At 68.0% G+C, this 115343-nt stretch carries 107 protein-coding genes, 4 tRNA genes and 1 other RNA gene (1 of these 112 cut by a window edge); 39 read left to right on the top strand and 73 right to left on the bottom strand.

The features are described from left to right. Positions 1–192 precede the first annotated feature (192 nt). The 4 genes from ACSGC5_RS02475 to ACSGC5_RS02460 all read right to left on the bottom strand — a co-directional run bounded on the left by ACSGC5_RS02475 (position 193) and on the right by ACSGC5_RS02460 (position 2866). Positions 193–597, bottom strand: a complete 405-nt coding sequence (locus tag ACSGC5_RS02475) for a hypothetical protein (RefSeq protein ID WP_434969023.1) — start codon at positions 595–597, stop codon at positions 193–195. An 8-nt stretch (positions 598–605) separates the two neighbouring features. Then, complete coding sequence (locus ACSGC5_RS02470) at positions 606–980, bottom strand: PadR family transcriptional regulator (protein ID WP_434969022.1); 375 nt, start codon at positions 978–980, stop codon at positions 606–608. A gap of 121 nt (positions 981–1101) precedes the next feature. After that, positions 1102–1524, bottom strand: coding sequence for a hypothetical protein (locus tag ACSGC5_RS02465; protein WP_434969021.1), 423 nt, complete (start codon positions 1522–1524; stop codon positions 1102–1104). A 547-nt stretch (positions 1525–2071) separates the two neighbouring features. Next, positions 2072–2866 (bottom strand): MOSC domain-containing protein, encoded by a 795-nt coding sequence (locus ACSGC5_RS02460; RefSeq protein ID WP_434969020.1) that lies wholly within the window; start codon positions 2864–2866, stop codon positions 2072–2074. Between the two features lie 51 nt (positions 2867–2917). Here ACSGC5_RS02460 and ACSGC5_RS02455 point away from each other — a divergent pair, with 51 nt between their 5' ends. From ACSGC5_RS02455 to ACSGC5_RS02420, 8 genes are all read left to right on the top strand, one after another. Further along, entirely contained in the window at positions 2918–3817 is a 900-nt protein-coding gene (locus ACSGC5_RS02455; protein WP_434969019.1) for a metalloregulator ArsR/SmtB family transcription factor, read from the top strand. 70 nt (positions 3818–3887) lie between these two features. Further along, positions 3888–4304, top strand: coding sequence for an arsenate reductase ArsC (locus tag ACSGC5_RS02450; protein WP_434969018.1), 417 nt, complete (start codon positions 3888–3890; stop codon positions 4302–4304). Then, on the top strand, positions 4301–4942 hold the full coding sequence (locus tag ACSGC5_RS02445) for an arsenate reductase ArsC (RefSeq protein WP_434969017.1): 642 nt from the start codon (positions 4301–4303) through the stop codon (positions 4940–4942). The genes ACSGC5_RS02450 and ACSGC5_RS02445 overlap by 4 nt, the downstream gene beginning before the upstream one ends. A gap of 14 nt (positions 4943–4956) precedes the next feature. Beyond that, positions 4957–5685 carry an aquaporin gene (locus ACSGC5_RS02440; protein WP_434969016.1) on the top strand — a complete coding sequence of 243 codons (729 nt, stop codon included), beginning with the start codon at positions 4957–4959 and terminating at the stop codon, positions 5683–5685. A gap of 38 nt (positions 5686–5723) precedes the next feature. Further along, on the top strand, positions 5724–7115 hold the full coding sequence (locus tag ACSGC5_RS02435; RefSeq protein ID WP_434969015.1) for an FAD-dependent oxidoreductase: 1392 nt from the start codon (positions 5724–5726) through the stop codon (positions 7113–7115). Next, on the top strand, positions 7112–7498 hold the full coding sequence (locus ACSGC5_RS02430; protein WP_434969013.1) for a low molecular weight phosphatase family protein: 387 nt from the start codon (positions 7112–7114) through the stop codon (positions 7496–7498). Before ACSGC5_RS02435 ends, ACSGC5_RS02430 begins: the two co-directional genes overlap by 4 nt. Before the next feature lie 64 nt (positions 7499–7562). Then, positions 7563–8810, top strand: coding sequence for a chromate efflux transporter (chrA, locus tag ACSGC5_RS02425; RefSeq protein ID WP_434969012.1), 1248 nt, complete (start codon positions 7563–7565; stop codon positions 8808–8810). 72 nt (positions 8811–8882) lie between these two features. Then, positions 8883–9083, top strand: a complete 201-nt coding sequence (locus ACSGC5_RS02420; protein ID WP_434969010.1) for a hypothetical protein — start codon at positions 8883–8885, stop codon at positions 9081–9083. Here the strand turns inward: ACSGC5_RS02420 and ACSGC5_RS02415 are convergent, their stop codons facing one another. Both ACSGC5_RS02415 and ACSGC5_RS02410 read right to left on the bottom strand, forming a co-directional pair. Continuing rightward, positions 9084–9662 carry an isochorismatase family protein gene (locus ACSGC5_RS02415; RefSeq protein ID WP_434969009.1) on the bottom strand — a complete coding sequence of 193 codons (579 nt, stop codon included), beginning with the start codon at positions 9660–9662 and terminating at the stop codon, positions 9084–9086. It lies immediately after the preceding gene. Positions 9663–9681: 19 nt separating this feature from the next. Continuing rightward, the gene (locus ACSGC5_RS02410) at positions 9682–11997 is read right to left on the bottom strand and encodes an MMPL family transporter (RefSeq protein ID WP_434969008.1); all 2316 of its coding nucleotides are present in this window, start codon (positions 11995–11997) and stop codon (positions 9682–9684) included. Between the two features lie 53 nt (positions 11998–12050). On the opposite strand from ACSGC5_RS02410, the gene ACSGC5_RS02405 reads away from it, so the two are divergent. Next, complete coding sequence (locus tag ACSGC5_RS02405) at positions 12051–13007, top strand: EamA family transporter (RefSeq protein WP_434969007.1); 957 nt, start codon at positions 12051–12053, stop codon at positions 13005–13007. 11 nt (positions 13008–13018) lie between these two features. On the opposite strand, the gene ACSGC5_RS02400 is transcribed toward ACSGC5_RS02405, so the two are convergent. The 11 genes from ACSGC5_RS02400 to ACSGC5_RS02350 all read right to left on the bottom strand — a co-directional run bounded on the left by ACSGC5_RS02400 (position 13019) and on the right by ACSGC5_RS02350 (position 22767). After that, positions 13019–13405 carry a hypothetical protein gene (locus ACSGC5_RS02400; RefSeq protein ID WP_434969006.1) on the bottom strand — a complete coding sequence of 129 codons (387 nt, stop codon included), beginning with the start codon at positions 13403–13405 and terminating at the stop codon, positions 13019–13021. 100 nt (positions 13406–13505) lie between these two features. Beyond that, positions 13506–13578: transfer RNA gene (locus tag ACSGC5_RS02395), tRNA-Thr, on the bottom strand. A 70-nt stretch (positions 13579–13648) separates the two neighbouring features. Continuing rightward, a complete protein-coding gene (locus ACSGC5_RS02390; protein WP_434969005.1) occupies positions 13649–15196 on the bottom strand; it encodes an alpha/beta hydrolase in 1548 nt (515 codons plus the stop codon). Further along, a complete protein-coding gene (locus ACSGC5_RS02385) occupies positions 15193–16365 on the bottom strand; it encodes a DNA polymerase III subunit delta' (protein WP_434969004.1) in 1173 nt (390 codons plus the stop codon). The genes ACSGC5_RS02390 and ACSGC5_RS02385 overlap by 4 nt, the downstream gene beginning before the upstream one ends. A 62-nt stretch (positions 16366–16427) precedes the next feature. Beyond that, complete coding sequence (gene tmk / locus ACSGC5_RS02380) at positions 16428–17057, bottom strand: dTMP kinase (RefSeq protein WP_434969003.1); 630 nt, start codon at positions 17055–17057, stop codon at positions 16428–16430. After that, entirely contained in the window at positions 17054–19786 is a 2733-nt protein-coding gene (gene topA, locus ACSGC5_RS02375) for a type I DNA topoisomerase (protein WP_434969002.1), read from the bottom strand. The genes tmk and topA overlap by 4 nt, the downstream gene beginning before the upstream one ends. An 87-nt stretch (positions 19787–19873) precedes the next feature. Then, positions 19874–20191 (bottom strand): Rv3654c family TadE-like protein, encoded by a 318-nt coding sequence (locus ACSGC5_RS02370; protein ID WP_434969001.1) that lies wholly within the window; start codon positions 20189–20191, stop codon positions 19874–19876. Continuing rightward, the gene (locus ACSGC5_RS02365; protein WP_434969000.1) at positions 20191–20523 is read right to left on the bottom strand and encodes a TadE family type IV pilus minor pilin; all 333 of its coding nucleotides are present in this window, start codon (positions 20521–20523) and stop codon (positions 20191–20193) included. Before ACSGC5_RS02365 ends, ACSGC5_RS02370 begins: the two co-directional genes overlap by 1 nt. 13 nt (positions 20524–20536) lie before the next feature. Next, the gene (locus tag ACSGC5_RS02360; protein ID WP_434968999.1) at positions 20537–20740 is read right to left on the bottom strand and encodes a DUF4244 domain-containing protein; all 204 of its coding nucleotides are present in this window, start codon (positions 20738–20740) and stop codon (positions 20537–20539) included. A 39-nt stretch (positions 20741–20779) separates the two neighbouring features. Further along, a complete protein-coding gene (locus ACSGC5_RS02355) occupies positions 20780–21733 on the bottom strand; it encodes a type II secretion system F family protein (protein WP_434968998.1) in 954 nt (317 codons plus the stop codon). Beyond that, positions 21730–22767: a TadA family conjugal transfer-associated ATPase gene (locus ACSGC5_RS02350; protein WP_434968997.1), complete on the bottom strand. Its 1038-nt coding sequence runs from the start codon at positions 22765–22767 to the stop codon at positions 21730–21732. The genes ACSGC5_RS02355 and ACSGC5_RS02350 overlap by 4 nt, the downstream gene beginning before the upstream one ends. Before the next feature lie 404 nt (positions 22768–23171). On the opposite strand from ACSGC5_RS02350, the gene acs reads away from it, so the two are divergent. After that, a complete protein-coding gene (acs, locus tag ACSGC5_RS02345; RefSeq protein WP_434968996.1) occupies positions 23172–25136 on the top strand; it encodes an acetate--CoA ligase in 1965 nt (654 codons plus the stop codon). An 86-nt stretch (positions 25137–25222) separates the two neighbouring features. On the opposite strand, the gene ACSGC5_RS02340 is transcribed toward acs, so the two are convergent. Then, the gene (locus ACSGC5_RS02340; RefSeq protein ID WP_434968995.1) at positions 25223–25690 is read right to left on the bottom strand and encodes a RidA family protein; all 468 of its coding nucleotides are present in this window, start codon (positions 25688–25690) and stop codon (positions 25223–25225) included. Between the two features lie 4 nt (positions 25691–25694). Further along, entirely contained in the window at positions 25695–25907 is a 213-nt protein-coding gene (locus ACSGC5_RS02335; protein ID WP_434968994.1) for a DUF4177 domain-containing protein, read from the bottom strand. A gap of 118 nt (positions 25908–26025) precedes the next feature. On the opposite strand from ACSGC5_RS02335, the gene ACSGC5_RS02330 reads away from it, so the two are divergent. After that, positions 26026–28638, top strand: coding sequence for a transglycosylase domain-containing protein (locus tag ACSGC5_RS02330; protein WP_434968993.1), 2613 nt, complete (start codon positions 26026–26028; stop codon positions 28636–28638). Then, positions 28635–29570, top strand: a complete 936-nt coding sequence (locus tag ACSGC5_RS02325; RefSeq protein ID WP_434968992.1) for a metallophosphoesterase — start codon at positions 28635–28637, stop codon at positions 29568–29570. The genes ACSGC5_RS02330 and ACSGC5_RS02325 overlap by 4 nt, the downstream gene beginning before the upstream one ends. On the opposite strand, the gene ACSGC5_RS02320 is transcribed toward ACSGC5_RS02325, so the two are convergent. Beyond that, positions 29560–30168, bottom strand: a complete 609-nt coding sequence (locus ACSGC5_RS02320; RefSeq protein ID WP_434968991.1) for a disulfide bond formation protein B — start codon at positions 30166–30168, stop codon at positions 29560–29562. The two genes, ACSGC5_RS02325 and ACSGC5_RS02320, sit on opposite strands and share 11 nt — an antisense overlap. Positions 30169–30176: 8 nt before the next feature. Further along, entirely contained in the window at positions 30177–30335 is a 159-nt protein-coding gene (locus ACSGC5_RS02315) for a DUF5993 family protein (protein WP_434968990.1), read from the bottom strand. A 71-nt stretch (positions 30336–30406) separates the two neighbouring features. Here ACSGC5_RS02315 and ACSGC5_RS02310 point away from each other — a divergent pair. Then, positions 30407–30483 (top strand) — tRNA-Pro (locus ACSGC5_RS02310). A gap of 43 nt (positions 30484–30526) precedes the next feature. Continuing rightward, on the top strand, positions 30527–31294 hold the full coding sequence (locus ACSGC5_RS02305; RefSeq protein ID WP_434968989.1) for an HAD-IIB family hydrolase: 768 nt from the start codon (positions 30527–30529) through the stop codon (positions 31292–31294). Positions 31295–31312: 18 nt separating this feature from the next. Here the strand turns inward: ACSGC5_RS02305 and ACSGC5_RS02300 are convergent, their stop codons facing one another. After that, complete coding sequence (locus ACSGC5_RS02300) at positions 31313–32020, bottom strand: FadR/GntR family transcriptional regulator (RefSeq protein WP_434968988.1); 708 nt, start codon at positions 32018–32020, stop codon at positions 31313–31315. A 101-nt stretch (positions 32021–32121) separates the two neighbouring features. Here ACSGC5_RS02300 and ACSGC5_RS02295 point away from each other — a divergent pair, with 101 nt between their 5' ends. After that, complete coding sequence (locus ACSGC5_RS02295) at positions 32122–32964, top strand: DUF1295 domain-containing protein (protein WP_434968987.1); 843 nt, start codon at positions 32122–32124, stop codon at positions 32962–32964. Between the two features lie 9 nt (positions 32965–32973). Here ACSGC5_RS02295 and ACSGC5_RS02290 read toward each other — a convergent pair whose 3' ends face one another. The 4 genes from ACSGC5_RS02290 to ACSGC5_RS02275 are packed head-to-tail and all read right to left on the bottom strand — an operon-like array spanning position 32974 to position 37534. Beyond that, positions 32974–33627 (bottom strand): thymidine kinase, encoded by a 654-nt coding sequence (locus ACSGC5_RS02290; protein WP_434968986.1) that lies wholly within the window; start codon positions 33625–33627, stop codon positions 32974–32976. Positions 33628–33658: 31 nt separating this feature from the next. Further along, positions 33659–35134 (bottom strand): malate dehydrogenase (quinone), encoded by a 1476-nt coding sequence (mqo, locus tag ACSGC5_RS02285; RefSeq protein WP_434968984.1) that lies wholly within the window; start codon positions 35132–35134, stop codon positions 33659–33661. A 31-nt stretch (positions 35135–35165) separates the two neighbouring features. After that, positions 35166–36236: an aspartate-semialdehyde dehydrogenase gene (locus ACSGC5_RS02280; protein WP_434968983.1), complete on the bottom strand. Its 1071-nt coding sequence runs from the start codon at positions 36234–36236 to the stop codon at positions 35166–35168. Between the two features lie 11 nt (positions 36237–36247). After that, complete coding sequence (locus ACSGC5_RS02275) at positions 36248–37534, bottom strand: aspartate kinase (protein ID WP_434968982.1); 1287 nt, start codon at positions 37532–37534, stop codon at positions 36248–36250. Positions 37535–37658: 124 nt separating this feature from the next. On the opposite strand from ACSGC5_RS02275, the gene ACSGC5_RS02270 reads away from it, so the two are divergent. After that, on the top strand, positions 37659–38147 hold the full coding sequence (locus tag ACSGC5_RS02270; protein ID WP_434968981.1) for a hypothetical protein: 489 nt from the start codon (positions 37659–37661) through the stop codon (positions 38145–38147). Between the two features lie 99 nt (positions 38148–38246). Beyond that, positions 38247–39641 carry a threonine/serine ThrE exporter family protein gene (locus ACSGC5_RS02265; RefSeq protein WP_434968980.1) on the top strand — a complete coding sequence of 465 codons (1395 nt, stop codon included), beginning with the start codon at positions 38247–38249 and terminating at the stop codon, positions 39639–39641. Positions 39642–39685: 44 nt separating this feature from the next. On the opposite strand, the gene recR is transcribed toward ACSGC5_RS02265, so the two are convergent. The 7 genes from recR to ffs form a co-directional block, all read right to left on the bottom strand. Continuing rightward, on the bottom strand, positions 39686–40279 hold the full coding sequence (gene recR / locus ACSGC5_RS02260) for a recombination mediator RecR (protein ID WP_434968979.1): 594 nt from the start codon (positions 40277–40279) through the stop codon (positions 39686–39688). Positions 40280–40281: 2 nt separating this feature from the next. Next, on the bottom strand, positions 40282–42378 hold the full coding sequence (locus ACSGC5_RS02255; protein WP_434968978.1) for a DNA polymerase III subunit gamma and tau: 2097 nt from the start codon (positions 42376–42378) through the stop codon (positions 40282–40284). Between the two features lie 20 nt (positions 42379–42398). Beyond that, positions 42399–44942, bottom strand: coding sequence for a glycoside hydrolase family 65 protein (locus ACSGC5_RS02250; protein ID WP_434968977.1), 2544 nt, complete (start codon positions 44940–44942; stop codon positions 42399–42401). Next, the gene (locus ACSGC5_RS02245) at positions 44939–45766 is read right to left on the bottom strand and encodes an HAD family hydrolase (RefSeq protein WP_434968976.1); all 828 of its coding nucleotides are present in this window, start codon (positions 45764–45766) and stop codon (positions 44939–44941) included. Before ACSGC5_RS02245 ends, ACSGC5_RS02250 begins: the two co-directional genes overlap by 4 nt. A 73-nt stretch (positions 45767–45839) precedes the next feature. Then, the gene (locus tag ACSGC5_RS02240) at positions 45840–47072 is read right to left on the bottom strand and encodes an acetate/propionate family kinase (RefSeq protein ID WP_434968975.1); all 1233 of its coding nucleotides are present in this window, start codon (positions 47070–47072) and stop codon (positions 45840–45842) included. Further along, positions 47069–49258, bottom strand: coding sequence for a phosphate acetyltransferase (gene pta, locus ACSGC5_RS02235; protein ID WP_434968974.1), 2190 nt, complete (start codon positions 49256–49258; stop codon positions 47069–47071). Before pta ends, ACSGC5_RS02240 begins: the two co-directional genes overlap by 4 nt. A gap of 106 nt (positions 49259–49364) precedes the next feature. Continuing rightward, an RNA gene (ffs, locus tag ACSGC5_RS02230) (signal recognition particle sRNA small type) lies at positions 49365–49461 on the bottom strand. A gap of 142 nt (positions 49462–49603) precedes the next feature. Here ffs and ACSGC5_RS02225 point away from each other — a divergent pair. Genes ACSGC5_RS02225 through ACSGC5_RS02215 form a run of 3 tightly spaced genes read left to right on the top strand, consistent with a single transcriptional unit; the run spans position 49604 to position 54196 of the window. Beyond that, complete coding sequence (locus ACSGC5_RS02225; protein ID WP_434968973.1) at positions 49604–50626, top strand: AAA family ATPase; 1023 nt, start codon at positions 49604–49606, stop codon at positions 50624–50626. Position 50627: 1 nt separating this feature from the next. Next, positions 50628–51875 carry a DUF58 domain-containing protein gene (locus tag ACSGC5_RS02220; RefSeq protein ID WP_434968972.1) on the top strand — a complete coding sequence of 416 codons (1248 nt, stop codon included), beginning with the start codon at positions 50628–50630 and terminating at the stop codon, positions 51873–51875. Further along, the gene (locus ACSGC5_RS02215) at positions 51872–54196 is read left to right on the top strand and encodes a transglutaminaseTgpA domain-containing protein (protein WP_434968971.1); all 2325 of its coding nucleotides are present in this window, start codon (positions 51872–51874) and stop codon (positions 54194–54196) included. The genes ACSGC5_RS02220 and ACSGC5_RS02215 overlap by 4 nt, the downstream gene beginning before the upstream one ends. Before the next feature lie 97 nt (positions 54197–54293). Here ACSGC5_RS02215 and ACSGC5_RS02210 read toward each other — a convergent pair. The 7 genes from ACSGC5_RS02210 to ACSGC5_RS02180 form a co-directional block, all read right to left on the bottom strand. Then, positions 54294–54383: transfer RNA gene (locus tag ACSGC5_RS02210), tRNA-Ser, on the bottom strand. A gap of 59 nt (positions 54384–54442) precedes the next feature. Beyond that, positions 54443–55774, bottom strand: a complete 1332-nt coding sequence (locus ACSGC5_RS02205) for a DUF222 domain-containing protein (protein ID WP_434968970.1) — start codon at positions 55772–55774, stop codon at positions 54443–54445. Between the two features lie 150 nt (positions 55775–55924). Further along, a complete protein-coding gene (locus ACSGC5_RS02200) occupies positions 55925–56332 on the bottom strand; it encodes a VOC family protein (protein WP_434969148.1) in 408 nt (135 codons plus the stop codon). A gap of 2 nt (positions 56333–56334) precedes the next feature. Beyond that, positions 56335–56682: a DUF2200 domain-containing protein gene (locus tag ACSGC5_RS02195; protein WP_434968969.1), complete on the bottom strand. Its 348-nt coding sequence runs from the start codon at positions 56680–56682 to the stop codon at positions 56335–56337. A 22-nt stretch (positions 56683–56704) separates the two neighbouring features. Then, a complete protein-coding gene (locus tag ACSGC5_RS02190) occupies positions 56705–57793 on the bottom strand; it encodes a DNA glycosylase AlkZ-like family protein (RefSeq protein ID WP_434968968.1) in 1089 nt (362 codons plus the stop codon). A gap of 43 nt (positions 57794–57836) precedes the next feature. After that, positions 57837–58253 carry a GNAT family N-acetyltransferase gene (locus ACSGC5_RS02185; RefSeq protein ID WP_434968967.1) on the bottom strand — a complete coding sequence of 139 codons (417 nt, stop codon included), beginning with the start codon at positions 58251–58253 and terminating at the stop codon, positions 57837–57839. Positions 58254–58314: 61 nt separating this feature from the next. Continuing rightward, on the bottom strand, positions 58315–59214 hold the full coding sequence (locus ACSGC5_RS02180) for a multidrug DMT transporter permease (protein WP_434968966.1): 900 nt from the start codon (positions 59212–59214) through the stop codon (positions 58315–58317). A 78-nt stretch (positions 59215–59292) separates the two neighbouring features. Between ACSGC5_RS02180 and ACSGC5_RS02175 the strand changes: the two genes are divergently transcribed. The 6 genes from ACSGC5_RS02175 (at position 59293) to ACSGC5_RS02150 (ending at position 67877) form a co-directional block, all read left to right on the top strand. Then, a complete protein-coding gene (locus ACSGC5_RS02175) occupies positions 59293–60360 on the top strand; it encodes a hypothetical protein (RefSeq protein ID WP_434968965.1) in 1068 nt (355 codons plus the stop codon). Between the two features lie 63 nt (positions 60361–60423). Further along, on the top strand, positions 60424–61041 hold the full coding sequence (locus tag ACSGC5_RS02170) for a hypothetical protein (RefSeq protein WP_434968964.1): 618 nt from the start codon (positions 60424–60426) through the stop codon (positions 61039–61041). Between the two features lie 94 nt (positions 61042–61135). After that, complete coding sequence (locus tag ACSGC5_RS02165) at positions 61136–63895, top strand: MMPL family transporter (RefSeq protein WP_434968963.1); 2760 nt, start codon at positions 61136–61138, stop codon at positions 63893–63895. Next, positions 63892–65799, top strand: coding sequence for a YhgE/Pip domain-containing protein (locus ACSGC5_RS02160; protein ID WP_434968962.1), 1908 nt, complete (start codon positions 63892–63894; stop codon positions 65797–65799). The genes ACSGC5_RS02165 and ACSGC5_RS02160 overlap by 4 nt, the downstream gene beginning before the upstream one ends. Positions 65800–65803: 4 nt before the next feature. Continuing rightward, the gene (locus tag ACSGC5_RS02155) at positions 65804–66499 is read left to right on the top strand and encodes a response regulator transcription factor (RefSeq protein WP_434968961.1); all 696 of its coding nucleotides are present in this window, start codon (positions 65804–65806) and stop codon (positions 66497–66499) included. Further along, positions 66471–67877, top strand: coding sequence for an ATP-binding protein (locus tag ACSGC5_RS02150; protein WP_434968960.1), 1407 nt, complete (start codon positions 66471–66473; stop codon positions 67875–67877). The genes ACSGC5_RS02155 and ACSGC5_RS02150 overlap by 29 nt, the downstream gene beginning before the upstream one ends. Here the strand turns inward: ACSGC5_RS02150 and gnd are convergent. The 7 genes from gnd to ACSGC5_RS02115 form a co-directional block, all read right to left on the bottom strand. Continuing rightward, complete coding sequence (gene gnd / locus ACSGC5_RS02145; protein WP_434968959.1) at positions 67865–68923, bottom strand: phosphogluconate dehydrogenase (NAD(+)-dependent, decarboxylating); 1059 nt, start codon at positions 68921–68923, stop codon at positions 67865–67867. The genes ACSGC5_RS02150 and gnd overlap by 13 nt on opposite strands. Positions 68924–69093: 170 nt before the next feature. Continuing rightward, a complete protein-coding gene (locus ACSGC5_RS02140; protein WP_434968958.1) occupies positions 69094–70089 on the bottom strand; it encodes a TIGR00341 family protein in 996 nt (331 codons plus the stop codon). 6 nt (positions 70090–70095) lie between these two features. Beyond that, positions 70096–70446, bottom strand: a complete 351-nt coding sequence (locus tag ACSGC5_RS02135; RefSeq protein WP_434968957.1) for a hypothetical protein — start codon at positions 70444–70446, stop codon at positions 70096–70098. A 70-nt stretch (positions 70447–70516) separates the two neighbouring features. Next, positions 70517–71746, bottom strand: coding sequence for a Dyp-type peroxidase (locus ACSGC5_RS02130; protein WP_434968956.1), 1230 nt, complete (start codon positions 71744–71746; stop codon positions 70517–70519). Beyond that, positions 71746–72300, bottom strand: a complete 555-nt coding sequence (locus ACSGC5_RS02125) for a copper chaperone PCu(A)C (protein ID WP_434968955.1) — start codon at positions 72298–72300, stop codon at positions 71746–71748. The genes ACSGC5_RS02130 and ACSGC5_RS02125 overlap by 1 nt, the downstream gene beginning before the upstream one ends. Before the next feature lie 11 nt (positions 72301–72311). After that, entirely contained in the window at positions 72312–72986 is a 675-nt protein-coding gene (locus ACSGC5_RS02120) for a copper resistance CopC family protein (protein WP_434968954.1), read from the bottom strand. A gap of 78 nt (positions 72987–73064) precedes the next feature. Next, positions 73065–73673, bottom strand: coding sequence for a hypothetical protein (locus tag ACSGC5_RS02115; RefSeq protein WP_434968953.1), 609 nt, complete (start codon positions 73671–73673; stop codon positions 73065–73067). An 89-nt stretch (positions 73674–73762) separates the two neighbouring features. Between ACSGC5_RS02115 and ACSGC5_RS02110 the strand changes: the two genes are divergently transcribed. From ACSGC5_RS02110 to cydB, 3 genes are all read left to right on the top strand, one after another. Beyond that, positions 73763–74407, top strand: coding sequence for a helix-turn-helix transcriptional regulator (locus ACSGC5_RS02110; RefSeq protein ID WP_434968952.1), 645 nt, complete (start codon positions 73763–73765; stop codon positions 74405–74407). Between the two features lie 236 nt (positions 74408–74643). After that, entirely contained in the window at positions 74644–76086 is a 1443-nt protein-coding gene (locus ACSGC5_RS02105; protein ID WP_363495805.1) for a cytochrome ubiquinol oxidase subunit I, read from the top strand. A gap of 12 nt (positions 76087–76098) precedes the next feature. After that, complete coding sequence (gene cydB / locus ACSGC5_RS02100; RefSeq protein WP_363495584.1) at positions 76099–77130, top strand: cytochrome d ubiquinol oxidase subunit II; 1032 nt, start codon at positions 76099–76101, stop codon at positions 77128–77130. Positions 77131–77148: 18 nt separating this feature from the next. Here cydB and ACSGC5_RS02095 read toward each other — a convergent pair whose 3' ends face one another. From ACSGC5_RS02095 to ACSGC5_RS02080, 4 genes are read right to left on the bottom strand one after another with little or no spacing between them, the layout of a single operon-like run. Continuing rightward, a complete protein-coding gene (locus tag ACSGC5_RS02095; RefSeq protein ID WP_434968951.1) occupies positions 77149–78264 on the bottom strand; it encodes a sulfate/molybdate ABC transporter ATP-binding protein in 1116 nt (371 codons plus the stop codon). Next, entirely contained in the window at positions 78261–79079 is an 819-nt protein-coding gene (locus tag ACSGC5_RS02090; protein ID WP_434968950.1) for an ABC transporter permease, read from the bottom strand. Before ACSGC5_RS02090 ends, ACSGC5_RS02095 begins: the two co-directional genes overlap by 4 nt. 17 nt (positions 79080–79096) lie before the next feature. Beyond that, positions 79097–79888 carry a molybdate ABC transporter substrate-binding protein gene (gene modA, locus ACSGC5_RS02085; RefSeq protein WP_434968949.1) on the bottom strand — a complete coding sequence of 264 codons (792 nt, stop codon included), beginning with the start codon at positions 79886–79888 and terminating at the stop codon, positions 79097–79099. Next, positions 79888–80280 (bottom strand): TOBE domain-containing protein, encoded by a 393-nt coding sequence (locus ACSGC5_RS02080; protein WP_434968948.1) that lies wholly within the window; start codon positions 80278–80280, stop codon positions 79888–79890. Before ACSGC5_RS02080 ends, modA begins: the two co-directional genes overlap by 1 nt. Before the next feature lie 184 nt (positions 80281–80464). Between ACSGC5_RS02080 and cydD the strand changes: the two genes are divergently transcribed. Together cydD and cydC are read left to right on the top strand one after the other, a co-directional pair. Next, the gene (gene cydD / locus ACSGC5_RS02075; protein ID WP_434968946.1) at positions 80465–82165 is read left to right on the top strand and encodes a thiol reductant ABC exporter subunit CydD; all 1701 of its coding nucleotides are present in this window, start codon (positions 80465–80467) and stop codon (positions 82163–82165) included. After that, the gene (gene cydC, locus ACSGC5_RS02070; RefSeq protein ID WP_434968945.1) at positions 82162–83823 is read left to right on the top strand and encodes a thiol reductant ABC exporter subunit CydC; all 1662 of its coding nucleotides are present in this window, start codon (positions 82162–82164) and stop codon (positions 83821–83823) included. Before cydD ends, cydC begins: the two co-directional genes overlap by 4 nt. Positions 83824–83850: 27 nt before the next feature. Here the strand turns inward: cydC and ACSGC5_RS02065 are convergent, their stop codons facing one another. Next, entirely contained in the window at positions 83851–85401 is a 1551-nt protein-coding gene (locus tag ACSGC5_RS02065; RefSeq protein ID WP_434968944.1) for an SDR family oxidoreductase, read from the bottom strand. An 18-nt stretch (positions 85402–85419) separates the two neighbouring features. After that, entirely contained in the window at positions 85420–86049 is a 630-nt protein-coding gene (locus ACSGC5_RS02060) for a GNAT family N-acetyltransferase (RefSeq protein WP_434968943.1), read from the bottom strand. Between the two features lie 70 nt (positions 86050–86119). On the opposite strand from ACSGC5_RS02060, the gene ACSGC5_RS02055 reads away from it, so the two are divergent. After that, positions 86120–86677 (top strand): nitroreductase family deazaflavin-dependent oxidoreductase, encoded by a 558-nt coding sequence (locus ACSGC5_RS02055; protein ID WP_434968942.1) that lies wholly within the window; start codon positions 86120–86122, stop codon positions 86675–86677. Here the strand turns inward: ACSGC5_RS02055 and ACSGC5_RS02050 are convergent. The 4 genes from ACSGC5_RS02050 to ACSGC5_RS02035 form a co-directional block, all read right to left on the bottom strand. Continuing rightward, complete coding sequence (locus ACSGC5_RS02050) at positions 86667–87896, bottom strand: multidrug effflux MFS transporter (RefSeq protein WP_434969147.1); 1230 nt, start codon at positions 87894–87896, stop codon at positions 86667–86669. The two genes, ACSGC5_RS02055 and ACSGC5_RS02050, sit on opposite strands and share 11 nt — an antisense overlap. A 289-nt stretch (positions 87897–88185) precedes the next feature. Then, positions 88186–89172, bottom strand: coding sequence for a carbohydrate ABC transporter permease (locus ACSGC5_RS02045; RefSeq protein WP_434968941.1), 987 nt, complete (start codon positions 89170–89172; stop codon positions 88186–88188). Continuing rightward, positions 89169–90302, bottom strand: coding sequence for a carbohydrate ABC transporter permease (locus ACSGC5_RS02040; RefSeq protein ID WP_434968940.1), 1134 nt, complete (start codon positions 90300–90302; stop codon positions 89169–89171). Before ACSGC5_RS02040 ends, ACSGC5_RS02045 begins: the two co-directional genes overlap by 4 nt. A 102-nt stretch (positions 90303–90404) precedes the next feature. Continuing rightward, on the bottom strand, positions 90405–91715 hold the full coding sequence (locus tag ACSGC5_RS02035) for an ABC transporter substrate-binding protein (RefSeq protein ID WP_434968939.1): 1311 nt from the start codon (positions 91713–91715) through the stop codon (positions 90405–90407). A gap of 299 nt (positions 91716–92014) precedes the next feature. On the opposite strand from ACSGC5_RS02035, the gene ACSGC5_RS02030 reads away from it, so the two are divergent. Further along, positions 92015–93049, top strand: coding sequence for a LacI family DNA-binding transcriptional regulator (locus ACSGC5_RS02030; protein WP_434968938.1), 1035 nt, complete (start codon positions 92015–92017; stop codon positions 93047–93049). A 165-nt stretch (positions 93050–93214) separates the two neighbouring features. Here the strand turns inward: ACSGC5_RS02030 and ACSGC5_RS02025 are convergent, their stop codons facing one another. After that, a complete protein-coding gene (locus ACSGC5_RS02025) occupies positions 93215–96859 on the bottom strand; it encodes an ExeM/NucH family extracellular endonuclease (RefSeq protein ID WP_434968937.1) in 3645 nt (1214 codons plus the stop codon). Beyond that, positions 96792–98102: a lamin tail domain-containing protein gene (locus ACSGC5_RS02020; RefSeq protein ID WP_434968936.1), complete on the bottom strand. Its 1311-nt coding sequence runs from the start codon at positions 98100–98102 to the stop codon at positions 96792–96794. The genes ACSGC5_RS02025 and ACSGC5_RS02020 overlap by 68 nt, the downstream gene beginning before the upstream one ends. A 264-nt stretch (positions 98103–98366) precedes the next feature. On the opposite strand from ACSGC5_RS02020, the gene ACSGC5_RS02015 reads away from it, so the two are divergent. Beyond that, complete coding sequence (locus ACSGC5_RS02015; RefSeq protein ID WP_434968935.1) at positions 98367–98810, top strand: hypothetical protein; 444 nt, start codon at positions 98367–98369, stop codon at positions 98808–98810. Here the strand turns inward: ACSGC5_RS02015 and ACSGC5_RS02010 are convergent. From ACSGC5_RS02010 to rplJ, 3 genes are all read right to left on the bottom strand, one after another. After that, a complete protein-coding gene (locus tag ACSGC5_RS02010; RefSeq protein ID WP_434968934.1) occupies positions 98743–101277 on the bottom strand; it encodes an HAD-IC family P-type ATPase in 2535 nt (844 codons plus the stop codon). The two genes, ACSGC5_RS02015 and ACSGC5_RS02010, sit on opposite strands and share 68 nt — an antisense overlap. A gap of 102 nt (positions 101278–101379) precedes the next feature. Beyond that, positions 101380–101772, bottom strand: a complete 393-nt coding sequence (gene rplL / locus ACSGC5_RS02005; protein ID WP_434968933.1) for a 50S ribosomal protein L7/L12 — start codon at positions 101770–101772, stop codon at positions 101380–101382. Positions 101773–101813: 41 nt separating this feature from the next. After that, on the bottom strand, positions 101814–102329 hold the full coding sequence (gene rplJ, locus ACSGC5_RS02000; protein WP_434968932.1) for a 50S ribosomal protein L10: 516 nt from the start codon (positions 102327–102329) through the stop codon (positions 101814–101816). A gap of 340 nt (positions 102330–102669) precedes the next feature. On the opposite strand from rplJ, the gene ACSGC5_RS01995 reads away from it, so the two are divergent. The 4 genes from ACSGC5_RS01995 (at position 102670) to ACSGC5_RS01980 (ending at position 106894) form a co-directional block, all read left to right on the top strand. After that, positions 102670–103320: a YqaJ viral recombinase family protein gene (locus ACSGC5_RS01995; RefSeq protein ID WP_434968931.1), complete on the top strand. Its 651-nt coding sequence runs from the start codon at positions 102670–102672 to the stop codon at positions 103318–103320. A gap of 163 nt (positions 103321–103483) precedes the next feature. After that, positions 103484–105205, top strand: a complete 1722-nt coding sequence (locus ACSGC5_RS01990) for an MDR family MFS transporter (protein ID WP_434968930.1) — start codon at positions 103484–103486, stop codon at positions 105203–105205. Further along, positions 105202–105690, top strand: a complete 489-nt coding sequence (locus ACSGC5_RS01985; protein WP_434968929.1) for a MarR family winged helix-turn-helix transcriptional regulator — start codon at positions 105202–105204, stop codon at positions 105688–105690. The genes ACSGC5_RS01990 and ACSGC5_RS01985 overlap by 4 nt, the downstream gene beginning before the upstream one ends. Before the next feature lie 172 nt (positions 105691–105862). Next, positions 105863–106894, top strand: a complete 1032-nt coding sequence (locus ACSGC5_RS01980; RefSeq protein WP_434968928.1) for an NADP-dependent oxidoreductase — start codon at positions 105863–105865, stop codon at positions 106892–106894. Here ACSGC5_RS01980 and ACSGC5_RS01975 read toward each other — a convergent pair. Continuing rightward, entirely contained in the window at positions 106881–107792 is a 912-nt protein-coding gene (locus ACSGC5_RS01975; RefSeq protein WP_434968927.1) for a LysR family transcriptional regulator ArgP, read from the bottom strand. The genes ACSGC5_RS01980 and ACSGC5_RS01975 overlap by 14 nt on opposite strands. A gap of 69 nt (positions 107793–107861) precedes the next feature. Between ACSGC5_RS01975 and ACSGC5_RS01970 the strand changes: the two genes are divergently transcribed. Then, positions 107862–108557 (top strand): LysE/ArgO family amino acid transporter, encoded by a 696-nt coding sequence (locus ACSGC5_RS01970; RefSeq protein WP_434968926.1) that lies wholly within the window; start codon positions 107862–107864, stop codon positions 108555–108557. A gap of 51 nt (positions 108558–108608) precedes the next feature. Here the strand turns inward: ACSGC5_RS01970 and rplA are convergent, their stop codons facing one another. The 10 genes from rplA to gabT form a co-directional block, all read right to left on the bottom strand. Next, the gene (gene rplA, locus ACSGC5_RS01965) at positions 108609–109301 is read right to left on the bottom strand and encodes a 50S ribosomal protein L1 (RefSeq protein ID WP_434968925.1); all 693 of its coding nucleotides are present in this window, start codon (positions 109299–109301) and stop codon (positions 108609–108611) included. 14 nt (positions 109302–109315) lie between these two features. Further along, positions 109316–109747, bottom strand: a complete 432-nt coding sequence (gene rplK / locus ACSGC5_RS01960) for a 50S ribosomal protein L11 (protein ID WP_434968924.1) — start codon at positions 109745–109747, stop codon at positions 109316–109318. A gap of 89 nt (positions 109748–109836) precedes the next feature. Beyond that, positions 109837–110841, bottom strand: coding sequence for a transcription termination/antitermination protein NusG (gene nusG, locus ACSGC5_RS01955; RefSeq protein ID WP_434968923.1), 1005 nt, complete (start codon positions 110839–110841; stop codon positions 109837–109839). A 69-nt stretch (positions 110842–110910) separates the two neighbouring features. Further along, positions 110911–111174, bottom strand: coding sequence for a preprotein translocase subunit SecE (secE, locus tag ACSGC5_RS01950; protein ID WP_434968922.1), 264 nt, complete (start codon positions 111172–111174; stop codon positions 110911–110913). Between the two features lie 45 nt (positions 111175–111219). Then, positions 111220–111292 (bottom strand) — tRNA-Trp (locus tag ACSGC5_RS01945). Between the two features lie 150 nt (positions 111293–111442). Continuing rightward, entirely contained in the window at positions 111443–111916 is a 474-nt protein-coding gene (locus ACSGC5_RS01940) for a hypothetical protein (RefSeq protein ID WP_434968921.1), read from the bottom strand. Next, positions 111913–112734, bottom strand: coding sequence for a hypothetical protein (locus ACSGC5_RS01935; protein WP_434968920.1), 822 nt, complete (start codon positions 112732–112734; stop codon positions 111913–111915). Before ACSGC5_RS01935 ends, ACSGC5_RS01940 begins: the two co-directional genes overlap by 4 nt. 57 nt (positions 112735–112791) lie before the next feature. Then, entirely contained in the window at positions 112792–113232 is a 441-nt protein-coding gene (locus ACSGC5_RS01930; RefSeq protein ID WP_434968918.1) for a pyridoxamine 5'-phosphate oxidase family protein, read from the bottom strand. A 75-nt stretch (positions 113233–113307) separates the two neighbouring features. Then, positions 113308–114672 (bottom strand): NAD-dependent succinate-semialdehyde dehydrogenase, encoded by a 1365-nt coding sequence (locus ACSGC5_RS01925; protein ID WP_434968917.1) that lies wholly within the window; start codon positions 114670–114672, stop codon positions 113308–113310. Positions 114673–114714: 42 nt separating this feature from the next. Continuing rightward, positions 114715–115343 carry the 3' portion of a 4-aminobutyrate--2-oxoglutarate transaminase gene (gene gabT, locus ACSGC5_RS01920; protein ID WP_434968916.1) on the bottom strand. The gene runs 727 nt beyond the window's last position, so the window shows 629 of its 1356 coding nt (coding positions 728–1356); its start codon lies beyond the right edge, outside the window; its stop codon occupies positions 114715–114717.

Raw genomic sequence — 115343 nt, 5'->3', positions numbered from 1 at the left:
GGTCGGTACATCACGGTTCATCCCGCCTGTACGCCCGATTCGCGGCCTGACCTCTGTTCTCTTTTTTCGAACCCCATGAGGGGTCTTGGCATCGGTACACGTTTCGGACGTTTGAGTCACCCCTGTCGGATGTACCGATGGTGTTGTAGCGCGCACAACCAAGAGCGTCCCGTCGATGACTCGCCGGCCGGGCTATTTGAATAGTTCGTCGCGCGTGTATCCCGCGTGATTGCGGCGGCTGTAGATCTGTATCAGCGCGACCGCCAGGGCACACACTGCTGCGGCGAGAGTCGTCTCGATCCAACCGAGCGGGAGAATGCTCGACCAGAAGATGCGGCCCGCGAGGAGTATGTAGAAGGCGCACACGAACATGAATGAGGCGTAGGCAAGTTCTCGGTGCAGCCCACGTGAACTCGCCCCGTCCGCGATCCCGCAGATGAGGCCAGACAAGAACCAGACGCCCCCGTACACCGCGGCAGCCCAGATCGTCGCCACTTCGTTCTGCTGCGCGACCGCACATGCCATTGCCGGCAAGAAAGCGATCGTCGTCAGCGTGTTCACGAGCATGAACCACTTGAGATTTGTGTTTCGAATCACGGCGAGGTTCATTTGGCGCCTCTTTCGATGATCGCCTGCACTTCAGCTGCGGCGAACGGAAGAATGTTCCGAGCAGCGAACGACTCGAGAACGGTTACCCCTAGCTCAGACAAGGAGAACAGGTTTCTCGGGGGACCATGGCGGGTCGGTTCCTGACGGCGATCCACGAGCCCGACATCCGCATGCCGACGTAGCTGCCGGTAGAGCACCTGCTCCGACGGACGATAAGTCCCGCCGCTCATCCGTTCAACGCCGTGCCGGATCATGGTCACATCCGAGGCCTCACGATCGAGAACTACGAACGTCCAGAACGTGAGGAGACCCTGCCGAAAAACGCTCTCCCAGCTCTCAAGTAGACCGGTAACGGACGGACGGTTATGCATGCCTAGTATTATACTCCCGATATAATTCATGTCAATAAGCGCGTGCCACTCAGGCCCGTGGGCAAGTACACACTGCTTCACGATCAGTGACACCTATGCTCAACCTGCCGATCCCACCTGCCTAGGACGGGCGCCGACCACGCGGACGAAGCTCCACACCAGCCGCCCGCAACTGCCGGGCAACCCGGTTCGGTCCCATCTGGTGCTGAGCTGCGAGTTCGGCCAGCGTCGCCCCCTGGGCATAAGCGTCCGCCAAGACCTGCTGCTCAGGCGTCACGATTCCGGATAGACGCTCGAGACCTTGTCTTCGCACGATCTCGTGCAACGTCGAGCGGTGCACGTCGAGCTTCCGCGCCCACTCCCGAACGTTGCCACCACGGCGATACGCTTCACAGAACTCGGCAATCTCGGCAGACGTGAGCCGCTTGGCCTGGCGCGGAACCAGTCGCTCCGTGACGGCCCGCACCTCTGTTAGAACAGCCAATTTACGGAAGCGAGCCGCGTCCACCGATTTTCTCGAGTACGCGTTCACGAGCCCCACCATGTCAGCGTTACTCGAAAAATCGCCAGAAGGGCGTTTCCGGGGATCCCGGCGATGATCATCTCGGGGGCACAGCCGACACACGCAGGACGTACTGACTGACGTCTCGGTCCATCGGCAGTTCGAACGTTCGCGGCGCGGAGTCCGCGGTGCATTCGCCTGCGATACCCCATGCAGTCAGTTCGACGGAAATGACCATCTGCTCATCGTCTATCGAGTCGGCCGCCGGCACCCAGGGGCAGCTCCCCGACCCCACTGTGGTGATCACAAGCACAGGTCCGTGCGCTATCGCCGTCATGCCTTCAGGGGGTCGCCAATCAGGTCGAGAGGCGTTCCGGTCAGTGTCGGGTTGCCAAAATACCCAGGCGCCTCGGCCGGAGGAGCCGGTCGGTGATCGGCGGTCGAACACGCGCCCAGCAGGAGGGCAGCCATGAGGACACCGGATAGTCCGACGGTTCTGAACACGTACGCGACTTTACGGCTACCCCCGTTGCCGGAAACCCTCTCTCGCGCAGACTCAACCGGCGCGGGTGCCCTCTCAGCACCTCGGTCACTCGACCTCGACGTGATCTCCCACACGGATGACTCCGCCGCCTTCGACGGGAAGCAGCAGGACGCCGAGGGTAGGTGCGGCCTGATCGAACTGCGTCGTCAGGATGCGCAGCAGGTTCGCATCCCGCTCCCCGCTGTCGGGATTGGCCATGATGGCGGTGCAGCGCCGGATGGGTTCCGACACCACGAAACGCACCGCGCCGATCCTCACGACCCCACCCCAGGTGAGCTCGTCCCAAGCAGGCACACCCGAGACGACGATGTTCGATCGGAACCGGCGATCGTCGACCGGGACGTCGACGAGACTGTCGATCGCAGCGACGGATGCTGACGTGTGAAGCGAGATGTAGCCGCGAGCGCGGTCCTGGAACCGGGCATTCGCGCCGTCGCCGACCAGCCGCAGTGGGAGCCGCCCCGCACCGCGCAGCCTGCGCGCATCCGGACCGGCGGTCACGGCATCCGTCACCGCCGCCTCGATCTCGCGCCGACCGTCGGGGTCGAGCCCCGCGTCGACGAGCACGCGGGAGCCGTCCGTGATGCGCAGCCGACGGCTTTCTGCGTCGTAGGCCAGGCGAAGTCGGGCCAGCGAGGGCACATCCATGAGCGCGAGTCCCTGACTCTTGGGCCAGTGGTCGAGGCCGTCGACGCGCTCGGGCTCGACGGCGCTCGCGAACCGGAATGCGAGGACCCGATCGCCCTCGATCCGCCCATCGGGCTGCACGACCAGCTCGTCGCGCTCCTCCGGCGTGAAGCCCTTCACGGGATACCGGAACAGTGCCGCGACAGTCCCCATGCACACATCGTCGCACGCCCTCCGCGACGACAATCGAATAGACTGCGATCGATGGATGCTGGAACGGATGCCGCGCTCACGTCGCTGGGGGACCCGACGCGCGCCCGCATCCTGCACCTCATGCGCACCTCGCCCGACGGCAGAGTGCTCGTGGGGCGCCTTGCCACCGAGCTGGGACTGCGGCAACCGACCGTGAGCCACCACATGAAGACGCTCCTGACCGACGGGATCGTGGTCCGCGAACCCGAGGGCCGTCAGGTCTGGTACTCGGTCGCACCGGATGCCGAGCAGCGGGTCGACGCGATTCTCGGGCGCCCGCGCGAGACGGCAGCCGTCGACCTGGATCGGATCGTCGACGATCTCACAACACGCTTCGACGGTCGCATTGATCCGACAGAGATCCGCGAGGTCGTCGCCGACAGTCATGAGCGCCTCGCCGCGGGAGGCTCCGCGCTGCTGGCGTCACGGACGTTCTCGTTCGCCGCGAGCAGACTCGAGGCGATCGCTCGCTCGTCGGCGCCCGCCATCGACGCCGACACCCCACCGAGCGTCCTGTTCGTGTGCGTCCAGAACGCGGGCAGGTCACAGTTGGCAGCCGGGATCCTGCGGCATCTCGCCGGAGATGCCGTGACCGTGCGCACGGCAGGGTCGGCCCCGACCGCCGAGGTGCGCTCGACCATCGTGACGGCGCTCGACGAGATCGGCGTCACGATCGGCGATGAGTTCCCCAAGCCCTTGACCGACGAGGCCGTCCGCGCCGCGGATGTCGTCATCACGATGGGATGCGGGGACGCGTGCCCGGTCTACCCGGGGCGCCGGTACCTCGACTGGGACCTCGAAGACCCCGTCGGCAAACCCCTCGCGGCCGTGCGCGGCATCCGCGACGACATCGAACGACGCGTGCGCGGGTTGCTCGCCGATCTGCGCGGCCCGGTCGCGCGCCACGGATGACGACACTCGAGTGACAAATCAATAGATCGTGGTCTATGCTTTTCTCGAAGCCCTCGAGAAAGGTGACCCCATGAGTGTCAAGCCCACCGTCCTGTTCGTCTGCGTCCACAACGCCGGCCGGTCCCAGATGGCCGCTGGGTACCTCGAGGCACTCTCGGGCGGCCAGATCGAGGTGCGCTCGGCCGGCTCCCAGCCCAAGGATCAGATCAACCCCGTCGCCGTCCAGGCGATGGCCGAAGAGGGCATCGACATCGCGGGCAACACCCCGAAGGTCTTGACGGTTCAGGCGGTGCAGGAATCCGACGTCGTCATCACGATGGGATGCGGGGACGCCTGCCCCATCTACCCCGGCAAGCGCTACGAGGACTGGCAGCTCGACGACCCGGCCGGCCAGGGCATCGAGAGCGTGCGCATCATCCGCGACGACATTCGCGGGCGCGTGGAGAACCTCATCGCCGAGCTGGTCCCGGCAGGAGAACGGGCATGAGCGCCGGACGTGGGCAGGATCCGCTGCTTTCGGTCGAGGCGACCCTGCGTCGCGCGACGCAGCGACTGGCCCACCAGTTCGCGGGCATCGTGAACGAAGAGACCGTCGAGCGGGTCGTGTTCGAGTCGTACACGGCGCTTGCCCGCACCGCGCGGGTGGACACCCACCTGGCGAGCCTGGCCGAGAAGTTCGCGCGCGACCGCCTGACCGCGCTCGCCCAGTCCAAGGGCCTCATTGCCAAGCCGGCGCCGGAGGTGCTGTATGTGTGCGTGCAGAACTCGGGACGTTCGCAGATGGCCGCTGCGCTCACCCGCGCCATCGCCGGCGATCGTGTTCACGTCCGCTCCGCCGGATCGCAGCCGGGGGTGTCGATCCTGCCGAGTGTCGTCACGGTGCTCGAAGAGATCGGCATCAACGTCGACGAGGAGTTCCCCAAGCCCTTGACCGACGATGTCGTGCGCGCGGCGGACGCTGTCATCACGATGGGCTGCGGGGACGCGTGCCCGGTCTATCCGGGTAAGCGCTACCTCGACTGGGAGCTCACGGATCCGGCGGGGCTCGACCTGGATGGTGTCCGCGAAGTCCGGGACGAGATCCGACGCCGCGTCGAAACGCTCGTCACCGAGCTCGTCGGCTGATCGGCCCCCGCACCGTGCACCCCGCTCCTCTGCTTCGCCGCGCTTTCGCGGAGTTCCTCGGTACCGGACTGCTCGTCGCGGTCGTCGTCGGCTCGGGCATCATGGCGACCCGCCTGTCCGAGGATGTCGGCATCCAGTTGCTCGCGAACAGCATCGCGACAGCCCTGGGCCTGGCCGTGCTGATCCTGATGCTCGGGCCCGTCTCGGGCGCCCACTTCAACCCCGCCGTCTCGTTCGTGGACTGGCTGCTCGGCCGACGCCGCCGGGTCGGTCTATCGGCACCGACTCTCGCGGTGTACGTGATCGCGCAGATCGCGGGCGCCATCGGCGGGGCCGTCCTCGCGAACCTCATGTTCGACGTCCCGACGAGCCTGTCGACGACCGATCGTGCAACCCCGGCTACGCTCCTGGCCGAGGTCGTCGCGACGTTCGGGCTGATCCTGCTGATCGTGGCACTCGCGCGCACCGGCCGGGGGGCTGCAGCGGCTCCGGCCGTGGGCGCGTACATCGGTGCCGCGTATTGGTTCACCAGTTCGACATCGTTTGCCAACCCTGCCGTCACCGTCGGGCGCCTCTTCAGCGATACGTTTGCGGGAATCGGGGCGTCGTCGGTGCTGCCGTTCATCGGTGCGCAGCTGGTCGGAGCCGCGATCGCGGTGTTCGCGGCGATGCTGCTGTTCCCCCACGTCACGGATGCCGCCGAAGAGATCGTCATCCCGCAGCTGGACGCTGAGAGCCGCTGAAACCGACCCGACCCTGACCCTTCACCACCAGGAGCACCATGCATATCGTCGTGGTCGGCGGCAGCGATGCCGGAATCTCCGCCGCCTTGCGGGCGCGAGAACTGGACGCCGGTGCCGAGGTGACCGTGGTGGTCGCCGACAGCTATCCCAACTACTCGATCTGCGGCATCCCCTACTACTTCTCCGGTGATGTCTCACCGTGGCAAAGTCTCGCGCACCGGACGCACGCCGATCTGGAAGCGACAGGGATGGCGCTGCGCCTGGACACCCTGGCCACGCGCATCGACACGGCAGCGCGGCGTCTCTCGGTGCGCGACACGGAGGGCGGCGAGTCCGAGATCGCGTACGACGAACTGATCGTCGGCACGGGGGCGCTCCCCTCGCGCGCCGGGATCGACGGGCTCGAAGAGCTCGGCCCGGCTGACGGCGTGCACGTCATCCACTCGATGGGCGACACATTCGCGCTCGAACGCGACCTGCAGGAGCGCCAGCCGCGCACTGCCATCATCATCGGCGCCGGATACGTCGGACTCGAGATGGCCGAGGGCTTCGCGGCGCGCGGGATGGCGGTGACCCAGCTGCAGCGAGGACCCGAGGTGCTCTCGACGCTTGACCCGGAGCTGGCGTCGATCGTGCACGATGAGCTGGTCGCTCACGGGGTGACCGTCCACACCCGCACGATCGTGCGCAGCGTCGAGCGCACCGGTGCGGCACTGCGCGTACATGCCACGGTCGACGGTGAAGCGGTCAGCCACGACGCCGACGTCATCCTGCTGGTCGTCGGAGTGCGACCGATCACGGCGCTGCTCGAGCAGGCCGGTGCGCGATTGGGCGCCGGGCGCGCGGTCGTGGTCGACGAGTCCATGAGAACCGGGATTCCGCACGTGTTCGCTGCCGGTGACGGCGTCATCACGCATCACCGCCTGCTGGGCGAGACGTACCTTCCGCTGGGCACCACGGCGCACAAGCAGGGGCGGATCGCGGGCGAGAACGCGCTGGGCGGCGCGGCGCGATTTGCCGGTTCCGTCGGCACCCAGGTCGTCAAGGTGTTCGACGTTGTCGCGGCGCGCACGGGACTTCGCGACCACGAGGCCCGCGCCGCGGGCTTCGAGCCGGCAACTGTCGCCGCTGTCGCCGACGACCACAAGCGCTATTACCCCGGTGCGCAGCCGATCAGCATCCGGGTGACCGGCGACAGCGCGACGGGTCGGCTGCTCGGCGCACAACTGGTCGGGCGGCTGGGCACCGAGACCGCCAAGCGCGTCGACACGTACGCGACCGCGCTGTACGCGGGACTCTCGGTCGCGCAGGTCAGCGAGCTGGACCTCTCTTACACGCCGCCGCTGGGCTCACCGTGGGACGCCGTACAGGTGGCGGCCCAGGCCTGGGAGCGCCACCACACCCCCACCCCGCTCGAGGAGACGCCATGACCACCGTCCTGTTCATCTGCCAGCACAACGCCGGACGCTCCCAGCTGGGTGCCCACCTCATGAACCATGTCGCACCCGAGGGCGTCGTGGCCACCAGCGCGGGCCTCTCCCCCGCCGCGAGCATCAACCCCGCGATCGCCGCGACCCTCGCCGAGCTCGGCATCGACACCTCCGCGGCCGTACCCCGCGCTGTGACTGCCGAGGACCTCGCGGGCGCCGACGTCGTCGTCACGATGAAGCCGGGCCTGGCCCTGCCCGGGCCGGTCGCCGGAGAGCTCATCGAGTGGCAGTTCCCCGACCCCGCCAACTGGGATGCCGATGGGGCACGCGGGCTGCGCGAGGATGTTCTGCGCAGCGTGCGCGAGCTCGCCGCTCGCCTCTGACCGTTCAGCGCACCCGACGTCGGCGGTTCACCCCTACGAACGGCGCGCCCCGTAGACTCCGCCCGTGACCGCGGACGAGCCAGACACGACCTCCTCCGCATCCGTCGCGGCACGCGGGTCGGTGTGGGAGGTCTTCTGGGCGTTCCTGCGGCTGGGCGTGACCTCCTTCGGCGGGCCCATCGCTCACCTGGGCTATTTCCGCGATGACCTCGTGGCGCGCCGACGGTGGATGACCGACAAGGCATATGCCGATCTGGTCGCGCTGTGCCAGTTCCTGCCCGGGCCCGCCTCGAGCCAGGTCGGCTTCGCGATGGGCTTGCACCGCGCCGGCGCGCTCGGCGCGGTCGCGGCGTTCCTTGCTTTCACGCTGCCCTCGGCGATCCTCATGGTCGCTTTCGCGTTCGGGGCGGCGCTGTTCGAGGGAGTCATCGGCGAGGGCCTGCTGACCGGCCTCAAGATCGTCGCGGTGGCCATCGTTGCGCAGGCGGTCTGGGGCATGGCCAGGACCCTCACGCCTGATGCGCGCCGCGCCTCGGTCGCCGTCGTCGCCGCAGTCATCGCTCTGCTCCTGGCCGGATCGATCGGTCAGGTGCTCGCGATCGTGCTCGGCGCCCTGGCCGGCCTGATCCTGTGCCGTTCGCAGCCGGTCGCCGGCCTCGGCGACACCGGGCTGACGCGCTTCCCGGTGTCTCGGCGTGTCGGTGTCGTCAGCCTCTCAGCCTTCGTCGTCATCCTTCTCGGGATGCCGGTTCTCGCCGCGCTCACCGGCAACGGGTCGCTCTCCGTGTTCGACACCTTCTTCCGTGCCGGCGCCCTCGTCTTCGGCGGCGGACACGTCGTGCTCCCGCTCTTGCAGGCAGGAGTTGTCGAGACGGGGTGGGTGACGCCAGAGCAGTTCCTCGCGGGCTACGGTGCAGTCCAGGCGATGCCGGGCCCGCTCTTCACATTCGCGGCCTACCTCGGCACGCTCGCGACAGTCGGCCCCGGCGGCGTGCTCGGCGCCGCGGTCGCGCTGACCGCGATCTTCCTGCCGGGCTTTCTCCTGCTGGTCGGCGTTCTCCCCTTCTGGAATGCGCTGCAGACCCGGACCTGGATGCAGGCACTCATGCGGGGGGCAAACGCCGCCGTGGTCGGCATCCTGGGGGCGGCTCTTTACGATCCGCTGTTCACGACCTCGATCATCGGACCAGGATCATTCAGCCTGGCCCTCGCGTGCTTCGTGCTGCTGATCTCCTGGCGATTGCCGCCGTGGGCCGTGGTACTGGTGGGCGGTGCCGGCGGCATCCTGCTGGCGGCTCTCGGCGCCCACTGATCTGTCCACGCAGATACCGGCAGGTCATGCAACCCCCGCCCCTGCCCGCTGCGGCGGGCATACGATGACGCTATGCCGTACATCCTCGCGATCGTGATCCTCGCCGTCGTCGCTGCGGTCGGGGTGTCGTGGCGGTTTCTGACCGCGGATGAGCGCACGAAGCCCCATAACGACATGCTTCGGGCGGGCCAGAGCCCTGACATCACCCCGAACGATGCAGCGCTGCGCGCGCAGGGCAAGGCGGCCTGGACGAGGATGTCGGGCGGCGCCTGATCAGACCGAGATCTCGACCAGCTGCGCGCCGGCGTACGCAACCTCAGCGAGCGCTGCCTCGCTCGACTCCGCGGCGACCCCGGCGACCAGGTTCGTGATCACGCGCACGCGACGCCCGTGCGCGATCGCGTCGAGCACCGAGGCGCGCACGCAGTAGTCGGTGGCGATTCCGGCGACATCGACCTCAAGGATCCCGTGGGCCGTGAGCAGATCCGACACTTTCGCCCCGTCATCCGTCGTGCCTTCGAACAGGGAGTAGGCCGGTTCGCCCTGGCCCTTCTTCACATGGTGGGTGACGGATGCCGTATCGAACGCGGGATCATACTCGGCACCCTCCGTCCCGCTGACGCAGTGCACCGGCCAGGTGTCGACGAAGTCCGGTTCGGGATGGAAATGCCCGCCGTTGTCGTGGTCGGGATGGTGCCAGTCGCGTGAGGCGACGATGATGTCGTACTCCTCGGCGTGCGTGACGAGGTACCGCGAGATCCGTTCGGCCACGGCGTCCCCACCCTCGACACCGAGCGCCCCACCCTCGGTGAAGTCGTTCTGGACGTCGACGATGAACAGTGCCCTACCCATACCCCGAGGCTACGCCCGTTCACGCGCCGTCGGAATGCCGTCCGCGCTCCCGGAGCGCCCGCCGGCTCACCGGCTGTGCGTCTCCGTCCGCGTGCGTCGCCCCGACCAGCTCGGGGGCCGGCGCGCGCGGATCGGTCGCCGTCCCGCGCACCTCGGGACCGTTTCGCCAGAGCTTCGACGGCCACCAGATCGCCCGTCCGATGTCGTACGAGAGCGCCGGCACGAGAAGCGAGCGAACGACGAAAGTGTCCAGGAGCACGCCGAAGGCGACGATGAACGCGAGCTGAGCCAGGAACAGGATCGGAATCACCCCGAGCGCCGCGAAGGTCGCCGCCAGGACCAGACCGGCTGACGTGATCACCCCGCCCGTCGCGACGAGCCCACGCAGGATGCCGCGCCGCGTACCGTGCACCAGCGACTCCTCGCGCACCCGGGACATCAAGAAGATGTTGTAGTCGACACCCAGGGCGACCAGGAAGACGAACCCGTAGAGGGGGACCGCGGGATCGGCACCCGGGAACTGGAAGACATAGTCGAACACGAGCGCGCTGACGCCCAGAGCCGAACCGAACGATACGACGACGGTGAGGATCAGCAACACGGGCGCCAGGACCGAACGCAGCAGCAGCATCAGGATCAGAAGGATGACCACGAGCACGATCGGGATGATGACCGTGCGGTCGCGGATCGAGGTGTCGTTGGAGTCGACATCCGTCGCCGTGACTCCCCCGACCAGAGCGACGCCCTCGCCGAGGTCCTCGGTGAATGCGACGCGGAGCTCACGCACGGTCTGCTCCGCCTCGATGGAGTCCGCGGCATCCGTGAGCGTCGCGATCACCAGCACGTCCCCGTCGGAGGTGGTGGGGGTCGGAGCGGGCGTGCCCGGGGGCCCGACGGCGGTGAACACCGGCTCCCCGTCTTCGACAGCGACAGGCGCCTGCCCGCTCAGCGAGTCCTCCGACGCGACCGAGACGGAGTCGATCCCGTCGTTGTCCTCGAGCACGGTGACGACTGCCGCCAGCTCCCCCTCGGGCACGATGACGTAGACCGGGCTGCCCGAGCCCGCGGGGAAGTGTTCGGCGAGGACCTCCTGGCCGTCTCGCGCTTCCGAGTACCCCAGCACGAGATCGCTCGAGGCGACCCCGTCGGCTTTGAACTGCGTCACGCCGAGCGCGGCGACCAGGAGCGCGACGGTGGTGATGATCCAGACAGGGCGCGAACGGCGCGCGATGAGCCGCGCCTGCCGCGGCCAGAATCCCTTGACGGGCTGCGTGAAATCGTCGGGGAGCTCCGTGAGCCCGCGCTTCGGGATGAACGGCCAGAATGCGACGCGTCCGAACAGAGCGAGCAGCGCAGGAAGGAACGTCAGTGCCGACAGCATCGCGAAAGCGATCCCGATCGACGCGATCGGGCCGAGTGCTCGGTTGGTGGCAAGATCCGACAGCAGCAGGATGAGCAAGCCGGCGATCACCGTGCCACCGGAGGCGAGGATCGGCTCGAAGGAGCCCTTCCATGCGCGGAGGGTCGCGGTCCAGCGCGGCTCGCCCTCGCCGATGGCTTCTCGGAATCTGGCCACGTAGAGGAGGGCGTAGTCGGTCGCGGCGCCGATCACGAGGATGAACAGGATGCCCTGCACCTGCCCGTTGAGAACGAACACGCCGGCGAACGCGAGCCACCACACCACGAGAAGCGCGACAGTCAACGCGAACGTCGAGGTCATGAGAACGAGGATCGGAAGCAGCGGCGACCGGTAGACGATCACCAGGATGACGAAGACGGCGACGAGGGCGACGACCAGGAGCAGACCGTCGATGCCGAGGAAGCCCTTGACCAGGTCCGAGGTGAATCCTGCCGGGCCCGTCACCCAGCCTTCCAGCGGCGCCTGCAGTTCCTCGACCACCAACGCTCGAATCTCTTCGACGACGTCACGTACCTCACCGGAGGAGTCGATCGGAATGAAGACCTGCACGGCTTCGCCGTCTTCTGAGACGACCGGTGGCGACACCCCATCCAGGACGCCCTCGATGCCGGCGATCTCGTCGACCACCGTCTGGACCTCCGCGATCTGATCGTCCGTGAGATCGCCGTCGCCGGTGACGACGAGCACAGCGGGAATCGCCTCGTCGCCGAGGAAGTCCGGAAGTCGCTCGGCAACCCGTGTCGCATCGGCGCTCTCGGGAAGGAAGCTCGACTGATCGTTGCTGGCAACCTCGTCGACCTTGCCGAAGTAGGGGCCCCCGACGGAGCCGACCCCCACCCAGATGAGCACCAGGAGCGCAGGGATACCGATCCGCAACCACCGGGAGGGACGAAGACGCTCTTTCGCAGAAGGCATATCGCTAGTTTATCTAGCAATAGCGTCCACACCGCAACCCCTAGGGTGGACGGGTGATCTCGGCATCCATTGCTCTGCTCGGAGCGTTGATCTATGGCGCGGCCGATTTCTTCGGCGGACTCGCGGCGCGACGACTCCGCTCGATCGTGGTCACCGCGACCGCGGCCCTGAGCGGACTGGTGATCCTTTTCGCCTTGGTCCCGTTCTTCGGCGCCCGGTGGAACCTCGCCGACGTGGCCTGGGGCGCGCTCTCCGGTGTCTTCGGTGTCATCGCGATCGCCCTGCTGTACGCGTGCCTCGCGATCGGACCGATGAGCATCCTCTCGCCGGTCACCGCCGTGACCTCCGCCATCGCCCCGATGATCTGGGGACTCACGATCGGCGGCGAAAGCCTGACGGTCATCGGATACGTCGGGCTGGGCGTCGCGCTCGTCGCCGTGGTCCTCGTCGGCTTCATTCCCGGCCAGGGTGCGGTACGCCCCTCCGCCCGGGGTCTGCTCATGGCCATCGGCTCGGGGCTTGCGATCGGGGCTTTCCTCATCGCCCTCGATCAGACCAGCGACGACAGCGGCCTGGTACCCATGATCGCGAACCGCTCCACCAACGCGATCATCACGACTCTCATCGTCCTGGTGATGATCGTCGCGGCCGTGCGTCGCGGAGCGGGCGCTGCCGCCGCACTGCGCGTCGGCGCGGTCGAGCTCGGTGCGACACCGACCGGTCATGCCGATCTCGAGCACGCGAGCGCGAAGGCATCCGCTCCCCCGAGCTCGGGGCCCACGGGATGGTGGCTGGCCATCGTGTGCGGAGTGCTCGATGTGATCGCGAACGTCCTGCTCCTGGCTGCCCTGCGGCTCGGGGACCTGTCGATCGTGGCGGCGCTCACTGCGCTCTATCCGGCCGGAACGATCGTGCTTGCCGCACTCGCGCTTCGCGAGCGCATCGCACCCGTGCAGTGGGCGGGCCTCGCTCTCGCACTCGGGGCAGGAGTTCTGCTGGCGCTCGCCTGAGCGGCGCTCGATCAGCCCTCGAGAAACAGCAGTACCGTCGACACGACGAGTCCGGCCAGAGCGAGCGCAGCGAAGCCGACAGTCAGGCGCGCAAGAGATCGGACAAGTGGCGAGGTTCGAGAGACCCGGACGGTGTCGTGTCGACCCAGACGCGCCCAGAGGTCGACCTGCTCATCGTGCACGCTCGCACCGGATGGAAGCGGCGCCTCACCGAGGACGCCGCTGTCGTCGAACCACCGCACGACCTCGCTGCCGGGCGTGGTCGTGACGACGGCGCGCACGGCAACCCATGAACCATCGGCGACCCAGGCAACCAGCGCGGCCATCCCCAGAAGCACCGTCGCACCAAGCCCGATCCACGTGTAGATCTCGAGGGCAACGGCGAGCGCGGGAGGCACGCCATCATTCTCGCAGGGAGTGGGCCGAAGCCACCCAAGGGAATCGTCCCCACCGATGAACGAGAAGAGGCCGCCCTGGGGACGGCCTCTTCTCGTTCAGAGCCACCTAAGGGAATCGAACCCTTGACCTATTCATTACGAGTGAATCGCTCTGCCGTCTGAGCTAAGGTGGCGTGATCGCTCGCGCGATGCACGATCAACGATCTTACCGTGTCCCCGTCCGCCTCGTGACCACGGCGAGCGCTACTGGCAGACGAGACCATCCTCCGGAACGGTTCCCGAGAGGAAATACGCTTCGACCGCGGCATCCACGCACGCGTTGCCCTTGTTGTAGCCCGTGTGCCCCTCCCCGACGCGGGTGATGAGCACGCCGGAGTCGAGTTGCTCAGCCAACGCCACCGACCAGTCGTACGGTGTCGCGGGGTCCCCGGTCGTACCGATCACCAGGATCGGCTCGGCTCCCGCAGCCGAGATCGGCTCCCGGACGCCGGTGGGAGCGTAGGGCCACACCTCGCACAGGTCGACGCCCTCCCAGTACGGCGCGACCGTCGGCGCCTGCTCGGCGATCGCCGCAGCCGAGGCCGCCTCTTCGGCATCCGTTTCGCCGCCCGGATAGTCCATGCAGTTGTAGGTCAGGAAGGCCTCGGTCGAGTTGTCGAGGTACTCGCCGTCCTGCCGGTTGTAGTAGAAGTCCGCGAGCAGGAAGGCGTTGCGCGCATCCCCCTGGAGCACATCCGTCAGAGCCTGCGTCAGGAAGGGCCAGCTGTCCTCCGAATACAGAGCCGTCACGATCGCGGTCACCAACGAGTCGGCGCCCAGCATCCGACCGTCGGCATTGCGGATCGGATCACGATCGACACTGGCCAGCAGGATCGCGAGGTCGCCCATCGCCTCATCGACGGAGCCGCTGAACGGGCACTCGCTCTGCCCCACGCACGAGGCCATGTATGCGCGCAAGGCGTTCTCGAACCCGATGGCCTGCTGTGTCGAGACGTCCAGTCCGCTCAGTGACGGGTCGATCGCGCCATCGAGCACGAGCCGCCCGACGCGGTCGGGGTAGTGCTTCGCGTACGTCGCGCCGAGGAATGTTCCGTACGAGTAGCCGAGATAGTTCAGCTTCTCATCGCCGAGCACCGCGCGCAGCAGGTCCATGTCCTGCGCTGCGCTCTCGGTGTCGATGAACGGCAGGATGCCGTTGCTGTTCTGCTCGCACGCGGCAGCGAACGCCTCTTGCTGCTCCACGACGCGGGCATCCCACTCGGCGGATCGACGCTGCCCCGGAGGGATGTCGAACACGAAGGAGTCCATGCCCGCATCGTCAAGGCACGCGACGGCGCTGGAGTCGCCGACACCCCGCGGGTCGAAGCCGATGATGTCGTAGCTCTCCTGCAGCGCCTGTCCGACGGCAAAGCCCAGGGAGTCCCGGACGAGCGCAACACCGCTCGCGCCCGGCCCGCCGGGGTTGGTCAGAAGAGAGCCGAGCGGCTCGCCGCCGGTGGCGGCGTGGCGGATCACCGCGAGGTCGAGGGTGCCGGCCTCCGGATCGCTCCAGTCCAGGGGGGCTGTCACGGTAGTGCAGTCGAAGCCGTCGCCGCACGCCGCCCACTCGAGGGTCTGCTGATAGAACGGCAGCAGGTCTTCGGCGATTCCGTCGGTGATCGGAGTCGGCGAGCGGTGCGGCGCGTCACTGCGGTCAGGAGCCGGCAGCAGGAAGCATCCGGCAAGTGCCACTGCAGTCGCGGTTGTCACCGCACCGAGCGCGAGAAGTCGTCGAGCGAGGCGTGCAGTCATGGCGTCCTTCCCGTCGAAACGGTGATGAGCAGACTCTCCAGCGCGAGGGTCGGCGCGACGTTCTGCTCGAGGTTGCGACGAGTCCGGGCGATTTCGTCGAGCACCACGAGCGTACGCTGCGGCGGCCAGGCCTCGGCCAGCGCGCGCAGGTCGGCATCCAGCTCCCGGTTGATCAGGATGCTTCCGCCGGCGTCGCCGGTCCGTCCGAACTGGATCATCAGCACGTCCCGGTACAGGGATTGCAGATCGGTCAGCACGCGGTCGATGCCGTCGCGGAGGCTCCGTGTGGAGCGGCGCTTCTGGTCCTCCTCGAGGGCGTTGACCTGGGCCCGAACGGCGGGAGGAACCGCAGCTCCCTCGGCGATGCCGAGCGTGCGCAGCAGACTCTGACGCTCGGCGTCGTCGCGTTCGGCCGTGAGCGCTTTCGCGTCGTCGGTCGCCGCCTGCACGATGCGCCCTGCCACATCCACCGCGTCGCCGACGTTGCGTACCCCCAGCGCCGAGCGCAGCGTCAGGTCGCGCCGGGCGCGAGCCTCGGCATCCGTCGCCAGCCGCTGGGCCATCCCGATGTGCCGCTGAGCGTGCCGGGCGGACTGCTCGGCTGTCGCCTGGTCGACTCCCGTGCGGCGCGCGATGAGGGCAGCGACGTCGGCGACCTCGGGTTCCCGCAAGCGCACGACCCGAACGCGAGACCGGATGGTCGGAAGCAGGTCGGCGTCGCTGGGTGCACACAGCACCCACACCGTCCGCTCGGGGGGCTCTTCAAGGGCTTTGAGGAGGACGTTCGAGGTGCGCTCGGCCATGCGGTCGGCGTCCTCGACGATGATGACCCGGTACCGACCGAGCGATGGCGCGAAGTAGGCGCGTTCGACGAGCTGGCGTGCTTCGTCGATGCGGATGATGACCTGCTCGGTGCGCAGCACCGTCACGTCGGGGTGGGTGCGCGCGATCACCTGCCGCATGGTCGCCTCGTCGCCGGGCTCGGCGATCAGGGCTGCCGCGAACGCGGCGGCAAGAGTCGACCTTCCCGACCCCGGTGGTCCGGTGATGAGCCACGCGTGTGCGAGGGACTCAGGGTCGGATGCCGCTGCCTGGAACTGCGCAACGGCATCGGGCTGCCCCCACACGGCGCCCCACGGGACATCCTGCTCGGGGGGCGCTGCATGCATGCTGACCAGCGTAGCTGCGGCACCCGACCATGACCCGCGAGCGGAGGGCGCCGCAGCTCCGGTCACCCGGCAAGGAGCTCGGCGACCCGGGTGCGGATGACTCCCGCAATCTGATCCGCGGGAAGCGAGGCATCCAGAACGAGGAAACGGTCCGGCTCGGCCGCGGCCAGCGCGAGATACTCGGCACGCACCCTCGCATGAAACTCGTCCCGTTCGGACTCGAGCCGGTCGAAGGGTTTGTCGTCGGCATCCAGCCGTGCTCGCGCCGCCGCCGGATCAAGGTCCAGCAGCACCGTCAGGTCGGGAAGCAGCCCCTCGGTCGCCCACAGCGACAGGTCCCGGATCTCGGTGCGCCCGAGCACCCGACCCGCGCCCTGGTAGGCCACCGAAGAATCGAGGTAGCGATCCTGGAGCACGACCTCGCCGCGCGCGAGGGCCGGCCGGACGACCGTGGCGATGTGGTGGGCGCGGTCGGCGGCGTAGAGGAGCGCTTCGGCCCGCGGTGAGACCTCGCCGCGGTGGTGCAGCACGATGTCGCGGATGAGTCCGCCGACCTCGGTGCCGCCGGGCTCTCTCGTGCGCACCACGACGCGCCCCTCGGACTCGAACCACTCCTGCAGCAGTCTCGCCTGCGTCGTCTTGCCCGAGCCGTCACCACCCTCGAGCGTGATGAACAGTCCCGGTCCGGTCACTTCTTCGCCGTCGTCTTGCGTGCCGTCGTGCTGCGTCGGGTCGTCGTGCGCTTGGGCGCCGGGCCCTTGGCGCGCTTGTCGGCCAGCAGCTGCACCGCCCGCTCGAAGGTCACGTCGTCGACCTGCTCCCCCCGCGGAATCGTGGCGTTGGTCTCCCCATCGGTGACGTACGGACCGAATCGACCGTCGCGCAGGCGGATCGGCTTGCCGCTGGTCGGGTCGGCGTCGAACTCCTTGAGCGCACTCGACGCGCGCCGCGCCCCGTACTTCGGCTGCGCATACAGTTCGAGCGCCTGCTCGAGGGTGATGTCGAAGATCTGCGCCTCGCTTTCGAGCGAGCGCGAATCGGTGCCCTTCTTCAGGTATGGGCCGAAGCGGCCGTTCTGCGCCGTGATCTGCTCCCCCGTCGCCGGATCCTCGCCCACGACGCGGGGAAGCTCCAGCAGCCGCAGCGCCGTCTCGAGGTCGATCGTGTCGACCGACATCGATCGGAACAGCGATGCCGTGCGGTTCTTCGGCGCGGCATCCTTGGCCTTCTTGCCCTTCGCGGGGGCGGTCTCCTTCGCGGCGGGCGCGGACTCGATCACTTCGCCGGTCTCGGGGTCCACCGCGACCGGGGCCTCGGGCTCGGTCTCTTCGATGTAGGGACCGAAGCGGCCGTCCTTGACGACGATGAGCTTGCCGTTGGCAGGGTTCTCGCCGAGCACGCGGTTGCCGGCCACGGGCGCGTCGATGAGCTCCTGCGCCTTCGCGGGGGTCAGCTCGTCGGGCGCGAGATCCTCGGGGATGTTGACACGGCGCGGCTCGGCATCCGGGTTCGCGGGGTCGACGACCTCGAGATACGGTCCGTACTTGCCGAAACGCAGGGTCACGGTGTCGGTGATCCGGGTGGCGTTGAGCTCGCGGGCGTCGATCTCGCCGAGGTTCTCGACGATGTTGCGCAGCCCGACGTGGGCGTCGGAGCCGAAGTAGAACTCCTTCAGCCATGCGGTGCGCTGCTGCTCACCCCGGGCGATCGCGTCCAGGTCGTCTTCGAGGGCTGCCGTGAAGTCGTAGTCGACGAGGTCGGCGAAGTGCTGTTCGAGCAGTCGCACGACGCTGAACGAGAGCCACGTCGGCACGAGGGCCTGGCCGCGCTTGACGACATAGCCGCGGTCGAGGATCACGTCGATGATGCTCGCGAAGGTCGAGGGTCGGCCGATGCCCTTCTCCTCGAGCGCCTTGACCAGGCTCGCCTCCGTATAGCGGGGCTTGGGGCTGGTGCTGTGACCCTTCGGTTCGATCTCGGCGAGCGCCAGCACGTCCCCGACGGCGAGGGCGGGCAGCGATTGGTCGTCGGAGCGGTCCGCGTCGCTGCGCTTCTCGTCCCTGCCCTCTTCGTAGGCCTCGAGGAACCCCTTGAAGGTGTAGACGGTCCCGGATGCCGTGAACTCGGCGGTCTTGCCGCCGGCATCCACCGCGAGGGTGACGGTCGTGGTCTCGTACTTCGCATCCGACATCTGGCTGGCGATGGTGCGCTTCCAGATGAGGTCGTACATGCGCTCTTCGTCGCGGTCGAGCTGACCGGTGACCTCCGTGGGACGGCGGAAGAACTCCCCCGACGGCCGGATCGCCTCGTGCGCCTCTTGCGCGTTCTTGCTGTTGTTGCGGTAGGTGCGCGGGTTCAGCGGCACAGCCTTGTCACCGTAGAGCTCGACAGCCTGCGTGCGCGCCGCGGTGACCGCCTGCGCCGACAGAGCGGTCGAGTCGGTGCGCATATAGGTGATGTACCCCTTCTCGTAGAGGCGCTGTGCGACGCTCATGGCGTGCTTGGCGCTCATCGAGAGCTTGCGGCCGGCCTCCTGCTGCAGGGTCGAGGTCGTGAAGGGCGGCTTGGGGCTGCGCGTGCCGGGTTTGGCCTCGAGGGCCGTGACGGATGCCTCGGCTGCCGCGTCGACCGCGTCAGCCAGCGCGCGGGCTGCGGCCTCGTCGAGCACGACGACGGCCTTCTTGAGCTGACCGTTGTCGTCGAAGTCGGCGCCTCGGGCGAGCGGGGCGCCGTCCAGTCGCGCCAAGCGTGTCGTGAACGAGGAACCCTGCTTCGTTGCGAGAGCCTCGACGTCCCAGTAGTCGGCGGAGACGAACGCCATCCGCTCACGCTCGCGGTCGACGACCATTCGCGTCGCCGCAGACTGCACACGACCCGCCGACAGGGCCGCACCTTCACGCCCGGAGCCGACCTTTCGCCACAGTACGGGTGAAACGTCCCACCCGTAGAGCCGGTCGAGAACGCGGCGCGTCTCCTGGGCGTCCACGAGGGCGAGGTCGAGGTCGCGGGTCTTCTCGACCGCCGCGCGGATCGCCTCCTTGGTGATCTCGTGGAACACCATGCGCTTGACGGGAACCTTGGGCTTGAGCACTTCGAGGAGGTGCCAGGCGATGGCTTCGCCCTCGCGGTCCTCATCGGTGGCGAGCAGGACCTCGTCGGCCTCCTTGAGGGCGCGCTTGAGTTCGGCGACCGTTTTCGTCTTGCGGTCGCTGATGACGTAATAGGGGTCGAAGTCGTTGTCGATGTCGATCGAGTACTTCCCGTACGCCTGCTTCTTCTCGGCCGGGATGTCCTTCTTGCTCGCGAGATCTCGGATGTGTCCCACGGAGCTGAGCACCTCGTACTCGTCGCCCAGGTACCCCTGGATCGACTTCATCTTCGTCGGGGACTCGACGATGACGAGCTTCTTGCCTGTGGCCAACGAAAGCTTCCTTTCTTCGATGCACACCATACACACACGGCGACACAGCGAAGGCTGGGAGGCCGAACCTCATCCGCCGGCACAGCCCTACGTCGGGGGCCCCGCGCGCGCCGACGCGCTGACCTCGAACGCGCCGAACCGAACCGTGACCGAGACCGTGGCGATGAGCTCGGCGAGGTCGCACACCCGCAGCCGGGCACCCCCTGCCGCCGCGACCTGTTCGGCCCGATCGCAGGGTACGCCGTCGACTGCGCCGGACGCGGCATCCGCCGCTGCCAGCGCCGCCGCATCAGCGGCACCGCTCGCTCGCTGAGCGACAACGGATGCCGCACCCACTCCTGCCGAGGCGACGATCACCGACGCCGCGACCGCTGCCAGGCCGACCGAAGCCAGGGTGCCTGCCATCACCAGCCCCCCGCGAGCGCGCACCCGCGGGCGCTGATCGCGATCCCCGAGACCGTGCGCGATGCGGTGACGCAGATGAGGTCTCCGGAGTCGCTGATCTGCACGGCGGCGCCCGGAACCGCGGCCTGCACGACTCCGACGACACGGGCGCCGCTTTCGCCACGGGAGGCGAGCCGAGCCGCGTCGGCGACGGCATCCTGAAGAAGGATCTGGCGCCCTGCCGCTCCGAGCAACCCGACGGCCATGAGGATCACCACGGCAACCGCCGTCAAGGCGATCGCGAACTCGGCGGCGACCGACCCGCGATCACCGCCGAGTCCGCCACGGATCATTCGACGTCGCGGATCATTCGACACTGAGCGCGCGCCGCACGAGGTCGGTGAGGATGCCGCGCACCTCATCCGAGCGCATGATGACCACGAGCAGGCCCGCGAATGCGACGGCCGCCATGGTGGCGATCGCGTACTCGGCCGTGGCGGCGCCGGTCTCGTCGAGGAACAGCTCGCGCGCTGCGCGCGAGGTCAGGCGGGGCAGGGAACGGGGTGACATGGGATCTCCAATCAGGTGGGGGCACACGGGTGGGCACGGTCAGGGAAGAGGGAGCGACACGGAGGGGAGGATGCTCAGGAACATCGGCGCGACCCCCAGGCAGAGGAAGGCAGGGAGCGTGCAGACGCCGAGCGGAAGGAGCAGTTTCGTGGACAGTCGCGCGGCCCGGAGCCTCCCATCCACCCGGGCCCGGTGACGATCGAGCGCGGCAGCGGACCGGAGGAGTTCGACGGCGGGCACGCCGGCCGCTTCCGAGAGCACGAGGGTGTCGCGGACCGCATCCGAATCGGCGGCGCTCGCTCCCCGGGCCTCACGGACGAGCTGCTGTGCACGGGAGACCGAGACCCCGCCGCTGAGCGCGATAGCCGTGAGGTCGGCATCCATCCCCGGCATCGCCGCGTCTCGATGAGCGGCGAGGGCGAGCCGGGAGGTCCAGCGGCGCCCCGCGAGGAGGAGGCCGACTCCGACGACGGCGCAGGCCCATCCCGCCGGCTCGCGCAACAGCGTCCCGACCGGGTCAAACCCGAGAGCGATCGCGAGGCCGATGCCCACCGCGGGCAGCCAGCTCAGGAGCCGGGCCGTCGAGGTCGGCTCGGCGAGCGCGACGCGGATCTCGTCGGCCGCCTGGGCGGCATCGCGCAGCACGTCGGCAAACGACCGGAGCGTCGGCGCAAGCGGCGCTCCGACGGCCGTGGCGATGGACCACGCCGCGGCCACCTCACCCCACATGCGCCGTTCGCGGTGTTCGAGGGATCCGCGGACGGGGTCGGCGCGTGTGAACCCGAACAGACCTGACCGCTCGGGCGGGGGCGGGTCCGTGCCCAGTGCAGCGAGCGCGCCGTCGAGCCGAGCTCCGCCACGAACGGCCTCCTGGACTCTGGATGCCCGTTCATCGCCCTGCTGCGCGAGGTGTTCCCAGGCGCGCGCCGGGGTGACGCCCGCTTCGAGCAGCACAGCGACGCGCAGCACGGTCTCGGCCACCGCGGTTGTCATGACACCTCTTCTATGCGGAGGCGGCCATCTGGTCCGAGCGCCGGACGGCCGAGCGAGCTCACCCGCCGGGTACCGTCCCGGTCGCGCGTCACGTGGATGACGACACCGATCGCGCTGGTGACCTGGCGCGCCAAGGCGTGGTCGGTCAGTCCCGCGAGCGCGCCGAGCGCCTCGAGTCGGGCCGGGACATCGGTGAGACTGTTGGCGTGGACGGTGCCGGCACCGCCGTCGTGCCCGGTGTTCAGCGCCGAGAGCAGTTCCCGGATCTCTTCGCCGCGGCACTCCCCCACGACCAGGCGGTCGGGTCTCATCCGCAGCGCTTCACGCACGAGCCGCGCCAGGCCGATACCTCCGGCGCCCTCGAGGTTCGGCTGGCGCGCCTCCAGGCGCACATGGTGCGGATGATCGAGGCGCACCTCGGCCACATCCTCGATCGTGAGGATGCGCTCGTCGTGTCGGGCTTCGGCCAGCAGCGCCGACAGCAGCGTGGTCTTGCCCGCTCCCGCCGCACCGGTGACCAGCAGGTTCTCCCGCGCCGCCACGAGCGCACGCAGTCGCTCGCCCAGTTCCGGGTCGAACATGCCGCGGCGGCCGAGTTCGGCGAGGGTGACGACCTCCAGCCGCGGCACGCGAATCGACACGAGTGTGCCGCTCACCGACACCGGAGGAAGAACAGCGTGCACGCGGGCGCCGCCGTCCAATCGCACGTCGACGCACGGGTGCGACTCGTCGATGTGACGACCACCGGCCGCGATCAGAGCGACTGCCAGCTCGCGCGCGTCGGACTCCTCGAGTGCGATCTCCGGCACCAGGCGCGGGCCCTGACCCGAGTCGACGAAGACGGACGCCCCGTTCACGAACAGGTCCGTCGTGCGCGGGTCCTCCAGATGTGGCCGCAATCGCTCAAGCGCCGGATGCCGCGTCCACTCCGCACGTCGCACCGAGCCGAGCGCCCCGGCGGCGTGGGGTCCCCGCAGGCCGGGCCCCGGCCGCCCCGGCAGGGCCGGTGGAAGGGGGACGAAGAGGTCTGGCATGCCTCGACGGTAGGCATCCAGTCGAGACGAGCGTGGCCGAGTCCGCCGGCCCGGGCGCAACGAGATCAACAGCGCGCCTGGGGAGGAATGCGCCGCGGGGCGAGAACCCGATACGCAGAAGGAGAGCCGTCTGCACAAAGAGAAGGCGGCATCCCATCGGGGGAGAGGGATGCCGCCGTGCGACACCGTTATCGGGGGTGGTCGGTGTCGCGATGCCAGAATCAGATGTTCGGCCGCGCACAAGCATACGCAACGGACGGGGGTCGTCACAATCCGTTGTGGAGAATCGACCACCCCCACTTCCGGAGGTAGTGTGCCCGGTGCGGTGCTGATTAGCCTTTTCGCTAGCTCTCGAGACGAGACGAATCACGAGAACCCCTCCAGCCCGCGAAGGAGCGAGCCGAATGAGCAGTCAGATCGACCACCTGCTGAACGAGACCCGGCGATTCGCGCCGTCAGCCGCTTTCGCCGAGAACGCGGTCGCTGGAGCCGAGCTCTACGAGCGTGCCCGGGAGGATCGCGAAGGGTTCTGGGCCGAGCAGGCGCGCGAACTGCACTGGCACACGCCGTTCACCGAGGTGCTCGACTGGTCGACCCCGCCGTTCGCGAAGTGGTTCGCGGATGGCGAGATCAACGTGGCCTACAACTGCCTCGACCGGCACGTCGAGGCGGGTAACGGCGACCGCGTCGCCCTGCTCTGGGAGGGAGAACCGGGCGATTCCCGCCGTGTCACCTACGCGGAGCTGACCGACGAGGTCAAGCGTGTCGCGAATGTCCTCGAAGGTCTCGGGGTCGGCGAGGGCGACCGAGTGGCGATTTACATGCCGATGATCCCCGAGGCGATCGCCGCGATGCTCGCCGTGGCGCGGATCGGCGCGATCCACTCGGTTGTGTTCGGCGGTTTCTCGGCCGACAGCCTGCGGGCGCGCATCGACGACGCCGGCGCGAAGGTCGTCATCACCGCTGACGGCGGCTACCGCAAGGGCAAGGTCTCGGCCTTGAAGCCCGCCGTGGATGCCGCGCTGAGCGACCGCGGCGCCGGCGAGCAAGAGACTGTCGAGCACGTCCTCGTCGTCCGACGCGGCGAGAACCCGGTCGAGTGGACCGAGGGCCGGGACATCTGGTGGCACGACGCCGTGCCGGCAGCATCCGCCGAGCACGAGGCGAAGGCGTTCCCCGCCGAGAACCCGCTGTTCATCCTGTACACCTCGGGAACCACCGGGAAGCCCAAGGGCATCCTGCACACCTCGGGCGGGTACCTCACGCAGGCGGCGTTCACGAACCGCGTCGTCCACGACCTGCACCCCGAGACCGACGTCTTCTGGTGCACCGCCGATGTCGGCTGGATCACCGGTCACAGCTACGTCACGTACGGGCCGCTCGCCAACGGCGCGACGCAGGTGATGTACGAGGGCACCCCCGACAGTCCGCACCCCGGCCGCTGGTGGGAACTCGTCGAGAAGTACGGCGTCACGATCCTCTATACCGCCCCCACCGCGATCCGCTCGTTCATGAAGATCGGTCGCACCGAGGTGCAGAAGTTCGACCTGTCCAGCATCCGTCTGCTCGGCTCCGTGGGTGAACCCATCAACCCCGAGGCATGGATCTGGTACCGCGAGGTGATCGGGGCGGATGCCGCGCCCATCGTCGACACGTGGTGGCAGACCGAGACGGGAGCGATCATGATCTCTGCCCTGCCCGGCGTCACCGAGACCAAGCCCGGCAGCGCCCAGGTTCCGCTCCCCGGCATCGGAGTGGACGTCGTCGACGAGAACGGCGAGCACGTCGGCAACGGCAACGGCGGCCTACTCGTGCTCACCGAGCCGTGGCCGAGCATGCTGCGCGGCATCTGGGGTGACCCGGAACGGTTCGTCGAGACCTATTGGGAGAAGTTCCGCGATCAGGGCTACTACTTCGCCGGCGACGGCGCGCGCCTCGACGAGGACGGCGACGTGTGGCTGCTGGGCCGCGTGGATGATGTCATGAACGTCTCGGGGCACCGACTGTCGACGACGGAGATCGAGTCCGCCCTCGTCGCCCACGAGGCCACCGCCGAGGCCGCTGTCGTCGGGGCGTCCGATGAGACCACCGGCCAGGCAGTCGTCGCGTTCGTCATCCTCAAAGAGAGCTTCCTGAAGGCCCACTCCCCCGAGGGACTGGCGGCGCAGCTGCGTGCGTGGGTCGCGGAGCAGATCGGCCCGATCGCACGCCCGCGCGACATCTACATCGTCGGTGAGCTCCCGAAGACCCGCTCGGGCAAGATCATGCGGCGCCTGCTGCGGGATGTCGCCGAGGGCCGCGAAGTGGGCGACACCACGACGCTCGCCGACACCGCAGTCATGTCGGTGATCTCCGCGCAGGTCCGCTGAGGTCGGCATCCGCCGGCATCCGCGGAGGCGTTTCAGAACCGAATCGTCCCGCGCCGGGGGATTGGTTCTCCGGGCGAACGTGGTGCTCAGGCGAGGGTGAAGATGACCTCGACCTCGACGGGGCTGTCCAGCGGCAGCACCGGAACACCGACAGCTGACCGGGCGTGACGGCCAGCGTCGCCGAAGACCTCACCGAGAAGCTCGCTCGCGCCGTTGATGACACCCGGCTGGCCGGTGAACTCGGGAACGGATGCCACGAACCCGGTCACCTTCAGTACGCCGGTGAGTTTGTCGACGCCGCCCGCGGCAGCCGCGGCGGCAGCGATCGCGTTGAGTGCCGACTGTCGCGCATAGGACGCGGCATCCGAAGCCGGAACGAGGCCGTGACCGTCGCCGACCTTGCCGGTAGCAGGCAGCGCACCCGAGACGAACGGCAGCTGACCGGCGGTGCAGACGAGGTCGCCGTGCACCTTCGCGGGGATGTACGCGGCGACCGGCGGGGCGATCTGCGGCAGGTCGATGCCGAGCTCTGCAAGGCGGGCGGAAATGCTCATCGGGTCACGCTCCGAACTGCTGGGCGGCGGTGGCTGCCGCATCGAGACCGGTGTTGGCGGCTCCCCCGCCGGTGGGACGCTTGAAGTAGCCGACGAGGCCGCCCTCGGGGCCGGGGACGACCTGCACCAGCTCCCACCCCTGCTTGCCCCAGTTGTTGAGGATCGCGGCGGTGTTGTGGATCAGCAGCGGCGTGGTCATGTACTCCCACGTGATCATCGGGGCTCCTGGGTGGTCGGCGGAGGCGGAGAGCGGATGCCTCCCGCTCGTCTCGACCTCGCGGGCGCGCGCGAACCTGTCGAGCCTTCGTACAGGAAGCTCCCTTACGATCAAGCCTATGCCTGAAACGAAACGAACGGCAGGCGGTGTGCTCGGCGGCCTCCTCGGTGTGGTCGGCCTCAGCACCGTTGCGGGAGTCCTCGTCGCCGCCACCGTGACGCCGGCGATCGCCCTGTCTGGTGCCGCGGCTTCCAGCGCCATCACGCTTTTCGACAATCTTCCCAGCGCGCTCGAGATCGACGAGCTGATGCTGCCCACGACCTTCTACTGGAAGAACCCCGACACGGGTGAAGACGAGGTCATGACGCAGTTCTATGACCAGAACCGCGACCCCGTGGGCTTCAACGACGTCGCTACGGTCATGTACGACGCGATTCTGTCCAGTGAAGACAAGAACTTCTACTCCCACGGCGGCGTCGACCTCGTGGGAACGGCCCGCGCCATTGTCTCCGGTGGCTCCCAGGGCGGTGGATCCTCCATCAGCCAGCAGTACGTCAAGAACATCCTCATCCAGAAGTGCGAGGCCGAGGTCGGCACCGGCGACACGGCGGACATGACGCAGGAAGAGAAGGACGCCGCCAAGCAGGCGTGCTTCACCGACGCAACGGTCGCCAGCGGCGTCGAGGGCTACCAGCGCAAGCTGCAGGAGATGCGGTACGCGATCGCCCTCGAACAGAAGTACTCGAAGGACGAAATCCTTCTCGGATACCTCAACATCGCCAACTTCGGCGGGCAGAACTACGGCATCGGCGCGGCCGCGCACTATTACTTCGGAGTAGACGCCGCGAACCTGACTCTCGGTCAGGCTGCCGCGCTCGCCGGAATGGTGCAGACCCCGAACCTGTACCGCCTCGACAGGCCGGACGGCTCGTGGACCGACAAGGACGGCAATCCGATCAACAGCGCGGCAGACGGCTACGCGCTCACCAAGGGCCGGCAGATCTACGTCCTTGACCGGATGCTCGCCGATGGCAAGATCACGCAGGAAGAGTACGACGCCGCCGTCGCCGAACCGATCGTGCCGGCCATCACCCCGGCGGACACCGGCTGCGGCGTGGTACCTGGAAAGGCCGCGTACTTCTGTCAGTACGTGCGCGGGATCATAGAGAACGACGAGGCCTTCGGCGCGACACCGGAGGAGCGCACGAAGTTGCTCAAGCAGGGCGGGCTCAACGTCTACCTCACGATCGACCGGCGCCTGCAGGCTGCCGCCGAACAGGCGATGGTCGACAACGTGCCCACCTCCATCGAGGGCTACACGAACGCCGACACCGGGCGCCTCGGTGCTGCGACCGTCAGCATCGAGACGAAGACCGGCCGCATCCTCGAGATCACGCAGAACACCAACTTCAGCGAGACCATCAAGGACGACCCGAACTACTCCTCGCTGGTGTATGCCGGTAACCAGAAGTACGGAAACTCGAACGGATTCGAGGGTGGCTCGACCTTCAAGGTCTTCACGCTGCTCGAATGGCTGCAAGAGGGGCACTCGGTCAACGAAGTGCTCAACGGCCGAGCTCAGATCTTCAAGAGCTTCCGCAACAGCTGCACCGGCGACATCTCGAACAACACGCTCATTCAGAACTTCGCGAAGAACCCGGGCTATGTCGGAACGCCCATGCGCTTCACCTCTGACTCCCTGAACACCGGCTTCCTGGCGATGGCTTCGAAGATCGACCTGTGCGGGATCCAGAACACCGTGGAGAAGATGGGCGTCCGGCTCGGAGACGGCAGTGTGGTGCCCGTCGAAGTGCCGTTCCAGATCCTCGGGTCCAACAACATCCCGCCGATCGATGTGGCCGCGGCGTACGCAACGATCGCGAACAACGGCGTCTACTGCACACCCAAGGCGATCGACCGCATCACGGATGCGAACGGCAACGAGGTCGCCCTTCCGGAGGCCTCGTGCACGCAGGCGCTCGAGCCGAACATCGCAGCGACAGCCGCCTACGCGCTGCAGGCGGTCATGACCAACGGGTCGGGGCGTGCATCGAATCCGTATGACGGCACGCCGGTTCTCGGCAAGACGGGTACCCACGAGGCGAAGCAGACCTGGCTCGTCGGGTCGAGCACGAACGTGACGACGGCCGTGTGGGTGGGCAACTCCGAGGGCTACGCGAACGTCGACCGGTGGCCCTGGAACCACCTCTACACTCGCCATTCGATCGCCCGTCCGATCCTCGCGGCGGCGAACTCGCTGTACGGCGGCGACGGGTTCCCCGCCCCAGATCCGAACCTCACCAAGACAGTGCTCTACGACCTGCCGAACGTTGTAGGCCAGAGCATCGAGGCTGCGACCAAGACGCTCGAGGATGCCGGCTTCGAGGTGATCGTCGGCGAGGCGGTCGACTCGACCGCGGGCGCCGGGATCGTCGCGCAGCAGGATCCGGGGGCCGGCAAGGTCGCTGGTGGAACGGCAGTGACGATCCGCCCGAGCAATGGCCAGGGAGTTTCGGTTCCCGCGGTGAGTGGTTCCGTCGACCAGGCGCGAAGCGCGCTCCAAGGCGCGGGCCTCAACGTCGCAGGGGGCACCTGCAGTAACCCCGCTGCCACTGCCACGGTGACCGGAACCAACCCCGGCGCGGGCACGGTGGTCGCTCGAGGCTCGACAGTGAACCTCAACGTGACGTGCACCGCGCCGCCGGCCCCCACACCGGCACCCACGCCGTGAGCTCACCGCTCGCGCGCACCGCCCTCACGACCCTTGGGGTCGTGGGGGCGGTCGGTGTCGGCACCGCTGTATGGGGAATCGGCATCGAACGCTACCTCTACGCTGTGCGACGTCATGATGTACGCATCCTGCCGCCCGGGTCCGCGCCGCTCCGGGTCCTCCACCTCTCCGACATCCACATGGCGCCGTGGCAGCGTCGAAAACAGCGCTGGCTGGCGGGTCTTGCCGAGGAGCTTCGTCCCGACCTGGTCGTGAACACCGGTGACAACCTCGGGCATGCAGAGGGGCTGGCCGGTGTTCGAGCGGCGCTGGACCCCCTCCGTGGCATCCCCGGTGTCTACGTCCACGGGTCGAACGATCACGACGCGCCCCTCCCCCGCAACCCGCTGCTGTACTTCTCGGGACCGTCGAGGGCCGTGCCGAAGCCTCAGCGGCTCGATGTCGGCGCGCTCGACGCGTACCTCCAGGAAGAGCTCGGCTGGAATGAGCTCAACAACGCAGCGGCCACGCTCGTCGCGGGAGATCGGGTCGTGGCTGCCTTCGGCGTGAGCGACGCCCACCGTCACTGGGACCGCCTCGAGGTCCTTCCGCCGCTCGTCGAGTCGCTGACTGCGCAGTCCCCCGCGCTCACGATCGGTGTCAGCCACGCCCCCTACCGGCGGGTGCTCGACGCGTTTACGGGCCTGGGCGCCGACATGATCTTCGCCGGGCACACGCACGGCGGTCAGGTGCGGATGCCGGGACTCGGCGCCCTGGTGGCCAACTGCGACATCCCGCTCGACCAAGCACGGGGTCTGAGCACCTGGTCCGCCGACGGCCGCTCGGTACCGCTGAACGTCAGCGCCGGGGTCGGGCATTCGATCTACGCGCCGGTGCGCTTCGCCTGCCGCCCCGAGGTCTCGATTCTCACCCTCCGCGCTGTCAGCGCGTGATTCCGAGCTGGCGCAACAACTCGTAGCCGGTGGGGTCGTCGGGCAGGAACCAGTTGAACCCTTCTTCCACGAACACGACGACCATGTTCAGGACGATCGTGGCGAAGAAGGCCCAGACGATGACCCACGCGATCGTGCGTCCGGCGCGTCCTGTGGGGGCCACTGGCTCCAGAGCCGTGCCGAACATGAGCACGACCCCCACGAAGAGCGCGACCACCACGAAGGTGATCAGCGCCCACGTGTACAGGTGCAGTCCCATGATGGCGGTGCCGTATCCCGGGTCACCCGGAAGGATGTGGAGCTCGATCTGCCGCGTGGACATCGTCGCCCCGACAATGGCTCCGACCAATGCCATTCCCAGCCCCGTCAGGTAGCGAGGTGTCGTGAGGGTGCCGCGCAGCGTCTGGACGACGATGTAGACGGCACCGAGAGTCGCCGCGATCATGGCCATGCGCTGCACGATGCACAGCGGGCACGGCATTTCGCCGAAGCCGAACTGGAAGACGAACATCGCTGTGGACAGGATGCCGAGGTAAGCGGCGATGAACAGGATCTGGGCCCAGAAGCCCAGCACTCGAAGAAGGGGACGCTCGTTCATCGGTGACCTCAGAAGTTCAGGGGAAGCACGCTGGTGACGTGGTGGAGGAAGAGGAGGAATGCGGCGACCGTGGCAAGTGCCCAGCCCCCGATGACGACAAGGCGTGAGCCGCCGCGGATGATCAGAAAAGCCACCACCGCGAACAGCCCGAAGATGAGAGTGTCCATAAGGCACGTATAGCGCACTCCGGCGTGGTTCGGTGGGAGCCACCGCGTCGGGTAGACTCGGAGGGTTGCCACGGGGTGTGGCGCAGCTTGGTAGCGCGCGTCGTTCGGGACGACGAGGCCGCAGGTTCAAATCCTGTCACCCCGACCATGTAGACATGACGGTGTCGTCGCCCCCTCCCGGAAGGACCCCGATGAGCACCCCTCGCCTGGTTGCATTCGACCTCGACGACACCCTCGCTCCCTCCAAGAGCGCGATAGCTCCCCGGATGGGCGATCTGCTCGTCGCGCTCGCCGAGCGCGTCGAGGTCGCGATCATCTCCGGGGGTCAGCTGGCGCAGTTCACCGCGCAGGTTGTCGATCAGCTCCCCGAAACCTCCACCGCCACGCGCGCGCGGCTGCACCTGCTGCCCACCTGCGGTACCCAGTACTACCGGCTCACAGCTGACGGCATCGACACGGTCTACGCCCACTCGCTCACGGATGACGAGAAGCAGCGCGCGTTGACCGCCGTCGAAGAAGAGGCCAAGCGCCTGGGACTGTGGGAGTCGGAGACCTGGGGCGAGATCCTCGAGGATCGCGGCTCGCAGATCACCTTCTCGGCACTGGGCCAGAAGGCACCGGTCGACGCGAAGATGCGGTGGGATCCCACCGGCGAGAAGAAGAACACTCTCCGCGAGGCAGTCGCTGCCCGCCTGCCCGACCTGGAGGTGCGTTCGGGCGGTTCGACATCCGTCGACATCACCGCACGCGGCATCGACAAGGCCTACGGGATGCGCAAGCTGGCCGAGCAGACCGGCATCTCCCTCGACGACATGCTCTTCGTCGGAGACCGCCTCGATCCGGATGGCAACGACTACCCGGTCCTCGCGATCGGCGTCACCTGCCACGCTGTCGAGGGCTGGGAGGACACAGCCGAGTTCCTCGAGGTGTTCATCCCCACGCTCCCCCAACCCGCCTGACCCGGCTCCCCATCCGCGTCAGGCCGTGGATGCGCTCATCTGCGCGTAGTACCCGCGGATGTGATCTGTCACCGCGGCTCGTGCCGCATCCGCATCGCCCTGGCCGATCAGATCGACGATGTGATGGTGCTCCTGTCGCAGACGGGCAGCTGCCCCCTCCCAGTCGGCGATCCGACGGACACCCCGAGCCACGTAGCTCTCGATCGCGTCGCGCAAGCCGCCCATCATCGCCACAGTGACCCCGTTGCCGGCGGCTTCGGCGAGAGCGAGATGCAATTGGGCGTCGAGCGCGACGAACTCGGCGGGCGTGAGCGACTCGTCATCCATCGCGGCCAGCACCCGGCGGACCTCATCGAGCCCGGCCCCCTCCGACTGGGCCAGCTCGGCGACGACAGCCGACTCGAGCGCGATCCGGGTATGCACGACGTCCTCGATCGCGAAGCTCTGAGCCGCCATCTGCAGCCGCAGGAGCGCTGACATGCCTCCGGTCGGGGTGCCGATGATGATGGCGCCCGCACTGGGACCCGAGCCCGTACCCGTGCGGATCAGCCCCATGACCTCGAGCACACGCAGCGCTTCACGCACGCTGGAGCGACCGACGCCGAGCGTCGTGGCGAGCTCTCGCTCGGAGGGCAAACGATCGCCTGGGCCCACCCGCCCACTCATCAGATCGCCTTCGATCCGGTCGAGCACGACTCGCCAGGCTTTGGCCGGGGCATCCGTCACACGCACTCCTTCGTCGCCCTCAGGCTACCGAGTGGTCTGACCACCACCAAAACCCGCGCCCGAAGTACCCGGATCCTCGGCACCGGCGCTAGCGTGGGGGCATGGATCCCCTGCTCATCGTCCTCGGCATCGCCGCAGCTGTGTCGATCTTCTGTTGGGTCGCCTCGCTCATCACGAAAGACACCTCATGGGTCGACCGGATCTGGTCCATCGTGCCAGCGGTGTACGTGTGGGTGTTCGCGGTTGCGGCGCTCGTTGCCGGCGAAGAAGCGACGCGCCTGGTCGTGATGGCGATCCTCGTCACCGCCTGGGGGGCGCGCCTCACCTTCAACTTCGCGCGCAAGGGCGGGTACACCGGGATGGAGGACTACCGCTGGGCGATCCTGCGGGCCCGGATGACGTCCTGGCAGTTCCAGTTGTTCAACATCTTCTTCATCGTCCTGTACCAGAACGCACTGCTCGTGCTGATCTCCCTCCCGGCGTTCATCGCGTGGCAGAACCCGACGGCGTTCACTGGATGGGACGCGCTCTTGGCGGTGCTGTTCGCGCTCTTCCTGATCGGCGAGTTCATCGCCGATCAGCAGCAGTGGGACTTCCACAAGGCGAAGCAGGCTGCGGGCGGCTCCCTCGAGCCCGGCTTCCTCACCACAGGGCTGTGGCGCTACAGCCGTCATCCGAACTTCTTCTTCGAGCAGGCTCAGTGGTGGGTCTTCTACGCACTGGGCGCCGCGGCGGCAGTGTCGGCGGGTGCCGGAGTGTGGGGCGGCGTCCTCAACTGGACGATCATCGGCGCTGCCCTGCTCACGGTGCTCTTCGTCGGCTCGACCGTGTTCACCGAGTCGATCTCGGCATCCAAGTACCCGCTCTACGCCCACTATCAGCGGACCACATCGATGCTCGTCCCTCTGCCGCCGCGGCAACGTACCGCCGAAGCCCGCGCATGACGCGGCCGATCAGCGAACGTCGATGCGCCCGCCCGACTCCCGCAGGTAGCATTCCGCGCACATCGACTCGTAGGTGACCCGGTCGGTCGAGAGCTCATCGATCGCGACCTGATCGCCGTCGAAGACGAAGCGACCGCCCACCAGACGCGCGTTGAAGATCGCTTTACGTCCGCAGCGGCAGATCGTCTTCAGCTCCTCCAGGGAATGGGCAAGCTCCAGCAGCCGCCGCGATCCGGGGAACGCCTGCGTGCGGAAGTCGGTGCGGATGCCGTACGCCAGCACCGGAACACCGTCGAGGACGACGATCCGCAGCAGGTCGTCGACCTGCTCGGGCGTCAGAAACTGCGCCTCGTCGATGAGCAGACACGCAACGTCGGCGTGACGCCCCTCCGCTTCGGGCACGAGCGCCTCGCTCTCGCGCTGCACCAGTTGCTCCCGATGGTGCGAGAACAGTGCGCGCAGATCGGCGACGGGCGGAATGAGGAAGTCCACCGGCCGGGTCACGCCGAGCCGACTCGAGATGTGGTCGGCTTCCTTCGTGTCGATCGCAGGTTTGGCCAGCAGCACGTGCTGGCCGCGCTCCTCATAGTTGTACGCCGCCTGCAGCAGTGCGGTCGACTTTCCGGAGTTCATCGCTCCGTACCGGAAGTAGAGCTTCGCCACGGTCGATCTCAGCTCGCTCGGTGAACGCCGCTCACGCCTTGAGGGCGAGAACGCTCGCGGTCTCGGCGAGACTGCGCCGTGCGGCATCCGGATCGCCGTTGAGGTGGCCGCCGTAGCTCGGGATGAGCTCTCGCAGAGTGCTCTCCCACTCGCCGATGCGGTCGGGGAAGCTCGACTTCAGGAGAGTGAGCATGATGGCAACAGCCGTCGACGCCCCCGGGGAGGCGCCCAGAAGGCCCGCGATCGTCCCGTCGGCCGAGCTGACGACCTCTGTGCCGAACTGCAGCACGCCGCCCTTCTCGGGGTCTTTCTTCATGACCTGCGCACGCTGGCCCGCGTTCAGCAGAATCCAGTCCTCGTCCTTGGCCGTCGGCATGAAGGTGCGGAGGCTGTCGACCTTGCGCTTCTTGTTCTTGAGCAGCTCGCCGATGAGGTAGCGGATGAGGCTCGGGTTATCGATGGCGACCTTCAGCATCGGCCAGAGATTGCCCGGCCGGACCTGCGCGACGATGTCGAAGATCGAACCGTTCTTCAGGAACTTGGGACTGAAGGTCGCGAACGGCCCGAACAGCAACGAGGTCTCGCCGTCGACCACGCGGGTGTCCAGGTGCGGCACCGACATCGGCGGGGCGCCGACGGATGCCTGCGAGTAGACCTTCGCGCGGTGTTGGGCCACGAGCGCCGGATTGCTGGTCTTGAGCCACTGCCCACCGATCGGGAAGACCCCGTAGCCCTTGATCTCGGGGATTCCGGACTTCTGGAGGAGCTTGATCGCCCACCCTCCGGCCCCGACGAACACGAACCTCGCACGGGTCTTGCCCGGTGTGCGTCCGACCTGGTTGCGCCACGACACCTCCCAGGTGCCGTCCTTGAGCTTCTTGAGCCCCGTCACCTGACGGTCGGTGACGACGTTCCCGCCGCGGTGGCGCAGGTTGTCGAACAGCTGCCTCGTGAGGGCGCCGAAGTCGACATCCGTGCCCGCCGGCACCCGTGTCGCCGCGAACGGCTCGTCGCTCTTGAGCCGCTTCTGCATGAGCAACGGCGCCCACTGGTTGATGACCCGGGAGTCTTCGCTGTACTCGATACCGGCGAACAGCGGCTGGGTCTTCAGTGCCTCGTAGCGGCGCTTGAGGTAGGCGACATCCTTCTCACCACGCACGAAGGTCATGTGCGGTGTCGAGTTGATGAAGGTCGACGGTTCATCGAGGATGCCGCGCTCAACCAGCGACGCCCAGAACTGGCGGCTGAGCTGGAACTGCTCGTTGATCGAGATCGCCTTCGCCGGGTCCACGCTGCCGTCAGGACCGGCCGGCATGTAGTTGAGTTCGCACAGTGCGGCGTGACCGGTGCCCGCGTTGTTCCACGCGTTCGAGCTTTCGAGGGCGACATCGCCCAAGCGCTCGTAGACCTCGATGGTCCAGTCCGGTTCGAGTTCAGAGAGGAATGTGCCCAGGGTGGCGCTCATCACACCGCCACCGATCAGCAGGACGTCGACGGGTTCGGTCACCGGTCAAGTCTACGGGCGGTCGAGAGAGGGCTCAGACCTCGGCACCCAAGCGGGCGGCAACGAGCTCTGCGATCTGGACGGCGTTGAGGGCTGCGCCCTTGCGGAGGTTGTCGTTGCTGATAAACAGCACGAGCCCCCGGCCTTCGGGTGCCGACTGGTCTGCGCGGATCCGTCCCACGAAACTCGGGTCCTTGCCCGCCGCCTGAAGCGGGGTCGGCACGTCTTCCAGGCGGACACCGGGCGCGTCGGCAAGGATCGCGCGCGCCCGCTCCGGGGTGATCTCGCGCGCGAACTCCACGTTGATGCTCAGGGAGTGGCCGGTGAACACCGGAACCCGCACGCACGTGCCGGCGACGCGAAGGTCAGGGAGCTCGAGGATCTTGCGACTCTCGTTGCGGAGCTTCTTCTCCTCGTCCGTCTCGTTCAGTCCGTCATCGACGAGGTTGCCGGCGAAGGGGATGACGTCGAAGGCGATCGGCGCGACATACTTCACCGGCTGCGGGAAGTCGACGGCCGACCCGTCGTGGACGAGATCAAGCGTGTTGCCCTGAGCAAGCACGCCCTCCACCTGTCCGAGCAGTTCCTGTGCTCCGGCGAGGCCCGAGCCGCTGACGGCCTGGTAGGTCGACACGATCAGCCTCTCGAGGCCGGCTTCGGCATCCAGCACCTTGAGCACGGGCATCGCAGCCATCGTCGTGCAGTTCGGGTTGGCGATGATGCCCTTGACGGCGTCGGTGATCGCGTGGGGGTTGACCTCCGCCACCACGAGCGGAACCTCGGGGTCCATACGCCACGCGCTGGAATTGTCGATGACGACGGCCCCGGCCTCCGCGAAGCGCGGAGCGTGGGCCCGGCTACCGGTCGCACCAGCGGAGAAGAGGGCGATGTCGATGCCCGCCGGGTCCGCGGTCGCCACGTCCTCGACGATCACGGTGTGACCGCCGAACTCGACGGCCTGCCCGGCGGAGCGCGCCGTCGCGAACAGCCGCAGCTCGCGAATCGGGAACGAGCGTTCCGCGAGAATCTCGCGCATCACGGTGCCCACCTGACCGGTGGCGCCGACGACGGCGACGGAGAGTCCTGAATCGGAGATGCGGGTCATGGGAGACGATTCTATCGGCCGGTGCCGGCGTAGACCGTGGCCTCACTGTCGGCATCCAGCCCGTAGGCGGTGTGCACGACGCGCGCTGCCTCAGCGATATCGGAGCCGCGGAGCACGACCGAGATCCGGATCTCGGAGGTCGAGATCATCTCGATGTTGATGCCGGCGACGCTCAGCGCCTCGAACAGGGTCGCCGAGACACCGGAGTGGGTGCGCATGCCGGCACCGACGACCGAGAGCTTTCCGATCTGATCGTCGTGCACGAGGCTCTCGAAGCCGACCTCGCTCTGGTCGGCCGCGAGCGCCTTCAACGCGGCTGCGGCGTCGTGCTTGGGGAGTGTGAAGGAGATGTCGGTGCGGCCGGTGGCTGCAGCCGACACGTTCTGCACGATCATGTCGACGTTGGCGCCGGACTTGGCGACGATCTTGAAGATCTCTGCCGCCTTGCCAGGGACATCGGGGACGCCGATGACCGTGATCTTGGCCTGGCCGAGGTCTGTGGCTACCCCCGCGACGATCGGTTCTTCCATGGTGTCTCCCTCCGGAGCGTCGGGACGGGTCTGGCCGGGGCCCAGCACGTAGGTGCCCTCGCTCGAGCTGAACGTCGATCGGGCGTGGATGAGCACGCCGTGACGGCGCGCGTATTCGACGGCACGGATGTAGAGCACCTTTGCGCCGTTGGCCGCGAGCTCCAGCATTTCTTCGCTCGAGATCGCATCGAGCTTCCGCGCCATCGGAACGACGCGCGGATCTGCAGTGAAGATGCCGTCGACGTCGCTGTAGATCTCGCAGACGTCAGCCTCGAGAGCCGCAGCGAGCGCAACGGCCGTCGTGTCCGAACCACCGCGACCGAGGGTGGTGATGTCGCGGGTGTCGCGGTTGAATCCCTGGAAACCGGCGACGATGACGATCGCACCCTCGTCGAGGGCCTCCCGAAGCCGAATGGGTGTGACATCCACGATGCGGGCGGCGCCATGGGTGGCATCCGTGATCATGCCCGCCTGGCTGCCGGTGAAGGAGCGGGCTTCGAAACCCATCGACGAGATGGCCATGGCAAGCAGCGCCATCGAGATGCGCTCCCCGCTGGAGAGCAGCATGTCGAGTTCGCGCGGCGCGGGAATCGGCGCGACCTGGCCGGCGAGGTCGAGCAGCTCGTCGGTGGTGTCGCCCATCGCGCTGACGGCGACGACGACATCGTGCCCGGCGCGACGGGTATCGACGATCCGCTTCGCGACGCGCTTGATGCTCTCGGCGTCGGCGACCGACGACCCGCCGTACTTCTGGACGATCAACGCCACGTGCTGCTCCCGGGATGATGGGCTCGGATGCGAACCCCAGCGTCCCATTCTACGGAGCGTGCATGCCGGGCACGTCATGCCCCGTCTCCCAGCGGCCGCGCACGCAGACGCTAGCATTCGAATCATGGGCGAGTTGGAGAGCTGGAACGACTTCAATGTCGCACTGGCCGGTGCGACAGCAGCCCTCGCGGGTCTGGTCATCGTGGCGGCGAGCGTGAACATCGGCGCCATCGTGAAGGAGCGGTCCCTGACAGCGCGTCTGGGAGCCGCGGTCGCCACATTGGTGCTCGCTCTTCTGCTCTCGATGACGGGGCTGGTCCCGTCGATCGGCCCGACCGTGTACGGGATCGTCGTTCTCGGGACGACCGCGATTGCGACGGTGTTCCAGGCCGCGGCGGCGCGGAGCGTCTTCGCGAACCACGACCCCGCGAACCGGATGCGCGCACTCAAGGCCATCATCGGGTTCGTGCCGCTGGCAGCGTATGCGGCCGGCGGCGTGCTGCTGGTCTCGGGATCGAGCGCGGGTCTGATTCCACTGGCGGCGGGAGCGCTGCTTGCCATCATCAGCGGGCTGCTGGTGTCGTGGGTCGCGCTCGTCGAGGTTCTTCGTTAGCCGCCTGAATCGACCCGTCTGGCTCGACCTGCCGCTCGATATCGAGGCTGCCCGTAGACTGAGTCGCTGACCGCCGCCACCTCGGGAGTTTTTCGCGCCATGTCTCGCCGGCGCCGCCTGCTGCAACCGCTCGACCGGCTGTTGCGCGCCTCCTCGGATTCCGCGCCGCCCACCGAGACACTGCCCGTGGTCGACGACGCGACGGTGATCGGCATCCTCGACCTGGCGGTGCGCATCGGACAGACGATGCTCGCGACGGGCGCGTCGGCGAGTGATGTCACCGCGACGATCGTGCGCGTCAGCGCTGCCTACGGCCTCACTCCGGTGCACGTGGACGTGACCTACAACTCGATCACCGCGTCCCACCACCACAGCGGCGCGACCCGCCCGTTCACGCTCCTGCGCGTCGTGCGCCAGACCGCCCCCGACCATGACAAGCTGCGGCGTCTGCAGTCCCTGGTCGCCGACATCGGACAGGGTCTGGATCTGGCGCAGGCCCGCATTCTGCTTCGCGAGATCCGCCGCGCGCCGTTCCGCTACGGTCCCGGAATCGTCATCGTCGCCCAGGCGACGTTGGCCGTCGGCGTCGCGGTGATGTTCGGTGCGGGGCCGCTCACCGTCGCGATCGCGTTCGTAGCAGCCGGAGCCGCCGCGATCACCCAGGCGCTGCTCGCCCGAGCCACCGTGCCCTTCTTCTTCAGCCAGATCGCCGGCGCGCTCGTACTCACGCTCGTCGCCGCGCTGACCCCACTGCTGGCAATGACCGCGATACCGGGCGGCAACAGCATCCGCCCATCGATCATCGTCGCCTCGGGTGTCGTGCTCATGCTCGCGGGACTGACCGTCGTCGGCGCCGCGCAGGACGCGATCGATGGCTTCGCCCTGACCGCAACCGGACGGATCCTCGAGCTGACGACGCAGACGCTCGGCGTCGTGCTCGGGATCCTCGCGGGTCTCCAGACGGCACGCGTGCTCGGACTCGCGATGGAGCCGCCGAGCGAAGCTCTGCCCCTGGGCCCTGTTCCGCTTCAGTTCGCAGGAGCCGCACTCATCGCCATCGCGGTGGCCGTGTTCAACGGCGCGGGAGCACGAATCGTGGTGGTCAGCGCCGTCCTCAGCGTCGTCGCGTGGCTCGGCTTTCTTGCGGCATCGAGCGCGGGACTCGAGGTCGCGGCCGCCAGCGGTATCGGCGCGTTCGCCGGCAGTTTCGTCGGAGTGATCGCCGCCTATCGACTGCACGTTCCGGTCGTCGCTATCACCACCGCTGCGATTCTTCCGATGGTGCCGGGGGCGGCGGTCTTCCGCGGCCTGCTCGGCGTCGTGGAGTCTGGCGATGACACTCGCGTCATGCTCGAAGGTTTCGGCACGCTGGCGGTGGCGGGAGTGATCGGCGTGAGCCTCGCCGTCGGCGCATCGCTCGGGATCTACCTCGGACAGCCGGTGCGGGCTTCCCTCGGCGGCGTCGCCCGCGCTCGCGCCCGGCTGCGACGCTAAAGCGGGCGGCCGCGCAGGGCGCGTCGCTACCCCGCCGGTCGCCGTTACAGCGCCCGGCGCCCCTCGAACGCGCGCCCCAGCGTGACCTCGTCGGCGTACTCCAGGTCGCCGCCGACGGGCAGGCCGGATGCGAGCCTGGTCACCGTGATCTGCAGGGTGTTCAGCAGACGTGACAGGTAGGTCGCGGTCGCTTCGCCCTCGAGGTTCGGGTTGGTGGCGAGGATGACCTCTTGGACAGTGCCGTCGGCGAGGCGTTGCATGAGCGGCGCGATCCGCAGATCGTCCGGTCCGACCCCCGCGATCGGACTGATCGCACCGCCGAGGACGTGGTACAGACCGCGGAATTCTCGCGTGCGCTCGATCGCCGCCACATCCTTCGCGTCCTCGACGACGCAGATGAGCGTCTGGTTGCGGCGGGGATCGCGGCAGATCCCGCACCGGTCCTGCTCCGACACATTCCCGCAGATCTCGCAGAACCGGACCTTCTCGCGCACCTCGGCGAGCAGCTGCGCGAGACGCGAGACATCGAAGGACGGCGACTGCAGGATGTGGAACGCGATGCGCTGCGCCGACTTGGGTCCGATGCCGGGAAGGCGGCCGAACTCGTCGATGAGGTCCTGGACGATTCCGTCGTACATGATCAGCCGAACCTCGTGGGAGACGCGTGCGGCTCTTCGCGGACGAAGCGGGCGCCCAGCAGCTGACGCACGACCGCCTCCCCGTAGCGCTGAGTGCCGTCGGGCATACGCGCGATCCGTTGCGCGAGCACCGGCGCCTGATCGGGCATGACATCGAGATCGACGGACTCGTTGTCATCGTCATCGGCCGGGGGCTCATCGGCGTCGATGACATCGCCCTCGCGCGGCGACGGAAGGTTCGGCGCGACACGCGCCGATGCCTCTTCGGGCTCGTCGTCTACCGCAAGCGACGGCGGAGGTACCGACGGCGCGAGAACGGCCGTTGCCGAACCGGACGCCGAGGCTGCCGGACCCGACGGATCGCCCACATCCCGGCCCGGGTCGGATGCCGGAATCGGTGCGACAGCCCACTCGGTCACGGCAGATGCTGCCGAGGCCGCCGTCGCGCCGCCTCGGGGCGAGGGCGCCGGCGCAGACGGACCGGATCCGCCTCGCGGCCCGTCGCCGGACGGTCCTGACGAGTCAGGAGGGGCGACATGCTTCGCGAGGTACTTCACACGGATGCCGAGCACCTGCTTGATCGCCGTTCGAAGGTCCTCGCTCGGACCGGCGCCGGCACGAAGCTGCTTGAAGGTGGCCACATCCGACGCGTTCGCGAACGTGAGCGTCAGGACGTCCCCGGAGAAATCGGCGACGTTCGCGACCGTCACGAGTAGCCACGAGGTGCGGCTGATGCCCTCGAGCACGCTCAGGATGGCAGGCCACCGCTCGCGCATGACGTCAAGCGTCACGGGCTCCGTCGATGCCGGAGGCGTGGGCGCGTCGCGCGTCGGCGGCGCCTCGGGGGCCGGCGTCGCATCGGGCGCTGCATCGACTCTCGGGGATGTGTCGGCCGCCGGCGGCTCGGTGGCGGCGGGGGCCGGGGCAACCTGCGAGGCGGGCGGGGCTGGCGGGGCCGTGGCAGCCGGAGCAGAGGCTGCAGCGACCGGAACGCCCTGGGCTCCGGCGAGGGCCAGCACGCGCGCACACATCAGCTCCAGCTGAAGACGCGGCGACGTCGCGCCGGTCATGTCGTCCAGCGCGGCGATCACGACATCCGCCGTCCGGGACAGGCGCTGCGCGCCGAACCGTTCGGCCTGCGCCGCCATCCGGTGCAGATCTTCCGCCGACGCGCCGCGCAACACGGCAGCAGCGCCCTCTCCCGTCGCCGCGACGACGATCAGGTCGCGCAAGCGCTCGAGAAGATCATCGACGAACCGACGAGGATCCTGTCCTGTCTGCACGACGCGGTCGACGGCGGCGAACACGGCTGCCGCGTCCGATGCCGCGAGCGCGTCGACGATCTCGTCGAGAAGCTCGCCGTGCGTGTACCCCAGCAGCGCGACGGCGCGCTCGTAGGTCACCGCGCCGTCGGAGCCCGCGATGAGCTGATCGAGCAGCGAGAGGGTGTCCCGCGGTGAGCCGCCGCCCGCGCGGACGACGAGGGGCAGCACGCCGGGATCCACCTCGACGCGCTCGCTCTCGCACAGCGACGCGACGTACTCGAGCATTGCCGCGGGCGGGACCAGCCGGAACGGATAGTGGTGCGTCCGCGAACGGATGGTCCCGATGACCTTCTCGGGCTCGGTCGTGGCGAAGATGAACTTGACGTGATCGGGCGGTTCTTCGACGAGCTTGAGGAGCGCGTTGAACCCCTGCGGGGTCACCATGTGGGCTTCGTCGAGGATGAAGATCTTGAACCGGTCGCGAGCGGGCGCGAACACGGCCCGCTCGCGCAGATCACGCGCGTCGTCGACGCCGTTGTGGCTTGCGGCGTCGATCTCGACGACATCCAGCGATCCCCCGCCGCCGCGCCCGAGTTCGATGCAGCTCTCGCACTCTCCGCAGGGCGTGTCGGTGGGGCCCTGGGCACAGTTCAGGCACCGCGCGAGAATCCGCGCCGAGGTCGTCTTGCCGCATCCGCGAGGCCCGGAGAACAGGTACGCGTGCCCGACGCGGTCGCCCCGCAGCGCCGTCATGAGCGGCTCGGTCACCTGACTCTGCCCGATCATCTCGCCGAACGCCTCGGGGCGGTATCGGCGGTACAGGGCGGTGGTCATTCACCCAGCCTAGGGCGTGGTCACGACATCGGGTCAGCGCCCTGCGGCAGCTGCTCGGGCGCGTTCTCGAAGGTCTCCGGAGCACCCACGACCGGGATCGAGGTCGTGACCACCGGCACGGATGCCGACAGCAGCGATCCGTCGTCGCGGGTGACATCCGCGAACTGGCGGATCGAGGGGCGGCCGGGGATCACCGGCCCCTGATCGGCGAGCGGGATCATCAGTTCCTGGCCGGGATCGACGACGTACCGCGCTCCGCGGACGGAGAACTCCACGGCGTCTCCGGGGCCAGCGGCAACCCACATCCGATCCCGGGCGATCGTGATCTGCAGGCGGGTGCCCTTCCAATGGAGGGTGAAGGAGAGCTCGGGCCAGTCAGCAGGGAGCCGCGGGTCGAAACTCAGCTCTCCGAAGTGGTCGCGCATGCCCCCGAACCCGCTGACGAGCGCCGTCCAGACGCCCCCCGCCGACGCGACGTGGACGCCGTCGGCCGCGTTGTGATGCAGGTCGCCGAGGTCGACGTAGATCGAGTCGAGGAAGTACGTCAGAGCGAGGTCCTGGTAGCCGACTTCCGCGGCGAGGATGGCCTGCACGACAGCAGACAGCGTCGAATCTCCCGTCGTCAGCGGGTCGTAGTACTCGAAGTCGGCGAGTTTCTCCTCGGCCGTGAAGTGGTTGCCCTGCAGGAACAGCGCGAGGACGACATCCGCCTGCTTGAGCACCTGGTAGCGGTAGATCACGAGCGGATGGAAGTGCAGCAGCAGCGGCCGCTGGTCGGGCGAGGTGTTCTCGAGATCCCAGACCTCCTTCTCGAGGAAGACCGCGTCCTGCGGGTGGATGCCGAATGCGTCGCTGAACGGGATGTTCATCGCTTCGGCGGCGGCCTCCCACGCCTCGATCTCGTGGTCCTGCAGGCCGAGGCGGTCCGCCATGAGGCGATACTCCTCGGGAGCGTCCAGGGCCATGTCACGGAGGGTGTGGGCGGCGAACCGCAGGTTGAAACGTGCCATCACGTTCGTGAACAGGTTGTCGTTGACGACCGTCGTGTACTCGTCGGGGCCGGTGACGCCGTGGATGTGGAACGAACGCTCGGAGTCCTGCTCGTTCTCCCGCCAGAATCCCAGGCTCGCCCACATGCGCGCGGTCTCGACGGCGATATCGACGCCCTCGCGGTAGAGGAACTCGGTGTCGCCGGTCGCGCGGACGTACTTGGCGAGCGCGAAGCTCACATCCGCGTTGATGTGATACTGCGCCGTACCCGCGGCGTAGTACGCGGACGCCTCTTCACCGTTGATCGTGCGCCACGGGAAGAGCGCACCCGTCTCGTTGAGTTGACGGGCCCGCCGGCGCGCCGCGGGGAGCATGAGGTACCGCATCCGCAGCGCGTTGCGCGCCCACTGCGGCGTCGTATAGGCGAGGAAGGGGAGGACATAGATCTCGGTGTCCCAGAAGTAGTGGCCCGAGTAGCCCGACCCCGACACGCCCTTGGCGGGAACCCCGAGACCGTCGGCGCGAGCGGCAGCCTGAGCGAGCTGGAACAGACACCAGCGTGTCGCCTGCTGCAGGTCGTCGTGGCCGCCGATACGAACGTCGGAGCGTTCCCAGAAGGCATCGAGCCACTCTCGCTGCCGCGTGAAGAACGTATCGACTCCCTCAGCCCGAGCCCGGTCGAGCGTGCGCCGACAGCGGTCGACGAGCTCGCGAGCCGGAACGCCCCGCGAGGTGTGGTAACTCACGAGCTTCGTGATCGTAACGGGCGTGCCCGCACGGGCCCGGATGCGGAAGACGTTCTTCGCGATGTCCGGCTCGATGAGCGTTCGAGGGTCGTACTCGTTCTCGGTGTCGATCAGGTGGTCGGCGACGACCGCCATCGTCATCTCGGACGCGGTCGCCTTGTACGCGAGCGCCGACCGGGTGCCCTCCTGCCAGTACTCCTGGGGCTGGAGGACGCGCTCCTGGATCCGCTCCGCCTTGCGCGGGTCGAAACCTGCCCGCTTGGGCGCGACCGGGGTCCCGCCGTAGACGTCTTCGCCGTCCTGCCGATTGATGATCTGGCAGCTGATGGTGACGGGGGCATCGGCGTTCAGCACCGTCACGGTCTGGCGCAGGATCGCGAGGTGCTTCTCTTCGAACGAGACAAGGCGCTCGTCCTCGACGAGCACTTCTTTGCCCGACGGGGTGACCCAGAGGATACGGCGCCGCATGACGCCATCGCGCATGTCGAGGACGCGTTCGTACTCGCGCACGTCGGCGATGTCGAGCGAGAGCGGCTCGTCATCGACGTAGACCCGCATGATCTTCGCGTCGGGCGCGTTGATGATCGTCTGACCGACCTCGGCGAACCCGTACGCCTGTTCGGCATGGCGGATGGGGAAGATCTCGTGGAAGCCGTTGATGAAGGTGCCGTGCTCATGCGCGTGACGACCTTCCGGGTTGTTCCCCCGCAAACCGAGGTACCCGTTGCCGACGGCGAAAAGCGTCTCGGAGACCCCGACCTCATCGTGGGAGTAGCTCGTCTCCACCAGCCGCCACGGGTCGACGGGGTAACGATCGCGGTCGATCACGCGGACTCCTCCTGTCCGGACTCGGGGGTTCTCATGCGGATGTCGGTGCCGGCGTCGTCGAGGAAGTCGGCCAGATCCGTGACCACGACGTGGGCGCCCGCGTCGCGGAGCACGTCGGCCCCGACGCCGCGATCGACGCCGACGACTAACGCGAAGCCCCCCGCCACGGCCGAGCGCACGCCCGACAACGCGTCTTCGACGGCCGCCGCGGAGCCCGGCTCGATGCCGAGCATCGCGGCGGCCTCGACGAACACATCCGGCGCGGGCTTGGAGGCCAGATTGTCGCGCTCCGCGATCACGCCGTCCATGATCACCTCGAAGCGGTCGATGATTCCCGCGGCGGTGAGGACTTCGCGGGCGTTCTTGGAGCTCGACACGACCGCGACCCTGGTCCCGGCATCCCGGAGCATGTCCAGGAGCGCCAGCGAGCCGGGGTAGGGGGCGATGCCCTCGCTTCGCAGGACGCGCTCGAAAACGGCGTTCTTGCGGTTCCCGATGCCGCACACGGTGTCGAGTTCGGGCGCGTCGGAGGGCTCGCCCCACGGCACCTCGATGTCCCGGCTCCACAGCAGACTCGCGACGCCGTCGTAGCGCTTCTTGCCATCGAGGTGCTCGAAGTAGTCGCGCTCGGTGTAGCCGGGCGTGATACCCCAGGCCGAGAAGAGCTCGTCGAACATCGCCTGCCACGCGTGCATGTGCACGTCGGCGGTCGGGGTCAGCACGCCGTCCAGATCGAAGAGCACCGCGTCGTAGGCGGTGAGATCGGGCAGAGCGTCGGCCACAGGAACCTCCCGGCAGGTGACGATGGCAAGAAGCGAGGGCACAGGGTCGGCTCCACATCGCGCCGTGGTGCAAGCGTAGTAGTTCGACTCGACGGGAACGGCGATTCGCGCGGGCTCACCCCTGTGCGACGCCGAGAGTTTGCCGGGCGATCTCCAGCTCTTCATCGGTCGGCACGACGAGGACGCTCACCCGCGAGGCGTCAGTCGAGATGCGACGGATGCCCCGCTCGCGGCGCTCGTTGCGTTCGTGGTCGAGAGCGACGCCGGCAAAGCCCAGGGTCTCGAGGGCGGCCGCGCGAACGGTCGGTGAGTTCTCGCCGACGCCGGCGGTGAAGGAGATGACGTCGACGCCACCCAGCTGAGCGAGATAGGCCCCGGCATAGGCGCGCAGGCGATGGATGTAGACATCGAAGGCCAGGGTCGCCGCCTCATCGCCATCGGCACGACGCTGCTCGATGTCTCGCATGTCGGAGACTCCCGCAAGACCCAGCAGGCCCGAGCGCTTGTTGAGAAGCTCGTCCAGGTCATCGATCGACAATCCCGCGCGTCGCGCGAGCTGGAACACGATGGCCGGGTCCACATCCCCCGACCGGGTGCCCATCACGAGGCCCTCCAGCGGCGTGAGGCCCATCGAGGTATCCACGGAGCGCCCCCCGTCGATGGCGGTCACCGATGCCCCGTTGCCGAGGTGGAACACGATCTGCGTGAGCTCTGCGAGCGGCCGACCGAGGTAGTCGGCTGCCGCCTCGCTGACGAACTTGTGCGAGGTGCCGTGGAAGCCGTAGCGACGCAGTCGATGCTGCTGAGCCAGATCGCTGTCGATCGCGTACGTGTACGCGGCGGGCGAGAGCGTCTGATGGAACGCAGTGTCGAATACAGCGACGTGCGGGAGCGCCGGGAACGCGTCCTGCGCGGCCCGGATGCCCTGCACGGCCCCCGGGTTGTGCAGGGGCGCGAGCACCGACAGGTCCTCGATGTTGATGAGGACGAGCGGCGTGACCAGGGTCGGCTCGAAGAACCGGGCTCCGCCGTGGACGACGCGGTGTCCCACGGCCACAGGAGGGTTGGTATCCAGTGACGGTCCGTGCGCCGCGAACGCATCCAGCATCACCTGGAACCCCGCCGTGTGGTCGGGGATCGGAAGGTCACGCTCGGACGTGGCGCTCACGAACGTCGGCGCGGGTTCGTCGGCGGCGAAGTCCGCAGCGGTGACCGTGTGCCGCGCGTGACCGGCTTCCTCCCCGATGCGCTCCACCAGACCCGACGCGAGCACGGCTTCGTTGTTCATGTCGATCAGCTGGTACTTGAACGACGACGAGCCGCTGTTCACGACGAGGACAACGCTCATGCGGAGGTCTCTTCCTGCTCGGGGGAATCGGATGCCGAGGTCACGGGCGGCGCATCCGGCTGGGCTTGAATCGCGGTGATGGCGATGGTGTTCACGATGTCATCGACCAGTGCGCCACGAGAGAGGTCGTTGATGGGTTTGTTGAGGCCCTGGAGCACGGGGCCGATCGCGACCGCACCCGCCGACCGTTGGACAGCCTTGTAGGTGTTGTTCCCGGTGTTCAGATCGGGGAAGACGAAGACCGTGGCCCGCCCGGCCACCGCAGACCCGGGCATCTTGGCTGCTGCAACAGCGGCGTCCGCTGCCGCATCGTATTGAATGGGTCCCTCGACGAGCAGTTCCGGCGCGCGGTCGCGAACGATGGCGGTGGCGGCGCGCACTTTCTCGACATCCGCCCCCGATCCCGACTCGCCCGTCGAGTACGACAGCATCGCCACCCGTGGGTCGATGCCGAACTGCGCCGCCGTCGCGGCCGACGAGATCGCGATGTCGGCGAGTTGCTCGGCGGTCGGGTCGGGGATCACCGCGCAGTCACCGTAGACGAGCACCCGGTCGGCCAGCGCCATGAGGAACACGCTGGAGACGACCGACACGCCGGGCTTGGTCTTGATGATCTCGAACGCCGGACGGATCGTGTGCGCCGTCGTGTGGGCCGCACCCGAGACCATGCCATCGGCCAACCCGAGGTGGACCATCAGAGTCCCGAAGTAGGACACGTCGGTGACCGTGTCGGCGGCCTGATCCAGGGAGATGCCCTTGTGCGCCCGCAGCCGCGCGTATTCCTGCGAGAACGGCTCGACGTACGCCGGATCGAAGGGACTGATGATCTGCGCCGCGGAGATGTCGACGCCGAGCTCGGCCGCGCGGGTGCGGACGTCGCCCTCGTCGCCGAGGATCACCAGGTCCGCGATCCCCCGCGCCAGCACGGTCGCGGCGGCACGGATGACGCGGTCGTCGTTTCCTTCCGGGAGCACGATCCGTCGGCGATCCGAGCGGGCGCGTTCGACGAGCTGGTACTCGAACATGAGGGGGGTCACGACCGTGGACCGCGCGAGCCCGAGTGAGCGGCTGAGCGCTGCGGTGTCGACGTGGTGCTCGAACATCGCCAGCGCCGTGTCGTAGCGTCGCTGCGATGCCGCCGCGAAGCGGCCTCGCGTGTTGATGACTTTGACGGCGGTCTCGAAGGTGCCCTCGTCGGTCGCGATGATCGGGAGGTTGGACCCGACACCGTCCATCAGCCGGTCGATCTGCTCCGGAAGCGGGAACGGGCCGTTCAGCAGGATGCCGGAGATCGACGGGAACGTGCCCGAGGAGTGCGCCAGCAGCGTCGCGAGGAGGACCTCGGTGCGGTCTGCCGGGATCATCACGATCGCGCTTTCGCTCAGACGCGGCAGCACGTTGACCATCGACATCCCGGCGATCACGACACCCAGGACTTCCCGAGAGAGGAGCTCCTCGTCACCCTTGATGAGCGTGCCGTCGATGGCCGCCATGACCTCGCGCATCGTGGGCGCGACCAGAAACGTGTCCTCGGGAATCGCCCACACCGGCACGAGACCGTCGGATGTCGCGTGCTCGGGTTCGCGCGCGTGGTCGACGACGTCTCGCACCGAGGCGATCACGTCGTCGATGCGATCCGGCTCGCTGCGGTTGACGATGACGGCCAGCAGGCCCGCCCGTCCATGCGCGAGCTCCGCGAGCGAGAGCGCGGTGATCTGCCCGATCTCCTCGGGAGTGCGGGCCGGGGACGAGCCGAGCTTCTCCGCCTCGCCGGAGCGACCGCTCATCACCAGCAGTACCGGCGCGCCGAGGTTGGCGGCGATGCGGGCGTTGTACCCCAGCTCGGCCGGGGACCCGACATCCGTGTAGTCACTGCCGACGATGACGACGGCATCGCACTGGGCCTCGACGGCCTTGTAGCGTTCAACGATCTTGCCCAGCGCCGCGTCGGGGTCTGCTCGCACCTCGTCGTAGGTCACCCCGATGCAGTCGTCGTATGCCAGATCGACACCGTCGTGCGCGAGGAGCATCTCGAGCACATAGTCGGGTTCCACCGTCGAGCGGGCGATCGCTCGGAACACCCCGACCCGCGGGGTGGCATGACTGAGCGCGTCCAGTACACCGAGCGCGATGGTCGACTTGCCGGAGTGACCTTCTGCCGAGGTGATGAAGATGCTCTGCGCCACGCTCTCAGCCTAGGCGCGGCAGTGACGACGAGGCAGGGCCGGTACCGGAGAAAAGCCCCAGGACACGGGATGGTCTCGCCCGCGTCGCACACCGTTCACCCGGGAACGAAAAGACTCTCCGCGCACCCGGCAGAGCCTGGTTACCCTTGCTACGTTTCCGTCCTGGGGGAGTTGGCCTGGATGCCGCCGCGCGGAGAGCTGACCCCAGTCTACCCGCTCGCTCGCCCGAGGATTCGCGGCGTCCTCCCAGAGCCACCCCCCTCGCGCGAAGGTTACGATTGGGCAACGACCGACGAGGCGTCGCGTATCCGACGAGGCGGCGCGCAGTGGCGGAGGGGGTCGCACATGACCGAGAGCGTCATCGGCGAGGAACGGACGTCCGCGCAGGCCCGAGGGGCACAGCCCGTGACCGCCGAGCGCTTTGCCGAGGTCACCGACTCGATCCTCGCGGCCATCACATCGGTCATCGACGGCAAGCCCGAGGCGGCGCGCAGCGCACTCATCTGCCTCCTGGCCGAGGGACACCTTCTTATCGAGGATGTTCCCGGAGTCGGCAAGACGATGCTCGCGCGCGCCCTGGCCGCCTCGATCGACGCGGCGGTGCGCCGCATCCAGTTCACCCCGGATCTGCTTCCCGGAGACGTGACGGGCGTGTCGGCGTTCAACCCCGTCGAGCGAGAGTTCGAGTTCAAGCCCGGCGCCGTCTTCGCCAACATCGTCATCGCCGACGAGATCAACCGGTCCTCCCCCAAGACGCAGTCCGCACTCCTGGAGGCGATGGAGGAGCGTCAGGTCACCGTCGATGGGCGCACGCACCTCGTGCCTCATCCGTTCTTGGTCGTCGCAACCCAGAACCCGCTCGAGATGGAGGGCACCTACGCTCTCCCCGAAGCGCAACGCGACAGATTCACGATGCGGATCTCGATGGGCTACCCGGATGCGCGCGCCGAGACGCTGATGCTCCGCCAGCGCGAGACCGTCAATCCGCTCGAGGCCGTGCGGCCGGTGGTGACGACGCACGAGGTCATCGATCTGATCGTGTCCGCTCGGCACATCCACGTGGCCCCGGCGATCGAGGAATACACGGTAGCTCTCGCGCAGGCCACTCGGACCCACCCCGACCTCAAGCTCGGCGCCAGTCCTCGAGCGACCCTGCAACTGGTTCGGGCCGCCAAGGTCGCGGCCGCGTTGGAGGGGCGGTCCTTCGTCATTCCCGACGACATCACGGGGCTGCTTCACCCCGTCTTCGCCCACCGCCTGATCGCGACGCGCGCAGCCGGCGGCGCCCATCACGGCGAAGCCGCCGTCGAGGCCGCGCTCACGCAGATCGCCGCGAGCGCCCGCGTCCCCCTTGCGTCGCGTCGGTGACATGCGCTGGTGGCCGTTCACGCTTCGGGGCACCGGCGCCCTGACGCTCGCCGTCGTCTCCTTCGTGGTCGCCGGCGAGACCGGCGTGGTCGAGCTCATGTTCTTCGGCGTGCTCATGATCATGCTCGTCTCGGCCAGCCTCGCGTCACTGTGGTTCCGGGGCGCTCCCACTGCGAGTCCCCGGCGCGTGGTTCCCGACGTGTCGACGACGGGCAAGCCGACCAAGGTCACGATCACGCTGCGTCCACCGCGGCGGATGCTCGGCCGGTCGGCGCACTGGCGCGAGGCCGCGGATCCGGTCTTCGCCGGCGATCTGGATGGCGACCTCGCGTGGGACGGCACCGAGGGCTCTGCAACGATCAGCTACAGCGTGACCCCGACCTCGCGAGGCACGTACTCCCTCGGCCCGCTGCGTGTCATCACGGAGGACCCGTTCGGCCTCGCCCGTCGCGCAGTCCGGGTGCTCGGCGCGGTATCCGTGCGCGTCGCTCCGGCGCAGGTCGATGTTCCGGCGCTACGCGGAATGACCGCGACCGCCGGCGGCGCGCTGCACGCCACCCACACGCAGCGGGGCCACGGAGTCGACAATCTGCTCGCACGTCCGTATCAGCCGGGGGACTCCATGCGCCGCATCCACTGGCGCGCCTCAGCCCACCACGACGGGCTCATGGTCCGCCAGGAGGAGAACGAGTCGGCTCCGGATGCCGTAGTCGTCCTCGACCTGGACCGCTCGCGGTGGGGCGAGGGAGCCGCCGACGCGCCCGGGAAAGACCCCGCGTTCGAGGCCGCCGTCGCAACCACGGTGTCGGCGGTCGCCCAGCTCTCGAGCGACGGCTACACCGTGAGCGTGCTCGACAGCGACGGAACTGCCCTGCACGAACCGATAGAACCCGGCGAGAGGGTGCTGCTGGACGCGTTCGCCGCGCAATGCGCCACCATCGTCGCGGGCAGCGGCCACAGCATCCTCGACCTTCCTCGTGCCTTCGCACGGGTCGGAAACGGTCCGATCGTGATGATCACCGGCGCTGTCTCCGAGGCGGACATCGCCGCTCTCGCTCCCATCGGTGCGCACACGACACTGCCGATCCTGCTGGCCACGGGAGCCACCCCGGATGCTCTTGACCGGGCTGGCGAGCTTGGGTGGCGAGTCCAGACGATCCGGGTCGGTCCCGAGATGCCCGGGTGGTGGGACGACGCCCGCGAACACGACGAGGCGCGAGCGCGGCGGCCGAAGCGGGCGGGGCGATGAGCGCACCCGCGCCTGGACGCCCGGCTCGCAGCGGCCGACGAGCAGTCGTCCGGAACGGTCGCGCGGACACGCTGCTGACCGTCGGCGTCATGGTCGGGATCGTCGCGGCGCTCCTGCCGGTGACGCGTGTCGTCAGTCCCGGCGCCTGGCTCTGGGGAGCCCTCGCGCTGTCGGCGGCCATCATGGCGACCGGGTACCTGCTGCGCCGCAGCCGCGTGTCGGCGATCGGGATCAGCGCGATCGAACTGGCACTCACGATCGTCGTCCTCACTGTCGTCTTCCTGCGCGACACCGCCTTCTGGGGAGTCGTCCCCCTTCTTGGGAGCGTGGATCAGGCAGCGGCCCTGATCGTCACGGCATCCGAGGAGATCTTCTACAGCGCCGCACCGATGATCCCGACGCCGGCACTGAGCTTTGTGATCGTGGGCGCCGCCGGCCTGTTCACGATCGCGGTGGATCACATCGCCCTCACCGCACGGATGCCGCTTCTTGCCGGTGTCGCGTTGTTCACGGTCTCTCTCATTCCTGCTATCGCAGTGCCCAGCGCCGTGAACCTGTGGCCTTTCGGCCTGCTTGCGGCGGCGATCCTCCTGCTCCTGCGGGCCGAGACGCGGGGCCGGGAACCGCGTCTGGGGCGAGCGAGCGGGGCTTCCGCCGTCGCCGTCGGCATCGGCGCCGCCGCACTTGTCGCCGCACTGGTGATCACCCCGTCGCTTCCGCAGCCGGCTCCCCGGGTCGCGTCGGGAAGCGGAACGGCCGGAATCGACGCGTCACTCTCGCTCGGTCAGGATCTGCGCCGGCCGGAGCAGATCGAGGTCCTCCGGATGCGCTCCAACGCACCCCTGCCGCCCTATCTTCGCGTCGCCACCCTCAGCGAGTTCACCGGGGCGGTCTGGCAGCCCGATCGGACCTGGGCGCTGCCCCTGGAGAGCGCGGCAGCGTTCGGGGACGTCCAGACCGGCCCGGGCATCGAGGTGGCGGACTATTCCACGACGGTCGAGATCACCGACCTCTCGTCATCGTGGCTGCCGGTCCCCTTCCCGGCGGTGGAGGTGGAGGGACTGGCGGGATCTTGGAATGCGATGCCCCTGAATCGCACCGTCGTGGGTGAGAACGGCGCGACCCAGGGGCAGTCATACGTCGTGCGCACCATGGTCCCCGAGCCGACCCTCGACCAGATCCGTGCCGCGAGCGCCGATCCCGGCCGCGTCAGGGATGCCGCATCCGCCCTGCCGGAGGGACTGCCGGAGATCATCGCCCGTACCGCGGAGGACGTGACCGCGGGCACGTCGACTGACTACGACGCGCTCGTGGCGATGCAGTCCTGGTTCCGCGGGTCTGATTTCCGGTATTCGCTGGAGGCTCCCGTCGAGCAGGGTTTCGACGGATCGGGAGCCGATGCGGTTGCCGCCTTCCTCGATGTGAAGACGGGATACTGCGTGCACTATGCGTCAGCGTTCGCGCTCATGGCACGGACGCTCGGGATGCCCTCGCGCATCGTCGTCGGGTACCTACCGGGGGTCAACACGAGCACCGTCGTCGACGGCCAAACGGTGCGCTCAGTGCTCAGCGGCCAGCTCCACGCGTGGCCCGAGGTGTTCTTCGATCAGATCGGCTGGGTGGCCTTCGAGCCCACCAACAGTCTGGGAACGGCGACGCGGTTCAGCTCGGGGACGGATGCGGCGCAGCAGGACGCTGCATCCCCGACACCGACGGCGTCGGCAGCGCCGTCAGCGACGCCGCAGCCGACGAGATCGACTCTGCCTGGGGACGTCGACACTCCGGATGCGACGGCCACCCTCCCGGCACAGCGCAACCTCGCCACGCTGGTGTGGGGTGTCGTCGGGCTCGGCGTGCTGGCCCTGCTTGCCGCCCCGGGCGTCCTCGCCGAACTCCGGCGGAGGCGATTGCTCGCGGCCGCCGCTACCGGCGACTCGGTCGCCGCGTGGGCCGTCGTGCGAGAGACGGCGGTCGATCTCGGCATCCGTGTTGCGAGCAGCGACACGCCCCGCATGCTCGGGGACCGGCTCGTGCGGGAACACGGCGTCGACGAGGACGCCATGAACGTCGTCGTCTCGGCGATCGAACGTGCCTCCTACGCGCCGGCGGGAGTCCCGGCCCCGGGTCAGGGGTCAGGGGTGGCGACGGTCGGCGCTCTGCCGCCTTCTCGTGTCGACGAGGCTGGCCGCGACCGGAAGGAACTGGCGGTGGCGGCCCGCGAGATCAGGGGTCAGGTGATGCTCGCCGCCTCCCCGGCGCGCCGGTCGATCGCCCTTGTCGCACCCCGATCGCTCGTGCAGGGACTGATCTTTCGACGATGACCAACGGCGCCACGGCAGCTCATCTGCGGGCCCGGGGGAGCAACGAAAAGTCCTGAGCCGCGACCCGTTCGTAAACGATGACGCGACTCAGGACATATGGCGGTGACGGTGGGATTTGAACCCACGGTGCGCTTGCACGCACACACGACTTCCAATCGTGCTCCTTAGGCCGCTCAGACACGTCACCAGAACAGCCTGTCCATCGTACCCGATGGCCCTCTTCCCCCCGGACCAGCGGGCTCGCGCTCAGGCAGTGAGGGCGAAGCGGGAGTTGCCGGCGAGCCGGGGCGTCCGGGCGGGGTCGATCCACGCGGGCGGGACGAGCCACACTCGGCCAGTCGGGCCGGTGCTCTCAATCTCGATCTCCCATCCGTCGTCATGGACTCGATGATGACAGCCGGTGCACAGGAGCACGCCGTTTTCGAGGTCGGTTGGTCCCGTATCTCGTTCCCACCAGTTCGCGTGATGGACGATGCACCATCCCGGCGGAGCGCCGCAGAAGATGCATCCGCCATCTCTTCCTGCGAGCGCGAGCTTCTGGGCGGGGGTGAACAGCCGCTTGAGTCTTCCCCAGTCGAGGATCTCGCTGTCACCACCCAGCACGCACGGGATGATCTGCGCGTCGGCCGCAAGCCGACGGACGGCGCCTGCCGAAACCGGCTGATCGAGACCGTCGATCGTGGCAGCCCCGATTCCGCTCTGCAGTTCCTCAAGGCTCATCCGCACGACGACGGTGGTTGCGGGGCCCGTGGGAACGCGGTCGCAGCTTAGGCCGTGGCGGCACAGGTCGGCCAACGCGTCGGCGGCGAGCTGCTTTACGGATCGCAGATCGCGCTCGTCGTCGGCTGCGTGCTCATTGCGGCGCAAGACCTGGGTCACCATCGCTTCGATCGCCGTCTTCACGGGCGCCGCAGTCTCGGCATCCAGCTTCGCGGTGAGCGTCACCATGCCATCGCGTTCCTGGATGACGAGCGAGCGCTGCGCCCGGGCATCCTCGTGCCGCGGTTCGACCCCATCGGGATCGAGGTGTGCCTCGACACGGGCGAGGAGTTTCGAGAGTTCGTCGGGTCGCAGTCCGGGCGCAAGCTCGACGAGCTGCCGTTCGGCTTCGTCGATGCGCGCCGCGTCTGTGCGGAGGGCGAGCCGGTCGAGAAGGGTCACGATCGCCGCCGCCGGCGTCACTCCGAGGTCTCCCCGAGCAACCGACGCGGCCACGAACCGCCGCTTTGCAGGCAGCGGATCACCCGTGAGCGTCATCCGTGGCGCGGTGGCCTCGCCGACCTGGACGATGCGCAGCGCCTCGCCGATGCCGGTCCCGGTTGTTGTGGAGATCAGCGCCGCAGGCGAGGCGAAACCCTGACGTCTGGCGAGAGATTCCCTGCCAAGCTCCCGCCGCGACTGACGCGCGATCTCGGCGGCAACGGGCGCGAACGCTGCATCCACGCGTCGCCGCAGGGCACCGTAAGCGGCGTTCACGGCAACCAGCTCAGCGGCGGTCAGCGACTCGGGCGACCGCTCAGCACCCGCAGCAGCGAGCGCTTCCAGCGCTTCCGCGATGCCTGCCAGCGAGTTCGTCATGCCTCGACATTAGAACATACCTCCGACATTCAACCCGGGCCGGCTGCTCCCGCGAGAGCTCGAATCGCGAGGTGCCCCACATCGAACCTAAGCGACTGTTCCCCCGAAGAACAGGACCTGACGAGCGGTGCGGGCGCAGCGTCCTCGCGGTCAGTCGACGGCGTCCCGGGGCGGATTGTGCATGAATTCGATACGGATGCCGTTCTCCTCCTCGAGGAAGCATGCGTAATACCGGGGCGTGAAGCGCGGATAGGGCTTGGGATCGCGCACCGCTACCCAGCCTGCAGCCACAGCCACCGCGTGCAGTCGATCCACCTCGGCGCGCGAGTCGACCGCGAACGCAAGATGCTGCCAGCCGACCCGGCCGTGCTCGTGCGGACCGCTCCCGGCATCGCGAGCGGGATAGAAGATGAGTTCCGTCTCGCCCGGGCTGGTCCAGAACACCGTGGACCCGGCATCCGTACGGACGTAGCCGAGCTCGGTGAGCACCGGCTCGAACCGGTCGGCCGTGGCGCTCACGTCAGCGACCGATATACCGATGTGGTCGACCAGCGGCATGGTCACGCCTGCCGGAGGATCTTCGGCATGGCCTTGCCCTTGGCCAGTTCGTCGATCAGCTTGTCGAGGTATCGGATCTTCTGCATGAGCGGGTCCTCGATCTCCTCGACGCGCACGCCGCAGACCACGCCGGTGATCGCCGAGACGCGCGGGTTGAGGTCGGCATCCGCGAAGAACTCCTCGAATGTCGTCTGTTCGTCGAGGTGTCGCGCAAGATCCTGGTCGTCGAAGCCCGTCAGCCATCCGATGATTTCGTCGACCTCATCCTTCGTGCGGCCCTTGCGCTCGGCCTTCGCGACGTAGAGCGGGTAGACCGATGCAAAGCTCGTCGTGAAGATCCGGTGCGCCATGATCCGAGGGTACGCGCTGGGCCTACCGGCGTCCTGAGGCAAACACCACGGGAACGCCGAGCCACTCCCCGAGGTCACGGATCTCGGCATCCACCATTTCGCGCTCCTCATCGTCGAAGGGGATCAGCTCGTGAACGGCGGTGATGACCAGGTTCTCCTTCTTCTTGTCGAGTTCGGCATCCAGTAGCGCCGAGAAACGGTCGCCGAGGAGAATCGGATGCACGAAGTAGCCGTACACGCGCTGAGCCTTGGGCTTGAACTGTTCGAGGATGAACTCGAAGTCGAACAGCTCGACAAGACGGGGGCGGTCGAAAAGCATCCGGTCATACGGGTTGAGGATCGCGACGCGGCCCCCCGGGTCGTCATCGAGCGCGGCGATGGCCTCCGGGTCGACGCGCCACTTCCACGCGCTCCCCTCGACCTCTGCGGGTTCCCCCGCCATGCCGACGTCGCTCCACGGCGACTTCTGCCGCGCAATGCCGGCAGCCTGAAGGCGCCGTTGCTGCATCCGCTCTTCGGCCTCCTCCGGCGTGATGGACCCGTCATCGGGACCGTAGAGCCGCTCGGCGAGGTCCCACACGCGCTGGCGGTTCTCGCGTCGAACCACAGCCACCTCACCGATGACCGACAGCAACTCCAGCATCCGTGGGACCTGGTTCGATCCGTACCACCCGCTCTCGTTGCTGCCCTGCACGACGCTGGTGTCGGGAATCTCAGATGCCAGCAGCGGCCCCTCGGCGCGCAGCCGAGCGAGCACATCCGCGCGAAACGCGGTGTTGGCCTCAAGATACTCGCGGGAGGCAGCACGCAACTGCCGGGCACGCATCAGCGGCACCATGTACGGCATCAGACTCGACGCGAAAAACCGGCCATCGAACTCGAAGAGCAGGCGATCATCTTCAACGGCCTTCTTCAGCTGCCCGGGCTCGTACCCCCACCCGATCCGGCTCCAAAAGGCGGTCTGCTCTGCGGGTGCGATCGTCGCGGTCGGATCGATCTTGATACTGCCGAGCTGCTCCGCCACCTCGACGACGTCCCCCGGACGATCGGCATCCAGCAACTGGGCGCGCACGGCGATTCGGCGCGCTTCGTCCCGCGTGAGGCGATGCATTCCGCGAGCGTACCGCCCGGCGCTGACATCGACTTCCGCCGACTCAGTGGGCCCCGAGAACCATGTACTTCTCCGGGGCGCGCACGCCCTCGAATCCGAACTGCGCATACAGTCCGTGCGCGTCAGCGGTGGCGAGCATGACGCGGCGCACGCCGAGCGGTTCGACGTCCGCGACAACCCCCGCCATGAGAGCCTTACCGATGCCCCGGCCTCGGGCGTCGGGCGACACGAAGACATCGCAGAGCCAGGCAAAGGTCGCGCCGTCGGTCACGATCCGCGCGTATGCCAGCTGCGCACCGCTCTGGCTGTCGTAGACGCCATAGTTGCGGGAGCCCTCGATCGCGGCATCCTGCTGCTCGCGCGTGCGCCCACGCGCCCAGTACGACAGTTCACTCAGCCAGTGGTGAACGGTGGCCCGATCGACGCGGCGCGGGTCGGCGGAGAACTCGTATGCGGGCATGGGGATATTCTCGCCGAGCCGGTTCGCCCGGTCGCCGGTCAGCCCGCGACCCGGGCACTGGTCATCGCGCCGGCTGCGTGATCGAGGCGAGCCGCCAGACAGCCCACATCGCGCCGGCTCCGGCTACCGCGAACACTCCGAAGCTCCACAGCGGCGCCCCGACCGCTTCACCGAGCACGGTGATCCCCAGGATGACGGCGATGAACGGATCGACGATCGTGAGGCCCGCCACGACGGTCTGAGGTGTGTTGACGGTGTGCGCCGTCTGCACGAAGTAGATCGAGAGGGCCCCGGCCACCGCGATCCCGACGAGGCACGCGATCGTCAGGAGGTTGGTGTCATCGACGCTGAAGTCCTGGGATGCCCAGGCGGTTTGCACACGCAGGATGACGGTCTTGCCGAGGGTCGCGACGAATCCCGCGAACAAGCCACCGAGCACAACGTAGACGACGGGAGGGATGCCGCGCCGGCGCAGCAGAGCAAGCACCGCGAAGGTGACCGCGAGAACGACGAGCAGGATGATCAGGATCAGGATCAGCTCACGATCGGTGATCGTCGTCTGCACGCTGACGGCCGCGGCGACCCCGACAAAGGCGGCGAGACTGGCGACAGCGACGAGGATCGCGACGATCTCGGCGCCGCTGGGCCGGCGGCGGGTGACCACCGCGGTGAGGGCGGATGCGAACACCAGCGCGATGACACCGACGGGCTGCACGACGATGAGGGGCGCGAACGCGAGCGCGGTGAGCTGCGCGAGGATCGCGAGCCCGAAGAGCACAGAGCCGAGAAGCCAGACCGGCGTTCTGGCAAGTGCCCAGAAGCCCGACGCTCCCAGTCCCGTGGAACTACCGCCGCTTGCGCGCTCGACTCCCACCGACTGCAGGTGGTTACCGACGGTCAAGAGCGCTGCTGACAACACGGCGAGCGCGATGCCGATGATCGGAAACGAACTCAACTCCATGCGGTCCCCCGGTGTATCGGCGTGCGCCTGGCGCCCAGGCTATCCGATGGTAATACCCCCAGGGGTATAGTTCTTCTCATGAGCACCGTCCGATCGAACAGCCGCCTCGCAACCTTCCACCCGGCTTGGGGCGCTGCACTGATGACCCTCGCCGGGGCTTCCCTGCTCGCTTTCCGCGATCCCCTGGCCGCGACGGATGCCGACACCGCGGCGGGTCTCGTTCTCCTCGTGCTCGCGGCGCTCGCCGGCGCGGGAGTGACGGTCGTCTCGCTGGCGCGGCTCGCGCGGCATCCGTCGGCGTTCCGGGCCGACCTCGACAATCCCGGGATCGGTGCGATGATCGCGTCGTGGCCGGCAGGGCTCCTGGTTCTCGCGCTCGCGACCCTCGAAGCCGGCATCTCCGGCGGCGTGGACGCGACGGTCGCGCTCGGCACGGGGATGACCCTCTTCATCCCCGGGCTGCTGGGCACCCTTGCGGTCGGCTACATGTTCTATTCGCGAGTCATCGGCATCGCCGATGTTCCGCTCGCGGCGATGTCGGGCAACTGGTTCGTCCCGGTCGTCCCCCTGGTCCTCGTGCCGAGCATCCTGGTTCGCGCCGTGGCGCTGGGGCTGGGGGGCGATCCGGCGCAGTGGGCTTTCGCAGCGCTCGCCGGATGGGGAATCGGATTCGGGCTCTTCCTGCTCCTGGCTGCGATCATCGGCAGCCGTCTGCTTCTGGCAGCTCCGCCTCCCCCGCATCTCGCGCCCAGCTGGTGGGTGTGGCTGGCGCCGCTCGGAGCAGGAGGCCTGGGCGTGATCGCCCTTGCCCGGATGGGATCCGCTGTGGCAGCGATGAGCGGCCTGACGGCAATCGCCGTGGCGCTTGCGAGCGTCATGTGGGCATTCGCTGTGTGGTGGATGCTGCTCGCGCTCCGCGTGCTCTTCCGAGAGCGTCGGAGCCTGCACTTCCACATCGGCTGGTGGGGCTTCGGCTTCCCGACCGCGGCCTTTGCCACCCTCGCCCTGGAACTCGGTCGACTGTGGAGAATTGCGTGGCTCACACCCGTCGCGGTTTCGCTGTGGATCGCGCTGCTGCTCCTGATCGTCTGGCTCGGGTACAAGACGATCCGCGGCGCCATCGACGGCTCCGTGTGGCGACGCTGAACCGTCAGCGTCCTGTCAGCACGCGGTGTGCGGAGCGGCAGGTGGCGGCGTTGTGATGAGGGAGTGAAGAAACGGGCCTGGATTTCTCTCGCCGTCGGCGCCACCGTCGTCGTCGGCGGCGCGGTCGGTGCTGAGCTGGTTGTGCGTGCGAACCTGGACGCACGACTCGAGTCGACCACAGCAGATCTCGCCGTCGAGGGAGTGTCAGTGTCCTCCGGCGCGACGCCGGCGATCGTGCAAGTGCTCACCGGTCGCGTGGACCTTCGCGTCGGAATCGACAGCGCCGCGGTCGCAACGTTGGCCGCCTGCCGGTTCGATACTCCGGTCGAGGCACGAATCGACTCGACGGCACTGTCGATAGCGGTAGAGATGCCCTACCAGGGCACGACGTTCCCCGCCACGATCAGCTTCCAGCCCGAGCAGACACCCGACGGCTGGCGGCTCGGTCCCGCCGCGGTCACCGTCGCAGGGTTCGAGGTCCCTCCGGCACTGCTCTCGCGCGCTGGCGAGGCCGCCCCTGCCGCTCTGATCGACGGGATCGCGCTGCCCAGTACTCCGGACGCGATCGCCGTGACCTCCGTGTCGCTGGCCGAGGACGAGTTGGTTCTCTCAGCGACGGCGCCTGCTTCGGCATCCGGCGCGCGGGGTCTTGCCGGACCCCTGAACGGCTGTATCGGCTGAACCGTCAGCTTCCCGTCAGGTTCGGCGAGCTCGGGCGGTCAGGTCGACCAGATCGACTAGTGACCATCGCATCCGCTCACCCCGGAAGGCCCCCATGTCACTCGCCCTTCACCGGCTCGGCCACCTGGTCGCCCGCCACCGCCTGCTTGTCATCATCGGCTGGCTGGTCGTCATTCTCGCCCTCCTCGGGGCCAGCCGCGTCGCCGGAACCGCCTACGCCGACAACTTCTCCGTTCCCGGCACCGAGTCGGAGGTCGGGCAGAGCGTCCTGGAGGAGCGCTTCGGCTCATCGGCGGCGGGCGCGAGTGCGCAGCTGCTCTTCCGCACGGATTCCGGGTCCATTGAGGATGCCGGTGCCACGGCGGTCATCGAAGACACCCTGGCCGAGATCGAGACGATTCCCGGCGTCGCGAACGTCAGCAGCATGGACCGTCTGCAGATCGACGAGAACGGCGATGCGGCGCTTGCGACCGTGCAGTTCGAGGACGAGAAGCCCAGTGACGACGCACTGGATGCCGTGTACGAGGCAGCCATTGTCGATGAAGCCGGCGTGACCTCGACCATCGGAGGCTCCGCCTACGGCGAAGGTAACCCCGAGATGTCGCACCTGTCGGAGGTCATCGGCATCGTCGTCGCGCTTCTGGTCCTGTTCGTGACGTTCGGGTCGTTCCTGGCTGCAGGGATGCCGATCGTGGCTGCCATCGCAGGCGTGGGGGCGACGATCAGCATCCTGGGCCTGGCGTCCCACGTCGCCGATATATCGACGGCGACCCCGTCCTTTTCGACGATGCTGGGGCTGGCCGTCGCGATCGACTACTCCCTGTTCATCCTGTCCAGGCATCGGCAGGAGCTGGCGGCCGGACTCGAGCCGCGCGAGGCGATGTCGCGCGCACTGGGGACCGCGGGCGGTGCCGTGGTGTTCGCGGGACTCACGGTGATCGTCTCGCTCCTGGGGCTCTCGGTGGTCGGGATCCCTGTGCTCACCGTTATGGCCTTCGGCGGATCGCTCGCGGTAGCAACAGCCGTGCTCGTCGCCCTGACGCTGCTACCGGCACTCGCGCTGCTCGCCGGCACACGACTCACCCCCCGCCCTCGGCGCGCTCGCCGGCGTTCGGCCTCCCCGCCACCGAGCGGGCGCACCGGGTTCTCGAGCCGATGGGTGCGGATCGTGACCCGGGTTCCCGCGCTGACCATCGTGCTCGTCGTTGTCGGCGTCGGCGCACTCGCGCTGCCCGCAACCCAGATGGCGCTCGCGCTGCCGGATGCCAGCACCAAGCCGGTCGGTACGGACAGCCGCGATCACTTCGATGCTGTGGCCGAGACCTTTGGCCCCGGCTGGAACGCCCCCCTGCTCGTGACCGTCGACATCCTCGAGTCCACCGACCCCGTCGAGACGATGGATGATCTGTCAGCAGCGATCGCGCAGATCCCCGGGGTATCGGCGGTCCCGGTCGCATCGCCGAATGCCGGCGCCGACACGGGACTGCTGCGCGTCATTCCCGAGGGTGGGCAGAACGATCCGGCCACGACGGATCTCGTCCATGAGCTGCGCGAGCGCGCCCCGGGCCTGGAGGAGCAGTACGGGGTCAGCGACATTCGGGTGACCGGAACCACGGCCATCAACATCGACACGTCCGAGCGTCTGGCCGCAGCCCTGCTGCCGTTCGCCCTCACCGTTGCGGGGCTGTCGATCGTGCTGCTGATGATCGTCTTCCGTTCGATCTGGGTGCCCATCAAGGCCACCGTCGGGTTCCTCCTGTCGGTCGGCGCAGCGTTCGGGGCGATCGTCGCGGTCTTCCAGTGGGGCTGGTTCCCCGCCATCCTCGGCGACTCTCTTCCGGGCCCGCTCGTGAGCTTCCTGCCGATCCTCGTGATGGGCGTCCTGTTCGGCCTCGCGATGGACTACGAGATGTTCCTCGTGAGCCGGATGCGCGAGGACTACAGCCACACACGTGATGCCCGCGGGGCCGTCATGAGCGGGTTCAGGCACTCCGCCCCCGTGGTCACGGCAGCTGCGCTGATCATGATCGCGGTGTTCGTGGCGTTCATCCCTGCGGGAAGCGCGACGATCAAACCCATCGCGTTCGGCCTGGCGGTCGGCGTGTTCGTCGACGCCTTCCTGGTGCGGATGACGCTGGTTCCCGCCGTCATGACGTTGCTCGGCGATCGCGCCTGGTGGCTGCCCGCCTGGCTGGAGCGCATCCTCCCCGCCGTCGACATCGAGGGGGACGCCCTCGCGCGTCAGGTGGCGCTGGATGAGAGCGGACGCAGCGCACTGGCGATCAGCGCGCATGAGCTCATCGTCGATCCCGGCGCCGCTCCCCTCACCCTCGCGATCGGGACCGACGAGATAGCGAGCATCCCCGTTCCTGACGGCGTCGATGAGATGACCCTCGCGCACGTCCTCGCCGGCAGAACCCGACCGGTCTCGGGAACACTCGCCGTGAACGGTCAGGTTCTTCCCGAGCGGGCAGAGACGGTTCGTCGCGCGACGGCTATCGTGACGGCCGATGACGTGAGCCCCCGCGACGGGACGGTTGCCGACTACATCGCCGCGACGCTCGACACCATCGGGGGACGACGGCAAGACCGCGCTGCGCGCCTGGCGCGTGCTAGGAACCTGGCGCCCGCCACAGACATCCCGATCACGCGCCTCGAGTTGCCAGCTCGGCGACAGCTCGCGGCCGCCGTCGCCCTGGCCTGCGGAGCGCAGATCGTCTTCCTTCCCGGATGCGATGACCGAGGCCTCGCCGAGACGCTTCGCAGCGCCGGCGCCACGGTCGTCATGTTCACCGTCGCACCCGCAGCCCTGACAGCATCCGCCCCTCTCGCCTCGATCGGAGCCCCCGCATGAGCGCGTCACGCCCCCGCGCCCTCACCCTGTTTCTCATCGCCGCACTGGTCATTCCGCTCGGAGCTGCAGCGCTCCTGAGCTGGAGTGTCACCGACCGCGCGGATCGCGTGGGAGATGTCCCGGTGGCGATCGTCAACGACGATGAGATCGTCACCGGTGACACCCCGATGGCCGCCGGGCGGGCCCTGTCCAGCGCGCTCGTCCACCCGGAGGATGACACGTTCGGGCTCGGCTGGACGCTCACCAGCGCCGAGGATGCCGCCGCCGGCCTTGCCGCGGGCGAGTACTACGCGGTCCTGACCATTCCCGAGGACTTCTCGCAGTCGGTCCTGTCGGTAGGCACCGACGCGCCGGTCAGCGCCGAGGTGACTCTCGAGACCAATCCGGCGGCATCGGCCGTCGGAGCGCTGGCGGCGCAGGCCGTCACGGAAGCCGCGACCCAGGCGCTGGGAGCACAGGTCACTGACGCCTTCGTCACCCAGACCATCACCGGGATGAACAGCGTCGCGCAGTCGCTGACCGACGCCGCCGACGGCGCCGAGCAGCTCGCCTCCGGGGCGGGGCAGCTTGCCGACGGCACCGCGACCCTCGCCGATTCGAGCGCACAACTGGCGAGCGGTCTCTCGCAGGCTGCCACCGGCACCCAGGGACTTGCCACCGGGACAGAGCAGATCGCCTCGGCATCCTCGACTCTCGCGTCCTCGGCCGGTCAGCTGGCGGGCGGCGCGTCTCAACTGTCGTCAGGCTCGAGCAGCGTCAGCGCAGCGGCGTCGGGAGTCGCCGGGGGCGCTCAGCAACTGTCGTCGAGCATGACGGCTCTTGCCGCGAGCTGCCCTGCCGTGTCGAGTTCCCCGCAATTCTGCGCGTCGCTGTCAGCGAGCGCGCAGGCAGCTGCGACCCTCGCGAGCTCAGCTGCGCAGACCGCGAGCGGAGCTGCAGGCACCGCGAGCGCGGCGGCATCCGTCGCGTCGGGAGCCTCGCAGCTTGCCACGGGAGCGACCCAGCTCGCCGATGGCGCCGCCCAGGTCGCGGACGGGGCGACCCAGGCGGCGGACGGCGTCTCGTCCGCCGCCTCGGGAGCCACCCAGCTGGCAGCAGGGGCCTACACCCTCGCGGGCGCCGCGACGGAACTGGCGGGCGGCACCGAGAGCCTGGCCGAGGGGCTCGCCGAGGGCGCAGCCCAGGTGCCCGTAACCTCCGAGGAAGACGCAGAGACCCTGGCTGAGGTCGTCACCACCCCCGTCACTGTCGCCACAGACGAGACGACCTCCGCGGACGGATGGCTCGCCGCGACCATCGCTGCGCTCGTGCTGTGGCTCGGGTCGCTTGCCACCCTCGTTGCCGGCAGGCGCGTGTACTCGCGCGCATCCCTGGATTCCCCGGCCTCCACCGGCAGGCTCTCGGGGCTGCTGCTTCGCCCCCGACTGGCGATCGCGGCCGTCCACGCTCTCGTGACCGTGGGCGTGATCGGGATGTTCGGTCTTCCGCTGAACGCCGCGGTGGGCTTCACCGGCGTCGCACTTCTGGCAGCCGGATGCTTCGCCCTGCTGCTCTCGGCACTCGAAGCTGCCTGGGGCCGGTGGGGACTCATCGGGTTCGGCATCCTCACCGCCGCCCAGGCTGCAAGTTCCGCCGTGCTTCCGCTGCAGACCGCTCCCCCGGTGTTCGGGACGCTCAACCAGCTGCTTCCCGGGACCGCGTTCGCGTCGCTGGCGGCAAGTCTTGCCGGCGACCCCGACGGGTCTTCGGCGCTCAGCGCCATCACGGTGCTGCTGGTGTGGAGCGTCCTCGGCGCCGCGGGCGTGAGGTGGGGCATCCGTCGCCGGCGAGCCCTCACGGGCAGCCACCGGAGCGCCATCACGGTCGCCGGCGGGGCTGTCGCAGTGCAGCCCGTGGCAGGATGACGACATGAGCGCCCGCATCCTCGTGGTCGACGACGATGACGAGATCCGCGCGATGTTGGACTCGACGCTGCGCTTCAGCGGCTTCGAGGTCACTCAGGCAGCGACCGGCGCCGATGCCATCGCGGCGCTCGCCTCGGCGCAGCCCGATGCGGTCGTGCTCGATGTGACGATGCCGGGTGTCGACGGGTTCGAGGTCGTGCAGTTGATCCGCCGACGCGACGCGACTCTCCCCGTGCTGTTCCTCTCCGCCCGCGACGCCGTCGAGGACCGCGTGCGCGGGCTGCGCCTGGGCGGCGACGACTATGTCACCAAGCCCTTCAGCGCCGTCGAGGTGGTCGCCCGCATCGAGACGCTCCTCCGTCGCACCGTCGCGAGCGAGGCGGGGACCGAGGACGCCGCGATCCGCGTGGCAGACCTCGTGCTGGACGAGCACCGCCATCTCGTCGAGCGGGCCGGGGCACGCATCGACCTGTCGCCGACGGAGTTCCGACTCCTGCGCATGCTGATGGACAACCCCGACCGTGTCTTGTCGAAGAGTCGGATCCTGCGGGAAGTCTGGATGTACGACTTCGGCGGCGAAGCGAACGTCGTCGAGCGGTTCATCTCGAGCCTGCGTCGCAAGCTCGACGCGCACGGTGAACCGCTGATCGAGACGGTGCGCGGCTTCGGGTATGTCCTTCGCACGGATGCGGGCCGCTGAGGTGCGATCGATTCGAGCGCGACTGACCCTCACCCTCGCCGTCGTCATGGTCGCCGTCGTGCTGGGCGGCGCTGTCGTCGCGTCGCTTGCGATCTTCCCACTGCTGAGCCAGCGCGACCTCGCTCAGCTGGAGAACACGGCACAGCGGATGGCGGCGGGGCTCACTGCCACCGGCGGCGCCGTCATCTCCGAGGACACGGTCCAACAGATCGCGGCCGACTCGCTCGGGATCATCCTCCTGGCCGATCAGGCGGTTCTCGCGGCTGCCGGCATCCCCGAGGAGGACGTCGCGACCGTCGTGACTCGCGCCGACGACGAACCGACCGACATCGACGGTCGGTATCTCGCCGAAACGATCGACACGACAGGACTGTCGGTCTCGTTCCGCGAGGAGGGCACGGAGGTTCCCGTGACCTCGGCCGTGCTCGTCGTGCGCACCGCCGACCGCGAGGCGAACGGTGTGCTGCTGATCACCGCGCTGTCGGTGACCTCCCTCGCGACGACCATCATCCTCATCGTCGCGGCGGCGATCGTGGTCGGACGCGGCCTGCGCCCGCTCACCGCGATGGCCGAACATGCCGAGCGCATTGCGGAAGGGGACCGCACGCTGCGCCTGCCCGTCGAGGCCGGTGAGGATCCCGCGATCGCGCGTATGGCCAGCACCGTCAACCTGGCCTTCGACGTCCAGGAGGATGCCGAGAACCGCATGCGCTCCTTCGTCGCTGACGCCTCACACGAGCTGCGCACGCCCCTGACCACGGCCAGCGGCTGGGTCGAGCTATACCTGCGGGGCGGCCTGAACGATCCGGACGCGCTGGCGGAGGCGATGAGCCGCGTGGAGCGGCAGCTCGGACGGATGCGGCTCTTGGCCGACGAGCTGTCCCTGCTCGCACGCACCGACACCGGGCGTCCGCTCGAGAACACGCCGGTCGACCTCGCGGATGTCGTCGCCGAGGTGGTCGCCGATGCGCGCGTGCTGCATCCGGAGCGGCGCATCACCGTCCTCGGCACCGGGCCTGCCCCCGTGCTCGGCGACGAGCCGCGCCTCACGCAGGTCGTGCGAAACCTCGTCGGCAATGCGCTGCAGCACACGCCGCCGGATGCCGAGGTGACCGTGAGCGCCGCCGTCGTGGCCGACCGGGTCGTCCTGACGGTGCACGACACGGGCCCCGGCATCCCGTCGGACCAGCTTCCGCATGTGTTCGAACGATTCTGGCGCGGCCAGAACTCTCGGCACGCGGCAGGCTCGGGGCTCGGATTGGCGATCGCTCACGCGCTCGTGAGCGCGCACGGCGGCATCCTCCGGGTCACGAGCGCGCCCGGTGAGGGCACGACCTTCGAGGCGAACCTGCCCGCCCTGGACGCTCAGCTTCCCTGATCGGCCTTGCGAGCGCCGGCTTCGAGCATGTCTCCAGCGGGAAGCTCGTGGTGTCCGCCGAACTGCAGCCGCATCGCCGACAACAACTGATTGGCGTAGTGGTCCTCGTCGCGAGAGGCGAACCTCTCGAACAGTGCGGCCGAAAGCACGGGAGCGGGAACTCCGGTGTCAACAGCAGCCTTGACAGTCCAGCGACCCTCGCCGGAGTCGGACACGCGACCGGCCAGTCCGTCGAGCGTCGGGTTCTCCTCGAGCGCGGCCGCCGTCAGATCCAGCAGCCACGATGAGATCACCGATCCGCGCCGCCACAGCTCGGCGACCTTCGGGGTGTCGATCGTGAACTGGTAGAACTCGGGCTCTTCCAGCGGCGCGATCTCTGCCGAGTGCTCGGCTTCGCGCACACCCGCGTCGGCGTTCTTGAGGATGTTCATCCCCTCCGCGAGCGCCGCCATGATCCCGTACTCGATGCCGTTGTGGACCATCTTGACGAAGTGACCGGCGCCCGAGGGACCGCAGTGCAGGTAGCCGAGCTCCTCCGGCGCGTAGTCTCCGGTGCGCCCGGGCGTGCGCTCGATGTCGCCCTTGCCCGGCGCGATGGTCTTGAGGATCGGCTCGATGCGGTCGAACGCCTCGTTCGGACCGCCGACCATGAGGCAGTAGCCGCGCTCGAGGCCGAACACGCCACCGCTGGTGCCAGCATCCACGTAATGGATGCCCTTCGGCTTGAGCTTCGCGGCGCGGCGGACGTCGTCGCGGTAGTTCGAGTTGCCGCCGTCGATGATGATGTCACCGGGTTCGAGCACCTCGGCGACCTGGTCGACGACCTCACCGGTCAGGCCTGCGGGGATCATGAGCCAGATTGCACGCGGAGCCTCGAGCTTGCTCGCCATGTCGGCGAACGATGAGGCACCGGTCGCCCCCTCCCCCGCCAGCGTTGCGACGGCATCCGGGTTGACGTCGTACACGACGCATTCGTGCCCGTCCTTCATGAGGCGGCGCACGATGTTCGCGCCCATTCGTCCGAGTCCGACCATTCCGAGCTGCATGAGAGATCCCCTGTTCATCGGTGCGTTGACCTGGCCCGTCGCTGCGGCCCTCAGTGGAAGTCTAGAGAGCCATCGGGGCCGTGTGAGCGGAGATTTTCCCGACCCTCCTGATCGCGGCAGCACCGGGCGTCGTCCGCGCGGCGTCCCGCATCCGGATCTCGCGCTCCCGATCAGCGAATCGGGTATTCCGCCTCGGTCTGCACCCGCACCGAAACCCCCACGAAGTCCGGCAGCCCATCGAGCGAGGCGGCCAGATCGTCGGGGTCCGGGATGTCTCCGTCCTCGGTCACGACATCGATGGTGGCGTTGACTCCGACCCAGTGGACGCCGGCGACGGATGCCGAAGGATCGGAGCTGACCCACTCCTGCGCGGCGTTCCTGATCGTCAGGCCCCAGGAGGTCAGCGCGAAGGAGACCGCCGTGTTGAAAGCGAGCGGGATCACGACGATCACGGCGGCGATGCCCACGATGACGTAGGCGCGGCGGCGACGCGCGGTCGGAAGCGAGCTCGGCTCGCGGGCATAGCCGGCGAGGGTGAACACGACGCTGCCGGCGATGATCAGTGCGACGACGTTCGAGAGGAAGAGCCACAGCGCACCCGTCGCCGCATCCCACTCACCGACGCCGGCGCACACCCCCACGACGCCCAGCGGCGGCACGAGTGAGATCGCGATCGCGACACCGGGCAGTACCGTGCTGAGATCACGCCGAGACATCGCAAAGGCCCCGGCCGTACCGGTCGCAAGCGCCGCTGCCAGATCGAGCAGCCCGGGCGAGGTCCGTCCGGTGATCTGCGAGTTGGTCTCCAGCGCGGACGGATCGGCGACGAACACGGCGAACATCGCACCGATCGCGATCACGACGACCACGCCGATCGCGACCCAGAGGAGCGAGGTCACAACCAGACGCAACTGCCCGACGACGATGCCGAGCGCGATGCCCAGGATCGGCGTCGCCAGCGGCGCGATGATCATGGCCCCGATGACCGTCGCCGTCGAGTCGCCGAGAACGCCTGCCGCGGCGATGATCGCCGAGAGCACGAGCATGATGAGGAAGGCCGACCGCTTTCGACCCACCTCGCCTGCACCGAGGTTGAGTGCGTCATGCAACTCCTCGGCCGACAGCCGCTGCGACGGCGGAATGAGCGCTTCCGTGAGGCGCGACACGGCGGCTCAGCGGAAGAAGCTGTTGGCTCGGGAGGTGAACAGCAGAAGCAGACCGATCAGGGGCAGCACCGCCGATCCCACGGCAGTCCACAGCTGGGAGGGCTCGGTGATCATGAGGTAGACCGAACCGGCGATGTTCAGGATGAAGACGACGGAGGTCAGGATGCGGGCACCGTTGCTTCCTCCGAACAGTCCCAGGCTCACGAGGATCGTGATGAATCCGATGAGCATCGCGATGATGCCGTACGCGATCTCTCCACCGATCATCAGGAGCACTCCCGCGATGATCTGCAGCGCACCCGTGACCCAGGCGATGATCGCCACCAGGGTGACTCCGAAGGGTCGTCTACCCGCCATGATTCCTCCCAGCGGGGCGGCCGCCCGGCGCGGCATCCGTCCCGTCGGCATCACTGTAGCGGGCGCGACGCTAGGCGAGGAGAGTCTCCCCCACGAAGCCGCCCTCCGCACACCCCGGTGGCACGGCGAACACCGCGGAGCCGATCGGGACCGTCCACTCGTTGAGCAGGTCGAGGTCGGCAAGCCGCTGCTGCATCGGAACGAACTGGGCATCGATGTCCGCCTGGAATGCGACGAAGATGAGCCCCGAGTCCGACAGCGCACCCTCGGGCGGGGCGTCGTCGTAGTTGTACGGTCGGCGCAGGATCCGCTCGGTCGGGTTGCCGCTGTGCGCGCGGCGAATGTGCGAGAACTCCGGGATCACGGGGAAGCCCAGGGCGTTGCGCGCCTCGAAGTCCGGATCGTCCGTCTCGAGCGTTCCCGTCAGCGGCGCGCCGTTCGAGAGCGTCCGACCCACGGATTGCTCCCGCGCCGACCTGTCGAGTTTGTCCCACGTGTCGAGGGTCATCCGGATGCGGCGCACGACCATTCCTGTTCCGCCCGCCAGCCATCCTTCCGAGCTCCAGACGACCGCGTCGAAGTCCGGCGTTCCCGCCACCGGGTTCACCGTGCCATCGACCTGCCCGAAGAGGTTCCTCATGCTCCGCTCCGGATAGGCCCCCGCGGAGCGGCGGAAGCCTCGCTGCACCCAGCGCACCGTCGTGAACGAGCGCGAGTCCTTCAGCAGCATCCGGGTCGCGTGTGCGACGACGAGGGGGTCGTCGGCCGCGATCTGGATGAGCAGGTCACCGCCGGTGTAGGCCGGCTCGAGTCTGTCGATCGAGAACGCGGGAAGCGGCTTCAGCCAGGCCGGCCCAGCCCCTCCCGCCCGCGCGACGAACTCGGGGCCGAACCCGAAGGTGACGGTCAGACGGGCCCGCGCGACCGCCAGTTCGGGCTCCGAGTCGGCCAGCGCCGGCTCGCCACGCGTCAGACGGGCCGCATCGTCGGTGAGGACTTTCATCATGCGCCGTTGAGCCTCGCGCTGCACCTCCGGTAGCAGGTCGAGTGCGACAAAGGTTCCGTAGGTCTGGGCCGCGGTATCGATCCCCGCCTGGTGGGCGCCGTAAAAGGGAACGATCTCGGCGCCGTCTTGCGGAGTCGAACCGGATGCCGCGGGTGCCGGCGCGTCCGTGCCGGAGGTCAGGGCGAGGTCGATGCCGATCGCCGCGGCCGCGCCGACGCCGGCGACAGCTCCCCCTACGAGGAACTGTCGCCGGGTCGACCCGGGGCGATCGGAGGGATTCCGATCGGCAGTCATTACTGGTCGTCGCCGCCCATGTCCATGCCGGAGTGGTCGTCTCCCATGTCCATGCCACCGTCGTTGTAGTTCTCGTTAGCGCCCGTGAAGTCCTTCACCGGTGCTACGAACTCCATCGTCGACCCGTCTTCGAACGTGACGGTGAATGTCGCTTCCTCTCCGGCCACGAGCGGAGCAGTGAGGTCCATGAGCATGAAGTGGTAACCGCCGGGCTCGAGCGTCAGGCTGCCGCCGGCAGGAACAACGAAGCCGCCGTCCTTTTCTTGCATGACCATGCTGCCGGCGCCGTCATCGACGACCTCGTGCAGCTCCATCATCGAGGACGCGTCGGAGCTGACCGAGACGATCGTGGCGTCGGTCTCGCCGGAGTTCTCGAGGACTCCGAAGGCCGCCGACATGCCGCTGTCGGCAGCCTTGACCCAGGCATCCGTGATGGTGACGGAGTCGGCTTCGGTCGTAACCGGGATGCTGGTGCTGCCAGATGCGCAGCCGGCGAGTCCGAGTGCTGCTGCAACCAGAAGGATGCCGACTTGAGTGGAAATACGGGTGTTCACAGGTTTCCCTTTCAGGGCTTCGGGGGCTCCTCATCGGAGCCCCGGCGGGCGCGCCTGGCGCGGCCGCGAAGGAAGAAGAGGACCAGCCCGAACAGGGCGAGCGCAGATGCTGCCCCGATCGCGCCGATCAGAACGGCGCGCGGGATGCCGCCGTCCTCTGCCGCCGAGTCCAGCGGCGCGGTGGTCGCGTCATCGGACGGACCACCGGTGGTCTGATCTGCTGTCGGCGTGGGTGAACTCACAGCGCTCGGTGCGGTCGTCTGCGCCGGGGATGCCGCCGCCGGATCATCCACCGTGAAGGGGACGAGACCGGCGATCGGATGCCCGTCCGACGAGACGACCCGCCAGCGAACTTCATATGCCCCGTTCGGCATCCCCTCGTCGAGGGCCACCGTCAGGGTGTCGAAGTCGATCTGGATATCGCCGGCGACCCAGTTCGTTGCCTCTGGGTCGTCCTTTTCCCGCTCATCCACAACGTTCACAACCGCTCCGACCTGCATGACCTCGGCTGAGAACGTGAGTTCCACGCTGGTCGGGGCCACCGTCAGCTGTTCGTTCTGCTGCGGAGAGCTCTCGATGAGCTCGTCGTGCGCCCAAGCGGGCGCGGCTACGAGAGACAGCGCGATGGTGGCCGCTGCGACCGACGCCGCGACGGCTCCGGCGCGCGCGCGAAGAGACAACGACATGAAAACGCCTTTCGTGAGTGAACGTCGATGCGCCTCCCCCGGCGCCGAATCGGCGGCCGCGGGAGTCGAGACAGAGAGTCAGACCACGAAAGACAGGGGCGGGCCGCGTCTGCGGACAAACGAGACAACGCGAGCCGAACGCATCGGTGCCGCCGGGGCACACACGAGCCCGGGTCGCTCAGCGACCGCGGGAAGCTGGACCTCGCCGAGGAGAAGGCGACGGCGCATCCACGCGAGGATCTGGCGGGCAAGGGCGCCGAGACGGATGACGAGCCGCTCACCCCGGTAGAGGGCCGCAACCGTCAGTGCAGCAGCGACAACGTGTGCGAGCCACATCGACAGGTCCGTCGTGGTGGCCGTGGCTCCCGTCGACAGATCGAGCGCAGGCACGCCGTGGACGTGCCCGGTCGGGGCTGTCGCAGCAGTCGCACCGCCCCCGGCGCCGAGCACGAACAGCAGGTGGAACAGGAGCTGACTCAGGACCACCGCAACGCTCAGCCGCAGCAGCGAAAGCGCTCGGCCCACCAAGACGGTGCACACCGCAAGTGAGAGCACCCACGGCACCGCGATTCCCAGCCAGTGAGGCATGGCCCCGCCCGCTGCGACGTGCCAGAACAGGGCGACGAATGTCGCGATCGATGCGGCGACCCACGCGCGGATGACGCGGGTGGATCGCGATCGGGACATGCACCCATTGTCGCAAAGATCGAGCCGTCCGCCGCGCATGGGACCTTATTCCCGGTTGGGCGACCGGATTCGCGACTCATAATCCTGCTATGACCCGCGTCACCTACAGTGCGATCTCGAGCTTCTCCCGTGTCCGCATCCTCTTTCTGCTGCAGGAGCGACCCGAGCGTACCGTGACGGAGCTCTGCGAGGCGACGGGCCTGCACGCCAATACCGTCCGTGAGCACCTTCAGCGCCTGGTCGACGGCGGCTACGTCGTCGCCGAGACCGAGCACCGCACCACGCGCGGACGGCCGCGGGTGCTTTACTCAGCCGCTACCGGGCGCGACCGCGACTCCACCAGCCCCGTCGCCCGCCACAAAGCAGCGGCCGCCGCCCGCCGCGGCGACCTCATGCGTCGCGTCATGCCGTGGACCGATGTCGATGACCTGCCGACGGATGCCGTCCACCAACTTGACGCACTGGTGGAGGACCTCGGGGATGCCGGATTCGACCCAATCGTCGATGAGTCGACTCTGACCGTTGACCTCTCCCCGTGCCCCCATGCCTCGGCTAGCGCGCGCGACCGGGAGACCCTGTGCGCGGTGCACCTGGGGTTGATGGACAGCGTGCTCTCCCAGGCCGGGGGCCCCCTGCGGGTCGACTGCATGGCAGCGTCTCGGCATCCGGAACGCTGTGTTGTGAAGCTTCTTGCCGCGAGCGCGTCGCGCACCGCGGAACTCGTCGCGAGCTGATCAGCTGCGCAGTGATTCGCCGGCGCACATGGACCAAGGTCCCCCCGATCGCCCCGACCGCCGCGGTACCGTGATGGCGCCAGGCACGTGGCGTGGCGGAGGTGATCGATGTTGCACAACCGGACCGCAGGCGGAACCCCGTGGGGCTTATTCACGGCCCCAACTTTCATCCGACCTGATGGCGCCGGGAGTAGCGTGACCACCAGTAGACAACCTCGATGTGGGGGGAAATGATCATGGATCTGCTCGATCCGCTGCTGCTAGCCCGATGGCAGTTCGGTCTCACGACGCTGTACCACTTCCTGTTCGTGCCGCTGACGCTGGGCATGTCGGTCACCGTCGCGATCTTCCAGACCGCGTGGTATCGCACCGGAAACCTGAAGTGGCTGCACCTGACCCGGTTCTTCGGGAAGATCTTCCTGATCAACTTCGCGATGGGCGTCGTGACCGGCATCGTGCAGGAATTCCAGTTCGGGATGAACTGGTCTTCCTACTCGCGATTCGTCGGTGACGTCTTCGGCGCACCGCTGGCCTTCGAAGGACTCATGGCCTTCTTCTTCGAGGCGACCTTCATCGGCCTGTGGATCTTCGGGTGGGACAAGCTCCCGAAGGGACTGCACCTGGCATCCATCTGGATCGCCTCGATCGGCGCGCTCCTGTCGGCGTACATCATCATCGCGGCCAACGCGTTCATGCAGAACCCGGTCGGCTACCAGATGGCCGAAGACGGCAGCCGCGCGGAGATGAACAACTTCCTCGAGGTCGTCTTCAACCCGATCGCTCTGGCGGCGTTCCCCCACACGATCTTCGCCGCGTTCATGTTCTCGTCGGGTGTCGTGATCGCCGCGGCCGCCTGGCACCTGGCTCGCGGTCGCAACATCGAGATGATGCGACCGGCACTGAAGTTCGGCCTGTGGGGCATGATCGTCGCCTTCGCGGGGACGTTCCTGGCCGGTGATCAGCTCGGACTCGTGATGGTCTCCACCCAGCCGATGAAGATGGCAGCCGCCGAAGCGCTGTTCAACTCGGCGTGTGGTGCTGACGCATCCTTCTCGATCTTCTCGATCGGAACGCCCGATGGGACTGGCGAGATCTGGTCCATCCGGGTGCCCTACCTGCTGTCGCTGCTGTCGACCCACACCCTCGACGGATGCGTCGAAGGCATCAACGATCTGAACGCGCAGTACGCCGCGCAGTGGCCGGACCTTGCCGCGCAGGTGGACGGCGTCTTCAACCCGGTCCTGTGGATCACGTACTGGTCGTTCCGCTGGATGATGGGCCTCGGCTTCCTCGCGACCTTCATCGCGATCGTGGGCCTGTGGCTGACCCGCAAGAACGCCAAGCGCGAGGTGCCCCGGTGGGCGTGGAGCGTCGCGATCTGGACGGCTCCCATCGCGCTGGTGGCCTCGCTCGTCGGCTGGGTCTTCACCGAAATGGGGCGTCAGCCGTGGATCGTGTTCAGCCTGATGCTGACCGAAGACGGCGTCTCACCGAGTGTCCCCGGCTGGTCGGTACTGATTTCGCTGGTCGCTTTCACCGCGATCTACGCATCGCTTGCGGTGGTCGAGTTCGGCCTGATCCTCAAGACGGTGCACAAGGGACCGGATCCGCTCCCCGAGCCGGGCAGCGCGGATGCCGAACCGACCTCCCGCGAAGATACCCCGACGACGGTCTACTAGGAGCTGATCATCATGGATCTCGCATACCTCTGGTTCTGGATCGTCGGAGTTCTGTTCGTCGGCTACTTCGTGCTCGACGGCTTCGACTTCGGCGTAGGAATGTCGCTCCCCTTCCTCGGCAAGGACGAGGTCGGCAAGCGTCAGATCATCAACACGATCGGTCCCGTCTGGGACTTCAACGAAACCTGGCTCATCGTCGCCGGCGCCTGCCTGTTCGCGGCCTACCCCGAGTGGTACGCGTCGCTGTTCAGCGGGTTCTACCTGGCGCTGCTGTTGATCCTGCTCGCCCTCATCCTGCGCGGTGTCTCGTTCGAGTACCGGCACCAGCGCGAGGGCCTGCGGTGGAAGAAGGGCTTCGACACGATGATCGTCATCGGGTCGGTGCTCCCGGCGCTGCTGTGGGGGGTCGCTGTCGCCAACCTCGTGCAAGGTGTTCCGCTGGATGAGAACCACGAGTACACCGGGTCGCTGCTGACGCTTCTCAACCCGTACGGACTGCTCGGTGGGATCACCCTCGTGCTGGTGCTCTTCCTGCACGGCCTGTACTTCATCGGCCTCAAGACCGACGGTCAGGTGCACCAGGACGCCAAGCGCCTCGCGACCCGGGTCGGGTTCATCACCGTTGTGGTCGCTGCAGCGTTCCTCATCTGGACGATCTTCATCGCTGCAGCTCACGAAGCGCCGCTCCTGCCGCTTGTGATCGCAGCTGCGGCCCTGGCAGCAGTCGCCCTGCTGCTGTCGATGTTCTTCCACACGAAGGAGCGCGAGGGCTGGGCGTTCACAGCGGGAATCTTCACCGTCGCGTTCGCCGTGCTGACACTGTGGATGTCGATGTTCCCGAACGTCATGCGTTCGTCGACGGATGTCGCGTTCAGCCTGACGATCGAGAACGCCTCGAGCACCGACTACACCCTCACGATCATGTCGTGGGCGGCGCTGATCTTCCTGCCCCTTGTCCTTGCCTACCAGGGCTGGACCTACTGGGTGTTCCGCAAGCGCGTGACGCGCTCGCGGATCGAGAAGGCCGAACTCGTCGACCACTGAGAACGAGCCCGGGTTGGGTCAGCCGGGCAGAAACCTCACGGAGCCGGGGGTCACCGTCACACGGACGGCGGCCCCCGGCTTCAGTCGTGCAGGATCGTAGGCATCCCACGGCACGTCGACCGCGACCCGCACGCCCGACCCGGCCGCAGCGGTCTGCGATCCGACGGCGTCGGTCTGCACCCGTATCGAGCCCGTCCCCTGGTCCAGACGGACGATCCGGGCCACCCACGACACGGCACGGGAGCCCTCCGCATCCCGGATGGCGGCGACCGGAGTCGAGGGGCGGTCGACAAGCTCGATCGTCGCCGCGTCAGGACGGAAGACCGCGGCCGCGGGTCCCCGGAGCCCGGGCGCCGGGATTCGGATAGGCCCGGCCCGCCACACCCCTTCCCGCGCGGTGCCCTCGACGCGCACGACGCCCGCAAGCGCTGCCGCAAAGCCCGTCGCCGGTGACTGCAGAACCTCGCGCACCGGGCCGTCCTGTGTGACGCGGCCTCCCTCGATGATCACGAGCCGATCGGCGAGCGCGGCGGCGTCGACCGCGTCGTGTGTGACGAGGATCGTCGTGCCGATCAGGTGCTCGGCCAGCAGAGCGCGGATGTCGGCCACGGTCTCGGCATCCAGCGATGACAGCGGCTCATCGAGCAGCACGAGCTCGGGGCCGATCACGAGAGCGCGTGCCAGCGCGACGCGCTGCTGCTGACCACCGGAGAGCTCTGCAGGGCGGCGGTCCCCGAGGCCGGCCATTCCCACCCGATCGAGCCATGCGCGCGCCACGTCCGCGGCCGCCGGCCGCGATCGGCCCCGCGCTCGAAGGCCGAACGCGATGTTCTGCGCAACTGTGAGGTGCGGAAACAGCAGCGGGTCCTGCCCTAGCAGCACGGCACCGCGCTCCATGGGGGCGACGTGCAGGGCGGGGCGACCGGACGCGGCAAGAGCGCGGGCGCCCAGACGGATGCTGCCGGCATCCAGGCGCGTGAAGCCGGCGAGTGTGCTCAGGAGCGTCGATTTCCCGGCGCCGCTGGGCCCCATGACAGCCACCCGCTCCCCCGGCGCGACCTCCAGGGCGACATCCAGCCGGAAACCGGCACGGTCGACGACGATCCCGGCGGCCACCGCACCGTGCGCAGTCATCGCACACCTCCCGCACGCCACCCGCGAACCAGCACGAGCACGATGAGCGCGGTCGCCAGCAGCAGCACCGAGAGGGCGACGGCGGTCGACGGCGCCACCCCCGCCCCGTTGAACGCCGTGTAGATGGCAAGAGGCATCGTCTGGGTGACGCCGGGAGCATTCCCGGCGAACAATGCGGTCGCACCGAACTCACCGATCGCTCGCGCGAAGCTCAGGACGACGCCCGCGACGAGGCCAGGGGCCGCAAGGGGCAACGTCACGCGCCGCAGGATCGTCCACCGGCTGGCGCCGAGTCCCGCGGCAGTCTCCTCGAATGCGGTACCGGTGGTTCGCAGCGCTCCCTCGACGGCGAGCACGAGGAAGGGCAGCGCGACAAAGGTCTGAGCCATCACGACCGCCGGTGTGGTGAACGGCAGCGGGATGCCCGCCTCGGCCAGCGGGCCCCCGATCCAGCCGTTTCGACCGAACAGGTACAGCAACGCAACACCGCCCACCATCGGAGGCAGCACGAGCGGAATGGTGACGAGGGCCCGCATCGCCGCCGCGGCACGGGACCTCGAACGGGCGATCAGGATCGCGAGGGGGACCCCGAGCACGAGGCACAGCCCGGTTGCCGCGGCGCCGGTCCCCAGAGAGAGGGCGAGGGCCGAGAGCGCCTGCGGCGAGGTGATGTCGTGCCAGAACGTCGTCCACTGCACGCGCGCCACCAGCGCAGCCAGGGGGAGCAGGAGGAACAGGAGTCCGACGACCGCGGGCACCAGCAGAGTCCGTGGCGCGAGCCAGGATCGTGTCGATGCGCTGTCCGAGCTGCCCACGCTTCCCGTCACGCCGGTCACGGGCTACCGAATCCCGCGGTCGCGAGGATGCGCTGCCCCGCCGGGCCCCGCACGTAGGCGACGAAGGCCGTCGCGGCGTCGGGAGCCCCGGCATCGGCAAGCGGCGCGATCCAATATCGGTTGACGACGGCGCCGGCTCCCGACGGTACGATCGCATCGACGTCGCCTCGGCCGGCGGCATCCGTCGCGTAGACCACCCCCGCGTCCGCCTCTCCCGCTGCCACCTTGGTGACCACGGCGGTGACGTTCTGCTCGAAACTCGCCGGCGTGACGGTCACCCCCGCGTTGCGAAGAAGGGCCTCGGACGCGGCGCCGCACGGCACCTCGCTCGCGCACAGGACGACAGCCAGATCGGGCGACGCGAGGTCCGAGAGACCAGTGACCCCACCCGGGTTGCCGGCGGGAACGACCAGGACGAGGGTGTTCGACGCGAACGGCTCGGGGGCGGCGGCGAGTCCGGCGTCCGCGACTCGGGCCATCGTCGCATCGTTGGCCGACGCGAACACGTCGACCGGCGCGCCCTCGACGATCTGGGTGGCGAGGGTCGATGAGCCGTCGTAGATGATCGGGGACACAGCGATGCCGGGGTTGTCCGCCTCGAAGCGTCGCGCGATCTCATCGAAGGCCCCCTGCAGGGACGCGGCTGCGGCAACCGTGAGGTGGTCCGCTCGCTCACCGGGCTCCCCCGAGCGCGTGCCCTGACCCGGCGCCGCACACCCGCCGGCCGCGAGGAGCAGCACGGCACTGAGCGCGAGAGTGAACGGGCGGGCGCCACGAGCAGGCGGCATCAGCTTCTCGGGGTCTCGACGATGACCGTCGTCGCTTTGACGACCGCCGTGGCAAGCGCACCGACCTCGAGGCCGAGCTCGTGCACGGCCTCGGCCGACATGAGCGAAACGACCCGGTGGGGGCCGGACTGGATGTCGACCTGCGCCATCACACCGTCCACCTGGATCCTCGTGACCAACCCCACGAAACGGTTTCGGGCGCTGGAGAGGACGTCGCGGGGGTCGCCGCCGGCCTGCGCGATCTCCACTGCGCGCCGCGCGAGGGCGTCGCCCGCGATCGCCGTCGGAGCATCGCCGGTTGTCGCAAGCACGCCGTTATCGATCCACCGCCGGACGGTGTCGTCGCTGACACCGAGAAGCCGGGCGGCTTCGGAGACCCGGTAGGTGCGCACGGGACGATCGTAACATCCGCATCCTCGGTGACTTTCGTCCCCTGGGAACGCACATGCGGGCCTCTCTTCCCATTCCCCCCGCATCAGCGCTCGCAAGACTCCCGCTTCCACGAGCGCTGAGCACGGGACCTTTGGCACGGCGTCAGCGAGGCAGAGCCGGCGGATCATGGGGCAGACTCGAAGAATGCCCTCTCAGCCGGATGCCGCACCGCCGCAGCCGGATGCCGCGGCGGTGCCGAGGGCGCCGCGTCAGCGCCCGGTCGATCCACGACTGCTGCGCTACGCCGCCAGCTCGCGCGGGTTCTTCGCACTGATCGGTCTCATCGGACTCGCACAGACGCTCACGATCATCTCCTTCGCGTGGTTCCTCACTGCCGGCATCGTGGGAGCCATCGACGGACAACCGCTGACCGACCTCGCGCCCGCGCTCGCCGCGCTCGGCGCGACGATCGTCATCCGGGCGATGCTCATGTGGGCGCGTGAGGCCGCCTCGTCCCGCGCCGCCGCTCGGGTCGAGAGCGAACTGCGCGCACACCTCATCGAGGCCGTCGGCAAGCTCGGTCCCGAGTGGCTCTCGACACGCAACACCGCTCAACTCGCCGTGACCGCAGGTCGTGGTCTGGACGCCCTCGACGCCTACTTCGGCCGTTATCTGCCACAACTCGTGCTGACCGCGATCGCCACACCGATCCTCGTGGCGATCATGTGGTGGCAGGACTGGCTGAGCGGACTGACCGTTCTGCTGACGCTCCCCCTCATCCCCGTCTTCATGGTGCTCATCGGACTGGCCACGCGCGCTGTGCAGCAGCGACAGTGGCGAACGCTCGGGCACCTCGCCGCGCGATTCAGTGACACCGTGCAAGGCTTGTCCACGCTCAAAGTGTTCGGGCGCCAGTACCGCGCCGCCGACTCGATTGAGGGCGTCACGACGAGGTACCGGCGCGAGACGATGAAGGTCCTGCGCGTGTCGTTCCTCTCGGGTTTCATGCTTGAGTTCCTCGCTTCCATCGCCGTTGCGATCGTGGCGGTCACGATCGGGTTCCGGCTCCTCGACGGCTCACTCACCCTCGCGGTGGGCCTGTTCGTCCTGCTCCTGGCCCCGGAGGCGTATCTCCCCCTGCGCCAGGTGGGGGTCCAGTTCCACGCGGCAGCAGAAGGCGTCGCCGCGACAGACGACATCTTCACGGTGCTGGATGCCGCGGCATCCGTGGCGGACTCGGCGGCAGCTCCCGTGACATCGCCTCCGCCCGTGGGAGTGCTGGAGGTTCGTGAGCTGCGGGTGCGGCGCGGCGAGCGTGTGCTGCCCCCCGTGTCGTTCGCGGTCGCGCCGCGGCGTGTGGTGCTCTTGGAGGGACCGAGCGGAGCGGGCAAATCCAGCATCCTGGCCGCCCTGCGCGGCGCAGCCTCGTTCGACGGCATCGCGCGGATCGACGGCGTGGACGTTCGCGATCTCCCCGCGGCGCAGTGGCTTGCCTGGGCAGGTCAGAACGCCGGACTGGTGTCGGCCACCGTCGCCGACAACGTCGCTCTCGGCGACAGCGCCCCCGACCCCACGCTGATCGAGAGGTCCCTGGAACTCGCGTGCGCAGAGGAGATCTCGCCGGGCCTCGAGCTCGGAGTGCAGGGGGCAGGACTGTCCGGCGGTCAGGCCCAGCGAGTCGCGGTGGCACGGGCGTTCTACCGCCACCTGCGCGGCGCCGCGCCGGTGATCGCCCTCGATGAGCCCAGCGCGGCACTCGATGCCCAGACGGAGGCGCGACTGTGGGCATCCGTTCGGGCGCTGGCGGACGCCGGCGCCGCAGTCCTCCTCGTGTCGCACCGCGAGAGCGCGCGCCGGATCGCGGATGAGGTCGTCGGCCTCATCCCGAGCGAGGTGATCGCATGACGACGGCACGCGACGTTCTCCGCGGTGCCATGCCGCCCGCCCGCCGGTTCTGGCCGGGCGCAGCATCCGCCTTCATCTCCGAGGCGTCGGCCATCGGATTGCTCGCGACCAGCGCGTGGCTCATCGTCCGCTCGAGCGAAATGGTGCCGGTCCTCTACATCTCCGTCGCCGTCGTCGGCGTGCGTTTCTTCGCCCTGACCCGCTCGGTGTTCCGCTACCTCGACCGGCTGGCCGGCCACGACGCCGCACTGCGTCAGCTCGCCGCGACCCGCACCGATATGGTGCGCCGCCTCATCCCGCTCGCTCCCGACGGCCTCACCCGCACACGACGCGGCTCCGTCCTCGGCGCGCTCGTGGACGACGTCGACGATCTCCAGAACCTGCCGCTGCGGGTGGTCCAGCCGTTGGTCGCATCGGCCACCGTCGCGCTGGCGGCCGTCATCCTCGTGATGCTCATCTCGTGGCCCGCGGGACTCACTCTGCTGGCCTGCCTCGCGGTGGCCGCGGTCGCGGCGGTCGGCTGGGGCTGGGTCGCTGGCGCCCGCGCAGAACGCGCGATCGCGCCGCTGCGCGCGCGATTGGCCGATGCCCTCCTCGACCACGTCGGCAGCCTGGACGTGCTCCTGGCCTATGGCGCCGTGGACGAGAGTCGAGCCCGGATCCGTGAGGCCGACCGGCTGCTGCGCCGCGCCGTGATCCGCCGCGCCGGCGCGCAGGCCGGGACAGCCGGCATCGTGTCGCTGCTGGCCGGCGCCGCGTCGCTCGCGGCGATTCTCGTCACAGCTCCTGCGGCAGCGGCAGGAACACTCAGCGGGCCGAATCTGGCCGTCGCCGTCCTCGTACCGATGGCGGTCTTCGAGGTGTTCGCCGCAGTTCCGCTCGCGGCGGCAGCGTGGCGACAGGTCCGCGCGTCCGCAGAGCGCATCGCCGACTCGCTTCCCGCCGAGCCTCCCGCGGGTATCGTCCGTGACGAACCGGAAGCGACCGGGACCGGGCCCGCGCTCGGTAAGGGCATCGTCCTGCGGGATCTGTCCGCGACCTGGCCCCACACCGACACGGCCGCGCTGCGCCAGATCACGCTCGAGATCCGTGCCGGCGAGCGCCTCCTGGTGGTCGGATCCTCCGGCTCGGGCAAGTCCACGCTCGCGCACGCACTGGTCCGTTTCCTCGACAGCGACGGCGAGTACCGCATCGGCGAGACGGATGCGCATGCCATCGCCTCCGACGACCTGCGCCGCACCGTCGGACTGTGCGAGCAGAACCCCATGCTCTTCGACGAGGACATCCGACAGAACCTGCTCTTTGCGCGGGAGGACGCCACGGATGCGGAGCTCGAGGCCGCCCTCGAGCGGGTCGGGCTCGGCCCCTGGCTACGCGAACGCGGCGGGCTGGATGCGCGCGTCGGTGAACGCGGACAGCTGGTATCCGGCGGACAGGCGCAGCGCATCGCACTGGCCCGCGCTCTGCTGCACGGGTTCCCCGTCCTCGTGCTCGACGAGCCCACGGCGGGAGTGGACCCCGCGGCATCCGACGCCCTGCTCACCGACCTGCTGTCGGCGGTCGAACCGCACCAGTGCCTCATCCTGATCTCCCACGTCACGGTGCCGGAGGGCCTGGTCGACCGCGTCGTGCGGCTCGATCGAGGGGCTCTGGTCTAGCCCGGGGCACGATCGGAGGGCTCGGGTCTAGACCTGGGCACGATCGGTGTCGTCGACGGTCTCCGCCGCAGCGGCGATGCGGTTGGCCATGCCTCGGAAGATGAACCCGTGAAACGGCAGCACCGCGAACCAGTAGAGCCGCCCAGCGAGTCCGTGAGGGAAGAACACAGCGCGCTGGTCGTAGCGCGAGCCCGTGTCGGTGGGTGTCGCGCGCAACTCCAGCCAGGCAAGCCCGGGCACCTTCATCTCGGCGCGCAGCCGCAGGAAGCTGCCATGATCGATCGCCTCGACACGCCAGAAGTCGAGCGCGTCCCCCGCGGAAAGACGGCCCTTGCTCCGTCGCCCCCGTTGCAGACCCACGCCTCCGACGAGCCGGTCCATCCACCCACGGATCGCCCACAACAGCGGTGACGAGTACCACCCGTTCTGACCGCCGATCCCCTCGATGACCCGCCACAGCGCGGATGCAGGCGCCGACGTCGTCGCGGACCGCTCATCGACGAAGACGACCTGCCCGGCCCATTCGGGGTCGCTGGGGAGCGGACTCGAGGGGACATCGAGAAGCTCCGTGTCCGCCCAGCTCGTCTCGACCGTGTCTTCCTTCTCGCGGCTCAGAGCGAGGGCTACAGCATCCCGATATCGCAGCAATCCGTCCTCGGGACGAGGAATCAGGTCGTCGACGGCCCAGGACCTCACGACGCAGTCGACCTGAAGTGACTCGACGAGCGGACGCGCAATCGCCGCCGGGATCGGCGTGACCAGATTGACCCACAAGGATGCCAGCCTCGGCGTCAACACCGGCAATGCGGCGATAGCTCGCTGCGGGAGTCCTGCCACGACGGCGTACCCGTTCATCATCTGCCCGTAGCGAAGCACATCGGGTCCGCCGATGTCGACGGCGGCGTTGACATCGGGAGGGACGCGTGCCGCACCGAGCAGGTAGTGCAGCACGTCGCGCACCGAGATCGGTTGGATGCGGTTACGTACCCACTTCGGGGCCGGCATGTAGGGAAGCACATCGGTCAGGTGCCGGACCATCTCGAAGGATGCCGACCCCGACCCGATCACGACGCCCGCCTGGAGCACAAGGGTCGGAACACCCGAGTCCAGCAGGATCTGCCCGACCTCGACTCGGCTGCGAAGATGCGGCGACAGGGGTGCATCGTCGGGGTGGAGCCCGCCGAGATAGACGATGCGGGCGACGGATGCCCGGGCAGCAGCGTCCGCGACCGTTCGCGCGACGTCACGGTCGGTCTGCTCGAACGCACCGCCGGACATCATCGAGTGGATGAGGTAGTAGAGCACATCGACATCACGCACGGCTTCTGCAACCGCATCCGGGTCTTTCGCGTCCCCCGCGACGATCTCTACCCGCTCTCCCCAGGAGAACGCCGCGACCCGCTCGGGATGCCGCGCCAGGACACGGACCCGATACCCCGCGTTCAGCAGCCGCGGAACGAGACGCCCGCCGAGGTACCCGGTCGCTCCCAGCACGAGTGCCAGCGGCTTCTCCCCGCCCGGCCGGGGGTGGGCGACGAGCGCGGGCTCCAGTCCCGTAGGGGCGGTGAGATCGTCCACACCTGCAGGCTAACGCGGTCAGGAGGGCTCGGGGTCATCCAGTGTCCATCCGAAGGCCTGGGCTCCCTCGTGCGACGGCAGCCGCGCGAACCCGAGGCGATCGTAGAAGGCCAGCGCCGGGGCGTTGGACGCGTCGGCGACCAGATGCACGCCGGTGACGCCGCGCTCGCGAAGCACTCCGAGGAGGGTGTCGATCAGGCGCCGCCCCCAGCCCTGACCTTGCAGGTCCGGCAGCAGGTCGATGTGCAGGTGCGCAGGGTACGTGTCGCCGTACGGCTCCGCCCCCGCCCGCCGGCCCGCGGCGTAACGCAGGATGTCTGCGGTGCGCCGGACGCGGGGATCTGCACGGTTCTCGGCGAGGCGGTGCGCCCATCGCGCTGCCCGCTCGGGCCACCAGGTCGTGGCGAACCAGTCCTCGAAGGAGCGGGTGTCGGGTGCGCACACGAGATAGCCCGACGGGGATCCGTCCGTCTCGACGACGAGTGCCAGGTCCGGATGCCGAACCACGTACGGGTTCAGGAACACGTCCGGCCAGATCTCGTCGTCGATGAGCACCCCGCTCGCATCGCGCCCGGCGTCAGCGGTGCGGATGCACACGGACGCGAGCGCCGACGCGTCATCCTCGCGAAAGGCTCGGATCCTGGCCACGCACCGATCGTAGACGCCCCCTGGCCCGCCCGCGGCGAGACTGCGAGGATGGTCGAGTGAGGACGATCAGGTGACACGCACCGCCGAGATCCTGCAGCGCATCGCCCGGCCGGTGCGCGACCTGTTGCGTGCTCTGCTGGCTCCCCTCACGCGAACCCGCCTGTTCCGGGCCGCGGGCCCGCGGGTCCTGCCCCCGATCGAGCGCGTCTTCACGGTCCTCAGCCGCGGACGCGTCCAGCTCAGCGCCGTCCTGGTCCCGTCGCTGGTCCTCCACACAACGGGGGCCAAGAGCGGGCTGCCCCGAGACGTCCCCCTGATGTACACCCCGGACGGACAGGGACGCGCGATCGTGGCGGGAACCAACTTCGCCGGCCAACGCCACCCAGCGTGGACGGCGAATCTCCTCGCACATCCGGATGCCGCCATCACGGTCCGAGGGCGGCGAATGCTCGTGCACGCCACGGTCATCGCGGACGACGAGAGGGATGCCGCGTGGGCACGCATCGAGTCCCAGTGGCCCGGGTATCGGGCGTACGAACGCGAATCTCCTCGCACGGTGCGGCTGTTCCGCCTCCAGCCCGTACGGGCATACGCGTCCGTCGCGTCCGAGGATCCCGCTACGGGGTGAGAGCCTGCACCGTCCGCGGTCGCACGATCAACCACAGGGCCAGGACGGCGATGACGCCGCATCCGACCATGACCGATGCCATGGTCGTGGCGGTGATCCCCGCGCTGGATGAAAGCCAGCCCACAAGAGGCGACACGGCGCCCGCCACACCAAAGTTGACCGCACCGAGAATGGATGCTGCTGTTCCCGCTGCCTTGCCGTGACGGTCGAGGGCGAGCACCTGCACGCAGGGGAACCCGAAGCCGACGGCGGTGATGAACAGGAAGAGGGGCACCATGGTGCCCCAGAGACCGAGCCCGAGGCTGTCGGCGACCACGATCGCTGCGCCGAAGACGACCGTGCCGGCGGTCGAGAACGCCAGAACCCACTGGGGGCCGAAGCGAGCGGCCAACCGCGAGGCCGCCTGCACTCCGAACACGATTCCGAGCGAGTTCACGGCAAAGAGCAGTCCGTACGCCTGGGGGTCGAATCCGTAGCTCTCCTGGAACAGGAACGGCGAGGCCGACAGGTACGAGAACAGACCGCTGAAGTTCATGCCGCCGATCACGAGGACCCCGAGGAACACGCGGTCGCTGAGCACGGAGCGGTACCGTTGCCGCGCGGTCGTGCTGCCCTTCTCGTGACGTCGAGCCGGAGGCAGCGTCTCGGGGATGATGAAGATCGTGCTGACAAGCATCACGATCCCGTAGAGCGCCAGGACGATGAAGATCCCCTGCCAGGGCATGACGATCAGCAGCGCCGACCCGATGAGGGGCGCGACGACCGGGGCAACGCCGCTGACAAGCGCGAGGCGACTGAGCATGATGACCAGGCGCTTTCCGCCGAACAGGTCGCGCACGATCGCCATGGCGACGACGCCGCCGGCTGCGGCACCGACCCCCATGAAGAATCGAGCGGCGCCGAGGGTGAGAAGCGTCGGCGCAAGGGCGGCGGCGGCGCTGGCGAGCACGTGCAACGCCGTGACCGCGATCAGCGGCAGGCGCCGCCCCACCTTGTCGCTGAGCGGCCCCACCACGAGCTGACCGACCGCGAAGCCGATCATGGTTCCCGTCAGAGTCAGCTGGATCGCCGCCGATGTGGTCTGGAAGTCCGCCTCGAGCACCGGGAAGGCAGGAAGGTAGAGGTCGATCGTGAACGGGCCGAGCGCGGTCAGCGCGCCCAGAAGGATGATGTAGAGCACCCGGCGGCGCGCGGGAATCGCATCGCCCGGGTGCAGCATGACCGGCGCAGTCGCCGGGTTCGCTCCCAGGGTACGGATCGCTCCTGTCGATGTGTGGGAGTGAGGTGGCGAAGGCTGCGCGTGCTCGGCGGCGGTGTTCTCGGCGGCGGAGGCTCGGCGGCGCGGCAGCGGGATGGTGGCGGAGTCGGGCACGGTTTCCGTTCAGGCTCGCAACAGGCGAGAAAGTCGAATCGATTCGACTCCATGATACCCGATGCTGTTGCCCGGGAGACCGGACGCGAGAATGGGGCGCCCCGCAGGACGCCCCATTCTCTGCGGATCCGAAGGATCAGCCCTTCGTGGATCCTGCGAGCAGACCTCGCACGAAGTACCTCTGCAGCGAGAAGAACACGATGAGCGGAACGATGATCGCCACGAACGCACCCGCCGTGAGCAGCTGCCACTCGTTGCCGCGGGTACCGGTGATCTCTGCCAGGAGCTTCGTGATCGGTGCGACAGGGCCGTCCGCGAAGATCAACGCCACGAGCAGGTCGTTCCAGACCCACAGGAACTGGAAGATGGCGAACGACGCGAGCGCCGGCATCGTCAGGGGCAGAACGATCCGGAAGAAGATCTGCCCCCGTGATGCGCCATCCACGCGAGCAGCCTCGATGATGTCGGCGGGAATCTGCGACATGAAGTTGTGCAGCAGATAGATCGCCAGCGGCAGAGCGAACATCGAGTGGGCGATCCAGACCTGCGCGTAGCCGCCCGAGACGCCCAGCGGACCGGTGATCTGTACCCCGAAGAAGTTCAGTCCTCGAGAGAACGAGCTCAGCAGCGGGATCAGCGCCATCTGGATCGGCACGATCTGCAACGCGAACACGAAGATGAACAGCCAGTCCCGGCCTTTGAAGTCGATCCACGAGAACGCGTACGCGGCAAACGCTGCGAGCGTGAGCGGAACGATCGTTGCAGGAATCGTGATGGCGATCGAGTTGATGAACGCCTCGGCCATCGTCAGCTGCGTGTTACCCGCCTGCAGCACCTGGATGTAGTTCTCGAGCGTGACCTGCGGGTCGGTGAAGAACGTCCACCAGCCCGTCGTCTTGATCTGCTGCTCGGGCCGGAACGACGAGATCAACAGACCGAAGGTGGGAATCGTCCAGGCGACCGCGATGATGATGGAGGCGACTGTCGCCCAGGGCTTGGACAGGACCTTTCGAGCACGTCCCGCCCGTCCGGAGCCGCCGCCTTGCGAGCGGCGCATCCCGCGTTCGAGTTCCTTCTCCGTCTCCTTGTCGATCGGGAGATCGATCGGCATAACCTCGCTCATCGGATCTCCTTCTGCTTGCGGATCTGCCGGGCGTTGTAGATGACGATCGGCAGCACCAGGAGGAACAGGATGACGGCGAAGGCAGCGCTACGCCCCGCCTCGAACTTCGTGAACTGGGTGTACATCTCGTTCGCGATGACAGAGGTTCCGAAGTTCCCACCGGTCATGGTGCGGACGATGTCGAACACCTTCAGCGAGGCGATGGAAATCGTGGTCAGCACGACGATGATCGCGGGGCTGATCGCCGGCACCGTCACGTTGATGAAGCGCTGCCAGGCGTTCGTGCCATCGAGCTGGGCCGCCTCGAGCTGCTCGGTCGGCACACCCTTGATGGCAGCCGAGAGGATCACCATCGCGAAACCGGTCTGCACCCAGATGAGCACGACGATCAGGAAGAAGGTGTTCCACGGCTCCGTCAGCAGCCACTGCTGCGGTTCACCGCCGAACCACACCACGATCTGGTTGAGCAGACCGATCTGAGTGAACTCGGGACCACGGTAGGCGTACACGAAGTTCCAGATGATGCTCGCGCCGACGAAGGAGATCGCCATCGGCATGAACACCAGAACCTTGTAGATCTTCTCGCCCCGCGTCTTGTCGATGAAGACCGCATAGGCCAGTCCGACGACGGTGGACACCGTCGGGGCGATGAGCACCCAGATGATGGTGTTGACGACGGTGCGGATGCCGTCGGGCTGGGTGAAGATCCAGACGAAGTTGTCGAAACCGACGAAGCTGTTGCCCGCAGCGTTCATGAACGATGCGACGAAGGTCTGGATCGACGGGAGGATGAGGCCGATCAGCAGCAGCAGCGCTGCCGGTGTCATGAAGGCCACGAGCTGGATGAAGTACCCCTTGCCGTTTCGCGAGCGATAGTCGATCACGAAGAAGAGGCCGCCGATGAGCGCAGCGACGATCGCTGCCCACCAGACGGAGTTGAACAGGACCACCGTGACGACCGGGATGAGCACGCACATCGCGAGCCGTATCCAGGTGTAGACGGGCCCGGAACGGGGCGCAATGTCGACGAGGAAGAGGATCAGGCCGATCACCGCGAGGAATGCAACGACCACGACGATCGCTTGCAGAATCGGGTGCATCGTGCCGACCCAGCTGAAGAAGGCGGTCACGTCGCTCCTTTCGAGTACAGCAGTGGACTCGCTCGAATCCTAGCCAGGAAAGCGGCAGAGGGGCCGCCCCGCCTGAGCGAGGCGGCCCCTCTGTGATCAGTGTCAGCTGGCGGGCCAGCCGGCTTCGATCTGGGCGGTGACCTCCTCGACGGGGGTACCGCTGATCCACGAGACCATGCCCTTCCAGAAGGTCCCGGCGCCGACAGCGCTGGGCATCAGGTCGGATGCGTCGAACCGGAACGTGGTGTTCGGGTCCTGCAGGATCTCGATCGCCTGCGTCAGGATGCCCGACGAGGCGTTGGCCGGGTCGAGGCCCGAGTTGGCCGAGATGACGCCGCCGAGCGACACACGGTTGTTCGCCCACTCCGGGCTCGACAGGTACTCGAGCACGGCCTGCGTGTCGGACTCGTCGTTGAACGCACCGACGATCTCACCGCCACCGGTGACGGCCGGAGCGCCGGCTTCCTGACCGGGCATGATGAACGCCCACACATCGCCGTCCTCGGCGACCACGCCGCCGGCATCCTCGATGAACCCGGTGAAGAACGACGCCTGGTGGTGCAGCGCGCACTCGCCAGAGACGAGGGCAGCAGCAGGGTCGCCGAACTCGGTCGAGTTGATCGACTGCACGTCACCGAAACCGGCGTTGACGTACTCGGGGTTGAGCAGGTACTCACCGGTCGCGTTGAACGCATCGATGATCGGCTGGTCGGTGAACTTCACCTCGTTGGCCACCCACTGGTCGTAGACCTCGGGTCCCGAGTCGCGCAGCACCATGTCCTCGACCCAGTCGGTGCCGGGCCAACCGGTGGCATCACCCGAGCCGAAGCCCGCGCACCACGGCGCCTTGCCCGTCGTCGACTGGATCGTTTGGGTGACGTCCATCAGCTCGTCGAGCGTCGTGGGGACCTCGAGGCCCCACTCGGCGAACTTCGCCGGCTGGTACCAGATGAAGCCCTTGACGGATGCCATCAACGGCGCACCGTAAAGGGTGCCGTCGACGGTGCCGTACGCGGCCCAGTCCTCCGACCAGTAGTCTGCGACGTTCTGCTGAACGCCCTCGGGCGCCGGCACGAGGTACCCACGCGAGGCGAGGTCTGCGAGCAGACCCGGCTGCGGGAAGATCGCGATGTCGGGCGGGTTCCCTCCCTGTGCCCGGATGCCGATCTGCGACTCGAACTCCTTCGAGGCTTCGTACTGAATGTCGATGCCCGACTCCTCTTCGAAGTCAGCCCACGACTGGTCGAGCAGTTCGGCCTCGGTATCCGAGATCGTGCCGTAGATCGTGACGACGTTGTCGACGTCGCCGCCGCCACCGTCGCCGCCGTCGCTCGCGCAGCCGGCCAGCGCGATACCGGCGACGCCGGCCATCGCCACCGCGCCGAGCATCTTGTGACGCTGTGTCATGCCCATATGAATGACTCCTCCTCGTTGAGCGCAGACATGGTTCCTTCGTAAGAGCCTCTCCGGAACCGCTTCCATGACACCGTAGCGCCCTCTTCTCAACCGCACAACAGATGGACCATCACGACCAGATAACTGCGCATGGGAGCGCTCTTCTGACTACGTCCATAGTGACTGTCCACGCAACAATCTTGTGGAACCGGTTCCCTTTTTCGGGCCCCGTCCTTTAGCCTGTCTCTACAAGAGATCGACGGCTGATCGCACTTCGGGTGTCGAGAATCGCCGACAGCTCTGGAAGGTGCGAGGACGTGAGCGGCATCGAGGACGTAGCCCGGGCGGCGGGCGTCTCGAAAGCGACGGCCAGCCGTGCGCTGACGGGACACGGGTACGTCGCTGCAGCCACGCGTGAACGCGTGGTCCGCGTGGCGCACGAGATGGGCTACGTGCCATCCTCGAGCGCGGCCAGCCTTGCGACCGGACGCACACGCAACGTGGGCGTCGTGATGCCGTATCTGAACAGGTGGTTCTTCGCCGAGGTGTTGGAGGGCATCCAAGAGGTCCTGCTCGAGTCGGGATACGACCTCACGCTCTACGACGCCAAGCCGGGCACGGAGGGGCGCCGACGCGTCTTCGACGACTTCCTTGCCAGAAAGCGCTTCGACGGCTTGATCGCGGTGGGCCTCGAACCCGACCACCACGAACTCGAGCGCCTTGTCGCGATCGGTCGGCCGGTCGTCAGCGTGGTGGCGATCGGCGACAACGCCGGCGTCGTGCGACTGGATGACGAGCACGCCGCCCGGCGCGCAACCGCCCACCTGATCGAGCTCGGGCACACCAGGATCACCTTCCTCGGTGGCGTCTCCCTCTCCCGGGGGCCTCACGTCGACCGCGCACGCTTGGCGGGCTACCAGGCGACGATGACGGAGGCGGGACTTGCCGCGACACATGTGCGCTCAGAAGTGACCCTGCCCGGCGGCTACGCAGCGGCCGTCGATCTCCTCGGCGATCCCGAGCGACGTCCGACAGCGCTCGTGGCCACCTGCGACGAGGTGGCCATCGGTGCGATCATCGCCGCTCGGCGACTGGGCATCCCCGTGCCGGGGTCGCTGAGTGTCGTCGGAATCGACAACCACGAGTTCGCCGAGATGTTCGCCCTCACGACGCTCGAGCAGTCACCGCGGCAACAGGGCATCCAGGGAGCGCAGATGCTGCTCTCCCAGCTCGAGGACCCGGCCCAGCCGCCGCGGGACGTCAGCATCCAGGCGCGCCTGATCGTACGGAGCTCCACAGCTCCCCCACCGGGAACGCCGTCGGTGACCGTCGGCGTCGGCGTATCGCCCTGACCGGTAGCACACCGCGTTCGGTCATACGCCCGACGTTCTCTGAGACACCCCGGAGCGCGCGGTGGCTCACCGGAATGACGGGCTCTCGTGTGGCAGGCCGACGCCGGAGACGCCGGAGTTCCGGCATCCACGCAAGACGGATGCCGGAACTTCGGTTGGTGGGGCCTAGGCGTGTGCGCGTGTTCCGCGGCGACGGATGACGACAAGCGCGAGTCCGCCCAACAACGCTGCCGCGGCCGCCCACGGCAGGAGGTTGACCGACTGCGCGGTGCCGCCGGTCGCGGCCAGCGCCTCGACCTGCACGTATACCCACCCGATCACCGCTCCGGTTGAATCGGTCACGACCAGGCGGTGTGTGCCGACCGGCATGTCGGCCGGAACAGTGAACGTCGCCGTCCCGGCAGCGCTCACCACCGCCGTCCCCAGGTAAGTGGGCGTCGAGAACAACCAGCCCTCAACCGTCTGCCCTGCATACGGGATGCCGACCGTGATCGTCACCGCCTGACCCTGCTCGAACGTCGTCCCGCCCTGCGGCGCGATCGCCCCCTGCTTCTCCGGCGTCAACGCACCCTCCGCCGGCGGGTTCGACCCACCGGTTTCGCCGGGCGTCGGCGTGGGCTCGGTCGTCACCTCACCGGTCACGGTGACGGCCGCACGAACCGTCGTGCCGCTGGGCTCGACGTTCACGATGATCTCGCTCGTGTCGGCGGCATCGGCAGGAACCGTCAGCTCCACGGATGCCGTGCCGTTGACGACCGGCACCGGGTCGAACACCGCGGTACTGCCGGCGAACGAGACCAGCGCTGTCGTGTTCTGGGGGGCTCCGAGCGAGGTCAGGTTCAGCCCGCTGACAGCGAACGTCGTGGTCGACCCGCGTGTGATCGTGTCAGCCAAGCCCGTGATCTGCGCGCTGCGCGAGGCGAAGTCGGGTGCCAGCGGGGAGTTGTCGCCAAGGTATTCGATCCATGCGTCGCGGTCGATCAGGCCCGAGTCGCGGGTGTCGGTTCCCTCGGTCAGCACGGTGAAGTTGTCGCCGCCCTGGAGCAGGAAGTTGAACGATCCGACCCGGTACTCGGCATCCATCACGATCGGCTGCCCGTCGATCCAGATCCCGGTGATCCGGTCACCCTTCGCCCGCGAGGCGTCGTACGTGTAGAACACGTTCTCCGACACGCCCAGCTGCAGGTACGGACGCGACGCGCCCTCCGGCTGCCACTGCTGCTCCAGCACAGCCTTGAACTGCGCACCGGTCAGCGTCGTGGTCCACAGGTTGTTCACGAACGGCAACACCGCATTGGCCTCGGCATAGGTGATGACCCCGTCATCGCCGCGCAGCAGATCCGCCCGAAGACCGCCCGGGTTCACCAGACCGATCTGCGCACCTCCTCGCAGCGGGTCCGACAGCGACGCAACCAGTGCATCTGCAACAAGGTTCCCGAGCGTCGACTGTGCCATGCGGTTATCCCGCGTACCCCCCGTCCACACACCGTCGACATAGGAGCCGCCGGCGAACGCGGTCGTGATGTCGGCGCTCACTGACCCGACAGGCTCATTGCCCACCTCGGCCGCGTCAGCCAGCGCGTCATCCACGATCGTCTTCACCTCAGCCACGCGGGGGAAGGTGTTGACCAGGTCGGTCTCGGAGTCGGTCGTGCGCTTCACGTTCCGCGACTCGTACGAGAGGACCTCACCCGAGTTCGGGTCGACATCGAGGGTGACCTGACCGATGTTCTCGCCGTACGAACCGGTCTGCAGAACCGGGCGCGTCCCGTCCTCACCGGGAATCGGGCCGTCCCACGCGTATTCCTTGTGCGTGTGTCCGGTGAAGATCACATCCACCGCCGCGGAGGTGTCGGTCACGATCCGTGCGAACGCACCGCCCGCGGCGATCTCCTCCTCGATCGTCGCGCCCTCCTTCACCCCGTCGACCGAGCCCTCGTGGTACTCAGCGATGATCACATCGGCCTCACCGTTCTCCGCGTTCCCGTCCGACAGCTGCGCCGCGACACGGTTCACCGCCTCCACCGGGTCACCGAAATCGATCGTCGAGATGCCGCCCGGCGAGACCAGCGACGGCGTCTCCTCCGTCACCGCACCGACCACCGCGACAGTCACGCCATCCACATCGAACAGCGCGTACTCATCGAACACCGGCGTCTGGGTGCCCTTCTCGTACACGTTGGCACCCAGGTAGGGGAAGTCCGCAGCGTCGCTCACGCGACCCTGAAGATCACCCAGACCCTTGTCGAACTCGTGGTTACCCACAGCCGAGGCCGCCAGATCCAGCGCGTTGAGCACATCGATCGTCGGCTTGTCCTGGAACAGCGACGATGCGAACAACGACGCACCGATGTTGTCACCGGCCGACAGGAACAGCGTGTTCGCCTCGCCATACGCGGCACGCAACTGCTCGATCGTTCCCGCGAACTCCACCGTGTTGCCATCGATACGCCCGTGGAAGTCGTTGATGTTCAACAGGGTGAGCTCGATCGGAGCATTCGGGTCGACCAGATCGATACCCACCACGATCGGGTCGTGATCGCTCGAACGGTAGGGCGAGACCTCGTAGAAGTCGGTCGCGTTGTAGTTGTAGCGGCTGTACTCGAGAGCGATCGACTCGCCCGAGTTGATGTTCCAGATGTCCTCACCGGTCACCATCGACAGCGCCGCCTCCGACGCGAAGATGTGATCGAGCGAGCCTGATTGACCCGAGAACGAGTAGCTGTACTCGCCGGTCCGCGCTCCGAGGTCCGTGTAACCGGCCGCGAGGATCTCCCGTGCCGGGTCTTCCTTGCTGTAGGCGTTGAAGTCGCCCAACAGGAACACGTTCTCGGTTCCGGCGTCCGTCGACACCTCGTCGGCGAATTCGATGAGGGCCTGCGCCTGGCGCACGCGGTCGGCGTTGTACGCCCCCTGCCCGTCACCCTGGTCGGCGTTGTCTCCGCTCGCGCCCGACGAGCTCTTGGACTTGAAGTGGTTGACGATCGCGACGAATTGCGCCTCGGTCTCACCCGGTGCGGCAAACGCCTGTGCGAGCGGCTGTCGCGCGTTGGCGAACGCATCGGAGTCGGTCAGGACGACCGAGTCACCGATCGGGGCAACGGCGGCGTTCTTGTAGATGAACGCCGTGCGGATGACATCCTGGGCCGACAGGTCCGGCAGCGCCTCGGCCGCAGGCGAGGGGACGTAGGACCAGTCGTCCGAGCCGAGGTCGGCGTTGAGCGCGTCGACGAGTGCGGCCAGCGCAGCATCGCGGTCCTGGCCGAACTTCGCCGAGTTCTCGATCTCTTCGAGCGAAACGACTTCAGCGTTCAGCCCGTTGATCGCCTCGACGATCTTGGCCTGCTGGCGCTGCAGGTTCTCGTCGTTCGCGGCACCGCGCGGGCCGTCATCGCCGCATCGGTTGACCGTGATGGGGTTGCCCGCGCGGTCGGTGTAGAACGAGCTGCATCCGGCGTCTTCACCGGTCGTGGTGAAGTAGTTCAGGACGTTGAACGACGCGAGCTGGATGTCGCCTCCGACGGCATCCGGCGCAGCCGTGCGCACGTCGCTGAACTGAGCAGGAAGCGTGCCACCGGCGACAAGCTGCTCGGTCGGCTGGAGCTTCCACACGCTGTTGCGGAACTCGAACACGACAGGCTGGGTGAACGTGACATCCGCGCCGACCGTCACCGTCGTGTCGGTGAGGTACGGCAGCGGGATCGCCTTGTTGGCGTTGCTGAAGAAGTTGATCGAGGCGCCGTCATCGAGCGTGACCGCGCGCGGCGGCATCAGCGACAGCGGCGGCGTACTCGTCAGTCCCGGGGGCACCGACCTCGGTCGGCACAAGGATCGGCGTCTCGCCGACGGCGAGCCCGATCTCGGCGTACTGGTTGGTCGTGTAGGTGTTGGTGACCGTGTAGTCGCCGGCAGGAGCGAGCAGCATGCCCTCGAGGCTCTCGCGCTGACTCTCGGTCGCGGGGACCACCACGTCGGCGGGCGTGATGGTCGCACCGCTGTCTGGCAGCACCGTGACGCCGTCGGCGGATGCTGAGATCTCGGTCGTTCCGTTGTACTCGCTGACCGCGCCGGTCACCTGGACCTCGTCGCCGATCTCCACCTTCGCGGTGGCGGCCGACCCGTAGACGAAGATCGCGGATGATGCGTCGTGCGTTCCGAGGTCGATGGCGCCACCGGTACCCGGCGTCTGAATGTAGAAGCCGTTGTAGCCACCGGTCGGGTATGCGGCGGTGACGACACCGGTCGTGGTCACGGTCTGGCCGACGAGCGGACTCGCGTCGGACGTGCCCTGGATCTCGGAGATCGGCAGCGCAGATGCCGTCGGCGTCGGGGATGGCTCGCCGGTCGGCGAGGCTGTGGGCTCGGGCGAGGTCTCCGTAGGGGTGGGCGTCGGCTCGGGCTCGGCGCCACCGGATGACTGCGGGGTCACCGTCGTCGTGACGGAGAAGTCCGCGGAGTTGTCATCGGTGTCGACGTGGTCGGTTCGCACGAGCGCGTTGGCTGTCGAGTTACCGCCGGCGTCGGGGCCGACCGCCGTCTCGTACGTGTTCGCCGATCCGTATCCCAGGAGGTCGACGATGTCGTCGTTGCCGGTGATCGAGCCGGTGCTGAGCGTGACAGCGGTGTCGACGTCGGCGAGCCACACGACACCGTTCTGTCCGCCAGGGTTGAAGCTCGTCACGAGGTCAGCGTCGGGCAGCGCCGCACCGTTGCTGCCGTTGCTGCCGCCCTGGACGAGGAAGTAGTCACCCGGCTCGATCGTGCCGCTGAGCTTGACGACAGAAGACGGCGCCTCGGTGCCGGACGCGGAGCGATACTGCAGCGACCACCCATCGAGGCTCTGGGCACTGTCTCCCGCGTTGTAGAGCTCGATGAACTTGTTGGTGTAAGGAGCCCCCGAGCTCCCGCCCTTCAGGTAGGCCTCGTTGATGATGACATCCGCGCCCGTTGCAGCGACCGCAGAAACCGGCACGGCAAGGCCGGTGAGAGCGAGCGCGACACTGGCCGCAACAGCGGCAAGTCGACGCGGAGAGGCGTTCTGAGTGATCGACATGATTCTCCCGAGTGGTCCCCGATACGGACGCGCCCACGCTATGAATCCAAAGCGGACGGCTCGCCGACCGAGCAGTGTCGTGGAGGTGAACGCGGCGAGTCGAAAGGATGGATCGGCGTGTCCTCGACGCAACACCCGCAGGCGCGAACCGACACCTTCGCGCACCAACCCACCGGCTTCTTCGACCGAAAGGTGAGGGTCCGTGCTCAATCGTGCGGGTTCGCGTGATGACCGACGGCGAAGGCCGGCCGCTACAGTGGTGCCGTGAGCGAGACAACGACCGACACTGCCGCGGTCGAGCCGACGGGGGACGCCGCCCGTCGACCCGTCATCGTGGCGCTGGCCGTCGCGTTCGTGTATGTCACGGGACTGCTGGACATCCTGCTCGGCATCCTGGTCTTGCTGAGCCGCTACGATCAGTCGAACTCAGGCGACGTCCTCACGGTGTCGCTCATCGGGGCAGCGATCATCCTCTTCGGGCTGCTGATCATCGGGATCGCCTCCGGCGTCGCGCGCGGTAGCCGACTGTCGCGGATCGCGCTGACCCTGTACCTGGCGATTCAGGTACCGCTTCATGCCTTGGCCATCGCCGCCGCGGACCTCGACTGGATCGCGATGATCCAGCTCGCTCTGGAGGTCTTCACCCTCGTCGTGCTGTGGCTTCCGCCGACGAACCGCTTCTTCCGCGCCGCCGCCGCGAAGCGGTAGCGGGTGCCCCACCCGCTGTTCGTGCCGCCGTGTCGCGCGCCACGAAGCGGCGGTGGATGAACCGCACGATCTCGACGCCACCGATCGTCGCAACGATCACCGCGGTCAGCAGGTAGGCGGCATCCTCGCCCGGGTCCACGAGCTGGAAGAACTCGGTCGCGAGCGGGATCGAGAAGATCAGCACGAGCCCGATGAACATCGCGCCGATCACCAGTCCCTTGAAGCGATTGATGGGCCGCGAGAGGACCGTGAGGATCCAGATCCCGACGATCGCGAGGATGATGGTCGCTCCGGTGCGCAGCTGGGTCTCGTCGACTCCGAGCGACTGCGCGCCCAGTGTGTAGATCGTGAGGCCGGCGCCGACCACGACACCGGCGGGGATGGCAAAGCTCAGAGAGCGACGCAAGAACCCCGGAATGTACCGCTGGCGATTGGGCATGAGGGCCAAGAAGAACGCCGGGATCCCGATCGTCAGCCCGTCGGTGATCGACAGCTGCCGGGGCAGGAACGGGAACTGCAACATGAGGATGCCGAAGACGATCGAGAGCACGAAGATGTAGGCGGTCTTGGTGAGGAAGAGCATCGAGACGCGCTCGATATTGGCGATCACCTGGCGACCTTCCGCGACGACATCCGGCAGGTGCGAGAACTGTCCGTCCAACAGCACCAGACGCGCGACGGCCTTCGTAGCTGCAGCGCCGGAGTTCATCGCGATGCCGATGTCGGCGGTCTTGATCGCGAGCGCGTCGTTCACACCGTCGCCGGTCATGGCCACCGTGTGGCCGCGCGACTGCAGGGCGGTCACCATCCGCTTCTTCTGTTCGGGGGTGACGCGTCCGAACACGTGGTAGTTCTCGAGGACGTCAGCGAGCTCCTCGTCGTCGTCTGGCAGCTCCCGCGCGTCGTACCCTTCGGGAGCGTCGACCCCGACCTCACGTGCGATCGCCGCGACCGTCCGGGGGTTGTCCCCCGAGATGACCCGGATGCCGACCCCCTGCTCGCGGAAATAGGACAGCGTCTGCGCAGCATCCGGCCGCACCTGCTCACGGAAGGTGAGCACGACGATCGGGACGAGGTCGTCCGGAAGGCGCTCCGCATCGGCCTGCTCCGGCGAGATCGGATGCGGAGAGTGGCCGAGCACGAGAGTGCGGCGGCCTGTTGCCGCAAGCTGGGCCACACGCGACCCGAGGGGCATGTCCGGTCTGGACTCCGCCGGGAAGACCATCTCGGGCGCACCGAGCACCCACGACCCCGCCGGCCCGTCGGCGAACGACACGGCACTCCACTTGCGGGCCGAGGAGAACGGGATGACCGCTCCCGGTGCGAGAATCCGCTCCAGCGGGTAGGGATCGCGCAAGCACCGCGCCGTGGCGTTTGCCGCCGGGTCCGCCCCATACCAGGCCAACGCCTCCCCCCACCCGGTCGCACTCTCCGCACCGACGGGGTGGACCGCGTCGAACTCGATCTCGCCAGCGGTGAGCGTGCCGGTCTTGTCGAGGCACACCACGTCGACGCGGGCCAACCCTTCGACCGCCGGTAACTCATTGACGAGCACCTGGCGACCGGCGAGCTTGGCCGCGCCGACCGCGAACGCGATGCTCGTCATGAGCACGAGACCGAGCGGGATCATGGCGGTGACCGCCGCGATGGTGTTGACGGCGGCCTGGACCCAGTCGCCGCTCTCCCACGCCGCCGCCCAGCCGCCGAAGACCATCATCTGCGCGTTCAGCACGAGAAGGCCGATGGGCCCGATCGCCCAGCCCACGACGCGCAGCACGAGGTTGATCGAGGAACGCAGCTCGCTCGAGACGAGCGAGAAGCGCTTCGCCTCGGCCGCGAAGCGGTTCGCGTAGGAATCCGCGCCGACGCGGACGACCCGCGCCATCCCCTCACCGGCCACGACGATGGACCCGGACAGGGCTTCGTCGCCTGGGTGCTTGTCGACGGCATCCGACTCTCCGGTGAGCATCGACTCGTCGACCTGCAGTCCCCGCGCGTGCACGACCTCGGCGTCGGCCGCGATCTGGTCGCCCGCCCGCAAGACCAGGATGTCGTCGATGACGACCTCGGTCGGGTGGATCTCGCTCTCGGTGGACTCGCGGATGACGCGGGCGGTCGGGGCGTTGAGGAGGGCGAGCCGGTCGAGCGCTGCCTTGGCGCGGAACTCCTGCCACGCGCCGATGATCGTGTTGGCGAGGGCGCTGAGCCCGAAGATCGCATCTTGCCACCGGCCGAGCACGAGGAGGACCGCGAAACAGGACCCGACGATCGCGTTGAAGATCGTGAAGACGTTGGCGCGGATGATGCTGCCGATGCTGCGACTCGAGTCGGCCTGATAGGCGTTGGTCCGACCATCCGCGACCCGCTGCGCGACCTCCGCTGTCGTCAGACCGGTGATTTCGATGGTGTCCGGATCCCGGGTCGGCTCTGGTCCGGGCTGCGTCGCCGCGTCGGTGGCGCTGGTCATGCGTTCACCCTAGCGGGCCGGGCGTGAGCGATCCGGGGACGAAACGACGGAGACTCCGGATGCCGCAGCATCCGGAGTCTCCGGGAAGAAGTCGCGAGGGACTTACTTGAGGGTGACGCTGGCGCCGGCCTCTTCCAGAGCGGCCTTCGCCTTCTCGGCGGTCTCCTTGTTCGCGCCCTCGAGGACGGCCTTGGGAGCGCCGTCGACGACAGCCTTGGCCTCGCCGAGGCCGAGCGAGGTGAGCTCGCGGACGACCTTGATGACCTGGATCTTCTTGTCGCCGGCAGCCTCGAGGATGACGTCGAACGAGTCCTTCTCCTCCTCGGCGGCGGCTTCGCCGGCACCACCGGCGGGGGCGCCGGCAGCGGCGACCGCGACGGGCGCGGCGGCGGTGACGTCGAAGGTCTCCTCGAACGCCTTGACGAACTCGGAGAGCTCGATGAGGGTGAGCTCCTTGAACGCGTCGAGCAGCTCTTCAGTGCTGAGCTTTGCCATGATGATTCTCCTTGATGGGTTGGTTATCGCCGGGGCCCGACTCAGGCCGCGGACTCCTGCTTCTCGCGCAGCGCGTCGACCGTGCGAACGGCCTTGGACGGCAGCGCGTTGAAGACGAATGCTGCCTTGGTCATCGAGGCCTTCATCGCGCCGGCGAGCTTCGCCAGCAGGACTTCACGGCTCTCGAGGTCGGCGAGCTTGTTGACCTCATCCGCGCTCAGGGGGGAACCGTCGAAGTATCCGCCCTTGATCACGAGAAGAGGGTGTGCCTTGGCGAAGGCGCGCAGTCCCTTCGCGACGGTGACGGGGTCACCGTGCACGAACGCGATAGCCGAAGGCCCCTTGAGGTCCTCATCCATCGACGTGATCCCCGCGTTGTGCGCGGCGATCTTGGAGAGCGTGTTCTTCACCACGGCGTACTCGGCGTCCTGACGGATCGCGTTGCGGAGCTCCTTGAGCTCCGCAACCGTCAGACCGCGGTACTCGGTGAGCAGAACGGCGGTCGAGTCCTCGAAGTTCTTCGTGAGCTCGGCAACCGTCGCTTCCTTCTGCGCCATGGCCACTCCTTGTGTCTTGTGCACGTTCCGCGGTGGCGGAACGTGAGCCTCTGCCCCCGGACAACGAAAAAAGCTCCGGCGCAAGCGCACGGAGCTTCGGCCCGGAACGGGCGTGGTTCGTGTCACCTGCGCGGGCCCCTGTCGGCCTCCGTACGGAGGCTGTCCAGTGCTTCGGTCGACGTGCATCTTCACGCACGCCGATGACCGGCGGTCTTCGGCTTCCCCCAGTGTACGCGCCTGGCCTGCGCCCCGACAAATCGCACCACCGCCCTTCCCGCCCGGTCGTGGTTCTGGGCGTGTACGGGAGGTGCACGTCGTCGTCCGCGCATAGGGTCGAGGGGTGACCCCGGAACTGGCAGCGCGCATCGTCGCCGACTCGCGCGACCGGGTGGCATGGGTTCGGGCGCGCTCTCGCGGCATCACGGCCACGGATGTCGCCGCACTGACCTCCGAGCGGGCCATCCCCCGCGCCGCGGACGCCAAGCTCATGGGTTCGGGGTTCTCGGGGAACGCCTACACGGCACACGGTCGGCTCAGGGAGCCCGAGATCGCACGATGGGTCGCCGCGACGCACGGCATCCTCCCCTCGTCCGCGCTCTTTCACGCCGAGGTCGAGAAGCGACACCTCGCGACGCCCGACGGCCTCATGGTCGACGCCCAGGGTCGCGTGGTGCTCGCGGAGATCAAGACCACGAAGAAACCGTGGCGGAGCATCCCCCGCTCGTATCTGCGGCAGGTGTGGTGGCAACAGCACGTCCTCGGGGCCGAGCGGACCCTGGTCGCCTGGGAGGAGCACGACGGATTCGTGCCGGTCGGCGACGAGCCGCGCTGCGCCTGGGTGGACCGCGACGAGACCGAGATCGCTCGCTTGGTCGCACTGGCGACGGCGCTCATCGACGAGCTGTACCTGCGGACCCAGCGCGCGCGAGCGGTCAGGCCGGATGTGCCGGAGCCACGCCAGCCCTACCGGGCGCTGGCGCTGTCGGACTGAGCGCACCCGCCCCAGGGACACCGCCGCGGGCGGTGTTCTCGCGCACTCCAGCCTTGGTTGACTCGTGTCAACTATCGCCATATAGTTGACTTCTGTCAATCGAATGGATGCGTCCCGCATCCATTCGATCAGCCGTCACGACTCCACTCTCGAAAAGGGATCCATGTCGTCTTCCTCGTCCACGCCGGTGCTCACCGAGTCGGGCATGACGCACCGGCAGGTTCTCGAGGCCCTCTCCGGCCTCCTGCTGGGCATGTTCGTCTCCATGCTCGCCTCGACCGTCGTATCGACTTCGCTCCCGGTCATCATCCACGACCTCGGTGGCGACCAAGCCGCCTTCACCTGGGTCGTCACGGCGACCCTGCTGACCACCGCGATCTCCACTCCCGTGTGGGGCAAGCTCGCCGACCTCATCGACCGCAAGCTGCTGTTCCAGCTGGCGATCGGGATCTTCGTGGTCGCCACCGCCGCAGCGGGATTCGCGCAGAGCCCGGAGTGGCTCATCGCCATGCGAGCGGTGCAGGGTGTGGGCGCCGGTGGGCTCGCGGCCCTCAGCCAGGTCATCATGGCCGACATCATCAGTCCCCGCGAGCGCGGGCGGTACATGGGCCTGTTCGGCGCAGTCATGGCGCTGGCCACGATCGGCGGTCCGCTCGTGGGCGGTCTCATCACCGACGGCATCGGGTGGCGCTGGAACTTCTACGTCGCCCTCCCGTTCGCCCTCGCGGCGCTGATCATCGTGCAACGCACCCTGCACCTGCCGCCGCTGAAGTCTCGCAACGTCTCGATCGACTACCTCGGCATCGTTCTGCTCTCCGCCGCTGTCTCGCTGCTGCTTATCTGGGTGACCCTCGCGGGCGACTCGTTCGACTGGTGGAGCATCACAACCGCGGTCATGGTCGGCGGTGCCGTCGTCGCCGCCATCCTGTTCGTCGTGGTCGAGCTGCGCTCCCGCGAGCCGCTTGTCCCTCTGTCGATGTTCCGCAACCGCACGTTCACGCTCGCCGTCCTGGCTTCCCTCGCGACGGGCATCGCGATGTTCGGGGCTTCCGTGTTTCTGAGCCAGTACATGCAGCTGGCGCGAGGGGCGACTCCGACGGAGGCCGGGCTCATGACCATCCCGATGATCGGCGGGCTCCTCGTGGCATCCGTGGGTGCGGGTCAGCTCATCTCCCGGTTCGGCCACTGGAAGCCGTACCTCCTCGCCGGCGGCGTCTCGCTGGTCGCCGGATCCGCCCTGTTGACGACGATCCAGTACGACACGAACTTCGCCCTCGTTTCGGTGTACATGTTCCTGCTCGGGGCAGGCGTAGGCCTGACGATGCAGAACCTCGTGCTCATCGTGCAGAACACCACGGAGCCGAGCAGGCTCGGTGTCGCCAGTTCGGGCGTGACCTTCTTCCGGAGCCTCGGCGGAAGCATCGGTGTCGCGGTCATGGGAGCCGCGTTGGCCAGCCGGGTGACCGACCTGCTGGGTGGACGCGGGGACGACATCACCCGTGCGCTGGCGACGCTCGGAGACGAAGCGCCGACGTGGGCTGCGCAGCTGCAATCGGGCTCTCTCCCGCAGGTCTCCGCGATGCCGGAAGCGCTGCGCACGATCGTCGAGGACGTCTATGCTCAGGGCATCTCCCACTCGTTCCTGATCCTCGTGCCGATCGCGGTCGTGAGCCTTGCTGCGATCGTCTTCCTGCCCAACGCGCCACTGACCCGCATGACCAATCGTCAGCGCCTCGAGGCGTCCGAAGCCGATCTCGCAACCGTGTCGGTCAGCGAGGGGATGGATGTGCTCACCGCCACGCGCGCCCCCGCGGATGGCGAACCCTCGCGGCGCAGCTCAGACGGCGCGGCACCGAGCCCGCCCACGCCAGGAGCCCCCGGATGACCGAGACTCCATCCACGGGGCCGGTGAGGGAGTCCTCCGACCCCCACCGGGAAGCCGTCCACCGACTCGAGGGCGCGCTCTCCGAGCTCATCTCGCGGATCCGCCGCTTCTACGTGCAGATCGCCGACGAGGTGAGTCCGGGCATGCTTCCCGGGACGTTCAAGCTCCTGGCAACCATTGGGCGGATCGGCCCCACGACCTCCTCCGCACTTGCTCACCGTCTCACCGCCGACAAGGGGATGATCAGCCGGCAGATCACCGACCTTGAGAGCCTCGGCCTCATCGAGCGCACACCCGACCCGGACGACGGCCGTTCGCGGCTGATCTCGCTGTCACCGGAGGGCCGGAACAGATTGGATGCGGCGCGACGCCCCTACGAACAGATGCTCGCCGCGTCGCTCGCACAGTGGCCGACCGAGTCGATCGATCAGCTCACCGAGCTGCTGAGCGCCTTCGCCTCGGGCGAGATCCCGAAGAAGCACTGACGCGCGAGCGGTGCGTCTTATCGGTCCGGTGACACCGGCGTAACACGAGCGAGACAATCACGCGCTTGACTGGGATCACCTCGCGGAGGGCGGGGTTCCACTGGTCGTCGAGTGCCGCATCGATGCCGATGCGCACGGTTCATTGACGATGTACTCGCGGAAGGAGCGACCGATGCGATTCCGGCCGCTGCGCCCATCCCCCCAGGTACGGGCCTTCTCGACCACGCCCGCCGAGATCCCCGCGCAGATGCGGGCGATGACGGTGGCGAACTGGGGCGCGCCCGCTGTGCTCGAGGAGAGCTCCGTGGCTGTGCCTCGTCCGGTTCTCAGCGAGGTCCTCGTCCGCGTCGTCGCGGCGGGAGTCAACCCCATCGACGCGAAGACCCGAGCGGGGAAGGGCCTCGCGCCCGCCGTCGACCGCTTGCCGGCGATCCTCGGCTTCGACTTCAGCGGTGTCGTGGTCGAGTCGCCGTTCGAGACGCATCCGTTCCCCATCGGCACCGAGGTGTTCGGCATGGCGAACTTCCCCCGCACCCCTGGGAGCTACGCGGAGTACGTCGTCGCGCCGACCCTGTCGATCGCTCGCAAGCCGACAACCCTCTCTCACGTCGAAGCGGCGGGAGTACCCGTTGCCGCACTCACCGCATGGGGCCTGGTCGTCGAAACGGCCCACGCGCACGAGGGTCAGCGGATCCTCATCCACGCCGGGAGTGGGGGCGTCGGACACTTCGCCGTACAGTTCGCCGCCTACTTCGGCGCGCACGTGACGGCGACGGCTTCCGGGGCGAACGCGCCGTGGCTGCGCGATCTGGGCGCCTCGGTCGTCATCGACCACACCTCCACCCGGTTCGAGGACGTCGTCCACGATATGGATGTCGTCATCGACCTCGTCGGGAACGTCACCGATTCGGTCGGTTCGCGGTCGCTGACGGTCCTGCGACCCGGGGGGATCTACATCCTCGTTCCCACGGGATCCTGGCCGGATTACGCCGCCGAGGCAGCCGCCGCGGGGGTGCGCGCCACCAGCTACAAGGTGATCCCGGAGGGCGCGACGCTTGCGACGATCGCCCGACTGCTCGACTCGCGGTCGATCCAGGTGTACATCGACCACGTGCTCGAGCTTGGCGAGGCGGCGGCGGCGCACAGTGACATCGAGGGCGGACACACCCGCGGCAAGATCGTCTTGCGCGTCAGCGACGACTGACGGGCGGCTCCGGTCGAAGCACCCGCTGCCCCTCGGCGACGATCTCGTCGGCGACGGTGTCCAGCAGCAGAGAACGCACGCTCCACTGCTGCCAGGAGAGCGCGACGTCGATCGGGGGTCCGCCGAGACGCACAAGAGCTCCGCTGGCCAGTTCGGCCGCCGACTGGAACGCGGGCAGCAGTCCCCACCCCAGGCCCAGCTTCACCGCCTGAGCGAAGTCCTGCGATGCCGGCACATAGTGCCTGGACGGCGCCGATCCGGCGATCCCCTGGTGTCGCAGCCACCGGTCCTGCAGGTCGTCGCGGCGATCGAACTGCACCACGGGCGCATGGTCCAGGCCGGACAGGTCGGATGTCGAGCCGAGGAAGCGCTCGACGAACCCCGGCGTGGCAACCGCCTCGTACCGCATGACCCCGAGCGGCGTGACCCGGCACCCCGCGACCGGCTCGGCTCGCGAGGTGACAGCCCCCATGACGGTGCCGCTCTCCAGCAGCCCGGCCGTGAAGTCCTGGTCGTCGCGGTGAAGGTCGAAGACGATCGGATGCTGAGCGCTCAGCCGCGCCAGCGGGGCGAGGAACCACGTGGCGAGCGAGTCCGCGTTCACCGCAAGCGGCACCGAGACCGGGCTGCTCACGTCGCTCGGGCTGCCGATCCCGGCGAGCGCGTCCTGCTCGAGCAGCCGCGCCTGCCGCGCGAGACGGATCACTGCGGTTCCCGCATCCGTCGGCCGGACCGGCTTGGAGCGCACCAGGAGCACACGACCGAGCTGATCCTCGATCGCCCGCAGTCGCTGACTCACGGCGCTGGGCGTGATCCGCATCCGTCGGGCTGCCGCCTCGAGCGTGCCTTCCTCGGCAATGATCGCGACGGTGTCGGCCAGATCGAAGTCCATCCTCATGAAGTGATGCTAATGCTGCTACAGAATCATCAGCTGGAGTGCACGAAGTGCGATCGATAGCGTGCAGGAGTGCTCACTCCCCTTCTCGCCGGTCTCGGGCTGGGCCTGTCACTGATCGTTGCCATCGGCGCGCAGAACCTCTTCGTCCTGCGGCAGGGGATCCGACGCGAGCACGTCCTGAGCGTCGTGCTCGTGTGCGCCGCATCGGATGCCGCCCTGATCGTGCTGGGCGTCTCGGGCGTGGGGCTCGCCGTCGCCACGCTGCCGTGGTTGGTCACGGCGGTGCGCTGGGCGGGTGCCGCTTTCCTCGTGGGGTACGGTCTGCTCGCGGCCCGGCGCGCTTGGCGGCCTTCCGCCGAGGCACTCGCGGTCGATGTGGCGGGGGAGGCTCCCCCGCGCTCAGCCCGGGGCGACTCCGACCCCGGCACCGAGCACCTCGGCGCGGGGCCGGTGACCCCCCGGGTCGCGACGGCACCGAGCCTGCCGCGGGTCGTCCTTACGGCGCTCGCCCTGACGTGGCTCAACCCCCACGTGTACCTCGACACCGTGTTCCTGCTCGGTGGAATCGCCAACACCCATGGCGACGACCGCTGGGTCTTCGCCCTCGGCGCCGTCTTCGCGAGCGTGCTGTGGTTCAGCGCTCTGGGCTTCGGTGCACGGTATCTCGGCCGCTGGCTCGCCAGCCCGCGCGCGTGGCGGATCCTTGATGCCGTCATCGCTGTCGTGATGATCGCGCTCGGGATCAGCCTGGTCGTCGGCGGGTGAACGACGAAGACCCCCGCCGTGAGGGCGGGGGTCTTCGTGGGAGAGCGAGGCTCAGGCGATGCTGTTCACATCCAGCGGGATGCCGGGTCCGAACGTCGTCGAGACCGCCCCCTTCTGGATGTAGCGACCCTTCGAGCTCGAGGGCTTCAGACGCACGATCTCGTCGAGCGCGGCCTTGAGGTTCTCATCGAGCTGCTCGGCCGAGAACGACGCCTTGCCGACGACGAAGTGCACGTTGGCGTGCTTGTCGACACGGAACTCGATCTTTCCGCCCTTGATGTCCTCGACCGCCTTGGCCGGGTTGGGGGTGACGGTGCCGGTCTTGGGGTTCGGCATGAGGCCACGGGGACCCAGCACCTTACCCAGGCGACCGACCTGACCCATGAGCTCGGGGGTCGAGACGGCGGCGTCGAAGGCGGTGTAGCCTCCCGCGACCTTCTCGATCAGCTCGGCGCCGCCGACCTCATCGGCACCGGCAGCGATCGCCGCCTCGGCAGCCGGACCGGTCGCGAAAACGATCACGCGCGCGGTCTTGCCCGTGCCGTGGGGCAGGATGACGGTGCCGCGCACCATCTGGTCCGCCTTGCGCGGGTCGACCGAGAGCTTCAGGGCGACCTCGACGGTGGAGTCGAACTTCTTCGAGCCCGTCTCCTTCGCGAGGGTGACAGCTTCGCTCGGCGAATAGAACTTGCCGGCCTCGATCTTCGAAGCCGCTTCGGTGTAAGCCTTGGACTTGGTAGCCATTGTCGTTATCCCCCTCAGTCCTCGACCGTGATGCCCATGGAACGGGCGGTGCCGGCGATGATCAGCGAGGCAGCCTCGATGTCGTTCGCGTTCAGGTCGGGCATCTTGGTCTCGGCGATCTGACGCACCTGCTCCTTGGTGAGCTTGCCCACCTTGGCGGTGTGCGGCGTCTTCGAGCCCTTCTGCACGCCCGCAGCCTTCTTGATGAGCTCGGCCGCCGGCGGGGTCTTGAGGATGAAGGTGAAGCTACGGTCCTCGTAGACAGTGATCTCGACCGGGATGACGTTGCCGCGCTGCGACTCGGTCGCGGCGTTGTACGCCTTGCAGAACTCCATGATGTTGACGCCATGCTGACCGAGCGCGGGCCCGATCGGCGGCGCCGGGTTGGCGGCGCCGGCGTTGATCTGGAGCTTGATCAGGCCGGTCACCTTCTTCTTCGGTGCCATTCTTCTTTCCTTTCATCGAGCGGATGCCGTATGCATCCTGCTCTCCCGCGGACCCGGCCAGTCCGGGCCGCGGTGGTCTGTAGGTCTCGCTAGAGCTTCGTCACCTGATCGAAGCTGAGCTCGACCGGGGTCTCACGTTCGAACAGGGAGACCAGAACCGTGAGCTTTCCGCTCTCGGGCTTGATCTCGCTGATCGTGCCGGGCAGGCCTGCGAACGACCCCTCCTTGATGGTGATCGTCTCACCGACCTCGAAGTCCACCTCGGCCGGGATCGCGCGAGCGACCGGCGCGCCCTTCTTGGCCGCCGCACCCTTGGCCGGAGCCGTCTCCTTGACCTCGACGAGGGACTTCAGCATGGTGAAGGCCTCCTCGAACCGCAGCGGCGTCGGGTTGTGGGCATTGCCGACGAAGCCGGTCACGCCGGGCGTGTGCCGCACGACCGACCAGGTGTCTTCGTTGAGCTCCATGCGCACGAGCACGTAGCCCGGGATACGGACGCGCGTGACCATCTTGCGCTGGCCGTTCTTGATCTCGACGACATCTTCCATCGGGACTTCGATCTGGTAGATGTCCTCTTCGACCTCGAGCGTGGACTTGCGCTGCTCGATGTTGGCCTTCACCTTGCGCTCGAAACCGGCGTAGGAGTGGATGACGTACCACTTGCCGGGAAGCGAACGGAGCTCGGCTCGGAAGGCCTCGTAGGGGTCCTCTTCGGCTTCGTCCTCGTCGATGTCGTCACCGAGTTCGGGCCCGTCGTAGGGCGCGACCTCCTCGGCGGCGTGTGCCGCACGCTCGGCCTCTTCTTCCGCAAGACCGTCCGTCAGCACTTCGGCGGCGGCCTGCGCCTCTGCCGCCTCATCGATCTCGAGTGCATCGTTCACGATCGCATCAGCCTCCGGGTCGCTCACCTCGACGTCGTCGTCCGAGTAGTCCTCGTCGCCGTCCTCGTCCTCGATGTGGATGGCAACGTGCTCGGCCGCATCGCTCTGGTGCTCTTCACGCGCGAGCTCGTTGCCCTCCTGGGCCTCGTCCTCCTCAGAGGACTGCTCGGCCGCGGGCGCCCAGTCGGCGTCGTCGAGAAATCGTTCAGACACGTGTTTCGTTCACTTCCATTTCGTCGGGCGCGAATCAGCCATCGGCACCGCACCGTAAGGACGCACAGATCAGGCGGGAACGCCGAAGACCTGGGTCGTCAGCCAGAGGAACACGAAGTCCATCCCGTACACGAGCGCCATCATGATGACGACGAATCCGAGCACGACCGCCGTGTACTTGAAGAGCTCCTGGCGCGTCGGAGTGACGACCTTACGGAGCTCGGCAAACACCTGACGGATGAACAGGGCGATCCGCGCGAAGACGTTCGGCTTCTTCTCGCGGGCAGTGTTGCTGCTCGCAACGATCTCGCCCTTGGCGTCGTCCTGGACCATGTATCCCACCTGGTTGCTTCTGCTGTGCCAGCTCGCGCTGACGCGCAGGGCGGACAGGAATCGAACCTGCAACCTGCGGTTTTGGAGACCGCTGCTCTGCCAATTGAGCTACCGCCCTAAAGGCCCAGAGGCCTCGGGGTGTCTGCAGTCTCGTGCTGTGACCTGAAAGAAGGGGTTCGACCGATCGCGGGCACGGCGAAAGAATGCAGACTTCTACTGCAGATCCAGTGTACGGCATGCCCTCGGAGTGGACGAACCGTCCCCGGGATCACGACGCGGTGACGCAGGGTGTGAACGTGGCGATGACCAACACCGGCGCGTCATAGCTGACGGTGGCGACCACGCCCACCTCGTCGACCCATGCGCCCTCGCGACCGGCGATCCCCTCGGGATCGATCGGCGTCCACTCCTCGTCGTCGATCACCGACGTCACCGCGTCGACGAGGGCTCCTTGCGCGGCGTCATCCGCTCCCACCGAGACCGAGCCGACGGCGACGAAGGCGCGCTGAAGCCCGCGGTCGTCCGCTCCGCACGCCTGCTCCTCGGGGCCCGATACCTCGAGCGTGCGCAGCACCGTCTCATCAACGGCCTCGGCCGCAGTGACAAGCTCGTCGAACGCCCTCTGGGCATTCGCCTCCAGCTCATCGATGCCGGGTCCCGCACAGGACGTGAGCGCCACGGATGTCGACACGAGTCCGACCACGAGGATCGCTGTGCGAAGCATCCGCGTGCCGCGCGTCACGGCCGTACCACGGCGCTGACCTCGAACTCCTCCGAGGTCGGCGCGCTCGTGCGCACTCCCAGCGCGATGAGCTGATCGACGAACCAACCGTCGTACCAGTCGTCGAGGTCGCAGGGGGACGACGACCCCGCGTAGGCCGAGCGGTCGATGCCGTGGAGGTAGACGGCACGACAGCTGGCATCCCTTTCCAGCGCCGCGTCATACTCGGACTCCGAGATCCCGGCGCGGTCGGCCGCGCGAAGGTACGGGAAATAGGTGCGGTACTGGTACCAGTGCATGGCCTCGTGGACGAAAAGCGGCCACGCGAGCCGTTCGATGCCCGGCTCCCACGCGACGAAGAGCCAATCCGGGTACGCCGTCTGATAACAGCCCCCGACGACGAGCGTCCCCGGTCCGTCCTCCTGACCCGCGTAGCCGCAGTTCTCTGCGCCGGCGTCGAAGATCACCTGTACGTCGGTTGCGCCGATCGAATCGAGGAAGGCACGACCGTACGGGTCGTCACCGGGGAGAGCCTGACCACCCGGGTTCGGGACCTGCGGTTCGGGAGCGGCGTCTTCCTCGAGCCAGCGCGCGATCCAGGCGGCGTCCGCCTCCCACCCTGACCGCGCCTCGAGGAACGCCCCCCGGGCCCGTCGAACCTCAGCGGCGAACTCCGCCGTGGCCTCGAAGGCCGACACGACCACGTTCGCTTGCGCCGTCGTCACCGCGGGGGCACGGCGATCGGCCATCATCCATTCGAGACCGAGGATCGCGGCGACCCCCAGCACAACCGTCAGCACACCGGAGAGGACCGGGATCCACAGGCGTGCAGGACTCACCTCACCATGATCGCCGATCGCCAGGATCCGGGACCAGCTTGACGACCGGCCGCGGACTCAGTACTCCGCGATTCCGTACCGATCCGGCTCCGGGCCGCGCCGAAACCGCCGACCGGACATACTGTCGGCCGTGACGCGCACATAGTTGTACTTCAGCGTCGGCAGCCAGGGCCGAAGGGCAAGCGCGTCGGCAGCCTCGACCTCCTCCTCGGTCGACAGTCGCCGAGCGCGACCACGAACGACGACGCTCCATGCGAACGCGTCGGTGTAGTGGTCGACTTCGAAGAGCACCTCGTCGTTGACCGTGAGCTCGACCAGTTTGCTGCCTTCCGCGGTGCGGAACACGACACTTTCGCCATCCACCACGTAGTTCACGGGGAAAATATCGAGCACGTCTCCCACGTGCGTGACCAGACGGCCGAGCTCCTCCTCAGCGAGAAGCTGCCAGCAGTCCGCGTCGCTGAGAGCGGCGACCACATCGTCCATCATCTCTTCCATGCCCCTCATTGTGGGCGCGCATCACGGGGCGCGCTAGGGACCCTAGGCCCTGGCGCGCCCCGTGATGGACGATGGTCAGGCGACGCGGATGAGCTTCTTGTTGACGAACTCGTCGGCGGCCAGAAGACCCATCTCGCGCGAGGTCCCCGACCGCTTCACGCCACCGAAGGGCAGCTCGGGGCTATCGGCCAGGACGATGTTCACGTACACCATTCCGGCGTCGATCGCGTCGGCGACCCGTTCGGCCTGCGCGGGATCGGTCGTGAACACATACGATCCGAGCCCGTAGCTGGTGGCGTTCGCGACAGCAATGGCTTCGGCTTCGTCCGCAACCCGGTAGACGACTCCGGCCGGGCCGAACAGCTCTTCGCGGTAGATGTCGTTGTCCGCGGTGACCCCCGTGAGCACCGTCGCGGGATAGAACGCGCCATCCCGTGCTCCGCCCAGTTCGACAGTGGCGCCCTGCGCGACGGCGCGGTTGACCTGTTCCTCGAGTCGCTCAGCCGCCGCCAGTGACGAGAGGGGGCCGATCACCGTATCGTCGGCGAACGGATCTCCAAGCGGCGCCGCCGCCATGGCAGCCACGAACTTCTCGAGGAACGCGTCGTAGAGCTCGTCGATGATGATGAAGCGCTTGGGGGCGTTGCAGGACTGGCCGTTGTTGTCGAGGCGGGCCTCGACAGCCATCTCCACGGTGGCGTCGAGGTCGTCGGTCGAGAGCACGATGAACGGGTCGGAGCCGCCCAGCTCGAGCGCCACCTTCTTCAGGTTGCGACCGGCGATCTCGGCGACAGCGGCGCCCGCACGCTCCGACCCCGTGACCGAGACGCCCTGCACGCGCGGGTCGGCGATCACCGTCGCCGCCTGCTCGTTCGTCAGGCGCAGATCGACGTAGGCACCCTCCGGGAATCCGGCATCCCGGTAGATCGACGCGATCGCTGCCGCCGACTCGGGGCATTGCGGGGCGTGCTTGAGCAGGATCGTGTTGCCGATCACCAGGTTGGGGGCCGCGAAACGGGCGACCTGGTAATACGGGAAGTTCCAGGGCATGATCCCCAGCAGCACTCCCAGCGGCGAGCGGCGGATGACCGCGGTGCCCTCACCGAGGATGTCGATCGGGGTGTCGCCCGTGATCTTGTCGACGTTGTCGGCGTAGTACTCGGTGATATCGGCGGCGAAGTCGACTTCGCCGAGGGCAGCCGACAGCGGCTTGCCCATCTCGCGCACGATGATCTCCGCCAACTCGTCGCGCCGCTCCCGATGCAGCTGCGCGGCTCTGCGGACCAGAGCAGCCCGTTGCGCGGGCGTGGAGGAGCGCCCCCAGTGGCGATACGCGTTGTCGGCGGATGCGATCGCGGCCTCCAACTCGGCATCCGTTGTGGTCGGGTAGGTGGCAAGCGTCTCCCCAGTGGCGGGGTTGACGACGGCGTAGGTACTCACGAGTCCTCCTCTTTCGGCAGCGAGCGGTGGTCGGTGGATCGATCAGGACGATGCCAGAACATGCTCCAGCACGTCCAGAGCATCCTCGAGCACGTCGTCGCCGATGACCAGGGGCGGCAGGAAACGGATCACGTTCCCGTACGTGCCACAGGTGAGCATCAGCACACCCTGGTCGAGGGCAGCCCGCACGACACGGGAGGTCAGCCCGGCATCCGGCTCCCCCGTCGCCGGATCGACGAACTCGAGGGCCATCATCGCGCCTCTCCCGCGGACGTCGCCGATGCGCGGGTCGGATGCCTGCAGGCCCCGCAGGCGCCCCTCGATGATGTCGCCGATGTGGCGCGCCCGCGCCGACAGGTCCTCGGTCTCGTAGACCTCGATCGCGGCGAGCGCCGCGGCGCACGCGACGGGGTTTCCGCCGTAGGTGCCCCCGAGGCCTCCCGTGTGCGAGGCGTCCATGATCTCGGCGCGGCCGGTGACCGCCGCAAGCGGCAACCCGCCGGCGATGCCCTTCGCGGTGGTGATGAGGTCAGGCACGATGCCCAGGAGCTCGCTGGCGAACATCGCCCCGGTCCGGGCGAACCCGGTCTGGATCTCATCCGCGATGAGGACGACGCCGTTGGCATTGGCCCACTCCTGCAGGGCGGGAAGGAAGCCGTCGGCGGGGACGA

Origin of the sequence: Microbacterium sp. bgisy207, from assembly GCF_965345035.1 — a bacterium.
Lineage (GTDB): Bacteria > Actinomycetota > Actinomycetes > Actinomycetales > Microbacteriaceae > Microbacterium.
Note: the sequence above shows the minus strand (reverse complement) of the source record. Positions and strands in the feature narration are given on the sequence as shown.

Excerpts from the sequence above, each read along its gene's own strand:
- modA (WP_434968949.1), bottom strand. The coding sequence starts at position 79,888 with ATGCCGCCTGCTCGTGGCGCCCGCCCGTTCACTCTCGCGCTCAGTGCC.
- ACSGC5_RS02110 (WP_434968952.1), top strand. The coding sequence starts at position 73,763 with ATGACCCGCGTCACCTACAGTGCGATCTCGAGCTTCTCCCGTGTCCGC.
- cydC (WP_434968945.1), top strand. The coding sequence starts at position 82,162 with ATGACGACGGCACGCGACGTTCTCCGCGGTGCCATGCCGCCCGCCCGC.
- ACSGC5_RS02360 (WP_434968999.1), bottom strand. The coding sequence starts at position 20,740 with ATGTCACCCCGTTCCCTGCCCCGCCTGACCTCGCGCGCAGCGCGCGAG.
- ACSGC5_RS02460 (WP_434969020.1), bottom strand. The coding sequence starts at position 2,866 with ATGGGGACTGTCGCGGCACTGTTCCGGTATCCCGTGAAGGGCTTCACG.
- ACSGC5_RS02340 (WP_434968995.1), bottom strand. The coding sequence starts at position 25,690 with ATGAGCATTTCCGCCCGCCTTGCAGAGCTCGGCATCGACCTGCCGCAG.
- cydB (WP_363495584.1), top strand. The coding sequence starts at position 76,099 with ATGGATCTCGCATACCTCTGGTTCTGGATCGTCGGAGTTCTGTTCGTC.
- ACSGC5_RS02470 (WP_434969022.1), bottom strand. The coding sequence starts at position 980 with ATGCATAACCGTCCGTCCGTTACCGGTCTACTTGAGAGCTGGGAGAGC.
- recR (WP_434968979.1), bottom strand. The coding sequence starts at position 40,279 with ATGTACGACGGAATCGTCCAGGACCTCATCGACGAGTTCGGCCGCCTT.
- ACSGC5_RS02350 (WP_434968997.1), bottom strand. The coding sequence starts at position 22,767 with ATGCCAGACCTCTTCGTCCCCCTTCCACCGGCCCTGCCGGGGCGGCCG.
- ACSGC5_RS02370 (WP_434969001.1), bottom strand. The coding sequence starts at position 20,191 with ATGGCAGGCACCCTGGCTTCGGTCGGCCTGGCAGCGGTCGCGGCGTCG.
- ACSGC5_RS02365 (WP_434969000.1), bottom strand. The coding sequence starts at position 20,523 with ATGATCCGTGGCGGACTCGGCGGTGATCGCGGGTCGGTCGCCGCCGAG.
- ACSGC5_RS02255 (WP_434968978.1), bottom strand. The coding sequence starts at position 42,378 with ATGACCACCGCCCTGTACCGCCGATACCGCCCCGAGGCGTTCGGCGAG.
- secE (WP_434968922.1), bottom strand. The coding sequence starts at position 111,174 with ATGGTCCAGGACGACGCCAAGGGCGAGATCGTTGCGAGCAGCAACACT.
- ACSGC5_RS02335 (WP_434968994.1), bottom strand. The coding sequence starts at position 25,907 with ATGATCACGTGGGAGTACATGACCACGCCGCTGCTGATCCACAACACC.
- ACSGC5_RS02155 (WP_434968961.1), top strand. The coding sequence starts at position 65,804 with ATGAGCGCCCGCATCCTCGTGGTCGACGACGATGACGAGATCCGCGCG.
- ACSGC5_RS02020 (WP_434968936.1), bottom strand. The coding sequence starts at position 98,102 with ATGTCGATCACTCAGAACGCCTCTCCGCGTCGACTTGCCGCTGTTGCG.
- ACSGC5_RS02165 (WP_434968963.1), top strand. The coding sequence starts at position 61,136 with ATGTCACTCGCCCTTCACCGGCTCGGCCACCTGGTCGCCCGCCACCGC.
- ACSGC5_RS02160 (WP_434968962.1), top strand. The coding sequence starts at position 63,892 with ATGAGCGCGTCACGCCCCCGCGCCCTCACCCTGTTTCTCATCGCCGCA.
- gnd (WP_434968959.1), bottom strand. The coding sequence starts at position 68,923 with ATGCAGCTCGGAATGGTCGGACTCGGACGAATGGGCGCGAACATCGTG.
- ACSGC5_RS01980 (WP_434968928.1), top strand. The coding sequence starts at position 105,863 with ATGCGATTCCGGCCGCTGCGCCCATCCCCCCAGGTACGGGCCTTCTCG.
- ACSGC5_RS02220 (WP_434968972.1), top strand. The coding sequence starts at position 50,628 with ATGCGCTGGTGGCCGTTCACGCTTCGGGGCACCGGCGCCCTGACGCTC.
- ACSGC5_RS02355 (WP_434968998.1), bottom strand. The coding sequence starts at position 21,733 with ATGACAACCGCGGTGGCCGAGACCGTGCTGCGCGTCGCTGTGCTGCTC.
- ACSGC5_RS02150 (WP_434968960.1), top strand. The coding sequence starts at position 66,471 with ATGTCCTTCGCACGGATGCGGGCCGCTGAGGTGCGATCGATTCGAGCG.
- ACSGC5_RS01990 (WP_434968930.1), top strand. The coding sequence starts at position 103,484 with ATGTCGTCTTCCTCGTCCACGCCGGTGCTCACCGAGTCGGGCATGACG.
- ACSGC5_RS01985 (WP_434968929.1), top strand. The coding sequence starts at position 105,202 with ATGACCGAGACTCCATCCACGGGGCCGGTGAGGGAGTCCTCCGACCCC.
- ACSGC5_RS02330 (WP_434968993.1), top strand. The coding sequence starts at position 26,026 with ATGCCTGAAACGAAACGAACGGCAGGCGGTGTGCTCGGCGGCCTCCTC.
- ACSGC5_RS02050 (WP_434969147.1), bottom strand. The coding sequence starts at position 87,896 with ATGCTGCACCCGGGCGATGCGATTCCCGCGCGCCGCCGGGTGCTCTAC.
- ACSGC5_RS02465 (WP_434969021.1), bottom strand. The coding sequence starts at position 1,524 with ATGGTGGGGCTCGTGAACGCGTACTCGAGAAAATCGGTGGACGCGGCT.
- ACSGC5_RS02450 (WP_434969018.1), top strand. The coding sequence starts at position 3,888 with ATGAGTGTCAAGCCCACCGTCCTGTTCGTCTGCGTCCACAACGCCGGC.
- ACSGC5_RS02320 (WP_434968991.1), bottom strand. The coding sequence starts at position 30,168 with ATGAACGAGCGTCCCCTTCTTCGAGTGCTGGGCTTCTGGGCCCAGATC.
- ACSGC5_RS02115 (WP_434968953.1), bottom strand. The coding sequence starts at position 73,673 with ATGTCCCGATCGCGATCCACCCGCGTCATCCGCGCGTGGGTCGCCGCA.
- ACSGC5_RS02430 (WP_434969013.1), top strand. The coding sequence starts at position 7,112 with ATGACCACCGTCCTGTTCATCTGCCAGCACAACGCCGGACGCTCCCAG.
- ACSGC5_RS02315 (WP_434968990.1), bottom strand. The coding sequence starts at position 30,335 with ATGGACACTCTCATCTTCGGGCTGTTCGCGGTGGTGGCTTTTCTGATC.
- ACSGC5_RS02305 (WP_434968989.1), top strand. The coding sequence starts at position 30,527 with ATGAGCACCCCTCGCCTGGTTGCATTCGACCTCGACGACACCCTCGCT.
- ACSGC5_RS02205 (WP_434968970.1), bottom strand. The coding sequence starts at position 55,774 with ATGACGAACTCGCTGGCAGGCATCGCGGAAGCGCTGGAAGCGCTCGCT.
- ACSGC5_RS02435 (WP_434969015.1), top strand. The coding sequence starts at position 5,724 with ATGCATATCGTCGTGGTCGGCGGCAGCGATGCCGGAATCTCCGCCGCC.
- ACSGC5_RS02265 (WP_434968980.1), top strand. The coding sequence starts at position 38,247 with ATGTCTCGCCGGCGCCGCCTGCTGCAACCGCTCGACCGGCTGTTGCGC.
- acs (WP_434968996.1), top strand. The coding sequence starts at position 23,172 with ATGAGCAGTCAGATCGACCACCTGCTGAACGAGACCCGGCGATTCGCG.
- ACSGC5_RS02120 (WP_434968954.1), bottom strand. The coding sequence starts at position 72,986 with ATGTCGTTGTCTCTTCGCGCGCGCGCCGGAGCCGTCGCGGCGTCGGTC.
- ACSGC5_RS02215 (WP_434968971.1), top strand. The coding sequence starts at position 51,872 with ATGAGCGCACCCGCGCCTGGACGCCCGGCTCGCAGCGGCCGACGAGCA.
- ACSGC5_RS02135 (WP_434968957.1), bottom strand. The coding sequence starts at position 70,446 with ATGGCGGGTAGACGACCCTTCGGAGTCACCCTGGTGGCGATCATCGCC.
- ACSGC5_RS02420 (WP_434969010.1), top strand. The coding sequence starts at position 8,883 with ATGCCGTACATCCTCGCGATCGTGATCCTCGCCGTCGTCGCTGCGGTC.
- ACSGC5_RS02240 (WP_434968975.1), bottom strand. The coding sequence starts at position 47,072 with ATGAGCGTTGTCCTCGTCGTGAACAGCGGCTCGTCGTCGTTCAAGTAC.
- ACSGC5_RS01930 (WP_434968918.1), bottom strand. The coding sequence starts at position 113,232 with ATGGAAGAGATGATGGACGATGTGGTCGCCGCTCTCAGCGACGCGGAC.
- ACSGC5_RS02010 (WP_434968934.1), bottom strand. The coding sequence starts at position 101,277 with ATGACCAGCGCCACCGACGCGGCGACGCAGCCCGGACCAGAGCCGACC.
- rplA (WP_434968925.1), bottom strand. The coding sequence starts at position 109,301 with ATGGCTACCAAGTCCAAGGCTTACACCGAAGCGGCTTCGAAGATCGAG.
- ACSGC5_RS02190 (WP_434968968.1), bottom strand. The coding sequence starts at position 57,793 with ATGCATCGCCTCACGCGGGACGAAGCGCGCCGAATCGCCGTGCGCGCC.
- ACSGC5_RS02185 (WP_434968967.1), bottom strand. The coding sequence starts at position 58,253 with ATGCCCGCATACGAGTTCTCCGCCGACCCGCGCCGCGTCGATCGGGCC.
- ACSGC5_RS02225 (WP_434968973.1), top strand. The coding sequence starts at position 49,604 with ATGACCGAGAGCGTCATCGGCGAGGAACGGACGTCCGCGCAGGCCCGA.
- ACSGC5_RS02175 (WP_434968965.1), top strand. The coding sequence starts at position 59,293 with ATGAGCACCGTCCGATCGAACAGCCGCCTCGCAACCTTCCACCCGGCT.
- rplL (WP_434968933.1), bottom strand. The coding sequence starts at position 101,772 with ATGGCAAAGCTCAGCACTGAAGAGCTGCTCGACGCGTTCAAGGAGCTC.
- cydD (WP_434968946.1), top strand. The coding sequence starts at position 80,465 with ATGCCCTCTCAGCCGGATGCCGCACCGCCGCAGCCGGATGCCGCGGCG.
- ACSGC5_RS02390 (WP_434969005.1), bottom strand. The coding sequence starts at position 15,196 with ATGACTGCACGCCTCGCTCGACGACTTCTCGCGCTCGGTGCGGTGACA.
- ACSGC5_RS02280 (WP_434968983.1), bottom strand. The coding sequence starts at position 36,236 with ATGACCCGCATCTCCGATTCAGGACTCTCCGTCGCCGTCGTCGGCGCC.
- rplK (WP_434968924.1), bottom strand. The coding sequence starts at position 109,747 with ATGGCACCGAAGAAGAAGGTGACCGGCCTGATCAAGCTCCAGATCAAC.
- ACSGC5_RS02200 (WP_434969148.1), bottom strand. The coding sequence starts at position 56,332 with ATGCCGCTGGTCGACCACATCGGTATATCGGTCGCTGACGTGAGCGCC.
- ACSGC5_RS02130 (WP_434968956.1), bottom strand. The coding sequence starts at position 71,746 with ATGACTGCCGATCGGAATCCCTCCGATCGCCCCGGGTCGACCCGGCGA.
- ACSGC5_RS02105 (WP_363495805.1), top strand. The coding sequence starts at position 74,644 with ATGGATCTGCTCGATCCGCTGCTGCTAGCCCGATGGCAGTTCGGTCTC.
- ACSGC5_RS02455 (WP_434969019.1), top strand. The coding sequence starts at position 2,918 with ATGGATGCTGGAACGGATGCCGCGCTCACGTCGCTGGGGGACCCGACG.
- ACSGC5_RS02180 (WP_434968966.1), bottom strand. The coding sequence starts at position 59,214 with ATGGAGTTGAGTTCGTTTCCGATCATCGGCATCGCGCTCGCCGTGTTG.
- ACSGC5_RS02415 (WP_434969009.1), bottom strand. The coding sequence starts at position 9,662 with ATGGGTAGGGCACTGTTCATCGTCGACGTCCAGAACGACTTCACCGAG.
- rplJ (WP_434968932.1), bottom strand. The coding sequence starts at position 102,329 with ATGGCGCAGAAGGAAGCGACGGTTGCCGAGCTCACGAAGAACTTCGAG.
- ACSGC5_RS01975 (WP_434968927.1), bottom strand. The coding sequence starts at position 107,792 with ATGAGGATGGACTTCGATCTGGCCGACACCGTCGCGATCATTGCCGAG.
- ACSGC5_RS02195 (WP_434968969.1), bottom strand. The coding sequence starts at position 56,682 with ATGGCGCACCGGATCTTCACGACGAGCTTTGCATCGGTCTACCCGCTC.
- ACSGC5_RS02270 (WP_434968981.1), top strand. The coding sequence starts at position 37,659 with ATGGGCGAGTTGGAGAGCTGGAACGACTTCAATGTCGCACTGGCCGGT.
- ACSGC5_RS02045 (WP_434968941.1), bottom strand. The coding sequence starts at position 89,172 with ATGAGCGAGGTTATGCCGATCGATCTCCCGATCGACAAGGAGACGGAG.
- ACSGC5_RS02385 (WP_434969004.1), bottom strand. The coding sequence starts at position 16,365 with ATGCATGCAGCGCCCCCCGAGCAGGATGTCCCGTGGGGCGCCGTGTGG.
- ACSGC5_RS02295 (WP_434968987.1), top strand. The coding sequence starts at position 32,122 with ATGGATCCCCTGCTCATCGTCCTCGGCATCGCCGCAGCTGTGTCGATC.
- ACSGC5_RS02445 (WP_434969017.1), top strand. The coding sequence starts at position 4,301 with ATGAGCGCCGGACGTGGGCAGGATCCGCTGCTTTCGGTCGAGGCGACC.
- ACSGC5_RS02410 (WP_434969008.1), bottom strand. The coding sequence starts at position 11,997 with ATGCCTTCTGCGAAAGAGCGTCTTCGTCCCTCCCGGTGGTTGCGGATC.
- ACSGC5_RS02095 (WP_434968951.1), bottom strand. The coding sequence starts at position 78,264 with ATGACTGCGCACGGTGCGGTGGCCGCCGGGATCGTCGTCGACCGTGCC.
- ACSGC5_RS02035 (WP_434968939.1), bottom strand. The coding sequence starts at position 91,715 with ATGGGCATGACACAGCGTCACAAGATGCTCGGCGCGGTGGCGATGGCC.